The organism is Blautia sp. NSJ-175 (assembly GCF_022867815.1).
In the GTDB taxonomy this organism is placed as follows: Bacteria; Bacillota; Clostridia; order Lachnospirales; family Lachnospiraceae; genus Blautia; species Blautia celeris.
In genome coordinates this window covers 1-98,743 of the sequence record NZ_JALIFQ010000022.1, presented here as the reverse complement: position 1 = coordinate 98,743, position 98,743 = coordinate 1, and the positions used below count along the sequence as shown (strand labels likewise).

The following is a 98,743-nucleotide window of genomic DNA, read 5'->3' as shown; positions in this document are numbered from 1 at the left end:
TTTATGATTTAGCCACAGCCTATCAGTCTGTGCATGTCAACTATTGAAACCGCCGTGTACCGAACGGTACGCACGGTGGTGTGAGAGGACGGGAGCTAGTCACTCCCTCCTACTCTATTTCGGAAGGAAACAACAGGGTTCTTTTGTATGGAGGAGTGTAAGACTGTGCATGGCTCTTGTGCAGGCAATATAGAGCAGGCTGCGGTCGTATTCCGAAAAATACGTTTCCTTTCCCGCATCCGGTATGAGGACCGCGTCAAATTCCAGCCCTTTTGACATGCGCACAGAGGTGATGGATATCCCGTTTTTAAAGCTTGTGCTGTGGGGGGATATCAGCTCTACAGGGTATGTGGGATGCAGGTGTTTAAAGAGCGCTTCAGCGTCTTTGTCCGTCTTCAGGATTATGCCCATGGAGGCGTCTCTGCCTTGTAAAAAATTTCGGATCTCCGATTCTATTTTCAGGAGTTCTTCCCCGGGAGTCTGACAGAAGATGACAGACGGAGCCTTTCCATGGCGCTTTACAGGCCGGATTTTTGTATCTTTCAGGATGGATTTGGCAAAGTTCATGATTTCCCAGGTGGAACGGTAACTGGTGTTCAGCTCGGTAAATTCTGCCTTTTCATACATGGCCCGCAGGTCATCCAGAGTATGGCTGTGGTTCGGGTTCAGTATCTGTCCGAAGTCGCCTAGAATGGTTTTGGAACACGGAAAAAGCAGATTTATCACTGCGTACTGGATGGGAGCGTAGTCCTGCATCTCATCAATCACCAGATGTCTGGTGATCCTGCTCTCTTTCAGGCCTTCAAAGGCAGCGTGAAGGTAGAGAAAGGGATATACGTCTGCCCATTCCAGTGTCTTTTTGGAAGGCATGACAAACAGATGAGGGATGCCGGAGTCTTGGCAGAATTTTTTATATAAGGCCAGTGTGCTGCGGACGGCAAGCATGGAGGTGAGGCTTTTTAGGATGGCACGCGGCTGCGGCAGTTCTTGTTCCATGATATTATCATCCTCAAAGCTGCGGCATATATCATCTGCGATCATGGGAAGCCTCTGTTTTATGGGATAGTTTCCATAGGCTGCAAAGCGTTTTGCAATCCAGTCTCTGTCTGCTTTGAAAGGACCGAACGTGTAGTCAGAAGGAAGAAAAATTGTGTCATTCAGCTTTTCTATATAGGAGTCCAGCATTCGTACAAATTCCAGCGTTGATTTAAAGCGGACTCTCCGGGACCATTTTTCATCCGGAACATCCGGAGGACTGCTTTCTTCCTCAAAACCAATAATACCTTCCAGCTGAATCTCTGCAATATCGGAAAAGCTGAGTTCATAGATAGGCTCCTCCCCAAGTTCCGGAATGACATTGGAAATGTAATCCCCAAACACTTTGTTCGGGGAGAGAATCGTCACATTTTGGGAAGAGAGACGGTCTTTGAAGCGGTAGAGCAAAAATGCGATCCGGTGCAGGGCGATGGAAGTTTTGCCGGAGCCGGCAGCGCCCTGGATGATCAGTGTGCCTGTATTTTCATTCCGGATAATTTTGTTCTGCTCCTTCTGGATGGTGGAGATGATGGATTTCATCTTCTCGTCGGAAGTGTGGGAAAGTTCTTTTTGAAGCACATCATCCTGGATATTGGCAGCGCTTTCCAGGGCATATTCCATGATGCAGTTTTTGATCTTAAACTGTCTTTTTCTGGTCAGATATCCCTCAATCCTTCCGGCAGGGGCATCATAGCCCGCCGGGCCTGTTTCATAGTCGTAAAACATACCGGATACAGGGGCGCGCCAGTCATAGATCAGCATTTCACCCCTGCAGCGGAAGGTAAAGCGGCCGATGTATACAATCATTTCTTCCCCGTCATCGCATTTAAAATCAATCCGGGCAAAATAAGGGGAGTCTTTTAGTTTTGCCAGCCTATCCCTTGAGGCTGCGGCAATGGTGCCGGTGTGGTCTGTCTGCTTTAACAGCAGTTCGTTTTGAAACATTTCATGGGGATCTAATTCGCCACGATACTGTGCCATATAGCGTTTGGCATTTTTATAGTCTGTGTCAATCCTCTCCACATCCGCGTCGGCCTCCTGTAAAGCGGCATCCAGTTTTTGGAGGATTTCTGCAAGGCGGGCTGTTTCATCAGGAAATGGATGCATCGGGGCCCTCCTTTGGCAGGATAAAGCGCTGGGTGGGATAGCCGAATTCCACCAGCAGTTCCGCTTCGGCAAATCCCAGATTTTTGATCTCCCTGCGGTGCCCGGTATCGGCCCGGTCCCCCTCCCGGTATGTTGTTATGCTGATCTCTTTACCAGCGGCAAGCTCCTGCATTACCTTATCCAGAAACGCTTTGGGAATGCCTTTTTTCCTGTATAAAGGATGGGTGCCCATAAAGTCTATGCTTCCTGTCTCCCTGGAAAAAAGCAGGATGCCGATGGCGGTTTCTTGGTCCTTCAGAATAAGGGCCTGTCTGTCGGCAATGCTTTGTTTCAACACCTGTAAGTAGTCCTCTTCCCTGAGATGCGGAAAACCGTCTATGACCAGCCGCACAAGATCCATCCAGCACGGAATGTCGGAATCCTGGGCAAATGTGATTTTTTCTGAGGCATTTTCATAACTGTCCAGCATGTGATAGCTCCCTTCTAATTCAAATTTTAACTGCAGGGGGTAGAATTTCTCATTCTCCCGGTATCTGCTGGGAGGCTGCTTGTACATGGCGGTGAATATTTTGGTAAAAGCCTGCTGGCTTTCATATCCGGCCCCAAGCGCAATGTCCAGAACCGGTCTGCCGGAGAAAACAAGAAGCTTGGCAGCCTCTGTCAGACGACGGCGCAGAACATATTCATGTATGGTCATACCCACAGTATTTGTGAACATGCGGTGCAGATGGTATTTGGAATAGTGAAGTGCTTCCGCAACCGTATCCAAATCTGTTTTTTCCATCAAATGTGTTTCAAGATATTGAATGGCTGCGGTGATTTTTTCTATGGTTTGATTTGGCATGGTGAACCTCCTTTCAGACAGCTATTATATCCTTTCCGGATGTATCATGTTTAATCGTTCTTGCGGTTTTATACTGCGTTGCGTTTGTTCTTGAAATCGCACTTAAGGTCTTGTAATTTCTTAAATTCTATGGCGCTGACTTTTCGGTTGGCGCTGTCTGTCTTTGATTTGTTCCCATAATAACATCAGCTCTATGGATTGTGAAGAAAAATATTTCCGGTTTTGGTTGACAGAACCCGCAGGGGATGATAGTATGAACATATACCGACAGACAGTCGGTCTATAGGAGGGAAGAATGGTATGCGGGTAGTAAAAGAAGCAAATGAGAGAAAAAATGAGATATTAGACGCAGCAGCAATGCTGTTTGCAGAGAAGGGTTTTGATAATACCAGCACAAATGAGATCCTGGAGGCGGTAGGGATTGCCAGAGGAACGCTTTACCACCATTTTAAATCAAAAGAAGATATTATGGACGCGATTATAGACAGACAGAGCGGGCGGATGCTGGCACGGGCCCGGCAGATTGCAGAGGATGACAGTATCCCTGTTGAAGAACGCATGATTCGTGTTGTTATGGCTCTTCGCCTGGAAGAGACGGAAGGAGCGGGAGGGAAAGACATGATCAAACATCTGCACCGGCCTCAGAACGCATTGATGCATCAGAAGTCAAAAAGGATCATTATGAATCAAGTGCCGCCTATTCTGGCGATCGTGTTGGAGGATGGCATCAAACAGGGACTTTTTGACACGCCCTATCCTCTGGAATGTATGGAGATGGTGGTGGCGTATCTGAACACTATATTGGATGACGGTCTCGTTGTACTGACAGAGGAAGAGCGTCTTATGCGGATAGAAGCATTCATTTTCCATATGGAAAGGCTTCTGGGCACAGAGAAGGGGCATCTTGATTATATTGTAAAAATGTTTGAAAGCGGGGAATAGCATGAAACAGACAGACAGCTCTTTCAGAAAGTTTCTGACACTCTGGGCAGGGGATTTTATCTCCTCAGTAGGAAGCGGGCTGACATCCTTTGGTCTGGGTGTCTATATTTTCCAGCAGACAGGGAAGGCGTCCTATATGGCGCTTGTCACTCTGCTTGCGTTTCTTCCGTCTCTTTTGCTGAGTGTACCGGCGGGGGTGCTGGCGGACCGGTATGACCGCAGGTTACTGATGGTACTGGGCGACAGTCTTTCCGCAGCCGGACTGCTGTTTATCCTGGCCTGTCTTATGGACGGGGAGGCACAGGTGTGGCAGATTTGTGTGGGTGTGACGATCAGTTCGGTATTTACTTCCCTGTTAGAACCGGCATACAAAGCCACCATCACGGATCTGCTGCGGCCGGAGCAGTACAGCAGAGCCAGCGGCATGGTCCAACTGGCAGGTTCGGCGAAATATCTGATCTCCCCTGTGCTGGCAGGATTTCTCCTTGGAATCGCGGATATCCGCCTTCTGTTACTTTTAGATATGGGTACCTTTTTCGTGACAGTGGCGACGACTCTGACGGTGCGCAGAGGAATCGAAAGCCGGGTGTCAGGAGGACGGATATCATTTCTGCCGGAAATCAAAGAAGGGTGGAAGGCCCTGACGGGCAGAACAGGACTGCCTGCCCTTGTTTTCATGGGCGCGCTGATTACGTTCTGCCTTGGGATGATCCAGACTTTAGCGTCCCCCATGGTGCTCAGCTTTGCAGACAGTACATCCCTTGGGACACTTATGACAGTCATTGCTTTCGGAATGTTGGTATCCAGTATGATATTGGGAGGCTTCTCCATAGAAAAAGGGTATGTCAGGCTTCTTTCCGCGTCTTTGTTCGGGGCGGGGATTTTTATGGCACTGTTCGGACTGCGTGAAAATATGGTATGGATCGGAGCGGCCGGATTTTGTTTTTTTGCCATGCTTCCCTTTGCCAATACCTGTCTGGACTGCCTGATACGCGGTAATATAGACAATAAGATACAGGGCCGCGTGTGGGGGCTTGTGGGACTGATCTCCCAGCTTGGATATGTGGCTGCCTATGCCGTTTCCGGTGTATTGGCAGATTACCTTATGACCCCGCTGCTGTTGCCCGGAGGGAAACTGGCCGGGAGTGTGGGGAAGATACTCGGAACAGGCGACGGCAGGGGAATCGGATTGCTGATCATACTGTCAGGACTGCTGCTCTGTGTGACAGCGGCCCTTCTTCCCGGTATAAAATCTATTCGTCTGCTGGAAAACAGAGGTGTATATGAATCGTAAAATTATTCAAAGAGACATTGCAGGAAATAAAGCAGTATCCTTTCTTACCGTATTATTTATTACCGCCGCGGCTATGCTTTTGTCCCTGGCCGGAATCCTTGTCACCAATCTTTTCGGTTCTATTGACCGGCTTATGACGGATGCGAAGACGCCGCATTTTATGCAGATGCATACAGGAGATGTGGATTTTGAAGAGCTGGAAGCATTTGCTGCGGGAAACAGCGCAGTAGAGGATTTTCAGGTTCTGGAGTTTTTAAATGTGGGCGGAGAAAAAATCAGGCTGGGAGAAAATTCCCTGGCGCTAAGTGTTCAGGACAATGGATTCAGCGTACAGAGCAGCCGCTTTGATTTTTTGCTGGATGAGAACAACAGGCCCGCACAGCCAAAAGACGGTGAACTCTGGGTCCCGGTCTGCTATAACAGGGATCATACCGTACAGGCGGGGGATAAGGCTGTCATAAACGGAAAGACCTTTGTGGTAACCGGCTTTGTCCGGGATTCCCAGATGAATTCCACACTTGCCTCCTCCAAGCGGTTTGTTGTAAGTGCGGGAGATTATGCGCAGTTAAAAGAAGGGGGAAGCGTGGAGTATCTGATAGAATTCCGTCTGAAGGATTTGTCAGACTTAAGTGAGTTTGAGAGTGCCTACAGTGCATCCCAAATGCCGGCCAACGGGCCGACTCTTTCCTGGCCGCTGTTCCGGATGATCAGCGCGGTCTCCGACGGGATCATGATCGCTGTGATCCTGCTGGTCAGCGTGATCGTTATACTCATAGCCCTGCTCTGCATCCGGTTTACCCTGCTTGCAAAAATAGAAGATGACTACCGGGAAATCGGGGTTATGAAGGCAGTGGGAATCCGTGTGTCTGACATACAGAGTATTTATCTGGCGGTCTATGCCGTTCTCGCCGCAGCCGGATGTATCATGGGATTTCTTCTGTCACTGGCGCTGCGTGGTCCGCTGCAGGAGAGTATACGCGCTAATCTGGGGGAAAGCGGGAATGATGGGCTGTCTTTCCTTCTTGGTATGGCAGGAACCCTGCTTCTGTTCTTTTTTATCCTATTCTTCATCAGACGGATCCTGAAAAGATTCCGTAGGATATCACCGGTGCAGGCAATCCGCCAGGGAAGCGAACAGGAAAATGTCCGCGGAGGAAAAAGCCTCAGGCTTTCAAAGAACAGATGGTTAAGCGCCAACCTGTTTCTGGCTGTGAAAGATATAGCTGCGCGGAAGCGTCTCTATTTAACCATGCTGTTTGTGATCATTCTGGCGTGTTTTATCATGGTGGTGCCTCAGAATCTGTATCACACGATCTCGGACAGCAGTTTTGTCACTTATCTGGGTGTGGGGCGCTGTGATCTGCGGATGGATATACAGCAGACAGAGGAGCTGGAGGAAAAGGCAGGCAGTGTGGGAGAATTTCTGGAACGGGATTCAGCGGTTGAGACGTATGCTGTTTTCGTAACAGAACTTTTTGACCAAGAGCAGGAAGACGGAACGACAGAGCAGATCAAAGTGGAGCTTGGGAATCACGGTGCTTTTCCTCTTCAGTATGTGGACGGAAGGCTGCCTTCCCGTGACAGTGATATTGCATTGTCTGTGTTATACGCAGAGGAGATGGACAAAAAAGTCGGTGATAAAATGATTCTGCTTACGGACAAAGGGGAAAAACAGCTCACAGTCTGCGGTATTTACTCAGACATTACCAATGGAGGAAAAACCGCAAAGGCGGCCTTCCAGCCGGGTACCCGGGAAGCTGCCTGGAGTACGGTCTGTGTGAATCTGAAACAGCCCGGTGTGCTGGCGGAAAAGACAGAAGAGTACAGCCGAAAGTTTCCGTATGCAAAGGTTTCCGGTATGGAAGACTATGTGGCACAGACTTTCGGACAGACGCTTCGCGCGGTTCGGACAGCGTCGGTGGGAGCCGGTTTTGTGGCTGTTGTTGTGACACTTTTGGTCATATTGCTTTTTATGAAACTGCTGACAGCAAAGGACCAGTATTCCATAGCTGTGCTTAAATCTGTTGGATTTACCGGCTCTGATATTTCCAGGCAGTATATATGGCGTTCGGTACTGGTTGTGATCCTGGGGATTCTTCTGGGAAGCGTACTTGCCGGGACGCTTGGAGAAAGGATAGCGGGAGCTGCCATTTCCTCTCTGGGGGCAGCAGCCTTTCAATTTACAGAAGACCCTCTGTCTTCCTTTGTCCTGTCACCGGTTGTTCTGCTCTTTACCGCGCTGGCGGCAACCATAGCAGGAACGGCAAAAGCGGGGAACCTATGTATATCACAATCAATAAAGGAGTAAGGTATGGAACAGTTATTAGACGGAAAAGAAATCGTAAAATCATATGGGGAGGGCAGGGAAAAGCAGTTGGTGCTTGACCATGTATCTCTGGAAATGGAGAGAGGAGGCTTCGTTTCCGTGATGGGGCCTTCCGGGTCCGGTAAATCCACCCTGCTCTACACACTGAGCGGCATGGATTCTGATTACAGCGGAACCGTAGTTTTTGACGGCAGCACCATGTCCGGTCTTAAGGAGGAAACTCTGGCGGACCTGCGCAGGACCAAAATGGGATTTGTCTTTCAGCAGCCGGCCTTTTTAAAGAATCTGAACCTTCTGGACAATATCATTCTGCCTGTCATGCGGGAAAACAGAAAGAATGGAAAAGCGATAACCGTAAAAGCCAGGGCGCTTATGAAAAAGGTGGGAATAGAAGGACTGGAAGAGCGGGATATCGCCCAGGTATCAGGGGGGCAGCTTCAGCGCGCAGGCATATGCAGGGCGCTTATGAGCGAACCGGAGATTATTTTCGGGGATGAACCCACAGGTGCGCTGAACTCCAGGTCTGCTCAGGAGATCATGGAGCTTTTAAAAGAGATCAATGAGGAGGGCACTGCGGTCCTGGTGGTTACCCACGACGCGAAAGTGGCAGCAAAAACAAAACGTGTGCTGTTTATGCAGGATGGGAAGATAGTCAGTGAGCTGGTATTCGGAAAAGAGGAGGGGGATGACCTGGATATACGGGCAGAAAAGGTTATGCGGCGGATGCGGCAGATTGGAATTTAAAGGCATAGTTTCCATTGGAATGATGGATTTTGCACAGGTGCACTTCTGCTGTATAGGAAGTGCACCTGTCATGCTAGAACGTGTTTTGCCGGCAGCCAACATAAGTAGCTGTAAAATATAAAAGGTAAATCAGCAGAAACAGTCCCAACCCGATGGATACGGAGGTCCAGAAAACGGCAGTCGTAATCATTTCCAACAGGATATTCTTTACACAGGCAGCAATAAATACGGACAACGGGATGGGCAGCAGCAGCGGAATTCCGAAATAAAGAAGAAGCTGACGAAATATCAGTTTATGGATCTTTCTGTCGGATACGCCTAAGTTGGACAGAATCTTATAGCGGAAGCGATGTTTGGATGCTTCGCTTAACTGCTGGACTGCCAGTATGGTTGCCGCGGTGCAGATAAAGATCAGACCGGTATAATACAGACAGAAACCAAAAATCAAAATAGAAGCACGGCTGTCAGAGACGATTTTTCCCTTGGTGTTCCAGTTGTTAGCTCTCCGATTTTGAAAATCTTCGTCACTGCTATACAGAGAGGTCAGATAGTCATAGTCCTCCACAGTTGTCTCTTGTTCTGTTTCAATCACCAGAGTGGTTTGATCTGTAGGAAGCCCGTCGGTAAGATGGTCCGGGAGAACAATAATACAGCCGATACCAATGTTCCCGCTTTGTGAAAGTGGAGAATCATATACGGCCTGAAGGTCCAGGGTAGTGCCGTTTATGGTGTAGGGCAGGCTGTCTTTGGTATCCACGATTTTTTTGATGTTGGAATATGCGTGGATGATGTAATGGCCGTCTGTAAGGTTCACCGGTTCATATCCAAGCATTTTGCGGAGTCCGGCATAGTCACTGTAGGAAATGGCGTAATCGTCAACGGCATAGGACTGCTGGTCTAATGCTTCATACAGCGCCATCTGTCCGCATTGGTAAATGGGAACCTGCAGACTGGATTTTATTCCGCGTGTCTTCTTGAAATAATCTGCGGCTTCTGTGAGCACAGCCGGGTCCTCTGCCGACACCTGGGCATCGAAGGTACAGCGGTTTAAGGCGGAAAGTTCAAAAAACTTGTTGAAAAGCATAGCGCTTTGAATACAGGCCAGGGTGAGGGTTAAAAGCATAGCCAGCGTTCCCATGGTAAAACTCATGGTTTTCAATTTGGCGGATAGATTCCGATAGAGAAAGAGAGTATCTTTTGAAAATTTCCGCTCATTTTTTCCAAGGAATATTTTGATCAGGAAACCCGCCAGTGTAATATAAGCTCCATAGAGGCCTATGATGACCAGCAGAATGCCGGCAAGGAGCAGGAACGGTGAAAAATTGGAGGTATTATGGAAAATAACGTATAAAATAATACATCCGGCTGCCAGCAGGCCCACTGAGGCAGCGCAAAATACCCAATGGCTTTTCTTGTTGGAGATGATTGCGGCTTCATTTTGCTTCTCAGCGTACATGAAATCGTATATTTTAGTCTTTTTCAGTTTCTTTCTCATCCGCAGCATGGAGAAAGTATAGATCAGGATAACATAGAGTAAAGTTAACAGGACAGCAGGAAAGGAAATATCAGCCTTGACAGAAAAACGTACTTCAAAGAGATTCATGATGATCAAAGTAAGAATTTGATAGATAAAAGTTCCTGCAAGCAGGCCGGCCAGAAAAGCGGCTGTTCCCATTATGCTGTTTTCCAACATGATCATCCGGGAAATCTTACGGCTGCTGATACCCAGAAGCATATAAGTGCCAAGCTCCCGGCTTCTTTTTTCCAGCATGAAGCAGTTCATATAATGGACCAGCCATTCGATCACGGCGATCACGATCACAGAGATGAATGAGATCATGATTGGCAGACTGTCCATCATCTGGTTAAGGCTTTTGATATCCTTAGAAAATACGACCATATTGAAAGCGTACATAAGGGAAAAGGAAATACTCACAGTGAGGAGATAGACGGCATAATCCCTCATGGAGCGTTTGGCATTGCGCAGAGCCAGTTTACTGAGCATTGGAAACATCACCTCCCAGCAGAGTTACTATGTCCAGGATCTCAGTGAAAAAAGCACGTCTGGCTTTGTTTCCCCGTGACAGTTCACTGAAAATTTTTCCGTCCCGCAGAAAGAGGATTCGGCTGCAGTAGCTGGCGGAAAAGATGTCATGGGTAACCATTAAGATGGTTGCCTGCATTTCCCGGTTCATCTGGGTGAAACATTCCAACAGCATACCTGCGGATTTGGAATCCAGGGCACCTGTAGGTTCATCAGCCAGTATAAGGCTGGGGTGGGCGATCAGAGCCCGGGCGCAGGCACACCGCTGACGCTGCCCGCCGGATACTTCATAAGGGAATTTGGCGAGGATATCCTGTATGCCGAGACGGGCGGCCACATTTTTTACCTTGCCGGCGATTTTTTGGGGGGAGGTCCCCTGGATCACAGGTGCCAGGGCAATGTTCTCTTCAATGGTCAGGGTATCTAAAAGATTAAAATCCTGAAAAACAAAGCCCAGGTTCTTTTGGCGGAACTCTGCCAGTTTATCTTCCTTTAGCCCGGTGATATCTGTATCCCGCAGGTAAATGTGTCCTGCTGTTGCGGTATCTATAGTGGAAATGCAGTTGAGAAGAGTAGTCTTGCCGCTTCCCGAGGCTCCCATGATGCCCAGGAATTCTCCTTTTTCCACCGAAAAGCTAATATTGTCCAAAGCTTTTGTGATGAGTGTCTTTGCTCCGTAGTATTTTTCCAGTTCTTCGATTCTGAGCAGAGTTTCCATATTTTACTCCTTCTATGATGATGTTTGATTTGGTTTTTATGATGTTATCATAGCAGGGGACAGGGTATTTTTGTACTTACAAAATTGTAATGCCTTATTCCGGACGTATGTAAGTTCCGGTAGGAAAGTCAATTGTGATCTTAGTTCCCTCCCCGCATACAGAATCTGCCCGGATGGAAAGGCCCAGTTTCAGGCAGAGTTTACGGCATAGATACAATCCCATGCCTGTGGACTGCCGATTTGTGCGGACAGTGCCGGTGAATCCCTTTTCAAAGACACGGGGCAGGTCCGCGGCAGGAATGCCCCGGCCGTTGTCCTCAAGGATCAGTGAGACACTGGATCCTGTATGGGCGGCGGAGATTTTAATGCAGGCGTCCTTTGTTCTGTGGTATTTTATGGAATTGGAGAGAATCTGACTGATAATGTAAGTGAGCCATTTTTCATCTGTATAGACAATGTCATCGGTCTCTTCAATCTGCAGCGCGATTTTTTCTTCCAGAAGCAGGGACCTGTTTTCCAGAAGGGCAGGACGGATAGCGTCAAATAGTTGAAATTCTTTGACAAAGTAATCTTTTTCCACGTTCTCACTGCGGGCATAATACAGGGCCTGCTCCACCAGATAGTTGATTCGGGACAGTTCTTTTCCGATGCGTTTATTTTCCGTTTCCGGATGGTTTTTGCAGATTAGGTCAATGGCAGTGATGGGGGTCTTGATTTCGTGAATCCATTCCTCAATGTATTCTTTGTACTGGTACTGGGATTTTTTCAGGTGGTTTATCTTCTCCAGCATGGATTTGCAGGCTGTGCGAAGCGTTTGCTGGAAAAGCTGTTCGGAACAGGTCTTCGGTTTATCCAGCATCTCGCAGATAAGATATTTCTGGTCCAGCAGGTCTAACTGTCTGGTGATCTGTTCTGCTTTTTTCTTCTGTTTATAAAATCCGTTTCCCCAGACAATGAAAAGGATAACTGCCCAGATTATAAGTATGGGCAGGACAGAAGAGAAGCTGTTTCCGAGTAAAGCTAAATAGATCGTCATAGCGATCGCACAAAACAGATTCAGAAAAAGCAGCATCAGTTTTTCATATAGATAGTTTGCAGGCGTCATAGCAGTTTCCTTTCTCAGATGTTGACCATCAGTCCTTTTTTGGGGATTGTCACAATTAAATCGCCCAGGTTCAGCTCTTTCAGACGGCGGCGCAGCCTGGAGAGATTTACATTTAAAATATTCTCATCTACATAGAATTTATTTTCCCACAGATATTCGATCAATGCGTCTTTTGTCACAATGTGCCCTTTATTTAAAAAGAGATAGTAGAGGATCTTGACCTCATTTTTGGAAAGGTCCAAGGTCTGTCCCTGGTATGTGATCTGTCCCATCAGAACATTGAGTGCGGCGCCGGACGCGCAGATGGATTCAGAAAGGGCAGTATTCCGGCGGGCCATGATTCTGCCTATGCGGGCCAGAAGTATGGGCAGGTGGTAGGGTTTGCGTATAAAGTCATCACCTCCCATGAGGATTCCGGCCAGTTCATCTTCATCGTGGGTGCGCCCGGTAACAAAGATGACAGGTACATTTGTCTGCTCTCGAATATCGCGGCATAGCTCCAGGCCGTCACAGTCGTCCAGATTGATATCCAGAAGAATAAGCTCAATGGGAGATGAGAGCAGCAGGTTCTTTACATCCGCCGTTAGTTTCTCCTGGGTACAGCAGCGGCATTCCGGGCAGATGCATGGATAGCCGTTTGCCTGAAGGTAAACAGATAGTTCCTGACGGATATTTGGATTGTCTTCTATGATTAATATCATGGTATCTCCTTATATAAATTTTCTTTGTTGTGAGAGTCGCCTTCTCTTAGGTGTAATGATGTTGTATGTATACCACACTCAAGTTATTCTTAACTTTCCGCAAATCACAAAGGTTGATTTTTAACCTTAACCATTTGACAGCATATATATATTATCACTTAAAATCTACATTTAGCAAATCCAAATCTGGAATAAATGAGAAGTGGTTTGTTTATGCGTTACCATTAATGTAAAATTATTCAAAATTAAAGGAGTCATCGAAGAGTCTACAACTATTCGCGAAATGTCCATTTTACGAATAGTTGTGGACTTTTTCCTCCGGATAGGCTATAATTAAGCTAAATGCAACGTTTTATAACAATCCTATTGAGGTGCAAAATTCATGGAGAAAAAAAATATCAGCTATCACGAGAAAAAATATATTGATAACAATATCCGGCTCAGAAATATTCTGGCGGAGCTTCCTCCGTATGTACAGGATTTCTGCAGGGGCCGCCAGACAACTTTGAGCATGCAGACCCAGATTGCTTATTGTTATGATTTAAAGATTTTCTTTCAGTTTCTTACAACCGCAAATCCCACTTTGAAAAATTCGGCGCTCCGTGACATTTCCCTTGATGTTATGGAAAATCTTCGTCCCACAGATATTGAGGAATTTCAGAATTATCTGAAAGTTTACGAAAGCCAAAATACAGGTGAGGCAATGACAAACGGCGAAATCGGCATTTCCAGGAAGATTTCCGCGCTCAGAAGCCTTTTTGACTATCTGTATAAGCATGAAATGGTTAAAAATAACCCTACCCGTATTGTGGATGTGCCAAAAGTCCATGAAAAAGCCATTATTCAGCTTGATCCAGATGAAATTGCCATGATCTTGGATTCCATGGAGGAATTCAGCGACAATTTGACACCCCACCAAAAGGGCTACTATCTGAAAACAAAAACACGTGATATTGCTATTATAACACTTTTTCTCGGAACCGGGCTGCGTGTGTCTGAATGTGTGGGGCTGGATATTTCTGATGTCAATTTTAAAAACAGTGGTCTCCGCGTGATACGAAAAGGTGGAAATGAGAAAATTGTTTATTTTGGCGAGGAGGTGGAAATTGCCCTGCTCAATTACCTGGAAGAAAGAGAAAACATGGAGACAAAGCCGGGCCATGAAAACGCACTTTTCCTCTCCCTCCAGGGAACCCGCCTGAGTGTCCGGGCAACAGAGAAAATGGTAAAAAAATATACACAGCCAATTATTACAAACAAGAAAATCACTCCCCATAAGCTGCGTTCTACATATGGCACGGCTCTTTACGAGGAAACAGGTGATATTTATCTTGTGGCAGATGTTCTGGGCCATAAAAGTGTCTCTACCACGCAGAAGCATTATGCGAAATTAAAGGATTCCAGGAGGCGTGCAGCCGCCAGTGCTGTCCGCCTCAGAGAAAAAGAAAGTGACTAGGCAGGACAGGAATACAGCAGCCAAAACAGTGCTTCTCTCCTCTTCTTCTGTCATATAAGTAATATTTTGATACAGGCCAATAGCCGGAGAACCCTTACAAGGAAGACCCGGAAGATATCCGTACAATCACAATCTCACCAAACGGAGATGCGCTTGGTGAGAACGTGTTATCGTACAGATATTTTGGATATTCTAAGGCATTACGGGCCTGAAAAAATGCATTTCGTTTAAGGCTTCTGATATCCGTTATGCCCATCCATGATCTTCTGTAACGAATAGATAGATTTGTTCAGATTAAATAAGTAGGCAAATGCGCAGACCACAAAGAAATGCGGAAGGTAGGAAAAGCCAAACACCTCCGTGCCGATCAATACCGGAGCCAGAAAGGTATTCGTCGCGCTTCCGAATACGCCTGCATAGCCCAGTGCCGCGGCAATTTCTACAGGAACACCGAGGACAGGGGCAATTACAGCTCCAAGACTTGCTCCGATAGAGAACAGGGGTGTAACCTCCCCGCCCTGAAATCCCGCTGCCAGTGTTACTATGGTGAGCAGGAATTTCAAGATCCAGTCATAGCTGAGAATATCTTCCCCGTAAAAGCTGGCGTGGATCAGATTGGTACCGAGTCCTGCATATCTGCCTTGATATAGGAGGAGCAGGAGGACGCTTAAAATAAGCCCTATGATAAAAATACGAATTACCGGCTGCTTCCATGTCTGGGCAAATTTCTTTTTCATATATTTCAGAGTCCATGCAAATGCGCCCCCCACAACGCCGAACAGTATGCCCAGCAGGATCATTTTTCCCATATTAGGAAAATTCATATCTATTTTTCCTGTAAGCGCAAAGGAAAATTTCTCCAGTCCTAAGAACTGTGATGTGGCGCTGGCGGTAAAGGCGGCTGTGATTGCGGGAAGCAGAGCCTGGTATTCCAGGGCTCCTGCGACCAGGACTTCCATTGCAAAGAAAACAGCGGCAATGGGTGTTTCAAAAAGCCCTGCAAATCCTGCCGCCATACCTGTTACGAGAAAAATATGGGAACTGTTTTTCAGCGGTATTTTTCTTCCGACCCAGTGGGAAAAGGTAGCGCCAATCTGCACAGCCACGCCTTCTCTGCCGGCACTTCCCCCGAATAAATGTGTGATCCACGTTCCGGTTATAATAAATGGAATCAGTTTTAACGGAATCACTTCCTCTTCCCCATGCCCTGCTTCAAAGATCAAATTCATGCCTTTACTGCTCTTCCCTCCGAATTTCAGGTAACAAAAAGCAATAAGCGCACCTGCCAAAGCCAGAAACGGAATGAGCTGCATGGGATGCCCGTTTCTGAAATCCGTGATCGCCAGCAGTACCCTTCCGAATACGGCATCAATCCCTCCGACGACCAGGCCAATGGGAATTCCCAGCAGTCCTAATAGCAACAGTTCCTTATACGTTTGAAATGTTCTCTTCACTCTTCCGTACATATCTCTTACTCCTTCCTTTTTCGCATCCTGCATTCTCATTCATACTTTTTCATATTTTCGCATAAAAAAAGCTGATACCCCTGTTTGAAACAGAAGTCATCAGCAAACATGCGCTTTTGGAATATTTCCACGGGAGAACCTCATTCCCTTAAAATCCTACGCTAGAATCATATCATGAGTAACGTGTCTTGTCAATGTGCTGTTTCCATATTTTGGCTCTAAATATACAAGTATACATAGTGTACTATGGTGTCAGGAACAGCGTGAACTTGCATGTTTCCTTGAAAAGAAATATAATGAATTCCAGAGAAAGTCACTGCGCAAAATCATCCTCAGGGATGCTCAGTTTTCTCCGGAGTAAACAGAAGTGGAGCTATATGATACATTTAGACCAACAGCCGCCGGCGGCTGCGTTCAAGGAGGAATAGAAAATGGAATTACGCGTACTGCAATATTTTCTCGCCATAGCCAGAGAGCAGAGCATTGTGCGTGCTGCTGAATCGCTTCATCTCTCACAGCCCACCCTCTCCACCCAAATCAAAAATATGGAGCAGGAACTGGGCAAACAGCTTTTGATCCGCGGGACAAAAGGTTCCAGGAAAGTAACCCTTACAGAGGAAGGCATGATCCTGCGGAAACGTGCAGAAGAAATTCTCGATCTGGTGAAAAAGGCGGAAAAAGAAGTTACCTTGTCCGACAGTGTTGTAATGGGGGATGTCTATATCGGAACAGGGGAGACGGACGCGGTCCGGCTGATCGCAAAAGCAGCCCGGAGTCTGCAGCAGACATACCCGGATATCTGCTATCATATCTCCAGCGGCAATGCGGAATTTGTATTGGAACGTCTGGATAAGGGGCTGATCGACTTCGGCATTGTGTTCGGATCGGTGGACACCGCAAAATACAATGCTCTGAAGATGCCGTCAAAAGATATATGGGGTGTACTGATGAGACGTGATTCACCGATGGCGGAACAGGACTCTGTTTCACCGGAAGATTTGTGGGATAAACCCCTGATCATTTCCCATCAGAAAAACCAGGGCGGAGAGCTGAACACATGGATGAAAAAGGAAATGTCGGAACTAAATATCGCAGCCACCTATAATCTGCTTTTTAATGCCTCACTTATGGTTGACGAGGGATTGGGCTATGCTGTCTGCTTTGATAAGATCATCAATCTGGCAGATAACGGTAATCTCTGTTTTCGTCCCCTGTCTCCCAGGCTGGAAGTGGAAATGAGTATCATATGGAAAAAATATCAGGTGTTTTCAAAACCTGCTGAAAAACTTTTGGAAAAGTTAAAGGAGACGTTCTGAAGATTCGCTCCGGGGGCGGTCAAACAGTCGTCCCCGGAGCCGGCTGTTAAATGACTGGGCTATGCTGTAACCACTCCCCGGCAGCCAGACACCGAAAATCTTCTGTATGGCCTGTTATCCTATGTCAAAATTTTCAGAACTGAAATTGCTGTAAAACCGTCCTTGTTCTGCAGTAAAGCGCAACACACAGTAGTCTGGATCTGTCACGCCTTCCGGATAATACATGGTATCGCCCTCCTGCCACAGCATCTCTTTACTGGCCGGATCCTCAAGCACTTCCATGATCCCGGTCAGCATGACACCTTTAAAGAACCGCTTATCACAGAAATAAAGGCAGGCTTTTGGATTCTTTCTGTATTGCTGTACCCGCATAGAGGATGTGTTGGTATGAAAATAAATCACCCTGATACCATCTCTTTTCCGCGGTGCCAGCATTGCCTTTGTATTTGGCATACCGTTTTCATCGACGGAGCTTATGAAAACCACACTCTGCTTATCAAGAATCGCTCCTATTGTTTTAACCGGATTTGTCATAATTTACCTCCCTATGTAATTTTCGGATTTTATTTTTCGCAGCAGCCTTTTGTTGCTGCTTTTATTATAAGCCTATATAGAGGTGTGGTAAATTAGTTACTTTTTGGTGACTATAAAAGCCCTTTGTCTCTTAAAAAGTCCTGGCGGCCGTCCTCGATCATCATTTCTATGCCAATGCTCTGCATGATGGAAACTGCTTCAAAAAGCCGCTTTCCCCGTTCTGTGAGAACATAGTCTGATTTCAGCGGATACCCCTCACCTTTTGATTTATGGATTATGCCGCATTCCAGCAGTTCGTTTAAATGCTGTATCAGCATTTTCTGGCTGATGCCGTTGATTGACTTTTTCAGTGCAGATAAAGAATGGCTGCCTTTATTAAGCTGCCATAGTATGATCGGTTTCCATTTTCCCCGGATTATGTCATGGGTCATTTCCAGTGGGCATGTATATTCATTTCTCATCTTCATTTTTTGACGCCTCATTGGTGAAAGCAGTGCAGCCTTCATTCCATGCTCTAACTTCGCTTAATAAGAACGACTGTATGAACGGATTGTTTTGAGGGCAGACCAAGAACATAAATGCACTGTTACGGCATTTTTGATAATGTTCCCCCTTTAACCAAAAATCATATCCCTTAGAACATCTGGGATTGCAGGCAGTTGGGTCAGCCAGACGTTTACAGATGGGGGCTTTCTGTATTGCACTGACCATTTCGCCGGGCAGTGTTTCCAGGATTTTTTCATATTCGTTTACGTGGACCCCATAGATTCGGACAAACATGCCTTTTTTCCGAAATACATAATTTGCGACAGTTTTTTTACGATAAAGGTAAGAAACCATGTAGCCGCTTTTGGCTGTTTTAATTTCTATTTTACAGCCAAGCTCCATTAATTTGTTGTGCAATTCCTTCACAAAATCCTGATTCTCAATCGGTACAGAAACAATAAAATCCTGAAATTCTATTTTCTTATCCATTGTTATCCTATCCTCCGCTCTTTTCTTCGTGTTCCCTTTATTTTTCTCTTACAGCAATCCAGACTTCAACCCGGCCGTCTTTTCCGTAATATTCAATATCCGGTGCTCCGGATTTCATTCTGCCTGTGATGTACCCTTTATTTAACGGCCTGTATTTTGATTTTGGCAGCCATTTTGTGATCGCCTGGGCCTCTGTTCTCCCTATGGTTTCCCTTGTGCATGGAAAGACTGCCCAGGTCATGGCCGGAACCGTGTATTCGGCAAGTTCATCCGGTGCAGCGTGGTCACTTGAGACAGCTATGATATATTCAAATATTCTGGTATCTCCCGGATCTGTATTATAAATATTTATGCCGAATAACCCGTCTGTTTCCCGGTCTGCCAATTTTAACAGGGATGATTCCAGATGATTTTCCCGGATCTTTGACCAGTGCAGAGGAATCACTTTTCTGCCCTCCCCCTTCTGGTTCGTTGTCTTGATCAAATAACCGACAACGCGAAAGCTGTCCTTGTTTTCTATACGAAAAGGTTCCATTTGTTTCTCCTCCTGCTTTTTCCTATAAGACGGTTTCGTCCTTTATTGATTATATCTCATTTGCCGGAGGAATTCCTCTCTTTTGGTGCACCGTTTGGATAGCATGACTGTATGTCTGTTATCTTGCAAAAGTCTATGGCGGAGGATTGGGGAATGATTTTGCTGTCATTATCCCCATTCCGTTATTCATGCATGGAATGGGGATAACATCATTTTTTGCATCTTAAAAAATAATGAATCATACCTACATCATCATAGATTCCATCTTTTTTCTCTATTTCAAAATATTGTTGTAATATATTTTCAAATTCATAAGGCAATATGTTAAACATATCGGGTCTGCCTATATATTCTTCGATTTGCATCATAATACGACCGACAGAACTATTTATATTCGGAATATCTAAAACAAACTTTCCAGATGGTTTTATTATCCGGTGTGCTTCAACGATTGCCTTTTGAACAAACTCCTTTTCAAAATATTCAAGAACTCCGATACATGCTCCTATATCAAAACTGCTATCTTCAAAAAGAGTTTCATGTATGCTACCGCAAAACAACTCTCCAATAGGCAGCTTTTTATTTTCCACATATTTATATAATAATTGAATGGTTTCTGGACTAATATCAACTCCATGGTACAGCGAGGGCCATGTATCATATCCCTTGAACATAAGGTTCAGAGCGCAACCAAAGTCAATAAATTTTTTATCCGCGTCAGGCTTTAGATATTCTTTGATTTCAATGTATTCACTGCCTCCTTTACCACTTTCTACTGCTGCTATGTATTTGGGATAATCAGGGTTATTTGTAATGTAATCCGGCAAGTTGTCATAATTGGGGAAATCGTGTTTCCCATGTTCACGTATACTTCTGTCGTAAGATTTTGCAATTAAATCTAATTGATTTTTCATTGTATTCAGCAGTTCCTTTTTTTGAAATATTTTATAAATAATCTCTGTTACAGTTACTAAATTCTCTCCCGGTTTCATTCAGCAATCATTCCCTGCTTTCACCTCGGTCAATTCAAGTTTGTCTTATTATACAGTATTTCAGTTCAGAAGTATAGCAATGCATATATACTTAAAAGGACTTGGCCTACAGCCCAAAGCATGCGTAAAAGAATACTGCTTATGGCAGAGCTGACACAAAAAAGACTTACTTGCTTTTATACAAATAAGTCTTTTCCACATTTAAAGTCTGTTTATCACGATAAAGAGCTGCTGGCTTTTCAAACAGGCTCTAAACTCTCAGACTTTCAAACCATGCTTTTATTTCTTTTTCACTCACATTTACATCAAATCTCTTACCATCCTTTAGTATCGCACCCGGACAGGAGGACTCCAATTCAGCGTTGGTATTACCCATACCACTGCTTCCGGATGTTGCCACCGGAATAATAATCTTGTCATTCCAATCATATTGTTCCAAAAATGTATTGATGATTGTCGGGGCTATGTACCACCAGATGGGAAAAGCGAGAATCAGAATTTTGATATTTTCTGTACTCTCCAGTTTATTCGCTATGGCCGGTCGGAATGACTTATCATTCATCTCTACACTGCTCCGGCTATTTTTATTCATCCAGTCAAGATCTGCAGCGGAATATGGTATCTCCGGATGAATTTCATGTAAATCCCCATCTACTACGTTCGCAATCTTCTTTGCCAGTTTCTCTGTTATTCCTGTTGCTGAAAAATACGCTACTAATATTTCACTCATAGTTCTATTCCTCCCTTTTTACATATATGTAACGGTTTCTGAAAGCTCCCTGCGCTGTGTATGGGTGGCAAGCGGTTTTGCATCCTCTGCTGCATAGCCGATATCCAGGATCATGAGCACTTCCTCGTTATCAGGCAGTCCCAGTTCTTTTGCCGCAGCTTCGGGGTCAAAGAAGTTGATCCAGCAGCTGTCAACGCCCACGGCTTTTGCGGCAAGCATCATATGGGTGGCAACAATGGAAGCGTCCTCGATTCCGGAATCACGCTGTTCTCCCGGATATACAAACACGTTGTTTTTATCAAATGCCACGACTATGGCAGTGGGGGCTCCGTATCGGCAGGGTGTCACCTTATCAATTTTAGCAAGTCCTTCCTCAGATTGGACAACATAGATACGCTGTTCCTGCAGGTTCTTTGCCGTAGGTGCCAGCCTTCCCGCTTCAAGGATCATGTCCAGATATTCTGCTGCCACCTGGCGCCCATCAAATTTCTTGCATGCATAACGGTTTTTTAATACTTCCAAAAAGTCCATTCTTTTTTCCTCCTGTTTTAGAATCGGTTCTATAATGACTATAAACCTTAAACCTAACTTCAGGTCAATACTTTTTTGACGTTTCTGACATTTTTTAATAAGAATACAAAGCATATAAGGAAAAAACTTTTACATTTGTAAAACTTTTGCAGTCGTGCTATAATCATTTATGAGGTGAAAAACAATGATCAATAAAAACGCAACAAACCCAGCAGCACTCCGTTCCCGAAAGGCTCTGGCTACAGCTTTGGTAAGTCTCCTTCTGAATCATCCGTTAAAGGATATCAAAATTGAAGATATTACCAGAACCGCCGGGTTATCCCGGCAGACTTTTTACACGAATTTCAGCCAGAAAGAAGATATCCTGGAGCATGCCTTAAATGAGCTTTTTTTAATGTTTACCGGAAGTCTCCAAAGCCTGCCGGAAACAATAAATAAAATGCTGGCAGTCTATTTTGAATTCTGGAGCGGACACAAAAAATTTCTGTCAGTACTATTTGACAATCAGCTCTCTTACATTTTTGCAGCCAATAATATGTATCTTTTCAAAAATGAGTTTTCCTTCTATGCAAAGAACGTATCAAACTCACAGGAAGAACTGCCCTATTTGGAAAATTATCTGGCCGGACTTACCTTTCATATGCTCCGTACCTGGCAGCAAAACGACTGGAATGAAGATACCGAAATGATTGTACAAATTGCCTGCCGACTTTTGAAAGGGGATATTTTTAATGGAAAAGAATTATAAAAACAGGAAACTGATTATTGGAATTATCATTATTGGAGCTTTCATCAGTTCCCTAAACCAGACAGTCATGACTGCATCACTGCCTAAAATTATGACGGAATTTAATATAACTGCAGGCGTTGGGCAATGGCTTACAACAGGCTATCTGCTGTTTATGGGCGTCATGATACCTTGTACCGGATTTCTTATGGAACATTTTTCTTCTAAAAAACTATATTTGGTATCTGTTTCTTTATTTTTTATCGGGTGTGCGGCGGCCGCCTTTTCTCCCAATGTCTATCTGCTCCTTCTCTCCCGTATTATACAGGCTCTGGGAGCGGGGATTCTTCTTCCTCTTCCACAGGTGGTAGCATTTCGGCTGTATAAACCGGAAGAACGTGGGACAATTATGGGAATTGTAGGACTTACCACGGGATTTGCACCGGCTTTCGGTCCTACATTTGCCGGATGGATCGCAGATCTCTTCGGATGGCGGACAATTTTTTATATTATGTGCGCTCTGGCTGCTTTCGGAATTATTTTGGCCATTGTCAAACTTCCAGGTGAAAAAATGCATGCCGAAGGGAAACTTGATATTATTTCCGTTATTTTATCTACGATTGGATTCTGCGGCCTTCTTACAGGTGTATCCAACCAGGGGAATTATGGTTTTTCTTCTCTTTTAACCATCGGTCCGCTGTTAGTGGGAATTATATGTGTTGCACTCTTTGCTGTCCGGCAGTTAAAACTCTCCTCCCCCCTTCTTGAGTTAAGGATATTCAAAAGTCACAATTTCACTCTGGGCACAATTCTTTTGATCTTTGCCTATGGTTCCATGCTTTCAGTCTCCACACTGATTCCTATTTATATTCAGAATTTAAGGCATTACTCTGCCACCATATCCGGTTTGGTTCTGCTTCCGGGTGCTCTTTTCTTAGCTTTCTTAAATCCTCTCTGCGGCAGAATACTGGATAAGAAAGGCCCTTATATTCTTTCTCTTGCAGGTCTTGCCCTTTTAGGGGGTGCAACATTGGGGCTTTCTTCTATCGGAGCAGAAACACCGCTTATAACAATCATAATTATCTATGCCTTCCGCATGCTCGGTGTTGTAGCTCTTCTGCAGCCCCTGCAGACCTGGGCTGTAAATTCTGTACAGTCTAAATACGTTGCCCACGGAACAGCGCTTATGAATACAGTACGCCAGGTAGGCGGCTCGATCATCAGTGCCCTTCTGGTAACTGTTATGTCTTCCTCTGCAAAAAGTCATGGAGATATAGCTGGAATTAAGACTTCTTTTCTTGTAACTTCCATTATTGTGTTTATTTCTTTTGCTGTCTGTGCTTTTTTAATGCACCCGAAAAGAACAGCAGGGAAAGAAACCGAAAACAAAGAAAAAGTTTCCTATGCACCAAAAAATCCACCCGAACATATGATCATTACCATCGCAAGGGAATATGGAAGCGGAGGCAGGGAAATCGGGCTGAAAACTGCCCAGGCTCTCGGCATACCCTTTTACGACAGGGAACTGATTGCCATGGAGGCAAGAGAATGCGGGTTGTCTGATAATTATGTAGAATCCTTTGAAGAAGGTGTCTCTTTCAGAAATACTGCGTGGGACTGGGCTGCTCAAAGCTATGGCACTTTCGAGACCCATCTTTTTAATACCGGAAATTTAAGCGAAGTAGACCTCCTCTATCAAGCTCAGAAAAGAGTTATCCAGCGGATTAGCCAGGAAGGTTCCTGTGTTATCATTGGTCGGTGCGCAGACTATATCTTAAAAGATTATCCCGGCTGCCTCCGTATCTTCATCTGCTCAGATTTAAATCAGAAAAGGCAGCGTATACAAAGTGAATATGGAATTGCTCCTGAAAAAACAGACATAACAATGAAAATAAAAGATGGGCAAAGAGCTTTTCACCACAAACGTTACACAGGCCAGGTCTGGGGAAATCCGTCCAACTATCATATGGTACTAAATAGTTCTCTGTTGGGAATAGACAGATGTGTACGGTTGATATTGGAAGGGATACATCAATAAACCGGTCAGAAAACTGTAATTGTAAACCATAATTCCATTGACAGATTCCCAAACGTATCATATAATTACGTTGTAAATATAATTAACACTGTTAATAGGAGGCGTATATGGGAATTAAAGAACGGCGTGACGTGGAAAAAGCGGAGATGAAGCAGAAAATCATGACTGCGGCCATAGAGATCATTGAGCAGGAGGGATATGAGAAGCTGTCCATCAGAAAAATAGCTTCCAGAATTGAATACTCTCCCACTACGATTTATCTCTATTATAAGGATAAGGCGGAGATCATCAAAGATATGGCCCAAAAGCTCTACGGCAAGGTAATGGATAATCTCTCCCAACAGGATACTGTGGTGTCTGCAGACCAGAAGGTACATAAGATGATGCGGATCTTTATCCAAACGCTCTGTGAGGAACCGGAAATGGTAAAAGCTGTCATGTTCAGCGGAGTGAATGTTATATTTGCAAATGACAGTACAGATGGAAAGCCCACCAACTCCGGAATCGCCATGTTCGACGAACTTCTTGCAGACGGAATCAAACAGGCAGTCTTCAGACCTGTGACCGCCGGACATTCTTGGATGATCGTCAGTGCAATGCTGGGATTTGTCATGAGCGCCATTGAAAATCAGACATATCTGCTCGCTGGTTTTGAACAGCTTACAGAGGATTTTGTGGGAATTTTATTAGGAGGTATAAAACTGTGAAAGCATCTTCCAAAGCCCGCAGGGGCATTTTACCAAAGCTGCTTGCAGGGGCAGGTATTGTGTTCGCTGTACTTCTGGGCATAATTTTTATTGTAATGCTGACACAAAAGCCTGAGAAAATGGAAATATCAAACATGGATATCTCATCTGTCAGTGACGGTACCTATGTTGGACGCGCTGACAATGGATTCGTTAAGGCCGCTGTTTCTGTTGAAGTCAGTGATGGGAAACTAAAGAGCATCACCATACTGGAACATGATACATTGTTGGGCAGACCGGGCGAAAAAATCATCGACGACATTGTCGAACAGCAGTCACTGGAGGTAGATGCGGTCAGTTCTGCCACATACAGCAGTGATACTATACGAAAAGCTGTAGAAAATGCTTTGAAAAAAGGAGAATAAGAAATGAATACAATGATTATTTACGCAAGCAGATATGGGTGTACCGCGGACTGTGCGCAGCAATTGAAATCCAGATTATCCGGTTCTGTATCTCTTACAGATATCGACCGGGTTTCCAAGAGCCCTGCTGACCTTAAAGATTTTGACACCATCATTTTGGGAAGTTCCATTTATATCGGCGCGGTATCAAAGAAAATGAAAGCATTTTGTAAGGCAAACGAATCATTGCTGAGCAGTAAAAAAATAGGAATTTTCCTCTGCTGCGGATTCCAGGAACAGTTTGAGGAATACCTGTCTTCAAATTTTCCGCCTTCCCTCAGAAAGAACGCGGTAATAAAGTGTTTTGGCGGTGAGGCCAGAACAGAGAAAATGAAGGCTTTTGACAAGCTGATCATGAAAGCGGCCATGAAGAGACGCGGGGAAACCCTGAAGATTTCTTCTGAGAATATAGAATGCTTTTCAAAAGCCATTCAGGTCCTGTAAGAAGAATACCCGCCGCGTTCTCTAAAGAAGGCCGGAATTCTGTAGCGGCAAAGATCACAGACCTAATATTTTCAACAATTCTAAATGGGGATGTCCGGTATCTGACTGAAATACGTCAATGTGGTCCACATCTGCGCTTCTGTCTGCAAAGGCAGGGAAAAGAAACCCACACTCCGGTTTACCCGGCTCATAGTCGCCCTCTAATGGGCAGATGGCGCAGATGATGTATTCAAACACTTCTTCTGACTCCCCTACCCTCTCATGATCCGCAGCTTTTACAGGCACATCATAACGGTCGTGGTAGACAAGGACCGCGTAACCGTCGTTTGATTCATAGGATTCCGCGATCAGGTCGTAGAATGTCTCCATCAGCACGTCGTTTTTCAGACCGCAGGATTTCATTCCCATGAGGAGCTGGCGCATACTGCCCGCTTTCATGGAATCCTCCGGAAATCGGTATCGCTTTAGATTTTTATTGGTGGCGGAAAAGGGAATGGCCTTTGCGATTGCCAGGTTTTTCCCTTTATCGGATGGGGAAAGCTTCAGAAAATTTGTATTAAAAGTGCCGTCTATATCACCGTCCGCATCCATATAGCTGCCGGCAGCTCTTGTCATGGACGTTCTGGCTGGTGTCATGCGTCTGGTCAGTTCCAGCATATCCTCTCTGTTTATCATTTCGGTCTCCTTGTGAAGAATATATTTTCTATATATTCATATCACAATCCTGGTTTGTTCACAAGATGTTTTTTGAAGAAAAAAAGGAAACGGTCCGCAGGGTTAATCCCGCGAACCGTTTTGCCTGTCGTTCGATGAAGCCGGCAGGCCCGACTGGTGTCTGACGCAGCAGCCGCCTTTACCGTTTAGTTTAGCCTGGTATAAGGCTTTATCGGCCTGTGATATGATATTGTCAAGGGGGACATCATTGTTCCAGATGACTGCTCCGCAGGTACAGCTTATGGGTAACTGGTCTGTAAGCGCCGCGTTCTGGAATCCGCCGCAGATTTCCTCACCTTTTTTCAGCGCTGTCTCTTCAGAGCCCATCTGTCTCATGATGACAAGAAATTCATCGCCGCCGAACCGGGCCAGAATGTCATTGCTTCTTGTCCGGGCGTGGAGAAGGTCTCCGAATTTTTTCAAAAGACGGTCACCGAGGCTGTGTCCAAGCGTTTCATTTACCTGTTTTAAATTATCAATATCGAATAAAAAGACTGCCATGGGGGCATCTTCTTTTTTCATGATCCTTACCGCGGCATTGAGACCGCGGCGGTTTAGCAGTCCTGTCAGATAATCCCGGCAGGCATCCTCATGTAAGGTCTGCCTGCTCTCGTAAGACAGAGAGCGCTCCATGGCGTTTATGAGCCGTCTTTCTATTATTTTTGCAGAACAGGGTTTATATGCGAAGTCATCGGCACCCATCTCAACTGCCTGATCTTCTGTCCGTGGATCAGGCGGGGCTGTGGCGACCACAGGGATATTCCAGACCGCCTTTTCCCTCTGCAGAATTTCCAATACGGAAAAACCGCTGAGTTCCGGTAAGGTGAGGCTTAGAACGACACCGGAAAGCTCACGCTCATAGCGGACGATAAATCCCAGAGCTTCCTTTCCGGTAACCGCTTCTATGATCTTAAATCTGTTTCTCAGCAGACTGCAGATCTGGTTTCGGTACGCATCATCCTCCTCTGCCACGAGAATATATCCGGACAGGGATGTGCTGCCGAGGGAAGACGCTTCCGCCTCTGTTTCTTCCTTCGTGCTGTCCTGTCTCTTTAAGAGGGATTCAAATTCTTCACTGGGCATGGGCCGGGCAAAATAGTAGCCCTGTACATAGTCGCATCCGATTTCCTTCAGACGCTCCAGTTGTTCCCTGGTCTCCACGCCCTCTGCCACCACCCGCAGATCCATCCAGCGTGCAAGCCCCATGATAAAACCGAGAATGCCCTGATCCATGGGCTTTGCTGTCTCGCTTTGGATAAATTTCATATCCAGCTTCAGGATATCAAGCGGGAGCTGGTTCAGCATGTTCAGGGAGGAGTAGCCGCTTCCGAAGTCATCCATCTCGATAATGAATCCCAGTTCACGCAGATGGCGGACTGTGGAGATGATCTGGTCAGGATCCTCCGTATAGGCACTCTCTGTGATCTCCAGATGAAGGCGTGAAGGCGCAAGACCGTATCTGCTGACCATCTTCAGGAGGACATCAGCCAGATCCACCTGATAGATATCTGCCCTGGATACATTGACTGAGACAGGAATGGGCGGATAACCTATGCTGTCCCATTTCTGTAAGATGGCACAGGTCTTTTCCCAGACATACTGGTCAAGGTTGGTGATAAAGCCGTTCCGTTCAAAGAGCGGAATAAATGCCGCCGGGGACTGAAAGCCCCATTTGGGATGTTCCCAGCGCACGAGAGCCTCCGCGCCGGCCAGCCGCTCTGTGCTGATGCTGTATTTCGGCTGCAGATAGACAATAAACTGCTCCTCTGCCAGCGCGTTTTCCATAACATCCGTGATAGCCTGTTCGTGGAGCATTTGGTTGCGCAGGTCATCGTCATATTTGGAATAATACTTTCCGTATTGTCCTTTGATTTTCCGCGCAGCCAGAAGGGCGCGGTCGCACATCTGTTCCACCGGCAGTAAGCGGTCTTCAACCGCATAGATACCCCATTTCATCACAATGCTGCGCATACTGCCGGTTTTACTGATCTGTGCGCCTGCCTGTATGAAAAATTCATCCCGGTGTTTCATCAGACAGGCAAACTGGTCCGCGTGGAGACGGCCGCAGATTCCTTCCTCTCCCACCAGTCCTGTGTACATATCAGCCACGCTGCACAGCAGTCTGTCCCCGGCAGGTGTTCCGAATATGTCATTGACCAGTTTGAAATTCTCAATATCGGAGCATACGATATCGTACTCCTGGTCAGGGGTCTGTTCCAGGGTTTCTCTGACCCTCTGATAGAAGAATTCTTTGCTGTATAGACCGGTAAGCCTGTCGAACTGAAACTGATTGATGATAGCGGCAGTCTCCCGCAGACGGATGATGCTTGCGACCCGGCGCAGGATCGCCTGGGGATTATAGGGCTTTGTCACAAACTCCGTTGCACCGCTGGAGAGGGCCGCGATCTCATCTGTCTCGCTGTCACTCTGTGTTGCCACGATCACGGGGATGGACGCGTAGGAGGGATTTTTTTCTATAATGGAAAGGAAGGTATGCCCATCCATGACAGGCATAATGATATCCAGCAGAATCAGGGAAATCTCCTCTTTGCATTCCTGCAGAACCCCAAGCGCCTCTTGTCCGTTCTCTGCTTCCAGGACCGTATATTCAGGAGTCAGAATTTCACATAACATCATTCGATTGATAGCATTATCTTCTACTACCAGTATATTTTTTTTGGATCTCATTCCATCGTTCCTCTTACCTCTCCGGCTGACTGCCTATCACAACAGTTATTATATTAGTATTGAGCAGTCTGTGGTTTCTGCAGAATGCGGTCCACTATGCTCACGTGTGTTCCAGATTATTTTAACATGTGACCATTTCTTTATCAAGAAAATAATCAGAGGTTCTTCGTTTTGACAGCAAAAAAAGAGCGGTACTGTCCAGTAACAGTATAACTCTTTGGAGCGGGTACCGTCAATTGCGGCTGGTATCTTTTTGATACTAGAATACTTCCCGGTGCCTTCTTGCATTTTCCCGGGGGCAGTATATAATGAAAATAAATATTGATTAATGTCTGTACATACTTTTACATACCAAGGAGATGTTTCCATGAATCAGGAAAAGAAAATACCGGACTGTCCGGTGGAAATGACGCTGCAGCTTATTGGGGATAAATGGAAGGTGCTCATTATCCGGGATCTGCTGACAGGAACAAAAAGATTTAGTGAACTGATGCGTTCGGTTTCCGGTATCACCCAGAAAGTGCTGACCAGCCATCTGCGCAATATGGAGGCGGACGGGCTTCTCACCAGGAAGGTGTACCCGGAAGTTCCGCCCAAAGTGGAATATACCCTCACGGAAACGGGATACAGTCTGAAACCGATTCTGGATTCCATGGTGACCTGGGGGACAAATTATAAGAATCATCTGGATTAGGTAACTGCGTTTTTCAGAGACCAAAAAAGAGCCGTTTTATCCGAATCTTTTTTGATCTCTGTTAAGGCAAAAGCGGAGTCTTGTCAAAGAAATTTTCAGAATTCATAAGGCGGATTGCCGGAGAAGTCCGCGATCACGCCATGGGGTTCTTCCAGATAGAATACCACGAAGATCGGATTGTCCGCAGTATTGTACTGGCCTTTTACAATGGGATTGGCCATGCAGGCCTCTTTTACTTTCATATTGTCCTCAAAGACTGCTTTGCCGTGCAGGCGGAGCCAGGTGTATGACGCGTCGGAGACAGTAACCTCTATCTCAGGGTTCGCCTGCATATCTTTGTACACTTCTTTTGTAGTGTTGGTGCAGAACCAGAGTTTTCCCTTTTTCTCAAAGCAGAACATGAAGGGGCGGCATTTTGCCTTGCCGTCTCTGCCGACAGTTGCCAGATACTGTACCGGGTTTGCCTGTAAAAATTCCACTACTCTTTTCATTTTGTTCCATCCTCTCTGAAATGTTGTATTTGCCGGATTGTTCCTGTCCTTTGTTTGAAGCGGCCGCTTCTTATATGTTTATCATAAGGCAGTGAAAGGATTTTGCAAAGTATGCACTTTAAAGTGGGATAGGCACCGGGAGGTGTTATAGTATCTGTTCGATACTGCCGCCGCAAAGCAGGGTGTGGAGAAAATTTACAAGAGCCTCCAGTTTATTGGTATCAATCAAGTCCGGCGTATCGTGTTCCGTGTGAAGAATGCGCTCTGCCAGTCCGAATATGTTGCCGGAGGTAACAGAGACTGCGGGAACACCGGAAAAAGAAAACAGGGTGTGGTCTCCCTGAGGCCATGGCTCGATCTGTTCAAATCCATCAAGGTCTGCCGCGCAGCCGGAAATACAGCTCATCAGATTTTGGGGACACTCGTAAAACGAGTATGCAGTGCTCTGCCCTTTCGCGCCCACGCCGTCCAGATTGAACGCGCAGATATATTCCTTTGGAGAAGAAAGGTAAGAGGAAAGATACATCATTTCTCCGGGGGTGGAATAATAGTCTTCACCGTTAAAGAGTACAAATTCAATGCGGTATGGCAGCTCCTGCCCTGAAAGATGCTCTGCCAGTGCAAGAAGCACAGCCACTCCGGATGCGTTGTCCAGGGCACCCGGGGTTCCCGGCCTGGTATCAATATGTGCTGAGACACAGACCTTTTGTCTGCCGCCTCCGTAGACGGCAAGGATGTTGGCGGCCTTTGCGGAGTGTCTTTTTGTGTTCAGAGTCAGTGATACAGAAAGACCGCTTTTAAGCAGCGGAAGGTGTTTCGGAAGGATCACGGCACATGGAACCTGAAAGTCTCCGTCCTCAATAACCGGAACGAATTGTTCAGGGGAAAGGCTTAAGGTCAGCACAGCTTTTGCTCCGCCCCTTTCCAGCAGGGAGATAGTTTCTCTGTGCTCGTCGGGATTCCAGAACACAAAGCTTTTCGGCATCAGCGGCTCTGCTGCCAGCTCACCGCACAGTACCACTATTTTCCCGGCAGCAGGTGCGCTGCGAAGCTCATCCAGGGAGCGGATGCAGAGAAGTTCTCCCTGCACGCTGCAGGGAAGTGAAAACGGTGCCGGGGCTGTGGGGATATCTTGTCCGTCAACTGTGAGCGTACTGCCGTTTTCTGTCCAGTCCATACAGTCAAATTCCTGTTTTGTAACGTTAAGGCCGGCGTCAGCGAATACTCTGCCGGCATATGCGGCTGCCTTCTGATTGGCCTTTGAGCCTGTGGGTCTTGCGCCGATTTCTCTGCAGAGTGTGTTCAGGTGACCTTCTATCTTTTTTTGTATCTCCATTTCTGTGACCTCCTCGTTTTTCGTTTGATCCATTTGCTTTGTCAAGTGTAACATTTTCATAAAAAAATGCCTCGACTTTATTTGCTGAATCTGCCGGCAGGATAATGGTTCTAAGAGGTCAGGAATATCCCTTATCGGTATAAGACATAGTCCATCATTTCCCGGCTAAAGCCTGCATCTTTTAAAGCGTCACCTGCATATGCCGGGTATTCTTTTATGAGAAGCCTTTTCTTTTCCGGAAAGACGGCCTTTTCCCTGAACGCGCGGACAAATTCTTTCAGTACAGCAGCTATATCCGCATGCTCCAGTATCCGCAGGATTTTTCCCTGCCGTTCCAGCACCATGACGGGAATTCCGCCGCGAAGCGCCACGGCAGTGCCGGGAACATTGAGAAAAGAACGGCCCTCCGGATGCTCCAGCACCTTTCCCCAGAGCTGTGCGGGGTCTGATGCGTTCAGCCAGATGATCTGCTCTTCCGGATGTGCCAGAGCCTGTACGATCCCCTTATAATCCTGTTTTCGTATAAACTGGGCGCCGGAGAGTCCCCGCACAAAATACCCTCTTCTCACCTGGCCCGTGAACTCCCAGATACGGAGCACCTCCAGCGCCTGTTTCCAGTCAGGCGCGGATTCCTGGCAAAGGTCTGCGTGAAGAGAGAGGGAACGCCGGAAGGTTTCCCTGCACAGAATGATATTTTCACGGAAAAAGGTTTCCAGAAGTTCTTCCGTGGACGGGGTCTTCAGGGGGTGAATGATATCCCAACGTCCTGCGGACAGAGCGGTGATCCTGGCATTGACACGCTGTCTTGCCGCTGCCTTTTGGATCTTATCCCTGTTCAGCCACTGTCTTACCGGGATAAAGCTGTCCGCGCACACCAGTCCCTTTTGGGCCAGCTCCATGAGCAGGCTGCGCACATCTTTGGATACAGAGATATTGGTCAGTGCTTTTAGAAAGCTGGCACCGCGGCGGCGCAGTTCCCGGTAAAGGATTTGTTCCTCCTGGTCTTCGGAAGAAATCTCTTCAGCAGGCGGGGTGTCCCAGTCAATCTCATCATATTTGAGGAAACAGAGCATGCCCTGAGGCAGCATCTTCCAGAAGTAGTCCCCTTCTGTCAAGATACGGTCAAGAAGCCCTTCGCTGTATCTGCGGACTCTACCGGCTAGGATAATGTTCTCCCAGAAGGTGACCGGGAATCCCTGACCGCAGAAAAGTTCTATGGTCTGCTTCAGCTGCTCTTCCGGTGAGGCATTTATGAGGATTCTGCCTGCCGCCAGTGCCGCGTAATGTTCCGGCGGCTGTGTGACCGCCTCTGTGCATAAACTGCGGATCGTAGCATTTCTGGCCCGGTCATAGAGTTTGGCGTGGTAATACAGGCCCTTGTCCTCTGTCAGCTCCTTCTGGCTGCACAGTGTTTCCAGCCACTTCAGAATACAGTCCTGATCCGGCAGATAACGCTCCTGAACCTGTGCGGCGGTCTGGGGTCCCCGGTAGTACAGCATTCGCCGGATGATATGCATCCCTTCCTCTTCGTCCAGTTCAAGGAGTGTACGTTTATATTCCTCAAACTGTTCTGCCGCAATCCACAGTCCCGGTTCCAGATATTCCGCCAGTCCCCGGGCTGCCAGCTCCTCCAGCCAGACTGATATGCTGCCGGATTCAGGTGTCCCTGTGTATAGATCATGCAGCTCAGGGGCTGTTATATCACCTTCCATCATCAGAAAGGTATGCAGCTCTGCGGCGTCACCGGGCAGTTTTCTGCGCTCCTGTACTTTTTTGAGTGCTTCTGCCGAGGGCTTCAATTTTTCAATATAGCGCAGTTCATCGTACACAGCCTGCCGGATGCCCGGTGTGGTTGGGGAATATTCGTACATCTCCTCAGCCTCCACGCGCCACTGCATGGGCAGAGACATGGGGGAAGGACTGTCCAGATATACCTCTCTTACAGCAATCTGCCCGCTCTGCACAGCATGGAGGATGTCAAGCATGCCTTGTATATCCCACTGATCCTCCAGGCATTCCCTCCGGGTTTCACGGATCAGGGGATGGTCTTTTTCCTGTATGAGAGATTCCAGCATTTCCGTACTGCGGAGGCGCTGCATCCAGAGCGGCTGCCTTCCGTTTCGTCTCATCCCCATCATCAGGGCCCTGGCCGCATTATAACGGAATGTCATGTTAAAGACAGGGGTTGCCGGAAGCATGGCCTCCAGGATCTCCCGCACCTTATTCACGTCTACGGAAAAAAGGAGTCCCTCCGGCAGTACATTTTCCCCATAGGGATACAGAAGGATGCCGTCTTCCTCCTCCACACTTCCCACAGGATTTCCCGTTAATTTCTGTGCGGTATCCTGCAGAAGAAGAGAAAGGGGGGTGTTGATCCTTTTTCCGAAGAGCGCGTGCAGCATGATCTGACAGCTTCCTGTGGAATCCCTGAAATGTTCCACTACGATAGTCTTATCGTCGGGCAGGATTCCGGTGGCTTCAAGCTGACGCTGTAAAAAACCGGAAGTATTTTCACAGGCAGCCCGGTCAAGTCCCAGATGTTCCAGTTCCTCCGTCAGTGTTCCCCTGCGCTCCGCCTCTGCCAATGTTCTCATGATCCTTCCGAATGCCAGGCTGGTCCCAAGGCTGCGTCCCCTGATCTCTCCCTTCCAGAAGGGAAGCCTTGCACCCTCCGTACCTGACTGGGTCACCACCACGGTATCCTTATCCTGGCTTACGATCTTCCAGGCAAAGGAGCCCAGCAGGAACCGGTCGCCAAGCTGTGATTCGTAGACAAACTCCTCATCCAGCTCGCCTACTTTAACACCGTCCTCCGTCCGGGCTGTGTACATGCCCTTGTCCGGTATGGTGCCTCCTGCTGCCACGGCCAGCATTCTGCTGTAGGTATCAGCAAATACCTGCTCATGCAGCCTGTCGTACAGAATCCTGGGACGCACGGGGATCTCTCTTCTGTGTTCATAATCACCTGCCAGCATGGCCAGAACGGCTTTTACGTCCTCCCTGGTGACAGAGCGGAAGGTATAAGTGCGGGCAAGGATCTCCATCACTTCATCAATAGTATACGCCGTACAGGGAATCCCGCCGGAGCCCTTGCCTGGCTCCTGATCTTTCGCTGTGGCCGCCATGGAGACCAGATGCTGTGCCAGTACATCCAGGCACATGCAGGGAGGGCTGGCCTGCTCGATGCCTCCCTGTCTGGCAGCCTGGGCAGTCATGCCGCAGTACAGGGTTTCAGAGGCAGTACGGGGGTACATATACATGACACTGACCCGCCCCGGATTGTGCCCGGCGCGGCCAAGGCGCTGCATGGTACTGGATATGGTGCGGGGACAGCCAATCTGCAGTACCTGGTCAATGTCACCCACGTCAATGCCCAGCTCCATGGAGGAGGTAGCGCAGAGCAGGCGCAGATTTCCCCTGCGCAGGGCATCTTCTGATTCTGCCCGCTGCTCTTTTGACAGACTGCCGTGGTGTACACGGGCAAAATCTTCACCCCCAAGCTGATTTACATAGTAGGCCAGCTTTTCTGCGTATCTGCGCCCTTCGGAGAAGGCAATGACACTGCGGCACTGCATACAGCGGCTGTATACCTTCTCCGCCAGTTCTTCCCAGACGGGGTCTTTTCTTCTTCCCGGGGCCTGGGTAATGCCGATCACCTCGATCTGTACCGCTTTCGGCATATGGGGCGCAACCATATGTGCCGGTTCGGGAGACAGATAATCGGCTGCCGTCTGCAGCGGTTCTATGGTGGCGGACAAGCCAATCCTCTGCAGAGGCGCTTTACAGAGACGGTCCAGTCTGGCGGCAGACAGCATCAGGTGGGCGCCTCGTTTTGTGTCAATGAGAGCATGGAGTTCGTCGATGACCAGTGCTCTGGCTGTCTTAAGAACCGTCCGCCCGGTCCGGCTGGTCAGCATCAGATACAGGGATTCCGGTGTGATGATGAGGATATGGGGCGGGTGTTTTACCATGCGCTGCCGTTCCTTCTGGGGTGTGTCCCCGGTCCGGATGCCCACGTTGATCCTGCCGGCGCCCTCGCCGCCCGTAAAAGCGCTGATGCCGTCCAGGGGTCTGTTTAAATTCTCCCGTATATCACCGGCGAGAGATTTAAGCGGTGAGACATAGATCAAGTACAGCTCCTCTTTCAATTCCCCTTTTCCTGCCAGATCCTGCAGGCGGTCGATAAATACCAGAAAAGCCGACAGTGTCTTGCCGGTACCTGTGGGTGCGCTGATCAGAACAGGACCTCCGCTCTGTATGGCAGGCCAGGCTTCCTGCTGCACTTTTGTGGGCTGTCCGAAGGCCTGTCTGAACCAGGAGGCTGTGGGCTGTGTAAATATATGCAGGCTGTCTTGTGTCATATCGTTCATCTGTTTATCCTCTCAAATCCCTGTTTTTAACCGTAAGCGTATATAAATGTATCAGTCTTCTGCTGTGATTGTACACCAAAATGGGATGCAGGTGTAGGGTTTTAGTGGCTTTTTTCTGTAGTTTTGATATATAATGGTTACGGTTCCTGTGCACAAAAGGAACAGGATAGATACCATACACGTACACGTGCAGAGAAAAAGGATAAGGAGAACAGATTTGAAAGAAGGATATTATTTGATCGGTGAGGTGAGTAAGATCACCGGAATATCAAAGGACACCCTGCATTTTTATAACAAGATCGGTCTGCTGGTCCCGGATTACATAGATGAAAAGAATCAATACCGCTATTACTCCCGCTGGAATCTGTGGCAGCTTGACATCATAACCACATGCCGTAAATTAAGTGTGCCGCTTGATAAAGTAAAGCAGATCCTGGACTTTCATGACAACGGCAGGATCACGCAGCTTCTTTTGGATTACAGAAATGAAGCCCTCCGTCTGAGCAGATATTATCAGCAGGTAGCAGAGGATATCCTGTGGTATGACGAGGAAAACAAAAGGGTTTCCGCTGCCATCCATTCGGATAAGGTACAAAAGAAGTGGCTGAAGGGGGAGACCGTGATCGCGGGCACTATGACAAGGGACGGCACCTCCTACCATGCAAACCTTCAGGCAGCCGCCAGGGATGAACTCAGGTATGCAGATACCATACAGCGGAAATACGGATATATCCTGGATATAGACGAGATGAGGGCCGGAAATATATACAAATGCAGTGAGTATCTGAAGATTGCGGACAGCAGCTATTCCCATGTAAGCCCGGAAAACCTCCATGTGATGCCCTCAGGGGAATATGCGGTCTGTATAGTCCGTATCATACGTGAGTCTGCGGATTTCGGCCCGCTTTTTTCCTGGATGAAAGAAAACGGATACACAACGGATGCGGTCTATGCAGATGAGCTGGGGCTGCAGCTTTTTGACTATATCGACGACTATTACTGTGAAATAAAAGCCCATTTGAAAAAAATATAAAATAACACTTGACTGTGTAGTTACTCCATCCTTTATTCTTTTTTTCGTTAAGAAAGGATGGTTAAATATGAAACAGACACCTGTATGGAAACTACTGCTTAAACTGTCACCCCCGGTGATGCTGGCTCTGCTGATCCAGTCCGTCTATAATATTGTGGACAGCTATTTTGTGGCAAAATATTCGGCGGAGGGCCTGACTGCCCTGTCTATTATATTTCCCATTCAGCTTTTGATGACTGCTGTGGCAACCGGAACGGGAACAGGGATCAACATTCTGGTATCGCGTATGGACGGGGCCGAGGCATCAGGGGCCCAGAATGATATGATTAAGAGCGGGTTGTTTCTCGGAATTGTGAATTTTGCCGTTTTTACGGCAGTGGGCCTGCTGGGATTAGATGTTTACTGCCGTTTTTCCTCTGACCAGCCCTTAGTGCGGGCAGGGGGAATGCAGTACGGTACCATTGTTTTTCTTTTTTCCCTGGGCATGTTCGTGGAGGCAAACTGCACGAAAATACTGCAGGCCAGAGGGAATATGGTACTTCCCATGTGCGCGCAGATATTCGGCGCGCTGATCAACATCGTGCTGGACCCCCTTCTGATCTTCGGAAAGTTCGGATTTCCTGTAATGGGAATCCGGGGAGCCGCCATTGCCACAGTGATTGGCCAGTGGAGTGCCATGGCGGTGGTCCTGCTCTCTGTGCTGAGACACTGTCCGCTGAACGGCAGGTTCAGAGCCGGAAGCTGTATACAGATCTATAAAGCGGGAATGCCGGCCATTGTCATGCAGTCTCTCTACACCCTTTATATGGTGGGCCTGAACCTGATACTGAAACAGTTTACAGAGGACGCGGTCACAGTGCTGGGCATCTATTACAAGCTGCAGACCTTCTTCTTCATTCCGCTTATGGGACTGCAGCAGGTAATACTGCCTGTCATGAGCTTTAACTATGGGGCAGGGGATTTCAAGCGCGTGAAGGAGACACTGAAATGCTCCATTGCCGTTTCTGTGACCGTGATGGTCCTGGCCTGCGGCATCTTTTTGGCAGTACCGGCGGAGCTTGTGACAGTCTTTTCCGGAAAAAAAGAGATTCTGGAGATTGGCTGCACAGCGCTTCGCATTATTTCCGTCAGCTTTATTCCCGCGGCTTTTGTGATCATGCTGACAGTCTATTTCCAGGGGGTAAATATGGGAAGAGCCAGCATCAGCGTCACTGTTTTAAGGCAGATCCTTCTTCTGGTCCCCCTGGCATGGGTCTTTCATTTTCAGGGACTTTCCTATGTATGGCTGACTTTTCCCGTCACAGAGATGATCGCCCTTCTGTTCTGCGCCCGTCTGTATGTCAAATACCCGCCGGAACATATATGGGACAGGAAAGATACATACAACTGCAAGGCAGATGCCGTATCAGGCTTCTGAGAGCCGGATGCGTTCTATCATGCTCTGTTTCCTGAAGTTTTTCATGATGAGATATGTCAGCAGCAGCTGTATGGTCAGGATGACGATAATAAGGACCACTGTCTGCGCAGCGGGATAATGATAACTCAGGATACCGAACATCCGGTTCTTTTTCGCATAGAGAAAGACAAGGTATCCCAGCAGATTTCCGAATCCGAGAGACAGGAGCAGAGTTCCCGCTGTGTAAAAGATTCCTTCTAACTGCAGCATGCGCACCAACTGTTTTTCGGAAAGGCCGATGGCCTGCATGATGCCCAGCTCTCTTCTTCTCACATAGATACTGTTGACCATGGTGTTGATCAGGTTCATGATGCCCACACCGCCCAGAACGATCATGAAGACATAACAGAGCTGGGATAAGAAGCTTGTATTTTTTTCGTTATAAGCCACCTCATCCTCATAGCTTTTCAGTTCCAGAAGCTCGTTTGTTTTTATAAGGGATTTCAGTTCTTTTTCCACACTTTGGAGCCTTTTTTGATCAGCGGCTACGGACCAGTAGTAATCCATTTCAAGTCCTGCCAGTTCATGGATGACAGAGTTTGGAAGCACCAGAAAGGATAAGTGGTTCATGCCGTAGGGCATATCGGCAATGGCCGCGATCTCAAATTCTTTTGGGATCAGATTATTTCCGGAGCGGATCACAACACGGAGGGTATCACCGATTTTGGTGCCGGGTATATAACTCAGCATATTTTCATCAATCAGGATTTTATCTCCCTGCTGCAGTTCCTCATAGGTACAGGATCCCTCTTTGACGGCCTGCTGCATTTTATCGGCATATTCCTCCGGAATACCTATAATGCCGGTCTTCCAGGTCTCATCCCCATCCATCAGGTCGGGAAGCTCAACCTGAAGCAGGCTTGCTTTTGTTATTTTTTCCACACCCGGGATATTCATAACCTGTTTTTCAAAATCTCGGTTCAGAGGGTTGTTCTTACACAGGACGGACCACTCAAGCTCCGGATGCATCTTGTCCCCGGTGCGGCTGTCAACAGATATCTGAAACTCGTCAAAGATACTGTCCCTGGCTATCTCCTCCGGGTCCGCGCAGGACAGTACCGTGGAGATGACCATGAAAAGAATGCCTGTGAGGCTCAGGGTGACAATGGTCATAACCGTTCGTTTTTTATTTCTGGAGAGATTGGCTCCGGTCAGGCGGAACAGGGTCATTTCCGGGCAGCCTCTGCGGAGCTTTTTCTTTGTTTTCATACTGCCGTCGTAGCGCATGGCCTCCACAGGAGAGATCCTGGCAGCGATCTGCATGGGGCGGATCAGTGCGCATACCACGGTGAGCAGGGAGACGGCTGCTGCCATGACGTATATCCACGGCTTCAAAAGAGTGACTTCATGGTTTTCAATCAGCTCTATGACCACAGGACGCAGCGGGTTTTCGGTGCCATATGCAGATAGGAGAAAACGATACCCGATACTGGCTGCAATACTTCCGGCGATCAGGCCCAGGGGAATGGCAATACAGGAAGTCAGCATTCCCTCCCGAAAGACAATCTGACGAATCTGCCGTTTGGTGGCTCCCAGCGCTTTTAGCTTTCCGAATTCCTGTACCTTGTAGATCATGGTGATATAGTAGAGGCTGTAAATGGTCATGATACCGGCCAGGATAACAATGAGCATAATACCCGCAATGCCCGCGTATAAAGACGGGTCTCTGTAGTTGGCAGAAAGGTAAATAGAGTTATCTGCAATATCTGCCTCGCTAATCCCCATCTCCAGGGCAATCTGCTTATAAATATCTTTGATCTCGTCTGTAGTCATGCTTTCAGCACCCGCTACCCGAAGCATGACTCTGTATCTGCGGACAGACGCCGGCTGTTCCTGCTCCACAAAGTCCCTGGTGACCATGGCGGAATAGATTCCGGAATCATCGCTGTCCTTTTGGGTGGGAAGCAGGCCGGTGATGACAAATTCCTGCTTTTTCTCATATCCGACGCCATCTGCCTCCACGGGCTGATAGGGAAGCTCTATGGTATCCCCTATGCCTGCTGTGATTCCCATTGCTTTTAACAGGCCGTTTGAAACAGCAATTTCATTTCCGTTTTTCGGAAAATTCCCTTCCTCCAGTTTTGTTTTATTGAGCTTCCGGGCTGTGTCATCCATGTACACCATCCATCCGGTTCCATCCGGGACGGGAATCATGGCGGGGTCCTGTCGAAGTCCTGCGGTTTCCACTTCTGCGCGGTGGGAAATCGCCTCCGCGGTATCAGGCTTCACGTTGCGGTACATCACATGAAAGGTGGGATATACCTTGTTGGCAGCCGCCATGTCAATTTCTACAGTTCCAAGGCCAATCGCCGGAATGACAAAGATGAGAAGCGTGGTCAGAAGGATGGCTATGCCTGCCATGATATTTCTTCCCTTATTCAATTTCAGATTGGAGAATGCAGTACGGTTTATTGTGTTCATTGGCTCACCACCTTACCGTCCTCAATGACAAGGATCCTGTCAGCCATCTGGGCGATGGTCTCGTCATGGGTGATCATAACAAGCGTCTGTCCGTATTCATTTACACAGGCTTTTAAAAGGGAGATCACCTCCAGCTCTGTTCTGGAGTCCAGGTTGCCGGTGGGCTCATCTGCCAGTATAATGGCAGGTTTGGAGGCAAGGGCACGGGCAATGGCAACCCTCTGCTGCTGCCCTCCGGAGAGGGTGCTGGGAAGGGATTTCAGCTTGTCTGTGATCCCGATGCGCTCTGTCAGGTTCCTGACAAAGGTCTGGTCAACCTTCTTTTTATCAAGCCCCATGGGAAGAACAATATTTTCCCAGACATTTAGGGAGGGAATCAGATTATAATTCTGAAAAATAAATCCAATCTTTCTTCTTCTGAAGACAGCCAGCTCCTCATCTTTCAGTTCAAAAACGTTTTTGCCCTCTATCCGTACCTTTCCGCTGTCCGGGCGGTCCAGAGCGCCCAGCATGTGGAGCAGGGTACTCTTTCCCGAACCGGAGCGTCCCACAATGGCAGTGAACTCTCCGCGCTGTATGTCCATGGTGGTATGGTCTATGGCTTTCACCAGATTTTCCCCGCTGCCGTAATATTTGCATAAGTCTTCTGTTTCCAATAGCATTGTTTTCATAGGGGTTCTCCTTGTCTTATCTGTTATTTTATCTTATTGTCTTTATTGTACCTGTGTATTCTTACAAAAGGATTTCAAGAAGAATAACAGATTTGTAAGAAATGTGAAACGTATTCGCCCATGCAAAAAGCTGCCCTTTAGGACAGCCTGTGACTGGTTTTGGGATATGTGATTTGAAATATACATCCCTTCCTGCCGCTTTTTACACAGATGCTCCCACCCTGTTCTTCCAGAATCTTTCTGGTTAGATACAGCCCCACACCGGAGCCGTCTGTCTCCTGGACAGCAGAGGATCTGCCCCTGTAAAAGCGTTTGAATATCTGGTTTCTCTCCTCTTTCGGGATTCCTATGCCCTGGTCTTCGATTTCAATGAGATAATAACTGACCATGGGTTCCACCCGGATCTCCACTGCGGTATTCGGCGCGGAGTATTTTACGGCGTTGTCAAGTATATTCACCAGTGCCTCCTGGGTCCAGCGGGGGTCCTGCAGGACATTCTCATCCTCAAATTCACTGACGGAAATGGCAATATTTTTCCGGTAAGCTTTCATGTAGACACTGCTGACAGCACCCTGAAGCGTCTTTTTCAGGCTTTCATATACAGGCTCCAGGCGGATCATGTTGGTTTCCAGCCGGGATAATTGTATAAGGGATTTTGTCAGGTTCTCCAGCTTGAACACTTCATTTTTCCCCTGCATGAGGAAAGAATGCTGCTCTTCTTTCGTAAATCTGCTGGTATCCGCGATTTCATAGCACATTTTCAGGGAGGCAAGGGGTGTCTTCAGCTGATGGGAAATGTCTGTGACCAGTGTCTTTGTCTCCGCAGCCTCCCGTTCAATCCTGGATTTTAAAAGGCTGTTCTCCTGCGTAAGCTGGACAGCTTTGTCTTCCAGCTCGAAGAGTTTAAGTTCCGTCCGGTTTTGCAGCTTTTTCTGGTGTAAAATAAGAAATGCCAGCAGAAGGACGAAAAAGGAGGCAGCCAGTAACAATACAGGCAGAAAAGAGGCAACCGCAGGGGATATGACCGCGTATCTTCCGCTGTAACCATATGCAGCTTCTGCTGTCTGTCCGGCAGCAAGGGCCTGTTCGCGGTCAATCTCCTCTTTTCCTTCCACTGCGCTGACATAACCGCCTTCTGTAGTGGGTTTTGTGAGAAGAAGTCTTCCCAGAAGTTCCTGGTTTTCCATGTGCACCGTGTCTATCCATCGGACAGCCGTGTATAAAGTGCCGGACAGAAGCAGAACCAGCAGGCCCAGAAACACCATTATTCTTTTGTTACGTCCTTTGTCCATATGTATCCCATCCCTCTTACATTCTGTACAGCGTCTATCTCCAGCTTTGCTTTCAGGCGGCTTATATTGACCGGTACGGTATTGTCATCCACGAACTGGCCGTCAATATCCCATACCGCCTCCGCAATCTGTTCCTTTGAAAAAATCTGCTGGGGATTTTCCAGAAAGAAGATCAAAAGCTGCAGTTCTTTTTTGCTGAGTGACAGAGGCTCTCCGCCTTTCCAGACTTTCATTTCCTTAAGGGATACGCGGATGTCACTGCATTTTAAAGTGGAGGTCTTTTCTGTACCGACCCGTTTCATCAGCGCGTGAACTTTGGATACGAGGACCATCAGACTGAAAGGTTTGGTGATGTAGTCATCCGCCCCCATGTCATAGCCGGTCACTATATCAATCTCCTGGTCAAGCGCGGTCAGGAAGATAATATAAACATTGCTCTTTTCTCTTATTTTCCGGCAGAAATCAAGTCCGCTGCCCTCACTCAGGTTGATGTCACTGATAATCAGGTGGACCTCATTTTTTTCAAACAGGTCTTCCGCCCCGGAAGCGGTGAACGCAGACAGGACGCGAAAACCCTCTTTTTCCAGACGCATGGAAATCCCCCGGTTCAGGTTCCTGTCATCTTCCAGAAGTAATATGGTCTTTTTCAAGGGAGTTCTCCTTTTTCATTTGATAGTCTGATTATAGTGTACTTTCTGCCGGATTGTCAAATGAAAGGCAGCAGCCCGGAAAACAGTATGTTCACGCTTTTTTTACGATCGGTATCCAGACCTCGTACAGGGCGTTCTGCGGGTCCTGGTTTAAGTAGACTTCTATGTCCGGCCTGTCTGCGTATTCATACCCGGAGGTGGGAAGCCATTCTGTGACGATTCGCTGCTCCAGCTCCTGAATGGACAAATGGGTGCCGGAACCGGAGAAAATCGCCCAGGCGGAAGCCGGAACTTCATATTCCTCCAGATCCTCAGCTGTCGGAAGACTGCTGGCAACCGCAATAAAATATTTCCATTTTTCTTGGTCATTGCAGGCACTGACACCTAAGAGGCCCATGGGCTGCCGGTTCATCATGGCTGCCAGTTTCGGTATGGTGCCGTCGGCTGCCGCTTTGCCCCACATCCCGGGAACGATTTCAAAATTTTTTTCCACTTCCCTGTGCATGGGCTGCGAAATGCCTACAATGCGGAAGGCTTCCTTTTCTTCAATCCGATAATTCAACTCTTCCACTCCCTTTATGGTGATCGTAAAGCTGATGGGAGGATAAGATTTCAGGCAGGTGCCCGCTTTTTTGGCTGCGGAGGGTGTGATGCCGTGTACATTTTGAAAGGCACGGTTAAAGGCAGTGGGGGAAGCATAGCCGTATTTCAGGGCAATGTCCATGATTTTCGCATCGCTTCTCTGCAGGTCCGCGGCAGCCAGGGACATGCGTCTGCGGCGTATGTACTCTGAAAGGGGGATTCCTGCCATGTAGGTAAACATTCTCTGAAAGTGATAGGTGGAACAGCAGGCTATTTTCGCTGCCTGCTCATAATCGGTTTCCTCTTTGATATGTTCTTCCAGATAGCTGATGGCTTTATTGAGACGTTCGATCCAATCCATTTGTTATAGGCTCCTTTTTTTCATTATAATTGTCTCTGATTTTAATGTATTTTCTGTTGGGCTTCCTCTCCTTTTGTGCACAAAAAAGAGAGGTAATTTCAGTATAATGGAAAAACAGGTTTAGGACAATGGCGGTTTCTTCCAATGCGGCGGGGACTGGATACCGATATTCGTTTTCAGATATGTAAGCCACAGGCAGAACGGAAAAAACAGCCAGAGAATCCGTTCCTGTATAAGTGCGCTGCTGTTCTGTCCGTGCAGAATACAAAAAGAAAAGGAGAGCAGCAAAAAGAATCCTGTCATCATAAGAAGAGATGAAAGCTTTCTAAGCCGGAGGCTGCGCAGGAAAAAATATCCCGGCAAAACAGAAAAAATACTGAACAATCCGGAGATGAAAGCGGATGTAAAATTAAGAAAGCTCCATCCCGCTTTTTTCGGCTTTAAAAAGCAGAGCAATCTCCCTGGCCTTTTGTTCTGCCGTCTCTGTCCAGAAAGCAAAATCGGACCATTGGGAGGGAAGCATATCTCCCGGAATCCGGATGCGGATATCTAAAATCCAGATACATGCCGCTGCACTCAGAATACCGACCAAAAGGGGGAAGAGACCGTCCGCCTTCCTGAATATGCCGGACAGGAGATAGAGCAGGAAAAACGCGGCAGTGATACGAAGCAGTGCCTCCGAAAAAATCCCGTACAGATGCAGAGGAAGCAGAGTACCCTGTATTCCCGTACTGCCTGAAAACCGGCGGACAGCCTCCTGCCTGCTTTCCTTTCCGGTAATGTGAAGTGTAACACGGTTAATGACAGCCTTTGTATCCCTGTCCGCCTGTATGAGGGCAGTGCCGCTGCTGCCGGGGAGAACTCCCAGAATTTCATATGGTCTTCCGTCAATCATCAGGCTCTTCCCCTGTATCTTTGTACTTCCGAAGAGAAGCCCGGACAGTTTTTCATCGATCATGCAGCCGCCGGTATCTGTCACTTCCAGTGTACGGCTGCCCGGCAGAATAAGGCCGGAGCTGCCTGCTGCTGTGATGAGGCCGGCATTGGCCTTTCTGTTCAAATCGGGTGCGGCAACCTGCACATTTTCAGACTCTCCCCAGAGGGTAAAAGACAAATCACCATCTTGGCTGTCACGGGACAGGGAAAGAGCCTGGTTCCCGTCTATCCGGTTTTCTGTCTGTATGACACAGGTGGTTTCATCTGCCTTTATGGTTCCATAGAACAGCGCCTGGGCAAGACATATGAAACAGACGGCTCCCAGCAGAAGCTGTTTCATATGCCCCCTTTTCCCCCTCATTCTTCCTCCGGGCGTATGCGGTCGCCTGCCTTCACGGTCTTTTGGGAGGAGAGAATGATCTGGCTGTCTGCGTCTAATCCATCCGCCTTCAGAGCTGCCATGGTATTATTTTTCTCCAGAACCTCCACATTGATGCGGACAGCAGTGAGCTCATTTCCCAGAATATTTTCCGTTTCCTGTACGGTGAGGACAAAATACTGGTTGTCCTCCATGCGCAGTGCTTCCAGAGGAACTACGCAGGGATAGACAGCCGAGTTCATTTCTGCATAAAGCACAGCGCTTTCATCTGCGTCAAATTCGCCTTTTTCTATATCTGCCGTGATGTCTGTCAGGTCAGGATTTTCTTTATTCTCAGTAATGGATTGGATGGTGAGGCCCTCCGCCGTTTTTTTACCGTCAGCGGATTTTAAAGTGACCGCATCTCCGTCTGTGATGATTTCTGCCTGTTCCTTTGGGATGGATGCCGTATATCTGTATCCGGAAGATAAATCCGCCAGGGTGACGGAACTTCCCTCTCCCGTTGCGCTGCCGGCTTCCACATGGACTTTTCTTACGATTCCCTCTGCGGGGGAAAGAATCTGTCCGCCTGCTTTTTGAAGGGCGGTGTATTTGTCCAGCTCCGTCTGCAGTGTTTTCATCTCCATCTCCGTGGTCTTCGGTGTACTATCGGGTACGGTGGGTTTCCGGGTATCCTCCATCTTTCTCTGGGCATCAGCAAGTCCTTCCTCTCTCAGCCTGAGAGCGTCCTCATAGGCGTTTTCAGCCTGTGTGCAGGCATCAGCAAGCACCTGGCGCTGTTCGCCCGCAGACTGGTTTTCCAGGGCTTCTTGGGACGCCTGCCAGGTTTCCAGGGCTTCATCGGCTGACGTGCAGGCATCTCTTGCAGACTGCACCGCGTTTTCGGCCTCCTCTGCGTCCTTTTCCAGTGCTGCCAGAATCTCCTGGGGCTTTTGCTCCGTTTTTGCCTGCTCTAAGAGCGCTTTTTTCTGGTCTGCGTCTGCCTCCGCCTGTTCCAGGAGCTGATGCTTTTCATCGCTGGCCTGTATAAGCGCCTCTTCCACAGAATCGGGAAGGTTCTCCTGCTCGCCGCTGCTTTGACTGTCAAATTCTTCCAGCCGGTTCTGCGCTTCTGCCAGGGCCTCATAAGCCTGCTGAACTTTGGCATCCAGGCTTTCTTTTGTTCTGCTGTAATCTTCCTCTGCCCTGCTTTGCTCCGTATTCTTATTTTGCTGTTCCAGACGGCTTTTTTCCCTGCTGTCCTTAAGGCTCAGCTTTAATTTCTCCAGTTCCCGGTTTTTTAACAGGATCTTTTCTTCCAGATCCTCCATGTCCACTTCAAAGAGTACGTCCTGTTCAGAGACATGGTCTCCTTCACTGACAAGCACCTTTTTTACGCGGATGCCGGGTACAGTATTGACTGCCTGCTGCTGTTTCTCCTTCACGGTCCCTGTGGCAGTCACTTTGTATTTCAGGGCTGTCTTTTGCGGCGCGGTACATGTGACTCTGGGGGTTATGATGTTGGCTGCTGCCCGCGACAGAACCGTGAGCAAAGCCATGACCACCAGAAATGCGCCCAGAGCCTTCCCGGCTTTTTTCTGAATATCAGGTAATTGTTTTTTGTTATGAATCATGGTGTCTATCCTCTCTACTCTTTGACCGCTGCTGCAACGATCCCCTGTTCCAGATAATCCTGCCCGCACAAAAAAACCATCAGGGCAGGGAGCAGGGTTACCACAGATGCTGCAAAGGAAATTCCCGCGCGCTCCGGACTGATATTGGGCAGATACAGGGAAAGCGGCCAGAGTTTTTTACTTTTTAAGAAGGTCAGGGGCTGTTCGATCAGATTCCAGGATTCCAGAAATCCCAGTACAACGGCAGACACAATGCCTGAGGAACCAAGGGGAATGCCTAAATGCAGAAAAATGTCCCTCTCCCCCGCCCCGTCTATCCTTGCCGCGTCCATGAGCGCCTGCGGAATCCCACAGAAAAAGCGGTACATGATAAACACGGGGAATGTAGAGAAAGCACCCGGAAGAATTACCGCCGGAAGCGTGTCTGTGAGCTGCATTTCGGAGAGGACCAGATAGCTGGAAAGCATGGTGACCTGGAAGGGCATCATCATGAGCAGTATGTATAAAGTAAACAGCAGCTTTTTGAAAGGGAATGCATATCTGGCAAATCCCCAGGCAGCCGGAACTCCGGCCAGTAACTGTCCGGCCAGGATTCCGGCAGTGAGTGCGGCAGAATTCCAGAACATATGAAAAAATTCCGGGGAGTCCAGCAGAAGCTGCACATAATGCCTGAGGGTAGGGGTGAGGGGAAGAAGGCTCCATGACATAGGCTGTTCTCCAAGCGACAGGGCTGCCCCCAGGTGATTTTGTAATTCCCCGGTTCCCATCAGAGAACCGGTAAAAAGAAAGAAAATAGGATAACAGACAGCGGCTCCTAAAAGAAGCAGCAGAAATCCCGCTATTTTTTTGCTCATTTTATTCACTCCTCCAAATCCCAGGAACGCTTAAGCAGAGAGACAAGCCCGAAGATGACAAGAACCATCAGCACAGCCGCTGCTGCCAGCTTATCAAAATCCATTTCCCGGAACCAGTTATTGAACAGATGCTGCAGGAGATACATACTCTCATCAGGATAATCCCCTGCAGCCAGGTATCCCTCCCGGAACACCTTGAAAGAATTCAAAAATGACAGAACTGTGATGGTATAGAGGACCGGCTTCAGGCTGGGAAGGGTGATTTTAAAGAAGCAGGTCCACTCTCCTGCCCCGTCAACCCTGGCAGCCTCATACAGATTGTATGGAATACCGGACAGTCCTGCCATCCACAGCACGATATCATACCCCAGGTTCTTCCAGATATAACTGAACACCAGCACCCAGAAAGCATATCCGGAATTCATCCAGTCCACTGCCTCATGGCCTGTACTGACAGCCAGAAGGCTGAGAAACCCGTCTTCGTGAAAGGTCACTCTCCAGAGCAGGACCACAGATGCCACCGGAACAGCCATGGGAAGCAGAAATGCTGATTTTAAAAGGCTGCCCAGTCTTTTCAGCCGCTGCAGAAATACACTGATAAAGAGTGACATGCAGATAAGAAGCGGAATGCAGATACCGGTGAAGCGCAGGGTATTTTTGACTGCCAGCCGAAAGGCCGGAGTCCGGAACAAGATACGGTAATTGTCCAGACCCGTCCATGTCCTTGTGACCGCATTCTGGAAGGAACGGAGTGTTACATCCAGAAAAGGGATGAGGACAAAGATACAGACTCCGGCAAGGCTGGGCAGTAGGAACAAAATTCCTGTTAAGGCATGTTTTCTTCTACCCATAGGATATCACTCCGCCAGGTAGAGATTGATCTTTTTTAGAATGGCATCCACAGTATCGGAAACGGACACCTCCCCGGAAAGGCATTTTACCCCTTCTGCCATGACGGTTCTGTTTATGATCTCATCTGTGACTGCAGGCGTTTTCAGTGTTTTTATCATTTCCTTGAGTGCGTCGTAATCCTCCTGGGCAGGCGGGATCATTTCCAGATCAAGTACACTACCATCCACATCACTTTCCATATGTGTCATCCCCAGAGGGAAATTGGAGGGAAGTGTAAGCCTGCCATCAAAAGCCGTCCGGCTCACCGGCCAGGAAGCCGCAGCAGAACTGTACTGCCCCTCTGTCAGAAGAAAGCTTACAAATTCTCTGGCAGTCTCTTCGCTGCCGGTCTTGGAACTGATCCCAACAGGTGACAACGGAATAAATACGTTTTCCGACTGACCCGGCGTGCTTTTATATCCGCCGCTTCCGAAATATTTTGCCATGGAGAGGATATGAGAAAGCCCCTCTGCACTCATGAGGTTGCCTATGGTCATATGGGAATCCGTATACCCCATCTCAATGGTATTGAGCTGTGCGCTTGTCATAAAGGGAGACAGTTCAAATGGCTGGGATTCTGTGTCGGAGTATTCCATACTGTCCGGCGCATTCTGGGCGTCTGCTATCTTTTTTGCGTTTTCAAAAAACGCTGTCAGTCTTTCTTCATCCAGCGTTCCGTCCTCTGCCATCCAGGATGGGGAAGAAGAAGGAATCAGAGTCAGTAAAAGTGTGGAATTCGTCATACTTCCCAGAACATGGCTGACCTCCGGACGGTTTTCCCTGTTCGCTTCCGCTGCCTCTGCCAGCTCTTCCAGACTGCCGATCCGGTCCAGCACGGACTGTTCACCTACGAGGACCGGTATGGAAAAACCGGTGGGCACTGCGCGGAGTGCGCCGTCTTTTTTGTAAGCGTTTACAATATTGTCAAAGAATTTTTCCTTCTGATCTGCTTTTTCCACCAGATCCCCAATATCCATGAGCAGCCCTTTTTCTATGTAGGAAGAAATGGGCAGGCCGTCCAGGATCAGCACATCCGGTCCCTCGCCGGCCATGATATTCGTATTCAGTGTCTTCAGCGCGTCGGATCTGGTCACAGCATCCTTTCCTGTCATGCCGGTTTCATACTCCACCATCACATCAGAGTGCCGGCCCTGAAAGGCTGTGATGGACTGGCGGATATTCGGGCTGTCATACAGTGAATACACGGTGATGGCATGCTCCGGCTGAAGAGATGCCTCGGTATCGAACATATAGCGGAACAGGCGTCCCTGCTCATCCATATAATAGGGGATGAAAATGGTTCCGTCCGTCAGGGCAGCGGATATGTCGGCAGAAAACGAATTGCTGTTCATCTGTCCCATGGAGCCATTGAAAATTTTCTCTATGGCAGTTCCGTCTGTTTTGTAGCGGTAAATACCGGACTGGCTGACAAAATACAGGGATTTGCCGTCAGCACCCGGCAGTATGGAGAAATCCATGGATCCTTCCTGCAGGAAACTGCTGAGGGCCTCCTGCTCTCCCTCGGGTTCCTGTGTCTGCAGATCGTATGCTATGACTTTTATATTTTCATATTTGAGAGAGCCATCATCCAGAACACGGATATCACTGGAAAATTCAAAAAGCCTGTCGCCCACACAGGCGTACATGGCCATCCCCTGGATTTCCTGTCCCTCTGCTGTCTCCTGGCCATAAGTGTGTTTCAGCGAAAAGGTTTCACCGTCCAGTTGATAAACATTTGTGTCATCCATACACAGAACATCACCGGAATCTGTAAAAACGGCATTTCTCACTATATTGACACTGCCTGAGTCTTCAATGGACGTCTGGGGAAGTTCCGGGTCAACTGTGCGTACGCTTCCGTCCGCTGTCACCATCTTATACCGGCGCTGCTCACTTCCCATACCGTAAAAGATATCACCTTTGCCGGAGATAGCAAAAAATGCGGAGCTATCTTGGGATGCCAGATCATCCCTCAGTTCCTGAGGCGTTTCCGCCCAGGAGACCCAGCTTTCCCCCTTGTCGTCAGAGTCAAAGATCCCGTTGGCAGAAGCTATTCTCAAACTGCCGTCTTCCAGCCCCTTCATTGCCAGAAGCAGGTCATCGAGAAAAGGCGCGTCTGCGCCGTTTGAATCTGCAGGTTTTAAAATATCTGTGTCGTGGAGCTTTATTTCCTGTTCCGTATATCTGCCTTTTGCGGCGCTTTGGCTGCCTGTATCCTTCTCCTTCTCTTTCTCATCCTGCGCTTTCCCGCATGAGGCAAGCGTAAATACGAGGCAGAGGGAAAGCACGGCAAGAATCCGTTGTGTCCATCTCTTTTTTTGGTTCATTTCATCTATCCTTTCTCTCAATACTCCCTTGTAAGACCGGTCTTTTTACATGAATCAGTATAGCATAGCAAACCTCTACGTTACATCTATTCAATCTCTAATTTACCTCTAAATTACTGGAAATAGTGTCGAATGTTCCTATAAAATGTTATACTGACCAGAGCAGATATGAAAGGGGATATATATTATGCGGATTCTGATCATTGAGGACGATATACAGCTGTGCCAGACACTGGCCTATCGGCTGAAAAAAGAAGGAATTCATGCGGATCACTGCCATGACGGCGCAGAAGGACTGATGGCTGCAAGAGAAAATGCCCATGATCTTATATTACTGGACCGTATGCTGCCGTCTCTCTCCGGAACGGAAGTGCTCAGCCTCCTTAGAAAAGAGGGAAACAGCACGCCGGTGATACTGGTCACAGCTCTTGGGGAAGTGAAGGAGCGTGTGCAGGGGCTGGACTGCGGTGCAGACGATTATCTGGTCAAACCGATTGCGTTTGAGGAGCTGATGGCCCGGATACGGAGCATTGGACGAAGGCCGAGGAAGATGGACAGTGGAATGGAGCTGCATTATCTGGATTTATCTTTTGATATCCGCTCAAAGGTTCTCTCCTGCGGGGAAAATACCTGCAGGCTGTCGCGCACAGAAGGGGATTTGATGGAAGTTTTTCTGAAAAATCCCGGGCAGGTGCTGGCAAGAAAGAATATTGTCACAAAGGTATGGGGAATTGACACGGAAATTGAGGACGGCAATCTTGACAATTTTATTCATTTCCTGAGAAGAAGGCTGAAATCTGTGGGAAGCAGCCTGTCCATCCGGACCATTCGCGGCGTGGGCTACAGTCTGGAGGAATAGATGTATAAAAAACTCCGAAGAAAAATGACCCTGTTCTGTACAGCGGTCACCGGGATCATTCTTCTGGCTATGACATTTGCCGGGCTTCTGGCTTTTAAAAACCTGCTTGAGGCCAATGACGCGGCAGTGCATGACAAGGATATCAATTCTGTGCTGACTTATCTGGAAAACGGGGGCATGATCGATTATGAAAAGATCAGTGCAGTGGCAGACCGGCGTTTCTACACAATAGTTCTGTATGAAAACGGTGTGAGCTATACTTACAGTCCAGAAAAAGAAAAACAGAAGCTGATGGAAAAGGTGATTCAGAGGGCAGAGAATGCCTACGGATTTGACGTGTATGATCCGCCTGCAGGCAGAGGAAAAGAAAAACCCCTGGAATTTTCCATGAAAATAAATCATACAGAACATATGATAACGTTTGCGACAGTACCCTACCGGCACGGTACTTTCTGTGTCGCGGTCTCCTATGCAAGAGAGACACTGAATCATCAGATTTGGTACCTGTACCTTGTTTTTGCCGTCATAGATCTGACGGCCTTGGTACTTCTGCTTCTCTTTTCCTGGTTTTACACAGGCCGTATGCTGTCTCCTATTGAAAATAACAGAACAAAGCAGATGCAGTTTGTGGCATCTGCCTCCCATGAACTCCGTTCCCCGCTGGCTGTGATGCTGTCCAGCGCAGACGCCATGGCTGTGGCTGATGAGGAGGACAGACCCGGGTTTCACGAAATGATAAAGGCAGAGGGACAGAGAATGTCCCGGCTGGTGAATGATATGCTTTCTCTTGCAAGTGCGGACAATCAGTCCTGGTCCATGCATTTTGAAAAGGTTTCTCTGGATACCCTGTTCTCAGAAGTATATGGGAGGTATCATATGCTGGCAAAGAAAAAGGGTCTTAAGCTTCACATCAGCCTTCCGGAATGTGAGGAGAATCCAATAGTCCTCTGTGACGAGCAGCGTCTGGAGCAGGTACTGGACATACTGCTGGACAATGCTGTCAGTTATACACCGCAAGGCGGAACGATTTTGCTGGGATATGAAAAGGATGGGACAAAGTGGAAGTTCTTTGTGGCGGACAGCGGCCCCGGAATCCCGGACAAATGGAAGGAACGGATTTTTGACCGTTTCTTCAGAGGGGATGCCTCAAGAAAAGAGAAAAAGCATTTTGGCCTTGGCCTCAGTATTGCAGGGGAGATTGTCAGGCTTCATAAAGGGAAAATCTGGGTGGAGGACAGAAAAGGAGGAGGGAGTGTTTTTTATTTTACGGTTCCGGGATACAGAAATGGTTCAGAAAAAGCAGATGGTTTACTATAAATATATTATGTAAACTATATTGTGCTTATATAGGTAAGCGCCACGGCAGCGAGTATTTGATGATTAAAAAAACACACTGGAGAATTGTCACGGAAATCTCCAATGTGTTTTTTGTTTATATGAATAGAGATATGTCAGAGCATATTTTCTATTCTTTCTGTCTTACATGCCGTTTGGTCTGTGGATATAATCCCATGGATTTTTGTAAACACCGTTTACGCTTACGCCAAAGTGCAGATGATATCCTGTGGCAGCCCCTGTCATGCCCACATAGCCGATGAGCTGGCTTGCCTTGACTGTCTGTCCTTTTTTGACAACCGGATTGGAAATCATATGCATATAGATGGTGTGAAGGCCGTTTCCGTGGTCAATCTCCACGTAATTGCCTTCTCCGCCCCAGCCGTACCCTGCGTTGACCACTGTGCCTCCGGCAGCGGCAAGAATCCTGGAGTTGGCAGGTGCAGCCAGATCCACGCCCTTGTGATTGGTGGAACCAATTCCGCCCGGGCTGTCACGGTTCCCGAATTCACTGGATACATAAGTGATACTCGGACAGGGGAAGCACCACTCCCCGTTGCCATATTCCACTTCTGTGCGGACACCGTTTTCATCCAGGTAGTAGCCGTCCATGTAGGTATTCACAGCCATGGCACCGTTTGATTTGAAATAGTAGTAATTATCACCGATTTTTTGCCAGCCGGTCTGCATGACACCGTTTTTATTCAGATAATATTTGCTGCCTCCGACCGTAACAGAGCCGGTCTGCATGACACCGCTATTGTTAAAATAGTACCACTTTCCTCCTATTTGCTGCCAGCCGGTAAGTGTGATTCCGCTGCTGCTGAGATAATACTTCTTTCCTTTGATCGTCACCCATCCTGAGGACATGGCGCCGCTTGTGGGATTAAAGTAATAGGAGCAGCCTCCGATCTTCTGCCACCCTGTAAGCATGGCACCGCTGCCGTTCATATAGTACCAGGTATTCCCTAATCTGAGCCATCCGGTCTGCATGGCACCGCTGCCGTTAGAATAATACCAGGTTTTTCCCACTTTGTACCATCCGGTCTGCATGGCACCGCCTGAGGGATTCAGGTAATACCAGGTGCCGCCCAGATTCAGCCAGCCAGTAGCCATGGCACCACTGCCGTTCAAATAATACCAGGTACCGCCCAGATTCAGCCATCCGGTCAGCATGGCGCCGCTGCCGTTAGAGTAATACCAGGTTTTTCCCACTTTGTACCATCCGGTCTGCATGGCACCGCCTGAGGGATTCAGGTAATACCAGGTGCCGCCCAGATTCAGCCAGCCGGTCTGCATAGCACCACTGCCGTTCAAATAATACCAGGTACCGCCCAGATTCAGCCATCCGGTTTGCATGGCACCGCTTCCGTTGGAGTAATACCAGGTTTTACCTACCTTGTACCAGCCTGTTTTCATAACTCCGTCTGAGGGGTTGAGATAATACCAGGTACCATTCAGATTCAGCCATCCGAGAGCTGCCGCACCATTTCCCTGCAGATAATACCAGCGATTATTGATATACCGCCATCCGCCGGCTTCCATGGCACCGCTGCCGTTTAGATAATACAGACCTCCGCCTATTTTCTGCCATCCGGTGAGCATCACGCCTTTTTTGTTGAGATAATACCAGGTGCCGTTCAAATTAAGCCAGTTATTAATATGCAGAGAACCATTTGGATATATGTAATACCATTGCTTGTTGTATTTTGTCCAGCCATTGCCGGTCAGCATGGCACCGTTTGATTTTAAAAGATATTTCTTTCCGTCTGCACTTAACAGGCCTGTCCTCATCTTTCCGTCTGTGCCCAGATAATACCAGGCACCGTTTAAATTCAGCCAGCCTTTGTTGTAAAGGGTTTGATTTTTGTTTACATAGTAATATGTCTTTCCACTTTTCAGCCATCCGGTTTTTGTATACAGACTGCCGTCGTCTGTTATATAATACAGCTTGCCGGAAAGTTTCAGGATAGTCTTTTGGTACATCAGGCCATCTTCCTGAAAGTAATATTTCTTTTTCTCTATGGTCTGCCAGCCTGTAGTTTTCAGACCCTGTTCATCCAGGTAATATGTGCCCTCTTCTAATGTAAGCCATCCGGTTGCAAGAGTACCGTCTTCCCTGTAGTAGTGAGTGCCGTCCTCCTCCTCTATCCAGCCTGTTTTCACAGGAACAGCCTGATTGTTCTCATCCGTGGGGACTTCAGGTGTTGGTTCGTCAGAAGGGGAATCCGCATCCTCCTTTTTTTCATCCGGGTCCTCCGCGGCATCACTGTCCGGATTGGGATCTGGCGGCTGTTCTTCATCTTTTATGATATCTTGTTCTGCACCGGGTTCGGGGACATTTTGGGAGGCTTCCTTTTCGCCGGTCTCGGCGTTTATGATATTCTCTTCCTGGGCCGCATAAATATTCTGCTGGCTCACCATCAAAGAAGCACTCAGTATCGCTCCGCACACCGCTGTCTTGATCAGTTTCTTATTCCTCATATTCTCCCCCTTACGCAAATGTACTTTCATCCAATATAATGGTAAAAGGTCCCTCGTTTACAAGCGATACCTGCATCAGGGCACCGAATCTGCCGGTTCTGACTACAGGGACTTGTTCTCTTGTCTTCTCGATGATATATTCATAAAGCGCTTCCGCCATCTGAGGTTCTCCTGCGCCAAAGAAGCTGGGCCGGCTGCCTTTTCTGCAGTTGGCGTACAGTGTGAACTGGGATATCAGAAGCACCTCCCCGCCCACATCGGCCAGAGACAGGTTTGTCTTTCCTTCTGCATCCGTAAAGATCCGGAGATTGACCATTTTCTTAATGTACTGGTCTGCAGTCTCTTTTGTGTCCTCCCTGCCGATTCCCACAAAAACAAGAAATCCGCGGTTGATCCTGCCTATGCACTCCCCTTCCACATGGACAGACGCCTCACTGACTTTTTGAATTACAAATTTCATTTACGCAAAAAACTCCTTTTTTTCTTTTCTTTCTCGTCTTTCTCTTCCTCAGGAACCATTTTTACCGGCTCCAGGGTTTCCGGATTGATAAAATCCACATTCTGATACCTATTCTCCTCTGTAGGCAGATCCTTCTTTTTCAGCCAGGAATTGCGCAGGTATTTAAGGCCTGCCACAATAACAGCCCACACCGGCACACCGATGATCATGCCCGGAATGCCAAGCAGTCCGCCGAACAGCAGAATAGCCACAATGACCATAAAACTGGAAAGGCCTGTGGAGCCGCCCAGAATCTTTGGGCCAAGAATATTACCGTCAAACTGCTGTAGCAGCAGGATGGTGATCAGGAAGTACAAACACTGCATGGGATTGACCAGCAGTATGATAAAGGCACTGGGTATGGCGCCCAGGTACGGTCCGAAGAACGGGATCACATTGGTCACACCAACGATCACACTGACCAGGATTGCATAGGGGGTTCCGATGATGGAGGTAAGGATATAACACAGAACACCGATAATGGCAGAGTCTACGATCTTACCGTTGACAAAACCGCCGAAGGTCCTGTTCACAAAACGGCAGCCTTTGATGATGTCATTGGCTCTCTCCGCATCAAACGCAGCGTAGATGAACATTTTTCCCTGTGTGAGAAATCCTTCTTTGTCAGCCATCAGATAGACGGAAATAATGGCACCGATCAAAAAGTTCTTGATAAAGACCAGCGCGCCGAACACACCTGTGGTAAACTGCTGCAGAACCTCTTTCACCTGGGGAAGAAGCTGGACATTCATCCAGGTCTCCACCTTAGAGGAATAGCTGTTGAAGAAATCAATGGCTGTGGAACGCAGCTCCGGATTGTTCTTCAGAATGGAATTCAGCCAGTTTCCCACATTCTGCACGTATCTGGGCATGTCATTGATGATGCTGATGATACTTTCCACAATAGACGGCACGATCATGGCCATCAGGGAATAGATGATCAGCAGCGCAAACAGCAGCGCAAAAAAGACAGAGATATAGCGGACTGCTTTTTTCTTCTTTTTATTGATATCCATCTTCTTTCTCTTCATAAGAGGAAAGAAGATCTTCCGTTCCTGAAAATTCACAACCGGTGTCAGCAGATAGGCGATGACCACTCCGAAGATTACCGGCATCATGACACTGCTCAGAATACGAAATCCCCGTATGAGCACGTCCATATGAAAAATCCCAAAATAAAAGAGCATACTGGCACAAATAACTGCAAATGCTGTAACGCCCCAATACAAATATTTTTTATCCCAACGAAACTTCATGTTAAGCCTCCGATTATGCATAAACTGGAATCATTATAACATGAAATTTATTATTTGTGTCATAATTCTGTAAAAAAGTTATTTATTTTTTTAAATTTCTATGATATATTCAATTATGCTACGGAGGATAATGATATGAAATTACAGAAATTACTGAGTCTCACCAGAAAAGCGGTGGATGAGTTCTCCCTCATAGAGGACGGGGATAAGATCGCTGTGGGTGTATCAGGAGGAAAAGACAGCCTGACCATGCTCTATGCACTCCACGGGCTGATGCGCTTCTACCCCCATCCCTTTTCCATAGAAGTGATCACTGTGGACCTGGGGCATCCCGGGTTCCATGTGGAGAAAATAAAAGAACTGTGTGATTCCCTGGGGCTGCCGTTCACGGTGGTGAAGACAGACATCGCGCAGATCATCTTTGATGAGCGGAAAGAGAGCAATCCCTGTTCCCTCTGCGCAAAGATGCGGAAAGGTGCCCTCAACGAGGAGGCGAAGAAACTGGGCTGCAATAAGGTGGCGTATGCCCATCATAAGGATGATGTGGTGGAAACCATGCTCCTCTCCCTGATTTTTGAGGGAAGGTTCCACACTTTCTCGCCCAAAACCTATCTGGACCGCATGGATTTGACGGTGATCCGTCCGCTGCTCTATGTGGAGGAGGCAGACGTCATTGGATTTAAAAATAAATATGACCTGCCGGTGGAGAAAAGTCCCTGCCCGGTAGACGGATATACCAAAAGGCAGTATGCCAAGGAACTGCTCCGGGACCTTACAAAAGAACATCCGGGGACAAAAGAGCGCATGTTTACCGCCATTTTAAACAGCAATATAAACGGATGGGATAAAAGAATACCGAAATAAACACAGAAAATAAGGAGCTGTGCAGAATTTATGTTCTGCACAGCTCCTTCCAGATAGTATCGGCAGAAATCGGAATCTACCTTATTTCGCTCTTCTGCCTTCTTTGATCTCAATGGCTCTCTTGATCATTTCCACACAGCCATCAATGCCCAGTACGCCGCTGTTCAGGCATAAGTCATAACTGGTGGCATCTCCCCATTTTTTGCTGGTGTAGTAATTATAGTAGCTGGCTCTTCTCTTGTCTGTCTTCTGGATTCTGTCTTTTGCAGCGGAATCTGTCAGTTCATGCTTTCTTGCGATCCTCTTGATCCGTTTATCCAGATCAGCATGTATAAATACGCTGATCGCACCTTCATAATCGGAAAGCGCATAATCCGCGCAGCGGCCCACAATCACGCAGGGCGCTTCGGAAGCCAGCTTTTTGATGGTGTCAAACTGTGCCAGGAATACCTTGTGGTTGATGGGCATATCGGTAAATGCCGCAGAGGAATAGCCAAAGGAATATGTATCCATGACCAGGGAATACAAAAAACTGTTGGTTGGTTTTTCATCGTTGTTCTCGAATAACTCCTGACATAATCCGCTGTCCTTAGCTGCCCTGTCAAGAAGCTCCTTATCATAACATTTGATGCCCAGTTCTTCAGCCAGACGCAGGCCCACTTCTTTACCGCCGCTTCCGTATTGTCTTCCAATTGTAATTACCGTATTTGCTGCCATAATCAAACACTCCTCTCTATTCGATAATCCCCTCTCTCTGACATTGTTGTAGCAATGCATCAGACAAATGTGGAATTATTATCTTACTATAACTATTATAATCTATTTTATCCAATCTGTATATAAAATTTATATTATTTTATCGGAATTTTATGAGAAGTTTTTCAAAATATTCCGGCAGAGGTGCTGTAAACTCCAGGTACTCTTTCGTGGCCGGATGGATAAAGCCTAAAACCATGGCGTGCAGTGTCTGGCCTTCCAGTCCGGATACCGGACATTTTCTGGGGCCATACACCAAATCTCCTAAAAGGGGATGCCCGATGCTGCTCATATGCACACGAATCTGGTGGGTACGCCCTGTTTCCAGGCGGCATTCGATATACGTGTAGTTTCCGAAACGCTCCAGCACCCTGTAATGGGTGACAGCCGGTTTGCCGTTTTTCTGGTTGACTGCCATTTTTTTGCGCTCCGTGGGATGACGGCCGATGGGACCCTCTACAGTACCCTCATCTTCTGTCAGGTTTCCGTGTACGATCGCCCGGTACCGCCGTGTGATGCTGTGGTCTTTTAACTGCTGTGCCAGATCTCTGTGTGCCAGGTCTGTCTTGCACACAAGAAGGGCGCCGGTAGTGTCCTTGTCAATGCGGTGTACAATGCCGGGACGGAGCACGCCGTTGATACCGGATAAATTACCTCTGCAGTGATACAGGAGGGCATTCACCAATGTGCCGCTGTAATGGCCCGCACTTGGGTGCACCACCATTCCCTTTGGCTTATCCACCACAAGCAGATGCTCGTCTTCATATAAAACGGACAGGGGAATATCTTCCGGCAGAATATCCGGTTCTCTGTTGTCCGGGATAAAGACACAAATCTCGTCATCCTCAGCCAGTTGGTAGCTGGACTTTACCGGTTTATCTCCCACTGTGACATTTCCGTCTTTTAACTGCTTCTGAAGGAAGGAACGGGAGTAGCCGTCAAGTTCCAGGGCCAGATATTTGTCAATACGCTCCCCTGCCTGTGAGGGGTCAGCCAAAAGGCAGATTCTTTTCATTTTACATTCCCTTTCCATGATAAAAACGCAAAATCTTCCTCCTTGTAGAGGAACAAAAAGGAGATTAAAAATAACGCCATGGAGACTACCACATAGATATCCGCCACATTAAAGACAGGAAAATTAATGGGGGAAAAGTAAATAAAATCCACAACATAATTCAGCCGGACACGGTCAATGAAGTTTCCGATTGCCCCGGCGGAGATGACAAAGCAGATTATCCGCAATAGCAGATACTTTCTTTTTACAGGCATGCGCCAGAGGACATAGAGCACAGCGCACAGTATGACAACGGTTATAATGCCAAAGAAAATAAACTGGTTCTGGAAAAGGCCAAAAGCAGCGCCCCTGTTTTCCAGATAATGCAGATAGAGCACATTGGGGATCAGGGGAATATCCGCCTGGTCCTTCAGATGCCGGACAGCCAGGTATTTTGTCCACTGGTCCAGTCCGGTCAAAAGAGTTACGCTGATGAGAAACTGCACCAGCACAGTTATTTTTTTTGTTTTCTGATTCATGTTCATCTCCCTGCGGCTACTCCAGTATTTCCCGGATAGCGGTGAGCAGTTCTTCATCTGTCACGGTCTTATCCACCACCGCGTATCCCGGTTCTTTCATAAGAATGAATTTGATCCTGCCCTGCTCCATTTTTTTATCGGACTTTGTGACGCTTAATACTTCCTCTGCGCGCAGCCCGTCTGTGGAAACAGGCAGGCCAAAAGCCTCCAGAAGCTGCTTTACATTTTCATACTCCTCCACTGTGATCATGCCGCGCCGCATGGATAAGTATGCGGAGGCCACCGTGCCGACTGCCACGCACTGGCCGTGGAGCAGGCGGAAATCCTTTAGCTTTTCAACTGCATGGCCAACTGTATGGCCCATATTCAGAACAGCCCGTTCTCCCTGTTCTGTGGGGTCATTTTCAACCACAGTCTTTTTGATGACACAGCTTCTGCAGATCATCTCGGAAAGGGTATCCGTGTCAAGGGCAAGTATTTTGGCACGGTTTTCATACAGCCAACGGGAATAGGAGGCGTCACGGATAAATCCGTGTTTCACAACCTCCCCCATACCGCAGGAAAACTGCTCCAGGGGCAACGTGCATAATGTGCTCACATTCATATATACCATGCGGGGCTGATGGAACGCACCCACCATATTTTTGTATTTTAAGAAATCCACACCTGTCTTGCCGCCGATACTGCTGTCCACCTGGGCCAGAAGTGTGGTGGGTACCTGAATAAAGTCAATTCCCCGCAGATAGGTAGCCGCCGCAAATCCGGTCATATCACCTACCACACCGCCCCCGAGGGCAACCAGAAAATCCTTCCGGTCAAAGTGCATTTCGATCAAATGCTGATATATCCCCTGGACCTGTTCCAGTGTCTTATTCTCCTCCCCGGCGGGAAGCACATGGGAAGTCACAAAGCAGGCACACCGTTCCAGCTCTTTTTTCACGGTATTTAAATACAGCGGAGCAACCGTGCTGTCCGTCACAATGCAGAATTTTCTCCCGGAGAATTCCAGTCTCTTAAGCTGCGCGGATAAATCCGAAAAATCCTTGCGGAATATAATGGGATAGGAAAAATCCCCGTCTCTTCTAACCTGTAATATGTCTGCTGTCATTCTTTTCACTCCTGTCTTAACAATATCTGGCCAGGCTTATATGATACCTGTTCTTTTTTGTGATGCCTCCCACTTCCTCAAAACGGAACTTTCCTCTGCCGCGCACAGACACAATATCTCCTTCCTTCAGGTTATATCCGTTGGAGAGAATGTTTTTTCCGTTCACAAATACCTTTCCCCCTTCGATCAGAGAGATGATACTGCTTCTGGAAGTGGAAAATGCCAGTGCGATGACACTGTCCAGCCTCACAGAGGAAACCGTGCCGGAAACTTTTTCTGTTTTCAGGACAGGCACATCCTCCAGCGCATCAAGAAGCTTTGGCACTACGTTCGTATGGCGGACGCGGCACAATTCCTGCATGAGAAACGGCGCCATGTTCTCATGGCAGAAGACATGGGCTGTCTTCCCGTCCACCAGGATATCCCCGATCTTGCTTCTCTCAATACCCAGGTTTAATATGGCTCCCAGATAATCCCTGTGCGTCAGGCTCTCTGCGAATTTCTCCGCCGCAGGCCGGATCTGGATGCAGGAGATGGGATAATCCTGCTGAAAGAAAAGAGCATCAGGGATGAATGCTGCCATCTGACGCTCTGCCAATGCATAGCCTCCGAAGGTCTCCACTTTGACCCCTGATTCATTCTTTGGCAGGCTGTGCAACATATGCAATTCATTTAAGTCCAGAAAATCAGAGAAAGTAAGAACACCGCGGTAATAGGCATTCTTACTTAACTCTTTCATACGTTTTTCAAATAAAACTTCTTTTTCCATGGTTTGTCCACTCTGTCCTTAATATTCGGTCCGTATGGACGGGATGTCAAAAGCACCGCTTAATATCTGCTGATAGTCTCCTGTAATGTCCACGCTTGCCGGTGTCAGAATAAATATGTAGCTGGACACTTTCTGCAGGCTTCCGCCTATGGAATAGCAGGAACCTGAAGTAAAATCAATGATCCTCTGTGCAACTTCCATATCCAGGCCTTCCAGGTTCAGGATAACGGTGCAGTTGGCGATCAGTGTATCTGCAATTTCTCTGGTATCTTCCATATTGGTGGGCTTGATCACGCAGACTTCCATCGCGCTGCCTGTTCTTTTTACCTGACGCATCGGGGTAACCTTGGAGGAGGAAGCGGAAGCTGAAGATGGGGACTTGACCGTCTTTTGCGGTTTGGCTGTCTTGGCAGCTTTGGGAGCAGGCTGTTTCTCCGCTCTTCTGCGCGGTTCGTAGTCATCTAAGTCGTCATCATCTTCCTCTAATTTTTTGAAGAAACGTCTCTTGGGTTTTTCGTCATCGAAGTCGTCATCGAACTCATCATCCAGAAATTCGTCATCGTCGTAATCGTCGTTCACTTTGATTGCATCTAAAAACTTATCTAAAACACCCATGATAAAATCTCCAATCTTATTTGCTATAATCTCTTTCTCCGAAGATGCCGGTTCCTACACGGACCATGGTGGCACCCTCTTCAATGGCAACCTCATAATCACCAGTCATGCCCATGCTGAGCACGGCCATAGTAACATTATTAAATTTTTTCTCTTCAATGTCAACACTTAATTTTCTTAAATTTCTAAAAACTTCCCTGTTTTCTTCAGCATTTTCAACAAATGGGGCGATGGTCATCAGGCCCTTCACCGAAATATTCGGAAGTTTTGAAATGGCCTCTGCCAGTGCTGCCGTCTCTTCCGGGCGTACACCGAATTTGCTGTCCTCACCGGCCACATTGACCTCAATGAGAATATTGGCTGTGACGTTTTTCTTTCCGGCTTCCTGGCTGATTGCCTCTGCCAGGCGCAGGGAATCCACGGAGTGGATCAGAAAGGCTTTGTCCACAATGTATTTTACTTTATTTCTCTGCAGATGCCCGATCATGTGCCAGCGGATATGGGAGGGAAGTGCCTCCTCCTTGGCGGTCAGCTCCTGCACCTTATTCTCGCCGAAATCCACTACGCCCAGAGGGAGAAGCTCCTCTATCATGGACATGGGTTTTGTCTTGCTCACTGCGATCAGGGTAACCTCATCCCGGCTCCTTCCGGCACGCCGGCAGGCTTCTTTTACTTTTTCTTCTACTGCAAGATAATTTTCACATACACTCATGTTTCATCTCTCCTTACTTTCCTGTCAGTATATCTTCTTCTTTTACGCTCTCTCCGTCCTCCACAATTCTGTCAAAGGCTTCCAGACCGTAAGAAGTGTTGGTTTTTACAATACAGTATTCTTCATTCTGGTCAATGATATCAATCTGCCGGAACACCGCGTATCCTTTGTTCATGCTGTAGACACCCTCCAGATAATCAATCTCACCGACCACAAAGGTTTCCTCTGTTTCCGGCTTACGGAGTACGTCCCCGTCCTTAAAGGTCTGCTTGTCCACATAACAATAACCGTCCTTGGAGCCGGTGTCATCGGTGTTTTCGGATACCTCTGTATCCTGACTCTCTTCCGCTGTATTTTTATAAATCGTGGCTGATACAAACTCTGTTGTCTTTTCGCCGCCCTTGGTGACTGTCTCCCGGAGAAATCCGGCGGAATCCTCGTTGCCGCCTTTCGTCAGAAAAGAAGAGGGAATCATATAGAATTCTTTGGTGACAATAGAGCTCATGGGTATTTTTAAACCGCTCTGGGTGTTGATGACCAGTTCTATCTTCAGAAACCGGTCAGCAGCATAGCGCACCATGCCGTTTTTCAGGGCGATCTTCGCCACTTTTTGGCTTCCCACATTCAATATGGAGAGCTGTCCTGTCTGTGTCTCGCCGTCCTTTAAAAACTTCACTTTGATGCTGCTGCGGTCTGCAAGCTTGGCAGCCAGTTTATCGGAGAGAGGGACCATAAGGGTCCAGTTATCATCCCGGATCAGTTTATAGACCGGGTCTCCGGCCTTAATCTCTTCGTCTGTGAGAAGGTCATTTTTCTCGTAGGCTTTCTGGCTGAAATCCTCCTCCGTCAGATCCTCCACGGTCTTTCCCTCATACCCGTCTGTGGAATACACCACAAGACCGGCATTCGGCGCTGTATGTACCACCTGGTTTCCAAAAGTCTTGGACCCCTGGATGACAGTTACGCCGCTCTCCTCTTCGTCATCCTCCACAGCGTCAGCCGGCGCTTTCTGGGAAGATAATGCCTGTTGGAAGATAAGACCCTGCATCTCATATTTGAAGCTGTAGGTATCGTAGAAATCCGTACCGCTGAAGTTGTTGGAAAAATCCGCGATCCCAGCGCGTACTTCCTCCAACTGGTCTTTGGACAGTGTGATGTCAGCCTTGACATTTTTGGTATCACTCAGAGCATAGACATTGCCGTTCTTGCGTACTTTCATTCCCTCCCTGGCATAGTAGCGCACATATCCGGGGCTTTCCGCAGTGACGATCTCCTCATCTCTGACAGCTAAGGCTGTGCTGACCGGGTTCCTGGACAAGGGTCCGGCTGTCACCTGATAGGAAGTGACATGGGTGGAGGTGATATAGAGCAGAACCGTTATCAGCATATAAATGAACAGTGCCCCGAAAAGCAGTGTGGCGATATTAAAAGTAAAAATCTTTTTTATGATTTTCAGCAGGTTTTTTATGAATGTCAATATTTTTTCTCTCAATTGGAATGAAAATCTCCTTTCATTATCGTTTTCCATTTTAACATTTTCAGCATTTAAGTACAATAGCCAATTTTATTGTATAAAAATTATAAATAATGCAGAAAATAGAAAAAGATAAAGGAGGAATTATCATGAAATCAAATGGATTAGATTATACCGCATTGGTTATTACCGTTATCGGTGCCCTCAACTGGGGATTAATCGGACTGTTCCGTTTTAATCTGGTTACATTCCTGTTCGGAGACATGACATGGCTTTCCAGAATTGTATATGTCATCGTAGGAATCTGCGGACTCTATCTGCTGAGCCTCTTCGGAAGGATCACATCTCTGGGTGACCGCTGAGCACGCACAAAAAGAAGCCGCCGCACGCCTGGTTTTTTCAGGGTGTGCAGCGGCTTTTTGCTCTTTTGTTTTGTTTATTTTATAAGGATGTAACGATCATATGCTTTACATCTTCAGGAAGATCCTTTTCGTCTTTTGAAAGGCTGATAATAAAGGAAATCTTATAAGTCTCTGAAATCTTTTCAAGGCTGGCCATAACTTTTGAAATATTCTCCGGACAGGATTCCAGTCTGGAAATCTTCAGGAAACCATCCAGGTACATCTGCTCCAGATCATGATCCTGGGAAACAATACCGCGGATAAAACCAACGAATTCATCACTGTTTTCAATACCGTACTCCATCACATCAATCAGACGGATTTTATTATTCAGCTCATACATGTGCTTTGTACTCTTATCTAAGTAAACAACTGAGCCGTTCGCGTTCTTGACCTCAGCATTAGCCTTGTCTAGAAGAATTTTTGTCTTTCCTTTACCTTTTTCACCTACAATTAACTGAACCATCGCATTTTCCTCCTTAGCCGCACGTAATATGTATATTTACTAAAAACGTGGTTATCTTGGAATTAATTATAGTGCATTTCGTTCAAAAATACAATGGTAAAATAAAAAATTTCTGCTATTTTTTGAAATTTCATTTTTTCTTCAGGAACGGTTCACTTTCTCCAGAAGCTGGTTCATTCGCTCATACAAAACAGGTTTGTTTTCTGCATCCAGAACGATGGACACATATGGTTCCCCATAGTTATTCTGTACCATTAAAGCCAGGCAGGCGCCTGCTTTTCCCGTGGTACCGGTCTTGCCGCCCAGGATGGTAACGCCCTTTGGTGCGCTGGACTCGCCTGTCAGATACTGGTCTGTGGCATCCAGCCACTTCTGCATGGCAGTTCCGTCCGCTGCTTTGTAATTAATGGTATAATTGCTTAACTGGGTGATATCTGTGAACTCCTGATGTTTCATGGCTTCATTTAACATCAGATAAATGTCGTAGACCGTGGTGTAATGGTCATCATCGTGAAGACCGTGTGGGTTCACAAAATGTGTTCCCGTCATACCGAGACGCTGGGCCTCCTCATTCATCATATCCACAAAGCTTTCCACACTGCCGCCTACGGTTCTGGCAATAGCCATGGCCGCGTCATTGGCGGAATAGACAAGAAGCGCATGGAAGAGCTGGTCCATGGATATCTGGTCTCCCTCCAAAAGCCCGCAGACCTGGGAATCTGCCTCAAGCTGGACGTCCTGTGCCTGAATGGTCACAACCTCATCCATGTTGGCCTTATCAAGAGCTACCAGTGCTGTCATGATCTTGGTGATACTGGCCGGATAGGATTTCTCATACAGAGATTTTGAAAAAAGCAGTTTTTTATCTTTGATGTCAAAGAGCGCTGCCCTCTCCTCCCCCTGAGTCTCGATCCCTTCCAGAGGTGTGTCACCTGCGCCCACGCACAAATCCGCTGCCACGCCTTCCGCCACCAGGGAATCCTCGCCTATGGTCTGACCGAATACTTCGGTGGTCAGCTTAAAAGCCATGGGTGCATCCACCGCCTGTTTTCCCTTCAGCATGAAAATCCCCAGGACACCTGCAAGAAGCAGGATGACGAAAAACATACTGAGAAACAGGGTGCGTCTGATCTTACGTTTTCTCTGTGCTTTTTTGGAAAGCCTTTTTTTCGGTTTATTTGTACATTTCACGCCAGTCTAACTCTCCTCTGTCAAGTGATTTGATCATCATTTCTGCTGTTGCAAGATTGGTTGCCAGCGGGATATTATGTGTATCACACAGATGAAAAATCCGTTTTACATCCGGATCATGCTTCTGCGGTGCCAGCGGCTCACGCAGATAAATGATAAGGTCCATCTGGTTCTGCTCGATCAAAGCGCCCATCTGCTGTTCACCGCCCAGGTGTCCGGCCAGGAATTTGTGTACTGTTAGATTGGAAGCCTCCTCAATGAGCCTGCCTGTTGTGCCGGTGGCATACAGGTCATTTTTTGACAGGACGCTCCTGTAGGCAATGCAGAAGTTCTGCATTAATTTTTTCTTAGAGTTGTGTGCGATTAATCCGATGTTCACGATTTTTCTACCTCCCTGTAGGTTCTGTTTTTCTGAAGACTGACATTTAACACCAGTCCCATACCGATATAAAGGCTTACCATGGAAGAAAGCCCATAGCTGACAAAGGGAAGCGGCGTACCTGTGTTGGGGCCAAGTCCCGTTGCCACGCAGATGTTGATAAAGCTCTGTACTGCTATTATGGAAGCCATACCGTAGCATATAAGGCTGCCGGATAGATCCTTGGCCCTCCTGCCCGTCCTCATACATTCAAAGATGATCAAAAACATAAGCAGCAGCAGCGCCGTACAGCCCAGAAATCCCAGTTCCTCACCTGCAACGGAAAAGATAAAGTCTGTCTGGCTCTCCGATACAAAGTTTCCCTTGTTGGCAGTTGCCACCTCATTGTTGTTTAATCCTTTTCCTGTCAGTTTTCCGGAACCGATGGCCATGATGGAATTCTGCTGCTGGAGGACATCGTCGGAATATTCTTCCTCCTCAGGATACAAAAATGTCATGATTCGGTCTCTCTGGTAATCTTTTATGAGCTTCTGGTCCGGCTGTATGACGATGAACAGAAATACAACCACCAGAGGTATGGCGATCAGCAGCGCCCCGCCTATAATTTTATAACTCAGTCCTGCGAGATACAGCAGTATACAGAAAAGTATAGCAATTGTGATGGTATTTTTCAAGTCCGGCTGGTTATAAATCAGAAGCAGAGGTATGGCAATCAGCACCACTGTCTTCAATATTGTCTTAAATGTATTCAAATCTTCCTCGTGTTCCATTAAGTAGCGTGCGAGAAACAGAATGATGATGATCTTCGACAGCTCTGTGGGCTGGAACTGGAAACTTCCGATACTCAGCCATCTGGCGGCACCTTTTGATTCCGTACCGAACAGCCGTACCAGAAGAAGCATGAGGATATTGCCCACATACATGATCCAGTAAAAGTTCAGGATCCAGCTGAAATCCATCAGGGATATGATCACCATGACGATAAACCCCAGCATCATACCGAAGAACTGCTTTTTCTGCAGATCCGGTTCCGCACTTCCTACCAGCAGCACTCCCATAAAGGTGAGCACAACCAGAAACAGCACCAGTCTGAAATTATAGTCGCGTAGTTTATATTGTTTAATCATGAAAACACCTAGTTTTATCCTTAAAGTCCTTTTTTACCTGTTCCTAAAAACCGGGATAGGATTCCTGTATATCTGCTTTCAGAGGAATCTTTGCCAAAACGGTGGTGGTATCCTTCAGATAACGGATTTCCACTTTCTGTTCCTGTACGGTGAAATATCTGCTCACTGCACGGATCATATCGTTTTGAAGCATGGTCATCATTTGTGGAGAACAATCCAGCCTCTCGGATACGAGGAGAAGCTTCAGCCGGTCTTTTGCTACATGACCGGAACGTTTATTCCGAAAATGAATCAACACGCAGGCCCTCCCTTACCTTATTATTTTTTAAAGATACCGGACAGCCTTTTGAATACACCCTGCTTTGCCTGGAAATTCAGGAAAGGTACATCCTCTCCCGCTATCCTGCGGCAGATGTTCAAAAATGCCTGTCCTGACATGGAATCCTGCCCGCAGAGAGGTTCCCCCTGATTCGTGGCAATGACCACAGCCTCGTCATCCGGGATCGCGCCCAGAAGCTCCACTGCCAGAATCTCCGTGACATCTTCCACGGACATCATCTCCCCGCGTCTTATCATATCCATGCGCAGACGGTTGATGATAAGCTGTACTCTTGGCATTTCATTTGCCTGGAGAAGCCCGATGATACGGTCAGCATCACGGATGGCGGAGACTTCCGGTGTGGTTACCACAATGGCCCGGTTCGCCCCTGCAATGGCGTTTTTGAAGCCCTGTTCAATACCTGCAGGGCAGTCCAGCAGAATATAGTCAAATTCTTCTGACAGATCATCTGTCAGCTTAATCATCTGTTCAGGCGTGATAGCTGTCTTGTCTCTGGTCTGGGCCGAGGGCAGAAGGCAGAGATTGTCACACTGTTTGTCCCGGATGAGCGCCTGCTTCATACGGCAGCTCCCCTCAATGACATCGATCAGGTTATAGACAATCCTGTTCTCAAGCCCCAGAACCACATCCAGGTTCCGAAGCCCGATGTCTGTGTCCACCACGACAACCTTTTTGTTGAGCTTTGCAAGTCCAAGGCCCAGATTTGCCGTAACGGTGGTTTTTCCGACCCCGCCTTTTCCGGAAGTCACTACAATAATTTCACTCATATCCTATCCTCCTAAATCCTTTTTGAAACCGCGCAACAGTTCAGACAAGCTGAACCGCTGCGAAACTGCGGTATTAACCGCCTTTACTTTTCATGCGTATTTTCAAGACTCAAAAAAGGTTTAGTCTGTCTGCTGTGTACTTCCGCCTGCGGATGCCGTTCCGGTCACGATCGCATCTTTATCCACAAGATTGTACTTATAGCTGATTACATCTTTTGCTACTGCTGCCGCATTGGTGGAACTGTAACCATTGGCAATGCGGACTGCCATGGCGATCTCCGGATTGTCCGATGGAGCAAATCCGATGAAAAGTCCGTGGCTGGGCCGGGTCGTAACCTCCTGGGCGGTACCGGTCTTACCGGATACCGGGTAATCAAAATCCTGGAAGGCATCATTGTTTTCTACTACTTCCCGCATTCCTGCGTGGATGATATCCCATTCATTGTTGGGAATATCCATAGTAGCCTTCAGCTCCGGTGTGTAGTCTTCGATGAGGTTTCCTTTGGAGTCTGTAACTTTATCAAGAAGGGACAACGAATAAATGTTTCCCCGGCTTGCGATTGTGGTGGCGTAGCGCGCCAGCTGTGAGGTTGTGTAGTTGTTGGTACCCTGTCCGATGGCAGATGCCACGGCAGCCTCGTCTGTGATCTGCGGTTCGGCCTCTGTGATCTCAAGGCCCGATTTCTGGTCAAGCTGGAACAGTTCTGCATATTTGCGGAGCTTTTCAAGTCCCAGAGAATCCGAGAAATTCCCGTCGGAGTCCGTGCCCAGGTCATAGACCACCTGGTTAAAGAAGGTATTACAGGAATTCTTGATGGCCCCCTGTATTCCCAGATAGCCGTGTCCGGTGTGCAGCCAGCACTTGATGGGCGGCGTAACTTTTGTAAATTCACCGGTACAGGTCACACCATAATTATCGTCCACAAGTCCCTCTTCCATTCCTGCTACTGCCGTCACAATTTTAAATGTGGAACCGGGTGCAGTCTTCTGCTGTGTGGCCTTATTAAAGAAGGGCCTTGAAAGGTCAAGGGAAAGCTTCGCGTAATAATCTACATCCATCTGATTGGCCAGACGGTTATTGTCATATCCGGGATAGGTGACACAGGCCAGCACTTCCCCGGAATTTACATCTGTCATCACAAGAGAGCCGGAGCAGGGATCAAGGGCCAGCTGTGCCGGCGTGATCTCCAGACTGCTGATCTTCTCCTTCAGAAAATCATAGGATTTCTTCTGTCCGGAGGCAAGGGCGTTATAGGTCTCCTCGTCAGCCTCAAGAATTCCCTGGTCAAAGAGAACCAGACAGAGCTGGTTTCCGGATATGGTATCCGACAGGATCATGTATTTATATATGATCTTGGAGAATTCCGAATCATTTGTCAGGGACTCTGTCAGATATTCGGAAAGTGCATTATACACTTCTGTGGAATCCAGATAATCTCCCTCCGCGTAGAACTGGGAGATATCGATCCAGTTCTGGCTTGCCGCGTAAGTCAGAAATTCTTTTAAGCTGATGGAACTGTCTTTTGTCCATGCGATATAGGTCGGGTCCGAAGCATCTATGGCGTCCAGAGAGAGGATTCCCTTTTTGTTCATAAGGAAATCGTTGACAATATAACTCTGATACTCCTGCATTTCTTTTGGAAGGTCCTTATAGGCCTCCGGTGCAGCAGCGGTCAGCTCCTGCCGGATGGATTCAAAGACCTCTGCCTGTTTCTGGGTGAACAGGCCGTAGATGGTCTGCTCAGTCTCAGAGGCATCTTCTTCCTTAAAGTGACTGGTATCTATGACGCTGTTGCCGATCAGGGCATTATATACATCATAGATTGGTGTCCGGATGTTGCTGGTATCATTGTTGGTGGAATCCTGGTCGAACTCCTTAGCCATAATAATATTATCGGAAAGGATACCTGCGATCTTCTGCTCCAGTACATGATAAGCCAGCTCCTGCAGGTCCTTGTCAATGGTCAGGTAAACATCATCACCGGATACAGGCTCAATCCTGGAATCCTCATTGATCTGCAGTACTTTGCCCAGGTTGTCAACCGTTACCTGCTCCTGCCCGTCTTTTCCCTGCAGGGTGGTCTCCATGTACTGCTCAATTCCTGTTTTGCCGATCACAGCATCTGTGGAGTAGTCCGCATTATCTTTTTTTAACTCTTCCAATTCCTCTGCGGAGGCTTTGCCGGTGTATCCGATAATGGGGGCAAAATACACGCCGTCGTCATACACGCGGATGGAGTCTTCCATAATATCAACGCCCTGCAGCTTGTCCTTATTCTCCATTACCATGGCAACGGTCTCCTCGCTCACATTGGTGGCGATGGTGGCCGGCACATATTTTTTGAAGCTGTTGGCAGACAGCGCATAACGGATGCGGACAATGGCCAGGGTTTCCTCCGGGGTGAAGGATTCCGGCAGGTCATGTTTTTTCAGCTCTTCCGCTGTGTACGGGTCATCTTTATTTACAAGGCCGAAGCGCTCCGCGCTGCACAGATAATCCATGATCTTTTTGGCGGAAGCATTCAGCTGGTCTTCTTCCAGGGAATCGATCTTAGCCTGTCCGTAGACATCGGCCTTAAAACGGTTCAGTGTGAAATCCGTGGCGTCGAAGGCATATTCCCCGTTTTCATCCACCACAATGTGAAAGGAGGTGTCCAGGGACTCGCCGTTGGCCTCCAGAATCTTCATCAGGGAATAGGCCACATAATTGAGGGTCAGGTTTTTCTCCCGGTTGGAGTCATAGGTCCCGTTATCCTCCAATATAATGGAATAGGACAACTGGTTATGAGCAAGAAGCTGGCCGTTCCGGTCACGGATATTTCCGCGGGTGCTCTTGATGGTACGTGTTTTTGTGGTGCTCAGATTAAAGTTGTCGGCGTATTCGTCTCCCTCTATGATCTGTAGTTTGAAAAGATGCTGTATCAGGATGAAAAACATAAGAATGAATACCAGAAACAGCACAGTGGTACGTTTGATACAAATTTTCTTTAAAAAGTTTTTTATTTTCTTAACCAAATAGAATCTCTCTCCTTCATTTCCAGTTCTGTCAGCCGCTTGTTAATGTTAAAGAGTAACCTGTAGAGAAGAACAGTCATAAGAACCGTATAGATCATTTCCGGGATGATGATCCTTCCGAAATAATAGTAAAATTGTACGCGTCCCCGCATCAGATACTGCATCCCGTAAACCAGGCCGCCGTAAACCAGATCGCCTGCAGCCGTGAGTATGATGGGAACACGCAGCTCCTCGTCATAAAACAGCTTGCAGCAGCAGCCCGCCGCGTAGCCGATACACAGATAGACTAAGGCGTAAAAGCCCAGCAGTCCGTCCGAGAGCAGATCCTTCAGTAAGCCACAGCAAAATCCAATCCAGATGCCGTTTTTCTTTCCCCGCATAAAGCCAAAGGAAATGGTCAGAATCAACAGCAGGTTCGGCGAAATGGAGCCGATGGAAAGGGCCTTGAAAAGGGTTCCCTGAAGGATGGCACAGATCAGAATCAGAAGGAGGGTTACCACTTTCCTTTGAATTCTCATTTATGAATCTCCCTTCTGCTGTTTCAGTTCTTTGATCACAAGTACCTCCTGCAGATGTTCAAAGTCCACCGCAGGTGTCAGAGTTCCTGTCTTAGTAAGATTGTTGGGGTCTTCTTCTATCTCACTTACATATCCTATCAGAATTCCCTTCAGAAATTTGTCGCTCACTGCGGATGTAACAATTTTTTCGCCTTCCTGTATTTTATCGTCCTGGTCTTTGAGATGGATAAACTGCAGTTTGCCCTCATCGATCAGACGCATGTCACCTGAAACAATGCAGGTGTCGGAGGTGGTCATGGTCATGGCACCCACGTTGCTGGTGTCATCAATGATGGACCGAACGGTTGCCCAGTTTTTCCCCACCTCTGTGACTATGCCGACCAGTCCGCTTCCTGCAATGACATTGCAGTCTTTCTGGATGCCGTCATCGCTGCCTTTATTGATGGTAAAGGTGGAAAACCAGTTGCCGGAATTCTTGCTGATGACCTCAGCGCCTACCTTGTCGTACTCGCTGTACTCTTTGTCAAGGTCGTAAAGCTTTTTCAGACGGTCCAGTTCACTGATGGACTGGGTCAGGCGGCTGTTCTCAGCGGTGAGTTCATCCACCTTGCTCTGAAGCTTTTTATTCTCCTCCACCAGCTTTTTTTTATTGCGGAAGCCGGAGGTCATATCGCTTAGGGCGGTTCCTACTTTATTGATGCCGTTCTGGAAAGGTACAACGGCGTAGCTGGCTGCCTTCCTGACCGGTGCGGCCGGAAATTTTCCTGCGAAGGTGAGGAGCATCAAACTGATGCACACCAGAATCATCACAACCAGGATGTGTTTACTTTTTATGTTCCAATCATGCTTTTTTTTCATTCTATAAAACCTCAGCTTTTTATTCATGTCAGCAGAAAGTCCACGGGATGTGCTTTCTGTTATTTCACCCATTTTCTGAGAGACTTGCTTCCTATGATCTCCTTAATACCGTATATGGTGCACAGATCATAGAACCGTGACAGACAGACTTTTTGTCCTGTCTGTCTGCTGATGAACCATTCGATATCCGGAATTTTTGTAGTGCCTCCGGTGAGATTGATGCCTTCCCTGGAAATATTCTGGCGAATCTGGGGCGGCGTCCGCTCAAGAAAAAAGCGTATTTCCTCGCAGATAGTGCCAAGAGGCTCTAAAATGGCCTCATAAACCATTCGGGAAGACACGACACCCTCCTGGGGCAGACCCGTGAGGCTGTCCACTCCCGCCACTTTCCTGGCCTCTTTTTTGTCTTCTTTTAAGTAGGCCAGGGAGAATTTCAGACGCCTGGCAGTACGGCTTCCGATATTCAGATTGCACCGGCGGCGAACCATATTTTGTATGGATTCATTTAACTGCTTACCGCCGATCTCCACAATTTTACTCAGAACCACTCTGCCCTTTTCAATGACAGAGATCTCACAGCTCTGCGCCCCGATATTTACCACCATGGAGCCTTTTGTCTTGTTGATGGGTATTCCCAGCGCTACCGCATCGGCGATGGTCTTTTCTACCATATATATCTTATTTTTTCTACTGGAATTTCCTATTGTATAGTAGGCCCTCTTTTCTATCTCGGATAAATCTGCGGGAACTGCAAGGTACAGTGTATTTCCGAAAACCGTACCGGCGCCCGCTTTCTCCAGAAGCGAATGCAGAACCATCTCCGTATGGTTGATATCTGCAATTTTGCCGAATGTCATGGGAGTGATGACCGAGACATTTGAGGGGTTTTTTTCAAAAATCTCATAAGCATCATTGCCTGTGGCCAGGATCTGTTTTCCGTTCCGAATGGCAATCATGTTCTTTTCCGTTAAGATGGTGTCCTGCTGGCAGGAATAGATTTTCACCATACTGGTGCCTAAATCCACACCGAACGTTTTATGAAATGGCATATTGTGCTCCCCTTTATTTATGACCAAGAAAGCCCGCTGCGCGTTCTTTCTATATATCTATTTATTCAAATAAACCCTGCTCCCGGAAGCTTATGTAACGGCAGTCTCCGATAATGATGTGATCCAGAAGCGGGATGCCCAGCATTGCGCCGGCATTCTGAACTCTCTTCGTAATGTTAAGATCCGCCTTACTTGGGGTCGGGTCTCCGCTTGGATGGTTGTGTACCAGCAGGATTCCCACCGCGTGATAGGAAAGAGCGGCAAGAAAAATTTCCCGCGGGTTTACCAGGGACATATTCACAGTCCCCTTAAAAACAGTTTCTTCCCCCAGGCGATGATTTTTGCAGTCCAGCATCATACAAAGCAGCAGCTCCTGTTCCTGATGGCGGAGCTGCTCCATGTAGAAATTGGCAATGGATGCCGGATGATCAAAGGAAACACCCTTTTCTGCCACAGAGACTGCAATCCTCTTGGAAAGTTCACCGATACATTTGAGCTGTACGGCTTTCACTGTTCCGATTCCCCGTATACTTTTTAACTGCTGGAGGCTCAGCTGGTGAAGGCCGGGCAGGCCTTCTTTGTCCCGGGAAAGGTGTAGCACCTCCCCTGCAAGCTCCAGTGAGGAGCTGCCGCTTGAGCCGGAGCGCAAAAGCACTGCCAGCAGTTCTTCATCAGTCAGTGCCTGAGCTCCAAGCTTCAGACACTTTTCGTATGGCCGGTTTTCATTTGGTATTTCTTTGATTTTTCTATTGTCATTCATATGATTTTCCACATACTCTCTTCAGCATGGTATGGGCATCATAAAAAAATTTAGCAGATTTAATTGTAGCACAGATTAAAAACGATGTATATGCCTTAACAAAAATTTATCACTTTTTTCACAATTACTTCCCCAATTTTTAAGCCGTCCATGGCTGCTGAGGTGATTCCTCCCGCATATCCGGCACCCTCCCCACAGGGATAAACACCGCGGATACTGCTCTCCATCTCTGCATTTCGCTCTATGCGCACAGGGGAGGAGGTACGGCTCTCCACACCGGTGAGAATTGCGTCATCCCTGGAAAAGCCGGGGATCATGCGGTCAAAATATGTGATTCCCTCCTGCAGGGCGCTGCTGATACCGGCGGGCAGAAGTTCTCTTAGATTGGCAAAGGACCAGTCTCCTTTCAGGCAGGGAGTGATCTGTCCAAGTCCGGTACTCTTACGGTTCTCCTTAAAATCACCGAAAAGCTGGAGGGGAATTCTGCCTCCGCCCAGACGCCAGGCGGCCCGTTCTAACTCTCTTTGGAATTCCACGCCGGAAAGGGGGCCGGTATTTCCGTAGTCGTCAGGTGTTACGGTGACGATCATGGCACTATTGGCGTTTTTTGAGGCGCGGTCCTGGTAGCTCATGCCATTGACTGCCAGCATGCCCTCCTCTGAGGAGGCATTGACCACATAGCCGCCGGGACACATGCAGAAGCTGTACACACCCCTTCCCCCCGCTGCCTTGTGGGTTAGCTTGTAGGCTGCCGCCCCTAAGGTTTCATGTTCTCTGCAGCCGTACTGGTACTGGTTGATGAGCGTCTGGGGATGTTCAATGCGCAGTCCGACTGCGAAGGCTTTGGCCTGCATGGAAAATCCGCTTTTCTCCAGAAGGGAAAACGTATCCCGGGCGCTGTGCCCCACGGCGAGGACCAGTGTGGAAACAGAAAGCTGTTCTCGGTGATTGATCTCAATGCCCGTAAGCTGTCCTTTTTCTGTATGGATACCGGTCAGTGCACTTCGGAAACGGATCTCACCGCCCAGCGCTTCGATTTTTTTTCTGAGATTTTTTACAATCGTCACCAGAAGATCCGTGCCCAGATGGGGTTTCTGCACATACAAGATTTCATCCGGTGCTCCGCATTCCACAAAGAGACGGAGGACCTCCAGGTTTCTGCCTGCAGGGTCCTTGACCAGGGTGTTCAGTTTTCCGTCAGAAAAGGTTCCCGCACCGCCCTCCCCGAACTGCACGTTGGATTCTGTATCCAAAGCTTTGCCGTCCCAGAAGGACTGTACTTTTTTCATGCGGCTGTCCACATCGTCCCCCCGTTCGATGACAAGGGGAGAAAGACCTGCACGAGCCAGATAATAGGCACAGAAAAGACCTGCCGGACCGCTGCCCACAACTACCGGGCGCTGCAGTCTGTCTCTGTTGTCCGTGTGCAGATAGGTATAGGGCACTCTTTTGGTTGACATAACAATTTTATGGTCAACTCTTTTAAGGACAGTGCTCTCTTTTTTTACCTCTGCGTCAATGGTATATACGAAAAAAAGATCCGGATTTTTTCTGGCATCCAGGGATTGTTTCCGGATGGACCAGGAAAGAAGCTCTTCTTTTTTTATTTTCAATGTTTTTATAATCTTTTTTTCCAGTTCGTTTTCAGTGTGTGAGACCGGAAGCTTTAATTGTTGTATGGTGAGCATGTATCTACCTTTCTGTTATAAAGCGGCATGAGTGCCTGCCATGGCTGCACTGGACCAGGCCCACTGCAGGTTATATCCTCCGCAGATACCGTCTGTGTCCACCACTTCCCCCGCGAAAAAGATACCGGGATGAAGGGAAGATTCCATGGTTCCTGCGGATAACTCCTCTGTGGAAACGCCGCCGGAGCATACCTGCGCCTGCCCGAGGGAACGAGGCCCCTTGACATCCAGTTCCAGGCATTTGATTTTCTGTACCAGAGATGCTGTGTCAGTCTTGTCATCCTGAGTCAGCACATCAATGAGTTTTTTCGGAAAAAGTCCCACAAGGCTTTCCTTCAAAGTCTTGTAGGGGCAGTTATCCATACGGGTTTTCAGAAATGCCTCCAGGGCTTCCTCTGTGAAATCCGGCATAAAGTCAAGCAAAAGCCGTACGGGCACACCCTCATCCAGAAGCCGCACCGCATAGCCGCTCAGCTGGAAGACCGGGATTCCGGAGACGCCGTATTCTGTGAGCTGCAGCTCGCCTCTCTCCTCCCGGAAAATCCGGCGGTCAACGGCAAGGGAGACGCAGCCCTCTGCGCGGACGCCTGCCCACTTTTTAAAGAAGCTGCCTTTGCAGACCAGAGGCACCAGTGCGGGGAGCGGTTTTATAAGCGTATGGCCCAGCTTTTTTGCAAGCTCGTACCCGAAAGTACAGGAGCCTGCAATCTCAGATGCCGGTGAACCGCAGGCGATGATCACACTGTCGGCGGGATACTGCCAGGACGCGGTTTTGACCAGCCATCTGCCCTGCTCCCGGTCCGGGCATGCACAGATATCTGTTACCTGTTCCCTGCATTTGATCTTCACTTTCAGATAACGGGCCTCCGCTTCCAGAACCTCCAGCACACTGGATGCCTGCAGACTCGCGGGGTAAAGGTAGCCGTCACGGTTCCTGGTGTAGATACCCAGCTTGGAAAAAAAGGCCACTGTCTGCTGCATGGGAAACTGCTGTATGACCTCCCAGGCAAATTCCGGGTGCCTGCCGTGGTAGCAGGAGGGGTGCTGGTAAGTGTTTGTTAAATTGCATCTGCCGTTTCCTGTGGCCAGAAGTTTTCTTCCCGGTTTTTCATTTTGTTCCAGCAGAATAACGGATGCGTGGTTTCTGGCGGCGAAGATGGCGCTTACCAGTCCGGCAGCGCCTCCGCCGATGATGCAGACAGTTTTTTTCTCCATGGATCTATGCCTCCTGTATTGGCAGTACCGCTATTTTTTTATCTATAAGTTTCTGTAAGGACATGAGGATTCCCAGTTTTGCGTGGTACCAGGTAAGACCGCCCTGAAAATATACGGCGTAAGGAGGCTTAATGGGGCCGTCCGCGGACAGTTCAATGGAGGAACCCTGTACAAAGGCGCCTGCCGCCATAATGACATCGCTGTCGTATCCGGGCATAGCCCAGGGTTCCGGCTCCACATAGCTGTCCACAGGTGCTGCCGCCTGAATGCCTTTGCAGAATTCTATGACGCCTTCCGGTACACCGAAGGTAACTGCCTGAATAATATCATGGCGGCTTTCCGTTCCGTTCGGTACCACTCCAAAGCCCAGGCGCTCATAGATATTGGCTGCAAAGACAGCGCCTTTCAGCGCTCCGGCCACCACGGTCGGTGCCAGGAAGAAGCCCTGGAAGAAGGGCTGGTTCACGCCAAGAGTGGCACCGACCTCTTTTCCGAGACCGGGAGAGGTGAGACGGTAAGCCGCATTTTCCACATATTCTTTTTTGCCCGCAATATAACCGCCGATGGGGGCCAGGCCGCCGCCGGGGTTCTTGATGAGGGAACCTACGATCAAATCCGCACCTACGTCAGTGGGTTCTATGCGTTCCACAAATTCACCGTAGCAGTTGTCAACCATGCAGATGACATCCGGCTTGATATTCTTTACAAACGCGATCAGTTCTCCGATGCGTTCCACAGACAATGTGGGACGGGTCTGGTATCCTTTGGAGCGCTGGATCGTGACCAGTTTTGTCTTCTCATTAATGGCCTTTTTGATGTTTTCATAATCAAAGCTGCCGTCAGGAAGCAGGTCCGTCTGTCTGTAGGTGACTCCGTATTCTGCCAGGGAGCCTCTGGACGGGCGGATGCCGATGACCTCCTCCAGGGTGTCATATGGCTTGCCCACAGGGGAGAAGAGTTCATCACCGGGGCGCAGGTTGCCGGAAAGAGCAACCGCAAGGGCATGGGTGCCGCAGGCGATTTGGGGCCGTACCAGTGCTGCCTCCGCGTGGAAAGCGTCTGCATATACATCTTCCAGGGTATCTCTTCCCAGGTCATTGTATCCGTATCCGCTGGAGGCGTAGAGACATGCCTCGCTGACTTTGTTTTTCTGCATTGCCAGGAGCACCTTCATCTGGTTATATTCCGCGTTATCGTCGATGGCTGCAAAGCGTTCCTTCAGTTCCTGTTCTATTTTATTTCCATATGCCAGTACCTCACTGCTGATTCCCAGTTCCCGGTACACTGCATTCATTTCCTGCATCACAAATTCCTCTTTCCTTACATATTTTCAGCATGTATTCCAAAATGGCATTCTCATTGTAGGAGAATTCCGGTTTGTTTACCCATATCACGTCTTTTTCCCTGCGGAACCAGGTAAGCTGCCGCTTGGCAAAATGGCGGGTATCTCTTTTCAGAATGTAGACTGCCTCCTCCAGGGTGATCTCTTCGTCCAGATAGGACAGGATCTCCTTGTATCCAAGGCCCTGCATGGAGACCATATTTTTGGTGTAGCCCATGTTTTTAAGTTTTTTTACTTCAGGGACCAGACCGGCATCCAGCATTTCATCTACCCGCTGGTCAATACGGGCATAAAGTTTCTCTCTGTCATCGTTTAAGACAAAGTAGGCTGTATTGTACGGGGAAGTTTTCTCTGCCTCCCGCTCATTGTGTTCGGAGATGCGTTCTCCTGTCAGTTCATAGTATTCCAGGGCACGTATGACACGTTTTATATTGTTTTCATGTATTTTTTTTGCGGAGGCAGGGTCGACTTCCCGGAGGCGTCCGTGCATCCAGGCGGCTCCTTTTTCCCTGGCTTCCTGCTCAAGCTGCTGTCTCACCGGGCTTTTTTCCGTGTCCTCGGAAAAATCAATGTCTTTTACCACGGCCTGGATATAAAATCCTGTACCGCCGGTTAAAATAGGAATCTTTCCCCTGGCGTAAATTTTTGCCATGGCCTCTTTTGCCATCTGCTGGAACCGGACCACATGGAACTCCTCTTCTGGATTCAGCACATCAATGAGATAATGGGGGATGTTGTCCATCTCTTCTTTCGTGATCTTGGCGGAACCGATATCCATATGGCGGTATACCTGCATGGAATCCGCGGAGATGATCTCCCCGCCAACAGCGTGAGCCAGCCGGACAGACAGGTGGGTCTTGCCCACCGCCGTAGGTCCGGTCAGTATGATCAAAGGTTTTTTCAAGCTATTCACCTACACAATCCGTTTGAATTTCTTTTCCAGTTCGTATTTTGTCATGGAGACAATGGTGGGTCTTCCATGCGGGCAGTGATAAGGATTTTCCAGTCCCAGAAGCTCGTCGATCAGTTTGTCCGCTTCCGGGACGGAGAGCATCTGGTTGCCCTTTACAGCGGCTTTGCAGGCGGCTGTGGCGATTCTGTGGGTTATCAGTTCAGGGGTCTGTCTCCTGCCCTCTGTTTCCAGGCTGTCCAGAATCTCTATGAACAGTTCCTGAACCGTGACGCCGTACAGATTGGCCGGAACAGCGCTGATGCTGTATTCCCTGCCGCCGAAGGAAGAAATCTCAAAGCCAAACTGTTCAAATATCTCCATCTGCTCTTTTAAAAGCTCTGCCTCCTGAAGACTGAGCGCGATGATCTCCGGTGGACTTACCATCTGGGAGATGATCTCCCGCTGGCTGAATTCTTTCATGAAGCGCTCATAAAGCACTTTTTCGTGGGCGGCGTGCTGGTCAATGATGTAAAATTTCTCATCGTATTCCACCAGCCAGTATGTGTCAAAAAGCTGGCCGATGATGCGGTGGCGCAGTCTGGCTTTTTTGGAGAGAAGCCGGTCGTCAAACAGCTCCATCTGCCGGGGGCTTTCCGGTATTACGGATACTGACTCCTGTACCGCTGTGGCCGCCGGGTCTGCTGCTGCGGTTTGCGGCAATGGTTGTATTTCATCGGCGGGCTGTGCAGTATTTGATGGTGATGTTTCATTTGCAGGCTGTGCGGCATTTGATGGTGATGTTTCATTTGCAGACTGTGCGTCATTTGAAGGCATCGCTTCATTCGCAGGCTGCACAGCAATTGATGCCTTGGTTCCATTTGCAGACTTTATGGCAATGGATGACGGTTCTTCTGCGTTCATGTTGGAAATGTCCTGCGCTCCATGTTCGGGTGCAGGGAAAGTTGTGGCTGGCCGCACACCGATGCCGGAAGGCGGAGTATTTACGGAAGGCCGAATATCCGCATCCGGGGAGGACGGTACAACAGCGGGGCGCACGCCTGCAGGAAGGGGAGCGGGCACAACACCTTCGGTCCCCCGTTCGGAACCGGATTTTGAAGTCTCAGGTCCCGTTCCGTACTTATACGGACGTTTTTCCTCTGCTATAAAACCGGTATTCTGCTGTGGTGTGTAAATGTGTGATTTCTGCTTCTGCGGTGTATTGGAAATGCCTGCTCTTCGTCTCTGTTCAAAGGGTTCCGGGCCGTTTGGTTTTCTGCCGCCGCGTTCCTGCTCCTCCTTGTCCTTTCCCTGGTCAAAATCAATGTCGGGGATCAGTTCCCTGTGCGCCAGCACAGAAGTGAGCGCCTCATAAGTGGCCTGATAAACAGCCTGCTGGTTCTGAAACCGGACTTCCATTTTTGTGGGATGTACGTTTACATCCACCTCATCTCCCTGAATGTTGTACTGCAGGCAGACAAAGGGGTATTTATGCTGCATCATATAGGGCTTATAGGCATCCTCTATGGCCTTCATGAGCACCTTGCTTTTTACATATCTGCCGTTAATATAATAATTTTCAAAGGTTCGGTTGCCTCTTGCAATGACAGGCTTTCCCGCAAATCCCTCTATGGAAATCCCGTTCTTTTCATACTTCACGGCGGTTACCTCACGGGCTATATCCCTGCCGTAAATGCCGTAGATGACATCCTTCAGGCTGGCATTGCCGGAGCTGTGAAGCTTTGTCTGTCCGTTTACCATGAATTTAAAAGAGATGTCCTGATGGGACAGAGCGAGCTGTTCCATATAGGAACTCACATAACCGGCTTCTGTCATGGCTGTCTTTAAGAATTTTGCCCTGACCGGCGTGTTGAAAAACAGGTTGCGGACAATTATGGTAGTGCCGCAGGGCGCGCCGATCTCCTCCAGAGACTTTTCTTTTCCGCCTTCTATGAGATAGCGCACACCTGTGAGGGCTTCCGGTGTTTTGGTTATCAGCTCCACCTGTCCGACTGCTGCAATGCTTGACAGAGCCTCACCGCGGAATCCCAGGGAGGATATCCGCATCAGGTCTTCCACCTTCTCAATTTTGCTAGTGGCATGGCGCAGAAAAGCAAGGGGCACCTGTTCCCGCACCATGCCGCCGCCGTTGTCGGTCACACGTATGAAGGAGATGCCGCCCTCTTTGATTTCCACGGTAATGGCAGAGGAACCGGCGTCGATGGCATTCTCCACCAGCTCCTTCACCACGGAGGCGGGACGTTCCACCACCTCGCCGGCCGCTATTTTATCTATGGTATTCTGATCTAAAACAGCAATTTTTCTCAATTCTATCACCATCTGTTCTTCAGTTTGTTCTGAAGCTTATAAATTGTGTTCAGCGCGTCAATGGGTGTTAAATTAGAGACATCAATATTTTTCAGTTCCTCCAGCACATCATCATCCTTCACGGTGTCAAACAGGGATATCTGCTCTAAGTCCAGTTCGTCCAAATGTACCTGGGGCTTTGTCTTCGTCTTTTTATTTTCCGAGGCGATATCCTTGACCGCTGCAGTGATGTCCGCGCTGACCAGTTCCTCCACCAGTTCTTTTGCCCGCTCAATGACCACATCCGGTACACCGGCCAGTTTTGCCACTTGGATACCGTAGCTCTTGTCCGCACCGCCTTTCACGATTTTACGCAGAAAGACAATGTCGTCTCCACGCTCTTTCACGGCAATGCAGTAATTGTTCACGCCGGCCAGCTTGCCTTCCAGTTCGGTCAGTTCATGGTAATGGGTGGCAAAAAGTGTCTTAGCTCCCAGAATCTTCGTGTTGCTGATATATTCAATGACTGCCCAGGCAATGGAGAGGCCGTCAAAGGTGCTGGTTCCGCGTCCGATCTCATCCAGGATGAGAAGGCTTCTGGACGTGGCGTTCCGCAGAATATTGGCAACCTCGGTCATCTCCACCATAAAGGTACTCTGACCGCTTGCCAGGTCATCGGAGGCGCCCACACGGGTAAAGATACGGTCCGCAATGCCGATGTTGGCCTTTTCAGCGGGGACAAAGGAACCGATCTGTGCCATCAGGACGATCAGGGCGGTCTGGCGCATATATGTGGATTTACCTGCCATATTGGGTCCGGTGATGACAGATACCCTGTTTTTGCTGTTGTCCAGGTACGTGTCATTGGGAATGAACATGTCGTTGGGAATCATTTTTTCCACCACCGGGTGGCGTCCGTTTTTGATGTCAATGACTCCTTTGGTGTTGATCTTGGGGCGGACGTAATTGTTCCTGGATGCCACCAGCGCAAGGGAGATATAGGTGTCCAGCTTGGCTATGGCCTTGGCTGTCCGCTGAATCCGCTCCACCTCCCTGGAGATGGTATTGCGCACATTCACAAAAAGTTCGTATTCCAGGGCGTAGAGCTTATCTTCTGCCCCCAGGATCATATCTTCCAGCTCCTTCAGCCTTGGAGTGATATAGCGCTCCGCGTTGGTGAGGGTCTGCTTTCTGGTATAGTATTCCGGCACCATATCCTTGAAGGAATTGGTCACCTCCAGATAATAGCCGAATACCTTGTTGTATTTGATCTTCAGATTGCGGATGCCTGTCTTTTCCCTCTCTTCGGCTTCCAGTTCCGCCAGCCAGGATTTTCCTTTTGTTTTGGCCTCACGGAAATGGTCCACATCTTCATTATAACCATCTTTGATGATGCCGCCCTCCTTCATGGCAAGAGGCGGTTCCTCCACAATGGCGGATTCCAGAAGGGTATACAGATCTCTTAAGTCATCCATATCCTCGTAGACGCACTGCATCTCTTCTGTGGAGAAGCTTTTGACAAGCTGTTTGATATACGGGATCATGGAGATGGAGGATTTGAAGGAGATCATATCCCGTGGATTGGCGGACTGATAGCTGACACGCCCGATCAGACGCTCCATATCATAAATGGGATTTAGATATTCCCTTATCTCCTCCCGGTCCATTTCCCTGGAATTGATCTCTTCCAGGGCATCCAGACGGCGGTTGATGGAATCCTCGTCAATGAGGGGCTGCTCAATAAAGGAGCGCAGCATTCTGGCTCCCATAGCAGTTTTTGTCTTGTCCAGAACCCACAAAAGGGAACCCCTCTTCACTTTCTCACGGAGGGCTTCCGTCAGTTCCAGATTCCTTCTGGATGAACTGTCAATGACCATGAAACGGTCTGTGATGTATGGGGTGATGGCACGCATATGCTCCAGGGAGTTTTTCTGTGTTTCCAGCAGATAAGTCAAAAGGGCGCCTGCTCCGATGACAGCACATTCATAATCCTTCAGTCCCAGGCCTTCCAGTGTCCCCACACGGAAATGCTCTTTCAGGGTTCTCACACACAGGTCATCATCAAAGTACCAGCTCTCCAGCGGATACAGGGAGATGTTCAGCCGGTTCCTGATCTCTTCCAGGTCCACGCCGCTCATACAGAATGCCTCATTACAGATGATTTCCGCCGGTGAGAACTTGTATACCTCGTCCAGAAGGGTTCGGATCTTATCCACCTCTGTCACCATAAAATCACCGGTGGTTACATCCGCAATGGCGATGCCGAAACGGTTGGACAGATAGACAACTGCCATAATATAGTTGTTTTTCGTCTCATCCAGTGCCTGGGTATTCAGATTGGTTCCCGGTGTGACCACACGGATGACCTCTCTTCTCACCATCCCCTTGGCTTCCTTTGGGTCCTCCATCTGCTCGCAGATAGCCACCTTGTAGCCCTTCCCCACCAGACGGTTTATGTAGACTTCTGCCGCGTGGTAGGGGACGCCGCACATGGGCGCCCGCTCGGACAGGCCGCAGTCCTTACCGGTCAGGGTCAGTTCCAGTTCCCGGGATGTTGTGACCGCATCGTCAAAAAACATCTCGTAAAAGTCGCCCAGGCGGTAAAATATAATACAGTCTTTATTTTCCTCTTTTGTCTTCACGTAATGCTGCATCATCGGTGAGAGTGATGCCACATCCACGTCTTTAAATGTAAGTCCCATATATTGTCATCCTACTTTCGTACCCATGTAATAGAATCCTCTGCACTCATCAAGCCGCACACGGACCAGACTGCCGATCAGAGAGCTGTCTCCCGGAAAATGCACCAGTATGTTGTTGGAAAGCCTTCCTGTCATAAGGGGTTTATCGTGTTCATTCTGCTCCTCCACAAGAACCTCCTGTACGGTTCCGGTGTCCCTGGCAGACATTTCCCTTCCTATGGCCTGTACTCGTACAAGAAGCCTGTCAAAACGGTCTTTTATGACCTCCTCGGGAATCTGGTCTTCCATGACAGCAGCAGGCGTTCCGGTCCTCTTGGAATAAATAAAGGTAAAGGCACTGTCATAGCGCACTTTTTCCACCACGTCCATGGTCTCCAGAAAATCCTCCTCTGTCTCACCGGGAAATCCGACGATAATATCCGTGGTAAGAGAAATATCCGGCACTGCGGCACGAATCTTCTCCACAAGGGCCAGATACTGTTCCTTGTCATATCTTCGGTTCATCAGTTTTAAGATACGGCTGCTGCCTGACTGCAGGGGCAGATGAAGGTGTCTGCAGATCTTTTTGCTGTTTTTCATCACCTCGATCAGCTCGTCCGACAAATCTTTCGGATGTGAGGTCATAAAACGGATCCGGCGAAGCCCTTCTATCTTCTCAATCTCCTGTAAAAGCTGTGCAAATGTCATGGGTTCTTCCAGGTTCCTGCCATAAGAATTTACGTTCTGGCCCAGAAGCATCACCTCCACAACACCGTCTGCCACAAGCTGTTCAATCTCTCTTACAATATCTTTCGGACTTCGGCTTCTCTCCCGGCCGCGCACATAGGGAACAATGCAGTAGCTGCAGAAGTTGTTGCATCCGAACATAATATTGACACCGGATTTGAAGGAATACTTCCTTTCTGCAGGCAGGTCCTCCACGATTTTATCGGTGTCTTTCCAGATATCTATGACCATACGGTCAGAAGTAAGGGCGCTTACGATCAGCTCTGAAAATTTATAGATATTATGTGTGCCGAAAATGAGATTCACAAAGGAATAGCTCTTTTTCAACTTTTCCACCACGTGAGCCTCCTGCATCATACAGCCGCAGAGCGCGATCATCATGTGGGGATTTTTCTTTTTCCTGGCATGAAGCTGGCCCAGGCGGCCATACACACGTTGATTGGCATTCTCCCGGACGGTACAGGTGTTGAAAATGACAAAATCCGCATCCTCGTCCTGTTTCTCCACATATCCGATATTTTCCAGCACGCCCACCAGTTTTTCCGAGTCTCTGGCATTCATCTGACAGCCGAAGGTATTGACGCAGAAGGTCAGAGGACGGCCCAGCGCTTCACTTTTTTCTTTCACCAGAGCCCGTGCTTTTTTCATAAAATAATACTGGCGGTCCGGCTCCTTAGCCGGCGCTTCACCGCCTGCATCTATATTTCCCAGAATTTCTTCCAAATTTTCCTGATTCATTCCTTATCCTTTCCAAAATGCAAAATCAAAACATTCACGATTCCTTGTCACTGTTCTTATACACGTTTTGAACATTCACGACTTATTTTACTATAACGGATTTTAATTTTCAATCATTAAAATTTACATAATATCGGAACAGTAACGGAAAAAAGGGCGGAATGTATCAAAATTTGTCATACATTCAACCCTTTTCTTTATGTATACGGCAGATCTGCAAGTCTGCCTGCTGCGCTTAATGTTTTGTTTTCAGTCCGTATTTCGTGCCTAAGTTAGTGACGGTTCCGTCTTTTTCCTGGATATCAATATTGTCCAATTGGGCACGCATGTTCATGCGTATGGTGGCAATATATTCTGTGCGGAGCTTTTTCTGCTCCTCTTTTTCTTCCGGGGTCAGTTCTGTGACCTTTGATTTTCTTGCAAGCTCGTTGATCCTGTCGATCTGTTCCTGTTTCATGTGTATGGTCTCCTCTCTTATTGTCTCAAAGGGGCGGCATCACAGCTTCTGGATAATGTCATCCAGGTAAAAGCCTTCTTTTTTGTCCGCTAAGAACAAAGTGCCGTGGTTTCTTCCCTGCATTATTTTATGTATCACGTGGAAATCCTCTCCGTTGGCGATCACCATGTCAGCGCCTGCGCTGGTTGCAATATGGGCGGCGGTGAGCTTGGTTGCCATGCCTCCTGTTCCCACAGAGCTGCCTGTGCTGCCTTTTGCCATTTTCTCCAGATGGCTGTCTATCTTCTCCACCACGTCAATGAATTCGGCGTCCGGGTTCTGGTTGGGGTCATCCGTGAAAAGCCCGTCAATATCGGACAGCAGGATCAGCATGTCCGCATCCACCAGGGCTGCCACCAGAGCGGAAAGGGTGTCGTTGTCACCGAACTCAATCTCATCTGTGGAGATGGTGTCATTTTCATTTACAATGGGAATGGCTCCCATATCAAACAGCTTGTTAAAGGTGTTCATGGCATTTACTCTGGTGGCTGCATTGATCATGGTGTACTTTGTCATGAGCACCTGAGCTGCGGTCTGGTTGTACTCAGAAAACAGCTTCTGATAGATCATCATAAGCCTTGCCTGGCCCACTGCGGCACATGCCTGCTTCTCCGCCAGTTCATCGGGACGCCTGTGGATGCCCATGGCGCTTCTTCCCACCGCAATGGCACCGGAGGAAACCACGATCACATCCTTGCCCTGGTTGTGAAGGTCTGCCAGTTCCCTGACCAGAATCTCCAGCTTTGTCAGATTTAAACGTCCTGTCTGCTCATGTGTCAGGGAGGAAGAGCCGATTTTTACTACAACTCTTTTTTTATCTTTTAATTTTTCTCTTATGTTCATTATTGATCACTCCATCATTTTCATGTTCTCTTATATTACACCATTTTTAAGAGTTCGTCCAGAGCGGCTTTTTCTTTAGCTGGAATAATTCTCAAGGAAACTGTAGAGTTCATCTGTCCCCACAATCTCTTTGCCTCCCAGCACCTCCGCCTGTTCTTCGCTTGGCAGTGCTTCCAGAGGAATGTCCGTGTATTCAAAGACTTCCTTTCCATCTTCCAGATAAACGACCAGGCTGCCGTTTTCCATACGGACACAGTAGCGTGTCTCCTGATCGGATGCGGACATATCTCCCAGCTCCTGCCGCAGTACCACCTGGTTGTCAGCGTAGGAGGATACCCGGTAACGTTCCTTCACCAGTTTTCCTGTATCCGAATTGAAGGATTCAAAGACATAGTCACTGTCCCTGGAAAACGGATTGGCGGAGACCTGCTTTCCCATCAAAGCGCTCTCCTGTTCCAGCCGGTTCATCCTGTCTCTCAGAGAGGTGAGCTGATAACTCAGGAAAAAACCACAGCTCAGGAAGAAAATGGCAAAGACAAGGCCGATACTATAAAAAATTCTTTTCATGAAAGAATCACTCCTTTATTCATATAAACTATCTATGAATATTAGTATCGGCCTTTTTTTCCACTTTATTCAGTTATTCCCTGCATTTTCAAAAGCGCAGCAGAGATTTTTCTTATTGGGCGGGCACTTCGGCTGCACCGGTATCTTCCGGAGTCTCTGCGGGCGCTTCTGTTCCCTGTGCCGCATCCGGGTTTTCCGCTGCATCCGGATTCTCAGCAGCTTCCGGGGCTGCCGGTTCCGGGCCTGAGATTTCCACCTGGTCCGCATTGGTATCCTGGATAATGCAGATCCAGGTCTTTCCGGGATTCAGGGTGATCTCATTGCCACCGGCATCGTAGTAATGGGTCGGTTCCCATTCGGAATCTTTCTTCCAGGTAATGTCAATGGCCTGACCTTCCGTGATATACTTGCCGCTTCCTCCTGCCATCACGTTGATGTTCAGATATCCGTTATCGTCATAATTTTCCCAAGGGCAATACTGGAGGATGACATTTTTGTAGCCCAGCTGGCTGCCTGTCAGCTCGTCAATCTGCGGTTCCCCGTACTGGGAACGGTAGTAAAGCTTATCCTCCGCGTTATAGTCAAACCACGGGTCATTGACGGAGTAATGGGGCTTTATCAGGGTTGCGGGTGTGCCCCCTGCGGGAGCTGTCTCCTTGCCCACCCATGCGAACTGGAAATGTCCCTTGTACTCCGGGGAATACTCCTGGCTGTAGGCATTGATCTCAATTCCCTTCTGCAGTCCCGCAAAGCTTGTGTATGCGTTGTGGGGTGCCACACGGTCTGTAGTACGGTAGTAGACATCCGCACCGTATCCTGAGAGGCCGCTTAGATTATTGACTTCCGGCAGTTCCAGATAGGGAAGGGCGTAAGCCGCCTGTCCATAATGAGCGTAGATCGCTTCAAATTCCATGGCATAGAAAATATAGTAATCCCTGCAGCTTCTCACAGAGCCGATTTTCTCCAGATTGTCGTAATCCTCAAAAATACCCATAAGCCTGGTAATACCGCCCTCCACAGGTGCCTCATACACAACACCTGCATTGGCAATTCCCGCCTGGGGGACCGCTGCCTGGATATTGTTCAGCATAACAGCCACGGGCCTTCTCTGTCCGATGGCAGGACTTACATACTCTCCTGTCAGGTAACTTTTCATCATGCCCTCAGGGATCTGTTCCGTCTCCGGTTCTTTTGGCTGCAGTACAATCTCCTTGACCTCTTCTTTTTCCTCAGGCTCCTCTACCGTCTCCTGCGGAATCTCCTTTTTCTCAGCCTCTTTCTTTTTCCCGCATCCTGCAAGCAGTGTGGACGCACAGACAGCTCCCACCAGCAGCCATGCGAGATATTTTTTTGTTCTCATAATTTTCCTCCAATTTCTTATCTGCGGATTCCAAGCCCTTCAAGGATGGCCTCCTGTTTTGCTTCCATGACAGCAGCCTCTTCCTCTGACATATGGTCATAGCCCATCAGATGCAGCATGCTGTGGGCTACAAGAAACGCAAATTCCCGTACAGCGCCATGTCCGTACTGCACGGCCTGCTGAAGCATTCTGGGCACTGCGATCATAATATCCCCTAAAATCAGCTCCCCTGTCTCAGGATGGAATGCGTCCTCGGATTCCTCTAAGAAGGAAAAATCCCCCGGTGTATCATAATCCAGCATGGGAAAGGACAGCACATCTGTCACCCTGTCTATCTCACGGAATTCCCGGTTCGTTCTTTGGATGTCCTCATCTGTGGTGAGTACTAAGCTCACTTCGGCCTCATAGGGACAGTTTTCAGAATCCAGGGCTGCTTCCACAACCTGCCGGGCAATGGACTCATAATCAAAATCCACATTTCCGGGATATTCCTTGTCAATATTCAGTGTCATACATTTTCCTCCCCATTATTCTCTTTTGTATGAGTTTCTATCGGTTATTATTCATTTATTTTCTGCGCATATGCGTCTGTCTGCCGGACGGTCCCGGCTTTTTATCCGCCTCTGCTTTCTCAAATGCCTTCACAATATCCTTCACAAGCCTGTTTCTGACCACATCCCGGTTATTCAGCCGCACTATACCGATCCCGTCAATGGAACCCAGGATAGCGGCGCATTTTTCCAGTCCGGAATCTGTGTTCTTTGGAAGGTCAATCTGTGTCACATCTCCGGTCAGGACCATTTTTGATCCTTCTCCGAGCCTGGTCAGGGCCATTTTGAGGGTTGAGAGTGAGGCGTTCTGACTTTCATCTATGATAATGCTTGCCCGGTTCAGGGTTCTGCCCCGCATATAGGCAAGCGGTGCGATCTCGATGGTTCCCCGCTCCAGATATTTCTGGACCTGTTCATTTCCCAGAATATCGTTGAGGGCGTCATAGAGAGGGCGAAGATAGGGGTCTACCTTCTGGGATAAATCTCCCGGAAGAAAGCCCAGCCGTTCCTCCCCGGCCTCAATTGCCGGACGGCTCATGATGATACGCTCAATATTACCGTTTTTCAGATCTGCCACAGCCTGGGCAACCGCCAGATAAGTCTTTCCGGTACCGGCAGGACCGATGCAGATATTTACCGTATTTTCCTTTAGGGCTTTGGCATAGTTCTTCTGGCCGATGGTTTTGCATTTAATGGGACGGTTTCTGTGGGCAAGGACAATGACATCGGACATGGCCTTCATGGTTTCCTCAATCTCTCCTGCCTGGATGGATTCCAGCACGCGGTAGACTACATCCGTGTCAATCTTCTCTTTTCTGTCATGAATGTCCCGGAGGGATTTGAGAGTACGCACTGCACTCTGTACAGCCTGCTCAGAATCTCCGAGAATCTCCACATGGGAGTTTCTGGCGTTTATTGAAACAGACAGGGCATTTTCAATGAGCTTTGCATTGCTGTCCTGAACACCGAAAACATCCATCTGCTGATCTAGTGTAAATTCTAGTTCCTGCTCCTGCAAATAATTTCTCCTCGCTTTCCTGCAAATTACAAAAATCCAAATTAAATTATACTGCAACTCTCCGGCTTTTTCAAGCCCCGGGGATTTTGAGGTGCGCAAACCAGCCAGTAAACGGTTGATTTTCGCACCTGTTATTTATCTTTCTATGCAGAGGCTATGATAATACCTCAACCTGATCATACACTACCATAGCTGAGAAGGTTTCTTCTTTTGTCTGCAGGTTCATAGAAGCTGCCGCATATCCCCATATTCTTACCGGAACAGCCATTCCTGCTGCCATCAATGCCAGGTCACCACGGACAGCTGCTGCATTGTACAGCCTCTTGCCGAATTTCGAGTAATACCCGCCATACCAATTTGATACCCCCGCAAACTAAAATAAACAAGTCAGCTTAAACACCATTTCACAATATTTTCAATCAATTTTGTAGGTAATGCTTTATCATAAGGAAAATATATTGCATTTTTCTTAGTGACAAATTCGTTTAACTCCAATGCAAACTTTCCAATAGCTTCAACCCCTACATAGAAACTGATGTGCTTTTTACAAGCAGAAAATGAGATGGATTTTCCTTCTTTCTCATAATATGGCATACTCCATAATATACGTTCATTTACACATGGAACACTGTTTTGTAATATAATCATCAGTTCTGTTAAGTGGGGGTGTGTTTCTATGGGCTGCGAATCTATATATTCTAATACTGTTTTGGGTGCTTTCCCGCAGTAATGACCTTGATTTATTCTTTTAAATTCTCTCCCGCATTTGGGGCATATCCACATATTCCGTTTCCTCCGTAAATTTAAATTTTTCAGTTTACCATACTGGGGTTCTATAATTCCATTCTTCCCGTAGTATGTTGGCCATTTTTGATCCGACAAAGAACCATCTGAATAAAATCCATTCCCTCAGGCCGATTTGAATATGCTGTATCCAATTTCGATACTGGAAATGATAGGCTCTGTTCCATCCACTGCCCCTCCTAACACCACACTTTTAAACTTGCCTTATTATACTATATATCAGTTCAGATGTATAGGCTCTGCTGTTTTCCGGCTCCCGCTTCTTTTCCACACTATCCGGGGCATTCTTATGCGGCATGTCTTTCCGGTTTGCTTTCAATCCGCTCAATGAATTTCCCCTGTACCTCTGCGGTATACCGTTCTTTCAGTTGTTCGGCCTCATCATGTCCCGGGGCAAAACTTAAGATCATTACTTCAAATGTGGGATGACAAACGCAAGCATTTTCTGACATGGCAAATGATTTATGAAAATGGTATAATAAAAACATTATATCCTATTAGTTTCATTGCAATTTTTATGGAATCGAGGTGAACACATGGACTGGTTACAGCGCATCAACGAATCGATCAATTATATGGAAACACATTTAATGGAAGAGTTAAGCATTGAGCAGATATCAAATTATGTATTCGCTTCAAAGTCTAATTTTCAGCGCGTGTTTCATATGGTGACAGGTGTGACGATTGGCGAATATATCCGAAACCGCCGCTTAAGCCTGGCCGGGCAGGATCTCCTGCTTACGGACAAAAAAGTTGCTGACATAGCGCAGAAATACCGTTATGACACTTCTGAGAGCTTTTCTAAGGCGTTTTTGCGTTTTCACAGCATTTCACCTTCAGATGTCAAAACATCCGGCGCTGTGCTTCGATTTTTTCATCCTCTCTCTATTAATATTTCAATCCGTGGTGGATTCAACAGGGCTTATCAACAGATTGATGAATTTTGTTGGAATAATCTTGACGAACAAACAATTAAAACGCTGACCGATGCAGAGAAGTATCAAGAACTCGTTCATTGGGCGATAACAGCGAGAGGGAAAAACCCAGGTGTTTTTGATGCGTTGACGGAATGGCTGCTGGATGATATTGAATGGTGCGAAGATAAGCTCAATGAAAACGAACAGATTTTGATGCAGGGTGTATTCGCGCGGTTTTCAGAACAGAACAAACAGCTCCGCCGATACTTGTCGGAATTAAGACCGGCAGGGGTGGTCAACGAAGCGGTGTTCAAAGCCCTGGATCAATTTAATGATCAGTTGTCAGGACAGGTTCCAGACGAGCAGCTGCAGAAAGTTGTGGCACAAGTATTGGATGATTTTTCCCTTATGAAACAGCGCGGCATCAGAGAGCAGATTGCAGGAAGCATAACAGGCCCCACCGGCACGGATCATGCGGACATATACGGCTTTATCAATTATCTGAAAGAATGTGACGCGGAGGTGCAATGGGCGCTGTTTATGCCGGATAAAGTAAAGCGACAGCAGAACGGCTTCAAAGTAGTAAACTATGAATATAAAGAAATGCCCGGTATGCGGTTCATCGGATGGGAAGACGACGATTTGACCGACAGCGAATTGCAGGGGGAGCGTTTTCGTGTACTGGATGCCATGAATGGTGATCCGTCAGGTTTTGACTATGATATTCTGCTCTCGCATCATGAGGGCTTGTCTATCGATGTGGAGCCCGCACATCTTTTTTGGGGACGGTTTATGAGGGCAGACACCCCTGTGCCAAAAGGATTTCTCTCATTTGATTTTCTGCCATATCATGATGGCAGGGCAGGCATCCCATATATTTCTCAATTTGCCTATGCGGAATTCTCGGGAGATTATGAAGCTATGCACAAAACGGAAGGATATAACATCAGTGCCATGTACGACGTCACCAGAAACATTATGCTCAGCCAGGGAATAACGATTCCGTATCCGGATAAATATTGGACAGCAGAAGTATTTAAAAATGGATACGACAAAGGCAGCACTGCTTATATGTTCAGCGCAGAGCTTATTGACACATAAAATTGTTCAAAGCGGTGTTATCAATGTCTCGTTCGGTGGTGAAGACACTCCGACAAACTTGAATTTGGAGGAAAAAATAATAATGTCAGGATTAGAAGTGAAGCTAGAATATATCGACCAGCAAACAATATACGGATTGTGGCAAAAGTCAAATGATAAAACTATTTCCAGAGATATAAAGGCTCTGTCTAAACAGTATCATGCCGTGGTTTCCATGCCGGAGGGAAAGGTGTTACCCTATTTTGTCCTGTCCAGAAATTACAATGAGCAAAGCCGCGATTTTGAATTGTTTATTGGCAGTATGATTGACAAAGGCGGTTTAGAAAGCTGCGTTCTCGCAGCCAGCGAGTACGCCAAAATCACAGTAAAGCCTAAATTGGGCTTTTTGTGGGGGGGCTTCTATCGGAGAGGCAAAACAATATTTCTATACAAAATGGTTACCCAAAAGTTCTTTTGAAGCATTGAATTTGGAATATGAGTATCACACAGAACGAAGCACGGAAAAGCAGCCGACGATTGACATTATCTTTGCCATTCGACGCAAAGCGATCAATTAAAATCAGACAAATCTCATTTTTTTAACTTAATGCTATTGGTAGAAAGAAAAATAAGCAATTCCCAGTTCGTTGAGCTGCACTAATGCAGCCTTTTGGGATAAGGTGTATCATCAAATAGTAATTTGGAGGACTTGAAATGGCATGTTATTTTTGTGTTGATGTATATTTTAATAAAGATAATGAACGTAATGAATATGATGAATATATTGCAATGGTAAAACCAATCGTAGAAGCTTATGGCGGTAAGTATCTTGTTAGAAGTGAAAATGTAATGGCACTCTCAGAAACCAGAACACCAAATAGAGTGATTCTAATTCGTTTCCCTAATAAGGAAACATTGGATAAATGTTTTGGATCTAATGAATATATCTCCATTATGCATAAGAGAACATCAACAGTGGATGCAAGGGCTGTTGTGATTAATGAGGAAATATTATGAAGATACATCAAATTGTATCGCTGTTCGTTGAAATTCGGTCAGGTAGACTCTGACCGTGCCGACGGGGGTCCTCCTTGTGATAGGCCGCTCTTGTATTCTAACCTAAAGGAGAAATCGTATGTATGAAAGAATGTTAAATAAGCAAGTTGTGCCGACCATTGAGGAAATGACATCGTATTGTGGAGTAAACGCCGAATTATTTACAATGCTGAATCAGTGGTTATCAAATCAATATTGCACTTTGCAGGAAACGGTTTTCCCCTATGGCAATCATTATGGATGGGGAATTGCTCACAGATCAAAGAAAAAGCTGCTCTGCAATATTTTTCCGGAAGATAATGCTTTTACAGTAATGGTCCGGCTTTCTGACCGGCAGTTTGCTTCGGTCTATGGAAATATGCAAAAATACACGCAGGAATATATGGATCATAAATACCCCTGCGGCGATGGCGGATGGATACATTATCGTGTGAAATGCAAAGAACATTTGGAAGATATAATGAAATTGTTGATTGTCAAATCGGAACAGAGGATCTGGAGATTTTAGACACGCTGTCTGACGGCGCTTTCATGTTCCTGTTAGACGAAAAAAGCAGATCCCATGTGAAATCTCTGCTGTTCCAGCGAACTTTGATTGGAGTCGTTGCTGTCCATGCTGACAAAATCCAATTCTGTCAGGATTTTTTATCCGTTATTGAACACGCTTAATCCGGCACCCCCATAAATATCAACGGCGGGCCCGCACAATGATCCGCCGCTCTGAGATTTCGCACTCATATTCATCTGCTGAACAAGTATCGGTACAAATAGATGCGCCCGTGTCCCAGGTATTGACATAGCCCTGTGGGAGCTTACCATGATCCTCTGAAACTTTTTTCATTACTCCTCTGTACTGTTTGCGCATTTCTTTTCTTGCGTCTTCCTTATTCCAAAACAAATCCATCACAATAAATACTTCTGCTGTCGTCATCCTTTATGAGAGACATCAGGACAAACAATGGTTTCCCTATCTGATTTGCGTGATTCATCTTGTTTACCTCCCATCGTCTTTTTTGTTTCATACTAAATATGCCGGATGATGAATATATGGAATAAAGAAAAAAGCCATCGGCATAAGCTGGATAGCGTCAAACTGCTATACAATCAAATTAAAATATTGTATGATGAAACAAATGGAAACTGAGGAGGCAAGAAAATGATAACAGGGTACTATTGTACAAATACTTTTTCAGAGTAAGTATCCCAGTTTACCAAGCCAAAAAATAGAATTTGGGGGTAATACATGGAATACAAAGAAAATATGCTATGCTACGAAGATTATTATAGGTTAAGAAAAAGCGTCGATTGGTTAAATTTTTCAGAACAACAGGCTCAAAAAGCTCTTGACAGAAGCTTATATACAGTAATTGCAGTTGAAAATGACCAAACTGTTGGCATGGGAAGATTGATCGGAGATGGTCTGTATTATATGATTATTGATATTATAGTCCATCCTGCCTATCAAAAAAATGGCGTGGGAAGTCAAATAATCAATATGATAATCAAATATGTTGATGATGAAACACCAGTCAACGGGCGTTCCAGCATACAGCTAATCGCGGAAAAAGGAAAGGAAACATTCTATCAAAAAATGGGATTTAAGTTAATCCCTCATGATTATTGCGGTTCTTGTATGAGAAAAGTAATTCATAAATAAATCCCGGGTTGTTGAACTTAAAAAATCTTGCTAATGTTTGTCAACCATTTTTTGAATTTTTTTCAGATGAAAAAAGGGTAACCTTAATAAATCTACCGTATTGTAGATTTGAAAAAAGAAGTATAAAATTAAGATGATT

General features: G+C 47.6%; 89 protein-coding genes and 1 riboswitch. Of the genes, 23 read left to right on the top strand and 66 right to left on the bottom strand.

Annotation, left to right across the window (positions count from 1 at the left end; all coding sequences use genetic code 11):
- Positions 1–114 precede the first annotated feature (114 nt).
- Positions 115–2,142, bottom strand: coding sequence for a HelD family protein (locus MUB35_RS24765; protein WP_244806995.1), 2,028 nt, complete (start codon positions 2,140–2,142; stop codon positions 115–117).
- Positions 2,126–2,986 carry a helix-turn-helix domain-containing protein gene (locus MUB35_RS24760; RefSeq protein WP_244806994.1) on the bottom strand — a complete coding sequence of 287 codons (861 nt, stop codon included), beginning with the start codon at positions 2,984–2,986 and terminating at the stop codon, positions 2,126–2,128. The genes MUB35_RS24765 and MUB35_RS24760 overlap by 17 nt, the downstream gene beginning before the upstream one ends.
- Positions 2,987–3,286: 300 nt before the next feature.
- On the opposite strand from MUB35_RS24760, the gene MUB35_RS24755 reads away from it, so the two are divergent.
- Genes MUB35_RS24755 through MUB35_RS24740 form a run of 4 tightly spaced genes read left to right on the top strand, consistent with a single transcriptional unit; the run spans position 3,287 to position 8,292 of the window.
- Positions 3,287–3,928, top strand: a complete 642-nt coding sequence (locus MUB35_RS24755) for a TetR/AcrR family transcriptional regulator (RefSeq protein WP_148391363.1) — start codon at positions 3,287–3,289, stop codon at positions 3,926–3,928.
- A gap of 1 nt (position 3,929) precedes the next feature.
- Positions 3,930–5,222 carry an MFS transporter gene (locus MUB35_RS24750; RefSeq protein ID WP_244806993.1) on the top strand — a complete coding sequence of 431 codons (1,293 nt, stop codon included), beginning with the start codon at positions 3,930–3,932 and terminating at the stop codon, positions 5,220–5,222.
- Positions 5,212–7,530, top strand: a complete 2,319-nt coding sequence (locus tag MUB35_RS24745; RefSeq protein WP_244806992.1) for an FtsX-like permease family protein — start codon at positions 5,212–5,214, stop codon at positions 7,528–7,530. The genes MUB35_RS24750 and MUB35_RS24745 overlap by 11 nt, the downstream gene beginning before the upstream one ends.
- Before the next feature lie 3 nt (positions 7,531–7,533).
- The gene (locus MUB35_RS24740; protein WP_033142258.1) at positions 7,534–8,292 is read left to right on the top strand and encodes an ABC transporter ATP-binding protein; all 759 of its coding nucleotides are present in this window, start codon (positions 7,534–7,536) and stop codon (positions 8,290–8,292) included.
- A 73-nt stretch (positions 8,293–8,365) separates the two neighbouring features.
- On the opposite strand, the gene MUB35_RS24735 is transcribed toward MUB35_RS24740, so the two are convergent.
- The 4 genes from MUB35_RS24735 to MUB35_RS24720 form a co-directional block, all read right to left on the bottom strand.
- Positions 8,366–10,297 (bottom strand): FtsX-like permease family protein, encoded by a 1,932-nt coding sequence (locus tag MUB35_RS24735; protein ID WP_033142259.1) that lies wholly within the window; start codon positions 10,295–10,297, stop codon positions 8,366–8,368.
- Positions 10,287–11,054, bottom strand: coding sequence for an ABC transporter ATP-binding protein (locus tag MUB35_RS24730; protein WP_244806991.1), 768 nt, complete (start codon positions 11,052–11,054; stop codon positions 10,287–10,289). Before MUB35_RS24730 ends, MUB35_RS24735 begins: the two co-directional genes overlap by 11 nt.
- Positions 11,055–11,148: 94 nt before the next feature.
- On the bottom strand, positions 11,149–12,159 hold the full coding sequence (locus MUB35_RS24725) for a sensor histidine kinase (RefSeq protein WP_033142261.1): 1,011 nt from the start codon (positions 12,157–12,159) through the stop codon (positions 11,149–11,151).
- A 14-nt stretch (positions 12,160–12,173) separates the two neighbouring features.
- Entirely contained in the window at positions 12,174–12,860 is a 687-nt protein-coding gene (locus MUB35_RS24720) for a response regulator transcription factor (protein WP_033142262.1), read from the bottom strand.
- Positions 12,861–13,242: 382 nt separating this feature from the next.
- On the opposite strand from MUB35_RS24720, the gene MUB35_RS24715 reads away from it, so the two are divergent.
- Positions 13,243–14,316, top strand: a complete 1,074-nt coding sequence (locus tag MUB35_RS24715) for a tyrosine-type recombinase/integrase (protein WP_033142263.1) — start codon at positions 13,243–13,245, stop codon at positions 14,314–14,316.
- Positions 14,317–14,543: 227 nt separating this feature from the next.
- On the opposite strand, the gene MUB35_RS24710 is transcribed toward MUB35_RS24715, so the two are convergent.
- Positions 14,544–15,782, bottom strand: coding sequence for a chloride channel protein (locus tag MUB35_RS24710; protein ID WP_244806990.1), 1,239 nt, complete (start codon positions 15,780–15,782; stop codon positions 14,544–14,546).
- Positions 15,783–15,865: 83 nt separating this feature from the next.
- Positions 15,866–15,939: riboswitch (Fluoride riboswitch) on the bottom strand.
- A 274-nt stretch (positions 15,940–16,213) separates the two neighbouring features.
- Here MUB35_RS24710 and MUB35_RS24705 point away from each other — a divergent pair.
- Positions 16,214–17,098: a LysR family transcriptional regulator gene (locus tag MUB35_RS24705; RefSeq protein WP_244806989.1), complete on the top strand. Its 885-nt coding sequence runs from the start codon at positions 16,214–16,216 to the stop codon at positions 17,096–17,098.
- 114 nt (positions 17,099–17,212) lie between these two features.
- Here MUB35_RS24705 and MUB35_RS24700 read toward each other — a convergent pair whose 3' ends face one another.
- The 7 genes from MUB35_RS24700 to MUB35_RS24670 form a co-directional block, all read right to left on the bottom strand.
- Entirely contained in the window at positions 17,213–17,632 is a 420-nt protein-coding gene (locus MUB35_RS24700; RefSeq protein ID WP_244806988.1) for a pyridoxamine 5'-phosphate oxidase family protein, read from the bottom strand.
- 110 nt (positions 17,633–17,742) lie between these two features.
- Positions 17,743–18,099 (bottom strand): winged helix-turn-helix transcriptional regulator, encoded by a 357-nt coding sequence (locus tag MUB35_RS24695; RefSeq protein WP_033142266.1) that lies wholly within the window; start codon positions 18,097–18,099, stop codon positions 17,743–17,745.
- A complete protein-coding gene (locus MUB35_RS24690) occupies positions 18,083–18,607 on the bottom strand; it encodes a hypothetical protein (protein WP_244806987.1) in 525 nt (174 codons plus the stop codon). Before MUB35_RS24690 ends, MUB35_RS24695 begins: the two co-directional genes overlap by 17 nt.
- A 37-nt stretch (positions 18,608–18,644) precedes the next feature.
- Complete coding sequence (locus MUB35_RS24685) at positions 18,645–19,142, bottom strand: GyrI-like domain-containing protein (RefSeq protein ID WP_227211822.1); 498 nt, start codon at positions 19,140–19,142, stop codon at positions 18,645–18,647.
- A 209-nt stretch (positions 19,143–19,351) separates the two neighbouring features.
- Complete coding sequence (locus tag MUB35_RS24680; RefSeq protein WP_244806985.1) at positions 19,352–20,134, bottom strand: class I SAM-dependent methyltransferase; 783 nt, start codon at positions 20,132–20,134, stop codon at positions 19,352–19,354.
- A gap of 250 nt (positions 20,135–20,384) precedes the next feature.
- Positions 20,385–20,864 (bottom strand): flavodoxin, encoded by a 480-nt coding sequence (locus MUB35_RS24675; protein WP_118743696.1) that lies wholly within the window; start codon positions 20,862–20,864, stop codon positions 20,385–20,387.
- 18 nt (positions 20,865–20,882) lie between these two features.
- Complete coding sequence (locus MUB35_RS24670; RefSeq protein WP_244806984.1) at positions 20,883–21,395, bottom strand: nitroreductase family protein; 513 nt, start codon at positions 21,393–21,395, stop codon at positions 20,883–20,885.
- A 184-nt stretch (positions 21,396–21,579) separates the two neighbouring features.
- Between MUB35_RS24670 and MUB35_RS24665 the strand changes: the two genes are divergently transcribed.
- The 5 genes from MUB35_RS24665 (at position 21,580) to MUB35_RS24645 (ending at position 25,754) form a co-directional block, all read left to right on the top strand.
- Positions 21,580–22,143: a TetR/AcrR family transcriptional regulator gene (locus tag MUB35_RS24665; protein WP_033142271.1), complete on the top strand. Its 564-nt coding sequence runs from the start codon at positions 21,580–21,582 to the stop codon at positions 22,141–22,143.
- Complete coding sequence (locus tag MUB35_RS24660; RefSeq protein ID WP_052099573.1) at positions 22,127–24,160, top strand: DHA2 family efflux MFS transporter permease subunit; 2,034 nt, start codon at positions 22,127–22,129, stop codon at positions 24,158–24,160. The genes MUB35_RS24665 and MUB35_RS24660 overlap by 17 nt, the downstream gene beginning before the upstream one ends.
- Positions 24,161–24,267: 107 nt before the next feature.
- Entirely contained in the window at positions 24,268–24,867 is a 600-nt protein-coding gene (locus tag MUB35_RS24655; RefSeq protein WP_033142272.1) for a TetR/AcrR family transcriptional regulator, read from the top strand.
- Positions 24,864–25,271 carry an FMN-binding protein gene (locus MUB35_RS24650; protein WP_225305319.1) on the top strand — a complete coding sequence of 136 codons (408 nt, stop codon included), beginning with the start codon at positions 24,864–24,866 and terminating at the stop codon, positions 25,269–25,271. The genes MUB35_RS24655 and MUB35_RS24650 overlap by 4 nt, the downstream gene beginning before the upstream one ends.
- A 3-nt stretch (positions 25,272–25,274) precedes the next feature.
- Positions 25,275–25,754, top strand: a complete 480-nt coding sequence (locus tag MUB35_RS24645; RefSeq protein ID WP_033142273.1) for a flavodoxin domain-containing protein — start codon at positions 25,275–25,277, stop codon at positions 25,752–25,754.
- 54 nt (positions 25,755–25,808) lie between these two features.
- On the opposite strand, the gene MUB35_RS24640 is transcribed toward MUB35_RS24645, so the two are convergent.
- Positions 25,809–26,429 (bottom strand): DUF4317 family protein, encoded by a 621-nt coding sequence (locus MUB35_RS24640; protein WP_033142274.1) that lies wholly within the window; start codon positions 26,427–26,429, stop codon positions 25,809–25,811.
- Positions 26,430–26,531: 102 nt separating this feature from the next.
- Positions 26,532–29,156, bottom strand: coding sequence for an EAL domain-containing protein (locus tag MUB35_RS24635; protein ID WP_244806983.1), 2,625 nt, complete (start codon positions 29,154–29,156; stop codon positions 26,532–26,534).
- 367 nt (positions 29,157–29,523) lie between these two features.
- On the opposite strand from MUB35_RS24635, the gene MUB35_RS24630 reads away from it, so the two are divergent.
- A complete protein-coding gene (locus MUB35_RS24630; RefSeq protein ID WP_033142275.1) occupies positions 29,524–29,850 on the top strand; it encodes a winged helix-turn-helix transcriptional regulator in 327 nt (108 codons plus the stop codon).
- 95 nt (positions 29,851–29,945) lie between these two features.
- On the opposite strand, the gene MUB35_RS24625 is transcribed toward MUB35_RS24630, so the two are convergent.
- The 3 genes from MUB35_RS24625 to MUB35_RS24615 all read right to left on the bottom strand — a co-directional run bounded on the left by MUB35_RS24625 (position 29,946) and on the right by MUB35_RS24615 (position 36,038).
- Positions 29,946–30,341, bottom strand: a complete 396-nt coding sequence (locus tag MUB35_RS24625) for a pyridoxamine 5'-phosphate oxidase family protein (protein ID WP_033142276.1) — start codon at positions 30,339–30,341, stop codon at positions 29,946–29,948.
- A 145-nt stretch (positions 30,342–30,486) separates the two neighbouring features.
- Entirely contained in the window at positions 30,487–31,677 is a 1,191-nt protein-coding gene (locus tag MUB35_RS24620; protein ID WP_033142277.1) for a M28 family peptidase, read from the bottom strand.
- Positions 31,678–31,808: 131 nt separating this feature from the next.
- The gene (locus MUB35_RS24615) at positions 31,809–36,038 is read right to left on the bottom strand and encodes a DEAD/DEAH box helicase (protein ID WP_033142295.1); all 4,230 of its coding nucleotides are present in this window, start codon (positions 36,036–36,038) and stop codon (positions 31,809–31,811) included.
- Between the two features lie 226 nt (positions 36,039–36,264).
- On the opposite strand from MUB35_RS24615, the gene MUB35_RS24610 reads away from it, so the two are divergent.
- Positions 36,265–37,080 carry a MerR family transcriptional regulator gene (locus tag MUB35_RS24610; protein WP_033142278.1) on the top strand — a complete coding sequence of 272 codons (816 nt, stop codon included), beginning with the start codon at positions 36,265–36,267 and terminating at the stop codon, positions 37,078–37,080.
- A gap of 67 nt (positions 37,081–37,147) precedes the next feature.
- Positions 37,148–38,497 carry an MATE family efflux transporter gene (locus MUB35_RS24605; RefSeq protein ID WP_033142279.1) on the top strand — a complete coding sequence of 450 codons (1,350 nt, stop codon included), beginning with the start codon at positions 37,148–37,150 and terminating at the stop codon, positions 38,495–38,497.
- Here MUB35_RS24605 and MUB35_RS24600 read toward each other — a convergent pair.
- The 10 genes from MUB35_RS24600 to MUB35_RS24555 all read right to left on the bottom strand — a co-directional run bounded on the left by MUB35_RS24600 (position 38,486) and on the right by MUB35_RS24555 (position 51,513).
- The gene (locus MUB35_RS24600) at positions 38,486–40,957 is read right to left on the bottom strand and encodes an ABC transporter permease (protein WP_033142280.1); all 2,472 of its coding nucleotides are present in this window, start codon (positions 40,955–40,957) and stop codon (positions 38,486–38,488) included. The two genes, MUB35_RS24605 and MUB35_RS24600, sit on opposite strands and share 12 nt — an antisense overlap.
- Positions 40,954–41,628, bottom strand: coding sequence for an ABC transporter ATP-binding protein (locus tag MUB35_RS24595; protein ID WP_103731639.1), 675 nt, complete (start codon positions 41,626–41,628; stop codon positions 40,954–40,956). Before MUB35_RS24595 ends, MUB35_RS24600 begins: the two co-directional genes overlap by 4 nt.
- Positions 41,629–41,765: 137 nt before the next feature.
- On the bottom strand, positions 41,766–42,920 hold the full coding sequence (locus MUB35_RS24590; RefSeq protein ID WP_052099575.1) for a sensor histidine kinase: 1,155 nt from the start codon (positions 42,918–42,920) through the stop codon (positions 41,766–41,768).
- Positions 42,893–43,570, bottom strand: coding sequence for a response regulator transcription factor (locus tag MUB35_RS24585; RefSeq protein WP_033142281.1), 678 nt, complete (start codon positions 43,568–43,570; stop codon positions 42,893–42,895). Before MUB35_RS24585 ends, MUB35_RS24590 begins: the two co-directional genes overlap by 28 nt.
- Before the next feature lie 91 nt (positions 43,571–43,661).
- A complete protein-coding gene (locus tag MUB35_RS24580) occupies positions 43,662–44,513 on the bottom strand; it encodes an AraC family transcriptional regulator (RefSeq protein WP_033142282.1) in 852 nt (283 codons plus the stop codon).
- 409 nt (positions 44,514–44,922) lie between these two features.
- A complete protein-coding gene (locus MUB35_RS24575) occupies positions 44,923–45,810 on the bottom strand; it encodes an ABC transporter permease (protein ID WP_244806982.1) in 888 nt (295 codons plus the stop codon).
- Entirely contained in the window at positions 45,807–47,441 is a 1,635-nt protein-coding gene (locus tag MUB35_RS24570) for a biotin/lipoyl-binding protein (protein ID WP_033142284.1), read from the bottom strand. Before MUB35_RS24570 ends, MUB35_RS24575 begins: the two co-directional genes overlap by 4 nt.
- A gap of 14 nt (positions 47,442–47,455) precedes the next feature.
- On the bottom strand, positions 47,456–48,295 hold the full coding sequence (locus MUB35_RS24565; protein WP_033142285.1) for a carbohydrate ABC transporter permease: 840 nt from the start codon (positions 48,293–48,295) through the stop codon (positions 47,456–47,458).
- A 5-nt stretch (positions 48,296–48,300) separates the two neighbouring features.
- Positions 48,301–49,146: a carbohydrate ABC transporter permease gene (locus tag MUB35_RS24560; RefSeq protein ID WP_033142286.1), complete on the bottom strand. Its 846-nt coding sequence runs from the start codon at positions 49,144–49,146 to the stop codon at positions 48,301–48,303.
- A 6-nt stretch (positions 49,147–49,152) separates the two neighbouring features.
- Positions 49,153–51,513, bottom strand: coding sequence for an extracellular solute-binding protein (locus tag MUB35_RS24555; RefSeq protein WP_244806981.1), 2,361 nt, complete (start codon positions 51,511–51,513; stop codon positions 49,153–49,155).
- A gap of 187 nt (positions 51,514–51,700) precedes the next feature.
- Between MUB35_RS24555 and MUB35_RS24550 the strand changes: the two genes are divergently transcribed.
- Together MUB35_RS24550 and MUB35_RS24545 are read left to right on the top strand one after the other, a co-directional pair.
- Complete coding sequence (locus tag MUB35_RS24550) at positions 51,701–52,372, top strand: response regulator transcription factor (protein ID WP_033142288.1); 672 nt, start codon at positions 51,701–51,703, stop codon at positions 52,370–52,372.
- The gene (locus MUB35_RS24545; protein WP_244806980.1) at positions 52,373–53,689 is read left to right on the top strand and encodes a sensor histidine kinase; all 1,317 of its coding nucleotides are present in this window, start codon (positions 52,373–52,375) and stop codon (positions 53,687–53,689) included.
- Positions 53,690–53,851: 162 nt separating this feature from the next.
- On the opposite strand, the gene MUB35_RS24540 is transcribed toward MUB35_RS24545, so the two are convergent.
- From MUB35_RS24540 to MUB35_RS24530, 3 genes are read right to left on the bottom strand one after another with little or no spacing between them, the layout of a single operon-like run.
- Complete coding sequence (locus tag MUB35_RS24540) at positions 53,852–56,191, bottom strand: peptidoglycan DD-metalloendopeptidase family protein (RefSeq protein ID WP_244806979.1); 2,340 nt, start codon at positions 56,189–56,191, stop codon at positions 53,852–53,854.
- Positions 56,192–56,201: 10 nt separating this feature from the next.
- Positions 56,202–56,651 carry a D-aminoacyl-tRNA deacylase gene (gene dtd / locus MUB35_RS24535; protein ID WP_033142403.1) on the bottom strand — a complete coding sequence of 150 codons (450 nt, stop codon included), beginning with the start codon at positions 56,649–56,651 and terminating at the stop codon, positions 56,202–56,204.
- On the bottom strand, positions 56,648–57,946 hold the full coding sequence (locus MUB35_RS24530) for an AI-2E family transporter (protein ID WP_033142404.1): 1,299 nt from the start codon (positions 57,944–57,946) through the stop codon (positions 56,648–56,650). Before MUB35_RS24530 ends, dtd begins: the two co-directional genes overlap by 4 nt.
- Positions 57,947–58,081: 135 nt before the next feature.
- Here MUB35_RS24530 and MUB35_RS24525 point away from each other — a divergent pair, with 135 nt between their 5' ends.
- Positions 58,082–58,810, top strand: coding sequence for a tRNA 2-thiocytidine biosynthesis TtcA family protein (locus MUB35_RS24525; protein WP_033142405.1), 729 nt, complete (start codon positions 58,082–58,084; stop codon positions 58,808–58,810).
- 81 nt (positions 58,811–58,891) lie between these two features.
- On the opposite strand, the gene MUB35_RS24520 is transcribed toward MUB35_RS24525, so the two are convergent.
- The 8 genes from MUB35_RS24520 to MUB35_RS24485 form a co-directional block, all read right to left on the bottom strand.
- Complete coding sequence (locus MUB35_RS24520; protein ID WP_033142406.1) at positions 58,892–59,527, bottom strand: cytidylate kinase-like family protein; 636 nt, start codon at positions 59,525–59,527, stop codon at positions 58,892–58,894.
- A gap of 139 nt (positions 59,528–59,666) precedes the next feature.
- Complete coding sequence (locus MUB35_RS24515; RefSeq protein WP_033142443.1) at positions 59,667–60,581, bottom strand: RluA family pseudouridine synthase; 915 nt, start codon at positions 60,579–60,581, stop codon at positions 59,667–59,669.
- Positions 60,578–61,099, bottom strand: coding sequence for a signal peptidase II (gene lspA, locus MUB35_RS24510; RefSeq protein WP_033142407.1), 522 nt, complete (start codon positions 61,097–61,099; stop codon positions 60,578–60,580). The genes MUB35_RS24515 and lspA overlap by 4 nt, the downstream gene beginning before the upstream one ends.
- A 16-nt stretch (positions 61,100–61,115) precedes the next feature.
- The gene (aroB, locus tag MUB35_RS24505; RefSeq protein ID WP_033142408.1) at positions 61,116–62,207 is read right to left on the bottom strand and encodes a 3-dehydroquinate synthase; all 1,092 of its coding nucleotides are present in this window, start codon (positions 62,205–62,207) and stop codon (positions 61,116–61,118) included.
- A 16-nt stretch (positions 62,208–62,223) separates the two neighbouring features.
- Complete coding sequence (locus MUB35_RS24500) at positions 62,224–62,976, bottom strand: YlmH family RNA-binding protein (RefSeq protein WP_033142409.1); 753 nt, start codon at positions 62,974–62,976, stop codon at positions 62,224–62,226.
- A gap of 18 nt (positions 62,977–62,994) precedes the next feature.
- Positions 62,995–63,591 (bottom strand): cell division protein SepF, encoded by a 597-nt coding sequence (locus MUB35_RS24495; protein WP_033142410.1) that lies wholly within the window; start codon positions 63,589–63,591, stop codon positions 62,995–62,997.
- 16 nt (positions 63,592–63,607) lie between these two features.
- The gene (locus MUB35_RS24490; protein ID WP_033142411.1) at positions 63,608–64,303 is read right to left on the bottom strand and encodes a YggS family pyridoxal phosphate-dependent enzyme; all 696 of its coding nucleotides are present in this window, start codon (positions 64,301–64,303) and stop codon (positions 63,608–63,610) included.
- Positions 64,304–64,316: 13 nt separating this feature from the next.
- A complete protein-coding gene (locus MUB35_RS24485; protein WP_242849995.1) occupies positions 64,317–65,780 on the bottom strand; it encodes an HlyD family efflux transporter periplasmic adaptor subunit in 1,464 nt (487 codons plus the stop codon).
- A gap of 146 nt (positions 65,781–65,926) precedes the next feature.
- On the opposite strand from MUB35_RS24485, the gene MUB35_RS24480 reads away from it, so the two are divergent.
- A complete protein-coding gene (locus MUB35_RS24480; RefSeq protein ID WP_033142413.1) occupies positions 65,927–66,139 on the top strand; it encodes a DUF378 domain-containing protein in 213 nt (70 codons plus the stop codon).
- 79 nt (positions 66,140–66,218) lie between these two features.
- On the opposite strand, the gene MUB35_RS24475 is transcribed toward MUB35_RS24480, so the two are convergent.
- The 26 genes from MUB35_RS24475 to MUB35_RS24355 form a co-directional block, all read right to left on the bottom strand.
- A complete protein-coding gene (locus MUB35_RS24475) occupies positions 66,219–66,644 on the bottom strand; it encodes a hypothetical protein (protein ID WP_033142414.1) in 426 nt (141 codons plus the stop codon).
- 141 nt (positions 66,645–66,785) lie between these two features.
- A complete protein-coding gene (locus tag MUB35_RS24470; RefSeq protein ID WP_033142415.1) occupies positions 66,786–67,835 on the bottom strand; it encodes a D-alanyl-D-alanine carboxypeptidase family protein in 1,050 nt (349 codons plus the stop codon).
- Complete coding sequence (locus tag MUB35_RS24465) at positions 67,819–68,214, bottom strand: methylglyoxal synthase (protein ID WP_033142416.1); 396 nt, start codon at positions 68,212–68,214, stop codon at positions 67,819–67,821. The genes MUB35_RS24470 and MUB35_RS24465 overlap by 17 nt, the downstream gene beginning before the upstream one ends.
- Entirely contained in the window at positions 68,211–69,341 is a 1,131-nt protein-coding gene (locus tag MUB35_RS24460) for an FtsW/RodA/SpoVE family cell cycle protein (RefSeq protein ID WP_033142417.1), read from the bottom strand. The genes MUB35_RS24465 and MUB35_RS24460 overlap by 4 nt, the downstream gene beginning before the upstream one ends.
- A gap of 43 nt (positions 69,342–69,384) precedes the next feature.
- A complete protein-coding gene (gene minE / locus MUB35_RS24455) occupies positions 69,385–69,639 on the bottom strand; it encodes a cell division topological specificity factor MinE (RefSeq protein WP_225305322.1) in 255 nt (84 codons plus the stop codon).
- A 20-nt stretch (positions 69,640–69,659) separates the two neighbouring features.
- Positions 69,660–70,448, bottom strand: a complete 789-nt coding sequence (gene minD / locus MUB35_RS24450; RefSeq protein WP_033142419.1) for a septum site-determining protein MinD — start codon at positions 70,446–70,448, stop codon at positions 69,660–69,662.
- Positions 70,449–70,568: 120 nt separating this feature from the next.
- The gene (locus MUB35_RS24445) at positions 70,569–73,463 is read right to left on the bottom strand and encodes a penicillin-binding transpeptidase domain-containing protein (protein ID WP_033142420.1); all 2,895 of its coding nucleotides are present in this window, start codon (positions 73,461–73,463) and stop codon (positions 70,569–70,571) included.
- On the bottom strand, positions 73,448–73,981 hold the full coding sequence (gene mreD, locus MUB35_RS24440) for a rod shape-determining protein MreD (protein WP_081960454.1): 534 nt from the start codon (positions 73,979–73,981) through the stop codon (positions 73,448–73,450). Before mreD ends, MUB35_RS24445 begins: the two co-directional genes overlap by 16 nt.
- Entirely contained in the window at positions 73,982–74,839 is an 858-nt protein-coding gene (gene mreC / locus MUB35_RS24435; RefSeq protein ID WP_033142445.1) for a rod shape-determining protein MreC, read from the bottom strand.
- A gap of 59 nt (positions 74,840–74,898) precedes the next feature.
- Positions 74,899–75,888, bottom strand: coding sequence for a rod shape-determining protein (locus tag MUB35_RS24430; protein ID WP_244806978.1), 990 nt, complete (start codon positions 75,886–75,888; stop codon positions 74,899–74,901).
- A gap of 61 nt (positions 75,889–75,949) precedes the next feature.
- The gene (gene radC, locus MUB35_RS24425) at positions 75,950–76,648 is read right to left on the bottom strand and encodes a RadC family protein (RefSeq protein ID WP_033142422.1); all 699 of its coding nucleotides are present in this window, start codon (positions 76,646–76,648) and stop codon (positions 75,950–75,952) included.
- A gap of 95 nt (positions 76,649–76,743) precedes the next feature.
- The gene (locus tag MUB35_RS24420) at positions 76,744–78,336 is read right to left on the bottom strand and encodes an NAD(P)/FAD-dependent oxidoreductase (RefSeq protein WP_244806977.1); all 1,593 of its coding nucleotides are present in this window, start codon (positions 78,334–78,336) and stop codon (positions 76,744–76,746) included.
- A 15-nt stretch (positions 78,337–78,351) separates the two neighbouring features.
- The gene (locus MUB35_RS24415; protein WP_033142424.1) at positions 78,352–79,551 is read right to left on the bottom strand and encodes an NAD(P)/FAD-dependent oxidoreductase; all 1,200 of its coding nucleotides are present in this window, start codon (positions 79,549–79,551) and stop codon (positions 78,352–78,354) included.
- 4 nt (positions 79,552–79,555) lie between these two features.
- Complete coding sequence (locus tag MUB35_RS24410) at positions 79,556–80,854, bottom strand: methionine gamma-lyase family protein (protein WP_033142425.1); 1,299 nt, start codon at positions 80,852–80,854, stop codon at positions 79,556–79,558.
- A complete protein-coding gene (gene miaA, locus MUB35_RS24405; RefSeq protein ID WP_033142426.1) occupies positions 80,808–81,797 on the bottom strand; it encodes a tRNA (adenosine(37)-N6)-dimethylallyltransferase MiaA in 990 nt (329 codons plus the stop codon). Before miaA ends, MUB35_RS24410 begins: the two co-directional genes overlap by 47 nt.
- 9 nt (positions 81,798–81,806) lie before the next feature.
- On the bottom strand, positions 81,807–84,122 hold the full coding sequence (gene mutL / locus MUB35_RS24400; RefSeq protein WP_033142427.1) for a DNA mismatch repair endonuclease MutL: 2,316 nt from the start codon (positions 84,120–84,122) through the stop codon (positions 81,807–81,809).
- Positions 84,116–86,791: a DNA mismatch repair protein MutS gene (gene mutS, locus MUB35_RS24395; protein WP_033142428.1), complete on the bottom strand. Its 2,676-nt coding sequence runs from the start codon at positions 86,789–86,791 to the stop codon at positions 84,116–84,118. Before mutS ends, mutL begins: the two co-directional genes overlap by 7 nt.
- Before the next feature lie 6 nt (positions 86,792–86,797).
- The gene (gene miaB, locus MUB35_RS24390) at positions 86,798–88,255 is read right to left on the bottom strand and encodes a tRNA (N6-isopentenyl adenosine(37)-C2)-methylthiotransferase MiaB (RefSeq protein ID WP_244806976.1); all 1,458 of its coding nucleotides are present in this window, start codon (positions 88,253–88,255) and stop codon (positions 86,798–86,800) included.
- Between the two features lie 235 nt (positions 88,256–88,490).
- A complete protein-coding gene (locus MUB35_RS24385; RefSeq protein WP_033142430.1) occupies positions 88,491–88,712 on the bottom strand; it encodes a DUF896 domain-containing protein in 222 nt (73 codons plus the stop codon).
- Positions 88,713–88,751: 39 nt separating this feature from the next.
- Positions 88,752–89,594 (bottom strand): glutamate 5-kinase, encoded by an 843-nt coding sequence (proB, locus tag MUB35_RS24380; protein ID WP_033142431.1) that lies wholly within the window; start codon positions 89,592–89,594, stop codon positions 88,752–88,754.
- Between the two features lie 75 nt (positions 89,595–89,669).
- The gene (locus MUB35_RS24375; RefSeq protein ID WP_033142432.1) at positions 89,670–90,161 is read right to left on the bottom strand and encodes a hypothetical protein; all 492 of its coding nucleotides are present in this window, start codon (positions 90,159–90,161) and stop codon (positions 89,670–89,672) included.
- 112 nt (positions 90,162–90,273) lie between these two features.
- A complete protein-coding gene (locus MUB35_RS24370; RefSeq protein ID WP_052099591.1) occupies positions 90,274–91,521 on the bottom strand; it encodes a DUF3048 domain-containing protein in 1,248 nt (415 codons plus the stop codon).
- A gap of 17 nt (positions 91,522–91,538) precedes the next feature.
- Positions 91,539–92,033: an rRNA maturation RNase YbeY gene (gene ybeY, locus MUB35_RS24365; protein ID WP_033142433.1), complete on the bottom strand. Its 495-nt coding sequence runs from the start codon at positions 92,031–92,033 to the stop codon at positions 91,539–91,541.
- A gap of 55 nt (positions 92,034–92,088) precedes the next feature.
- Positions 92,089–93,090, bottom strand: coding sequence for a PhoH family protein (locus tag MUB35_RS24360; RefSeq protein WP_033142434.1), 1,002 nt, complete (start codon positions 93,088–93,090; stop codon positions 92,089–92,091).
- Between the two features lie 154 nt (positions 93,091–93,244).
- Positions 93,245–93,370, bottom strand: a complete 126-nt coding sequence (locus MUB35_RS30545) for a hypothetical protein (protein WP_255786267.1) — start codon at positions 93,368–93,370, stop codon at positions 93,245–93,247.
- A gap of 107 nt (positions 93,371–93,477) precedes the next feature.
- Positions 93,478–93,873 carry an iron chaperone gene (locus MUB35_RS24355; RefSeq protein ID WP_033142435.1) on the bottom strand — a complete coding sequence of 132 codons (396 nt, stop codon included), beginning with the start codon at positions 93,871–93,873 and terminating at the stop codon, positions 93,478–93,480.
- A gap of 557 nt (positions 93,874–94,430) precedes the next feature.
- On the opposite strand from MUB35_RS24355, the gene MUB35_RS24350 reads away from it, so the two are divergent.
- The 5 genes from MUB35_RS24350 (at position 94,431) to MUB35_RS24330 (ending at position 98,604) form a co-directional block, all read left to right on the top strand.
- Entirely contained in the window at positions 94,431–95,912 is a 1,482-nt protein-coding gene (locus tag MUB35_RS24350) for a helix-turn-helix transcriptional regulator (protein ID WP_081960457.1), read from the top strand.
- Positions 95,854–96,369, top strand: a complete 516-nt coding sequence (locus MUB35_RS24345) for an AraC family transcriptional regulator (RefSeq protein ID WP_244806975.1) — start codon at positions 95,854–95,856, stop codon at positions 96,367–96,369. Before MUB35_RS24350 ends, MUB35_RS24345 begins: the two co-directional genes overlap by 59 nt.
- 236 nt (positions 96,370–96,605) lie before the next feature.
- Positions 96,606–96,908, top strand: a complete 303-nt coding sequence (locus MUB35_RS24340; protein ID WP_033142438.1) for a DUF1330 domain-containing protein — start codon at positions 96,606–96,608, stop codon at positions 96,906–96,908.
- A gap of 118 nt (positions 96,909–97,026) precedes the next feature.
- Positions 97,027–97,455 (top strand): DUF3788 domain-containing protein, encoded by a 429-nt coding sequence (locus tag MUB35_RS24335; protein ID WP_033142439.1) that lies wholly within the window; start codon positions 97,027–97,029, stop codon positions 97,453–97,455.
- Between the two features lie 735 nt (positions 97,456–98,190).
- On the top strand, positions 98,191–98,604 hold the full coding sequence (locus MUB35_RS24330) for a GNAT family N-acetyltransferase (protein ID WP_033142441.1): 414 nt from the start codon (positions 98,191–98,193) through the stop codon (positions 98,602–98,604).
- Positions 98,605–98,743: the final 139 nt, after the last annotated feature.

Excerpts from the sequence above, each read along its gene's own strand:
- MUB35_RS24765 (WP_244806995.1), bottom strand. The coding sequence starts at position 2,142 with ATGCATCCATTTCCTGATGAAACAGCCCGCCTTGCAGAAATCCTCCAA.
- MUB35_RS24760 (WP_244806994.1), bottom strand. The coding sequence starts at position 2,986 with ATGCCAAATCAAACCATAGAAAAAATCACCGCAGCCATTCAATATCTT.
- MUB35_RS24755 (WP_148391363.1), top strand. The coding sequence starts at position 3,287 with ATGCGGGTAGTAAAAGAAGCAAATGAGAGAAAAAATGAGATATTAGAC.
- MUB35_RS24750 (WP_244806993.1), top strand. The coding sequence starts at position 3,930 with ATGAAACAGACAGACAGCTCTTTCAGAAAGTTTCTGACACTCTGGGCA.
- MUB35_RS24745 (WP_244806992.1), top strand. The coding sequence starts at position 5,212 with ATGAATCGTAAAATTATTCAAAGAGACATTGCAGGAAATAAAGCAGTA.
- MUB35_RS24740 (WP_033142258.1), top strand. The coding sequence starts at position 7,534 with ATGGAACAGTTATTAGACGGAAAAGAAATCGTAAAATCATATGGGGAG.
- MUB35_RS24735 (WP_033142259.1), bottom strand. The coding sequence starts at position 10,297 with ATGCTCAGTAAACTGGCTCTGCGCAATGCCAAACGCTCCATGAGGGAT.
- MUB35_RS24730 (WP_244806991.1), bottom strand. The coding sequence starts at position 11,054 with ATGGAAACTCTGCTCAGAATCGAAGAACTGGAAAAATACTACGGAGCA.
- MUB35_RS24725 (WP_033142261.1), bottom strand. The coding sequence starts at position 12,159 with ATGACGCCTGCAAACTATCTATATGAAAAACTGATGCTGCTTTTTCTG.
- MUB35_RS24720 (WP_033142262.1), bottom strand. The coding sequence starts at position 12,860 with ATGATATTAATCATAGAAGACAATCCAAATATCCGTCAGGAACTATCT.
- MUB35_RS24715 (WP_033142263.1), top strand. The coding sequence starts at position 13,243 with ATGGAGAAAAAAAATATCAGCTATCACGAGAAAAAATATATTGATAAC.
- MUB35_RS24710 (WP_244806990.1), bottom strand. The coding sequence starts at position 15,782 with ATGTACGGAAGAGTGAAGAGAACATTTCAAACGTATAAGGAACTGTTG.
- MUB35_RS24705 (WP_244806989.1), top strand. The coding sequence starts at position 16,214 with ATGGAATTACGCGTACTGCAATATTTTCTCGCCATAGCCAGAGAGCAG.
- MUB35_RS24700 (WP_244806988.1), bottom strand. The coding sequence starts at position 17,632 with ATGACAAATCCGGTTAAAACAATAGGAGCGATTCTTGATAAGCAGAGT.
- MUB35_RS24695 (WP_033142266.1), bottom strand. The coding sequence starts at position 18,099 with ATGAAGATGAGAAATGAATATACATGCCCACTGGAAATGACCCATGAC.
- MUB35_RS24690 (WP_244806987.1), bottom strand. The coding sequence starts at position 18,607 with ATGGATAAGAAAATAGAATTTCAGGATTTTATTGTTTCTGTACCGATT.
- MUB35_RS24685 (WP_227211822.1), bottom strand. The coding sequence starts at position 19,142 with ATGGAACCTTTTCGTATAGAAAACAAGGACAGCTTTCGCGTTGTCGGT.
- MUB35_RS24680 (WP_244806985.1), bottom strand. The coding sequence starts at position 20,134 with ATGAAACCGGGAGAGAATTTAGTAACTGTAACAGAGATTATTTATAAA.
- MUB35_RS24675 (WP_118743696.1), bottom strand. The coding sequence starts at position 20,864 with ATGAGTGAAATATTAGTAGCGTATTTTTCAGCAACAGGAATAACAGAG.
- MUB35_RS24670 (WP_244806984.1), bottom strand. The coding sequence starts at position 21,395 with ATGGACTTTTTGGAAGTATTAAAAAACCGTTATGCATGCAAGAAATTT.
- MUB35_RS24665 (WP_033142271.1), top strand. The coding sequence starts at position 21,580 with ATGATCAATAAAAACGCAACAAACCCAGCAGCACTCCGTTCCCGAAAG.
- MUB35_RS24660 (WP_052099573.1), top strand. The coding sequence starts at position 22,127 with ATGGAAAAGAATTATAAAAACAGGAAACTGATTATTGGAATTATCATT.
- MUB35_RS24655 (WP_033142272.1), top strand. The coding sequence starts at position 24,268 with ATGGGAATTAAAGAACGGCGTGACGTGGAAAAAGCGGAGATGAAGCAG.
- MUB35_RS24645 (WP_033142273.1), top strand. The coding sequence starts at position 25,275 with ATGAATACAATGATTATTTACGCAAGCAGATATGGGTGTACCGCGGAC.
- MUB35_RS24640 (WP_033142274.1), bottom strand. The coding sequence starts at position 26,429 with ATGATAAACAGAGAGGATATGCTGGAACTGACCAGACGCATGACACCA.
- MUB35_RS24635 (WP_244806983.1), bottom strand. The coding sequence starts at position 29,156 with ATGAGATCCAAAAAAAATATACTGGTAGTAGAAGATAATGCTATCAAT.
- MUB35_RS24630 (WP_033142275.1), top strand. The coding sequence starts at position 29,524 with ATGAATCAGGAAAAGAAAATACCGGACTGTCCGGTGGAAATGACGCTG.
- MUB35_RS24625 (WP_033142276.1), bottom strand. The coding sequence starts at position 30,341 with ATGAAAAGAGTAGTGGAATTTTTACAGGCAAACCCGGTACAGTATCTG.
- MUB35_RS24620 (WP_033142277.1), bottom strand. The coding sequence starts at position 31,677 with ATGGAGATACAAAAAAAGATAGAAGGTCACCTGAACACACTCTGCAGA.
- MUB35_RS24615 (WP_033142295.1), bottom strand. The coding sequence starts at position 36,038 with ATGACACAAGACAGCCTGCATATATTTACACAGCCCACAGCCTCCTGG.
- MUB35_RS24605 (WP_033142279.1), top strand. The coding sequence starts at position 37,148 with ATGAAACAGACACCTGTATGGAAACTACTGCTTAAACTGTCACCCCCG.
- MUB35_RS24600 (WP_033142280.1), bottom strand. The coding sequence starts at position 40,957 with ATGAACACAATAAACCGTACTGCATTCTCCAATCTGAAATTGAATAAG.
- MUB35_RS24595 (WP_103731639.1), bottom strand. The coding sequence starts at position 41,628 with ATGAAAACAATGCTATTGGAAACAGAAGACTTATGCAAATATTACGGC.
- MUB35_RS24590 (WP_052099575.1), bottom strand. The coding sequence starts at position 42,920 with ATGGACAAAGGACGTAACAAAAGAATAATGGTGTTTCTGGGCCTGCTG.
- MUB35_RS24580 (WP_033142282.1), bottom strand. The coding sequence starts at position 44,513 with ATGGATTGGATCGAACGTCTCAATAAAGCCATCAGCTATCTGGAAGAA.
- MUB35_RS24575 (WP_244806982.1), bottom strand. The coding sequence starts at position 45,810 with ATGAGGGGGAAAAGGGGGCATATGAAACAGCTTCTGCTGGGAGCCGTC.
- MUB35_RS24570 (WP_033142284.1), bottom strand. The coding sequence starts at position 47,441 with ATGATTCATAACAAAAAACAATTACCTGATATTCAGAAAAAAGCCGGG.
- MUB35_RS24565 (WP_033142285.1), bottom strand. The coding sequence starts at position 48,295 with ATGAGCAAAAAAATAGCGGGATTTCTGCTGCTTCTTTTAGGAGCCGCT.
- MUB35_RS24560 (WP_033142286.1), bottom strand. The coding sequence starts at position 49,146 with ATGGGTAGAAGAAAACATGCCTTAACAGGAATTTTGTTCCTACTGCCC.
- MUB35_RS24555 (WP_244806981.1), bottom strand. The coding sequence starts at position 51,513 with ATGAACCAAAAAAAGAGATGGACACAACGGATTCTTGCCGTGCTTTCC.
- MUB35_RS24550 (WP_033142288.1), top strand. The coding sequence starts at position 51,701 with ATGCGGATTCTGATCATTGAGGACGATATACAGCTGTGCCAGACACTG.
- MUB35_RS24545 (WP_244806980.1), top strand. The coding sequence starts at position 52,373 with ATGTATAAAAAACTCCGAAGAAAAATGACCCTGTTCTGTACAGCGGTC.
- MUB35_RS24540 (WP_244806979.1), bottom strand. The coding sequence starts at position 56,191 with ATGAGGAATAAGAAACTGATCAAGACAGCGGTGTGCGGAGCGATACTG.
- dtd (WP_033142403.1), bottom strand. The coding sequence starts at position 56,651 with ATGAAATTTGTAATTCAAAAAGTCAGTGAGGCGTCTGTCCATGTGGAA.
- MUB35_RS24530 (WP_033142404.1), bottom strand. The coding sequence starts at position 57,946 with ATGAAGTTTCGTTGGGATAAAAAATATTTGTATTGGGGCGTTACAGCA.
- MUB35_RS24525 (WP_033142405.1), top strand. The coding sequence starts at position 58,082 with ATGAAATTACAGAAATTACTGAGTCTCACCAGAAAAGCGGTGGATGAG.
- MUB35_RS24520 (WP_033142406.1), bottom strand. The coding sequence starts at position 59,527 with ATGGCAGCAAATACGGTAATTACAATTGGAAGACAATACGGAAGCGGC.
- MUB35_RS24515 (WP_033142443.1), bottom strand. The coding sequence starts at position 60,581 with ATGAAAAGAATCTGCCTTTTGGCTGACCCCTCACAGGCAGGGGAGCGT.
- lspA (WP_033142407.1), bottom strand. The coding sequence starts at position 61,099 with ATGAATCAGAAAACAAAAAAAATAACTGTGCTGGTGCAGTTTCTCATC.
- aroB (WP_033142408.1), bottom strand. The coding sequence starts at position 62,207 with ATGACAGCAGACATATTACAGGTTAGAAGAGACGGGGATTTTTCCTAT.
- MUB35_RS24500 (WP_033142409.1), bottom strand. The coding sequence starts at position 62,976 with ATGGAAAAAGAAGTTTTATTTGAAAAACGTATGAAAGAGTTAAGTAAG.
- MUB35_RS24495 (WP_033142410.1), bottom strand. The coding sequence starts at position 63,591 with ATGGGTGTTTTAGATAAGTTTTTAGATGCAATCAAAGTGAACGACGAT.
- MUB35_RS24490 (WP_033142411.1), bottom strand. The coding sequence starts at position 64,303 with ATGAGTGTATGTGAAAATTATCTTGCAGTAGAAGAAAAAGTAAAAGAA.
- MUB35_RS24480 (WP_033142413.1), top strand. The coding sequence starts at position 65,927 with ATGAAATCAAATGGATTAGATTATACCGCATTGGTTATTACCGTTATC.
- MUB35_RS24475 (WP_033142414.1), bottom strand. The coding sequence starts at position 66,644 with ATGGTTCAGTTAATTGTAGGTGAAAAAGGTAAAGGAAAGACAAAAATT.
- MUB35_RS24460 (WP_033142417.1), bottom strand. The coding sequence starts at position 69,341 with ATGATTAAACAATATAAACTACGCGACTATAATTTCAGACTGGTGCTG.
- minD (WP_033142419.1), bottom strand. The coding sequence starts at position 70,448 with ATGAGTGAAATTATTGTAGTGACTTCCGGAAAAGGCGGGGTCGGAAAA.
- mreD (WP_081960454.1), bottom strand. The coding sequence starts at position 73,981 with ATGAGAATTCAAAGGAAAGTGGTAACCCTCCTTCTGATTCTGATCTGT.
- mreC (WP_033142445.1), bottom strand. The coding sequence starts at position 74,839 with ATGAAAAAAAAGCATGATTGGAACATAAAAAGTAAACACATCCTGGTT.
- MUB35_RS24430 (WP_244806978.1), bottom strand. The coding sequence starts at position 75,888 with ATGCCATTTCATAAAACGTTCGGTGTGGATTTAGGCACCAGTATGGTG.
- radC (WP_033142422.1), bottom strand. The coding sequence starts at position 76,648 with ATGAATGACAATAGAAAAATCAAAGAAATACCAAATGAAAACCGGCCA.
- MUB35_RS24420 (WP_244806977.1), bottom strand. The coding sequence starts at position 78,336 with ATGCTCACCATACAACAATTAAAGCTTCCGGTCTCACACACTGAAAAC.
- MUB35_RS24415 (WP_033142424.1), bottom strand. The coding sequence starts at position 79,551 with ATGGAGAAAAAAACTGTCTGCATCATCGGCGGAGGCGCTGCCGGACTG.
- MUB35_RS24410 (WP_033142425.1), bottom strand. The coding sequence starts at position 80,854 with ATGCAGGAAATGAATGCAGTGTACCGGGAACTGGGAATCAGCAGTGAG.
- mutL (WP_033142427.1), bottom strand. The coding sequence starts at position 84,122 with ATGGTGATAGAATTGAGAAAAATTGCTGTTTTAGATCAGAATACCATA.
- mutS (WP_033142428.1), bottom strand. The coding sequence starts at position 86,791 with ATGGGACTTACATTTAAAGACGTGGATGTGGCATCACTCTCACCGATG.
- miaB (WP_244806976.1), bottom strand. The coding sequence starts at position 88,255 with ATGAATCAGGAAAATTTGGAAGAAATTCTGGGAAATATAGATGCAGGC.
- MUB35_RS24385 (WP_033142430.1), bottom strand. The coding sequence starts at position 88,712 with ATGAAACAGGAACAGATCGACAGGATCAACGAGCTTGCAAGAAAATCA.
- proB (WP_033142431.1), bottom strand. The coding sequence starts at position 89,594 with ATGAACATAAGAGAAAAATTAAAAGATAAAAAAAGAGTTGTAGTAAAA.
- MUB35_RS24375 (WP_033142432.1), bottom strand. The coding sequence starts at position 90,161 with ATGAAAAGAATTTTTTATAGTATCGGCCTTGTCTTTGCCATTTTCTTC.
- MUB35_RS24370 (WP_052099591.1), bottom strand. The coding sequence starts at position 91,521 with ATGAGAACAAAAAAATATCTCGCATGGCTGCTGGTGGGAGCTGTCTGT.
- ybeY (WP_033142433.1), bottom strand. The coding sequence starts at position 92,033 with ATGACACTGAATATTGACAAGGAATATCCCGGAAATGTGGATTTTGAT.
- MUB35_RS30545 (WP_255786267.1), bottom strand. The coding sequence starts at position 93,370 with ATGGCAGCAGGAATGGCTGTTCCGGTAAGAATATGGGGATATGCGGCA.
- MUB35_RS24355 (WP_033142435.1), bottom strand. The coding sequence starts at position 93,873 with ATGTGGATATGCCCCAAATGCGGGAGAGAATTTAAAAGAATAAATCAA.
- MUB35_RS24350 (WP_081960457.1), top strand. The coding sequence starts at position 94,431 with ATGGACTGGTTACAGCGCATCAACGAATCGATCAATTATATGGAAACA.
- MUB35_RS24345 (WP_244806975.1), top strand. The coding sequence starts at position 95,854 with ATGGATACGACAAAGGCAGCACTGCTTATATGTTCAGCGCAGAGCTTA.
- MUB35_RS24340 (WP_033142438.1), top strand. The coding sequence starts at position 96,606 with ATGGCATGTTATTTTTGTGTTGATGTATATTTTAATAAAGATAATGAA.
- MUB35_RS24335 (WP_033142439.1), top strand. The coding sequence starts at position 97,027 with ATGTATGAAAGAATGTTAAATAAGCAAGTTGTGCCGACCATTGAGGAA.
- MUB35_RS24330 (WP_033142441.1), top strand. The coding sequence starts at position 98,191 with ATGGAATACAAAGAAAATATGCTATGCTACGAAGATTATTATAGGTTA.